Source organism: Streptococcus sanguinis, assembly GCF_026781265.1.
GTDB lineage: Bacteria > Bacillota > Bacilli > Lactobacillales > Streptococcaceae > Streptococcus > Streptococcus sanguinis_T.
This window is the reverse complement of record NZ_JAKUVC010000002.1, coordinates 692057-806169: the sequence shown is the minus strand read 5'-3', so window position 1 is coordinate 806169 and position 114113 is coordinate 692057. Positions and strand designations below refer to the sequence as shown.

The window sequence follows — 114113 nt, the reverse complement described above, 5'->3', positions numbered from 1 at the left end:
ATGGCTGTTTCTCTAGACGAGTTCCAGTATGTTTACCATAACTACATTGAGGCAGATGATGCGCTTTTCTCGAAAAAAGTAGCTGATGCTTATCAGGAAAACAATGTCGTCAAGCTCCAAAGTATTTTGGCTAGTTCAGAAGCTTTGGCTGAGAAGTTCCCTGAGAAGAAGAACTATAGGCTCAATACAATTGTTGTTAGAGCAGTATTGTCTTCCTGCAGTCCAGATTTTCAGATTAGCAAGAAAGATACAGAATTGTTGACTGATTATCTCTTTTCCGTTGAGGAGTGGGGACGTTATGAGCTCTGGCTCTTTACTAATAGTGTGGATCTATTGACCTTGGAAACACTGGAGACCTTTGCTAGTGAGATGATTAATCGCACCCAGTTTTATAATGACCTACCAGAGAACCGCCGGCGTATTATCAAGATGCTGCTTAATGTTATCAGCGTCTGCATAGAGGGAAACCATTTGCAGGTTGCTATGAGATTCCTCAATTATCTTGATCATTCTAAAATCCCTGAGACAGATCTCTATGAACGGATGCTGATTAAGTATCATAGGGCTCTTTATTCCTACAAGGTTGGAAATAGCCATGCTCTAAGCGATATTGAGCAATGCTTATCTTTTTTGGAATTTTTAGATTCCTTCGGTGTTGCCCAGAAGCTCAAAGCTCAGTTTGAAAGAATTTGCCGTTCACAGTTGCAGATGTGTAAATAAAATAGACTCATTTCTAAAAATATACTAGAATAAGAGTATAACTTTATACCAAATTCAGAAGGAGGTTTTATGATGGAGAAAAAAATTCATTATAAGATGCATAAAGTTAAGAAGAACTGGGTAGCCATCGGTGTGACTACCTTAGCACTTATCGTAGCACCAAAAGTACTTGGTCTCGAAGCAGGTCTTGTCCACGCTGATGATGTTAAGCAGGTGGCAGTTCAAGAGCCAGCTGCAGCTCAGGATAGTGGCTCAGGGCAGCCAGTTCAAGTACAAGCTAACTCAGCTTCTCAGCTGGAAGCAGAAAAAGCAACTTCTGCAGACAAGGTGGTTGATGCTACTGTAGCCAGTGAAAAAACTGCTGAAACTGCAGCAAATACGGAAGCAGCGGTTCAAACAGATGCTCAAGAGCCAGCTAAGCCGGCAGTAGCAGAAGCAGCAACTACAGAAAAAGCAGCCGTTGCTGAAGAAGCAAAAGCAGCTAATGCAACATCAGAAACTGCTAAACCGGAAGCAACTGATCAGGATAGACAAGCAAGTCCAGCAACTGCTGACAAACAAGCAAAGAAGACTGTTACAGACAAGATTGTTGCAAATCCAAAGGTTGCAAAGAAAGATCGCTTGCCAGAACCTGCTCAAAGACAGGGAGCGATAGCTGAAAGAATGGTGGCTGCTCAAGCCCAAGCGGCACCTGTTAATACTGAGCATGATGATGATGTCTTATCTCACATCAAGACCATTGATGGTAAGAAATACTATGTTCAGGACGACGGTACAGTTAAAAAGAATTTCGCTGTTGAGCTCAATGGAAAAATTCTTTATTTCGATGCAGAGACTGGAGCACTGATTGATTCAGCTGAGTATCAATTCCAGCAAGGTACTAGCAGTCTTAACAATGAATTTACCAGAATGAATGCCTTCCATGGTACAACTGACAAGGACATCGAAACAGTTGACGGCTACCTGACAGCAGATAGCTGGTATCGTCCAAAAGCTATCCTCAAGGATGGAAAAACATGGACTCAGTCTACAGAGACTGACTTGCGTCCGCTTTTAATGGCTTGGTGGCCTGATAAGCAAACGCAGGTTAGCTATCTCAACTATATGAACCAGCAAGGTTTGGGAGCAGGAGCTTTTGAAAACAAGGTGGAACAAGCTATCCTAACAGGTGCTTCTCAGCAGGTTCAGCGCAAAATTGAAGAAAGAATCGGTAAAGAAGGCGATACTAAATGGCTGAGAACACTGATGGGTACATTTGTCAAAACTCAGCCAAACTGGAACATCAAGACTGAGTCTGAAACAACCGGCACTAATAAGGACCACTTGCAAGGCGGAGCTCTGCTTTATACCAATAGTGATAAGACTTCTCATGCTAATTCTAAGTACCGCATCCTGAACCGCACACCTACCAGCCAAACTGGTACACCTAAGTACTTCATTGATAAGTCAAATGGTGGTTATGAATTCCTGCTAGCTAACGACTTTGACAACTCAAATCCAGCTGTTCAGGCTGAGCAACTCAACTGGCTGCACTTTATGATGAACTTTGGTAGCATCGTAGCTAATGATCCGACTGCTAACTTTGACGGAGTCCGTGTCGATGCGGTAGATAATGTCAATGCGGACTTGCTCCAAATTGCCTCTGACTACTTCAAGTCACGCTACAAGGTTGGAGAAAGTGAAGAGCAGGCTATTAAGCACCTGTCTATCTTGGAAGCTTGGTCTGACAACGACCCTGACTACAACAAGGACACCAAGGGTGCACAATTACCGATTGATAATAAGCTTCGTCTATCCTTGCTTTATTCGTTCATGCGCAAGCTTTCTATCCGTAGTGGTGTAGAGCCAACGATTACGAATAGTCTGAATGACCGTTCTACTGAAAAGAAAAATGGCGAGCGGATGGCCAATTATATCTTTGTTCGGGCTCATGACAGTGAAGTGCAAACCGTTATTGCCGACATCATCCGGGAAAATATCAATCCAAATACTGATGGTTTGACCTTTACCATGGATGAGCTCAAGCAAGCCTTCAAGATTTACAACGAAGATATGCGAAAGGCGGACAAGAAGTATACGCAGTTCAATATCCCAACTGCTCATGCTCTCATGCTCTCCAACAAAGACTCCATCACTCGGGTTTACTATGGTGATCTCTATACAGATGACGGTCAATACATGGAGAAAAAATCTCCTTACCACGACGCTATCGATGCCTTGTTGCGGGCTCGGATTAAGTATGTAGCTGGTGGTCAGGACATGAAAGTCACCTATATGGGTGTCCCTCGTGAGGCTGATAAATGGTCTTACAATGGTATTTTAACCTCTGTTCGTTACGGTACTGGTGCTAACGAAGCAACAGATGAAGGAACAGCAGAAACTCGTACCCAAGGGATGGCAGTTATTGCTTCTAACAACCCGAATCTCAAGCTGAATGAGTGGGATAAACTGCAAGTCAATATGGGAGCAGCCCATAAGAATCAATACTACCGTCCTGTGCTCTTGACGACCAAAGATGGTATTTCCCGCTATTTAACTGACGAAGAAGTGCCGCAATCCCTCTGGAAGAAGACAGATGCCAATGGTATTTTGACCTTTGATATGAACGATATCGCAGGCTACAGCAATGTCCAAGTTTCTGGTTATCTGGCTGTTTGGGTACCAGTTGGTGCTAAAGAGAATCAGGATGCTCGTGTAACAGCCAGCAAGAAGAAAAATGCCAGCAGTCAGGTTTACGAATCTAGCGCGGCTCTTGATTCTCAGCTGATTTACGAAGGCTTCTCTAACTTCCAAGACTTTGCAACTCGTGATGACCAGTATACCAATAAAGTCATTGCCAAAAATGTCAACCTCTTCAAGGAATGGGGAGTAACATCATTTGAACTGCCACCTCAGTATGTATCTAGCCAAGACGGTACTTTCCTAGATTCTATCATCCAGAATGGTTATGCATTTGAAGACCGCTATGATATGGCTATGAGCAAAAACAATAAATATGGTTCTTTAGATGACCTGCTCAATGCTCTCCGTGCTCTTCACAGTGTCAATATCCAAGCCATTGCGGACTGGGTGCCAGACCAAATCTACAACCTGCCAGGTAAAGAAGTGGTAACGGCAACTCGTGTCAACAACTATGGAACCTACCGTGAAGGCGCAGAAATCAAGGAAAAACTTTACGTTGCCAATACTAGAACGAATGGTACAGACTATCAAGGCAAGTATGGCGGAGCCTTCTTGGATGAACTCAAAGCTAAATACCCAGAAATCTTTGAGCGAGTACAGATTTCCAACGGTCAAAAGATGACGACTGATGAGAAGATTACCAAGTGGTCTGCTAAACACTTCAACGGTACCAATATCTTAGGTCGCGGGGCTTACTATGTTCTTAAAGATTGGGCTAGCAACGAATATCTCAATAACAAGAATGGTGAGATGGTACTGCCTAAGCAACTGCTCAATAAGAAAGCTTCCACTGGATTTGTTAGTGATGCTAATGGTACTAAGTACTATTCAACTAGTGGATATGAGGCTAAGAATTCCTTTATCCAAGATGAAAATGGAAATTGGTATTACTTCAACAACCGCGGCTATCTGGTGACAGGCGAGCAAGAAATTGACGGCAAACAGCTCTACTTCCTCAAGAATGGTATTCAGTTACGTGACTCTCTCCGTGAAGATGAAAATGGCAATCAGTATTACTATGATAAGATCGGTGCCAAGATTCTTAACCGTTACTATACTACAGACGGCCAAAACTGGCGTTACTTTGATGCCAAGGGTGTCATGGCTAGAGGTCTGGTAACTATGGGCGGCAATCAGCAATTCTTCGACCAAAACGGCTACCAAGTCAAGGGCAAGATTGCGCGTGCCAAAGATGGTAAACTTCGTTACTTTGATAAGGATTCAGGTAACGCTGCTGCTAACCGCTTTGCCCAAGGTGATAATCCAAGTGACTGGTACTATTTCGGAGCAGATGGTGTTGCTGTAACAGGTCTTCAAAAACTTGGCCAGCAAACCCTTTACTTCGACCAAGATGGCAAGCAAGTCAAAGGTAAAATCGTGACACTTGCAGACAAGAGTATCCGTTACTTTGATGCCAACTCAGGAGAAATGGCAGTCGGCAAGTTTGCAGAAGGATCTAAGAACGAATGGTATTACTTCGATCAAGCTGGTAAAGCAGTGATAGGTCTTCAGAAGATTGGTCAACAAACCCTTTACTTCGATCAAGATGGCAAGCAAGTCAAGGGTAAAATCGTGACACTTGCAGACAAGAGTATCCGTTACTTTGATGCCAACTCTGGAGAAATGGCAGTCGGCAAGTTTGCAGAAGGTGCTAAGAACGAATGGTATTACTTCGATCAGGCTGGTAAAGCAGTGACAGGTCTTCAAAAGATTGGTCAACAAACCCTTTACTTCGACCAAAATGGTAAGCAAGTCAAAGGTAAGATTGTCTATGTCAATGGTGCTAACCGTTACTTTGATGCCAATTCAGGAGAAATGGCGCGCAATAAATGGATTCAGCTGGAAGATGGAAGTTGGATGTACTTTGACCGCAATGGTAGAGGCAGACGCTTCGGCTGGAACTAATAGCAATAGAATATGCTAAATGAAACTTAATCTTTAGCTTTCTAATACACAAAAACGATAACTTCTTGTTTGGAAGTTATCGTTTTTAGCTGTCTTCTAGGAGAACAAATGTAGAAACAAGATTGATCTATCAATTTTCTTTAACATCTTTCTTTTTTTCAATAGATAGGAGCAGAGCAATCGCACCGATAATGCTGAAGATGAGCCAGCTGGCGTTCATATTCCAGAGGGCCAGGCTGCTGAAGAGCATAGTACCAAAGGGAACAGAGAAAGAAAAGAGCAGACTCAGAAAGCTGGAAATCTGAGCGAGAACATCAGAAGACAACTTGCTCAGTAAGAGAGTATTGATTTTGGGATTGATCTTGCCGGAGATATAAGCTAGTAAAAACCCAAAAGCAATGCCGACGAAAACATGCAAATGCAAGAAGTTGCTGACAGCAAGCAGAATCATGGTAAGAGCAGCCCAGAGGGTTAGTTGATTTAGAGAGAGACGGCTAAAGTAATCGTTGGGAGTCAGGCTGGCGATGACCATGGCTAGGACAAGAGCCGTCTGAAGAACCAAGAGAGACTGGCTAAAGGACAGCTGGAAGATAGGGTTGTCCAGCAAGTAGAGATTATAAAGAGCTATAAGAGAACCTGCCATAGCGTTGACGACTAGGATTTGAGCCAGCAGTTTAAGAAAATTGTTAGAACTTTCCTGCTCAAAAATGAGCTTGGACGATGTGTACATTTTCTTCAATTCTTCTTTCAGAGGAGCTTTTTTCTCAGAAATTACGACGGGATCATGGGTCAATCGGCGGCGGACTAGGTAGAGGATGGTGGAGGATAGGAGAAAGGTCAGGGCGTTAACCAAAGCCACTAGGAAAAAGTCTTGCTGGCTGACGGTTAGGAGCCAAACTCCTAAAGCTTGTCCGGCCAGGCTACAAAGAAAGCTGATAAGCTGGGTAAAAGAGAAGGCTTCCATAAGGTCTTTCTCTGGAACATTCTTTTTTAAAATCGGCATTTGGAGACCGCTCCGATAGTCGCTGATAATATCTGAAAGAATATTTATCAAGCAGACGGCTGAAAAGGCTAGATAAGAGCTGGAGCGAGTCATGAAGGCAACAAGGACAAAGAGCAGGGCTTGAAGATAACCAAAATGAATCAGCCAACGAGTCTTAGGAACGGTCTTGTCAGCTTTGATGCCGGCAAAAATAGTAAAGAAAGTCGGAATCAGGACGATAAAATTAGCCACAGCAATGGCAAACTTGGGATTGGGCAGGCTGGAAGCAAATACCACAAAAACAATATTGAAAATAGAAGCTCCCAAGGTGTTGAATATTCGGGAAAGGCTGAGTGAGGCATAGACCCCATTTTTAAAGAATAATTTCATTGTAGACTCCTTTTCTAAACTGCAAGATTGTATAAAAGCTGATTGGATACATCTGTAATCTAGCTTTTGTTTTTTCTCTTTCTGATGACCATTATAGACCGTTTAAAGCCAAAAACAAGGGCTTTTCGGCAACTGGTTATACCGCATAAGTAAGTGGTGAAATTCTGAAAGTGACTTGCGCTAGCTCTTTCTGTTTTTAGTATAAAATAGAAAATCTAAGCCACAGGAAATGTTGCATATATTCAACGTTTTTTGAGTGTAATTGTTAAAATGAGTAATTTGGAGTGTATTTTGCATCAAAAAAAAATCCACTTCCCAACTCAACATCACTGAGTTTAAAAGTGGAGATTTGCATTATTTGCTATATTTTTGAAAAGCAGTATCAAGTGTGTCTTGATAGTAGTGGGCGCTATGTTGGCAGTTCAAGATTCGGAAAATGTCGACAGCTTGCTTCGTTTGAGTGAGTCCCTCTTCTTTTTGCCCTTTCAAACAAGCTAACTCTCCCTGAGCAAAGAGATAGACAATTCGGAAGTAAGTCTCATTTTCTTCGTAAAAGTGTCGCTCAATGACTTGTTGGAAATAGTCTGCCTGGGTGATATTTTCCTGACTGATGGCCAGAAGATAACCATTAAGAAAAGTAGTGTGCAGGGTGTTGCGATTGTTGGCAAACAAGGCTGCGAAATCCTTTCTTGAGAGGATTTCTTTGGTGTATTGGGAGAACAAATCTAGAGATAAAACCGGAGTGCAGACAGAGAAGAGATTGAGCTCGTAGCGCCCCCCAAATATCAACTGAAAAGAGGTAATCATGCAGGAAATCAAGCTCGCCTGGACTGGCCTTTTCAGACTCTTTGAGGGCACAGAGATAGGCCTTTACAATTAGGCGCTCAACCCAATCGCTAGCGCGCTTGCTTTTTTGAGTAATTTTTTCTTTTTCCAGATAAAGTTCTTCTAAGAGCTTAAGCTGATTGGCTTGCAGCAGGTCGTGGATTTGGCTTAAGAGTTCCTTGTGAGAATGATGGCTCTGGATGCCGGCTGCAAGGGTAAATTCTTCCGTTTCCGTGTGGATAGCGCTGAGCGCGCTAAAAAGTTTCTGTGCCGAAAGTTCGCTCTGCCCATTTTCAAAGCGAGAGAGCATAGATTTTGAAAATTCTCCGCCAGTCGCCTCGGATAAAGAGATGTGCCTTGCCTCTCAAAAAAATCTAAAAGTCTGTCCTAGATGTTCCATTGTCTTCCCTCCTTACATTTTATTATAACAAAATAATTTTCAATAACATCGAAGTGCTCAAACATGATATAATAAAAGAAAAAAACAAAGAGGAACTTATGTTGCATATTCAAGAAATTCGAAAGAATCCAGAAGGTTTAGCCTTTGAGAAAAAGCTGGACTTGGCAGAGGAGTTAAAAGAGCGCAATCCTGAGATTTTAGATGTTCAGGATATTGTAGCCAAAGGCAAGGTTCAATATGAAGACGGCCTTTATTTTCTAGATTATGACTTGTCTTATACCATTACCTTGACGTCCAGTCGCAGCATGGAGCCGGTGGAGCTCAAGGAGTCTTATCTAGTCAACGAAATTTTCATGGAAGAAGGACAGGCCGCATCGCAGGATATGATTGATCAGGATTTGGTTCTGCCGATTGAAAATGGCGAGATTAATGTATCCGAGAGTGTAGCTGATAATATCTTGCTGAATATTCCACTGAAAATCCTAACAGCTGAGGAAGAAGCTGGTCAAGGTTTTCTGTCTGGTCAGGACTGGCAGGTTATGACGGAAGAGGAATTCGCCGCTGCTCAAGAAGCTCAAAAAGAGAAGAACAATCCTTTCGCCGGTTTGCAAGGACTTTTTGATGAATAATTCTTGTAAAAATCTTGAAACAGTTAAAAAAGATAAATCGCTTTGAATTGCACCCCAAAAGTTAGACAGAAAATCTAACGATTGGGGTGTTTTTAATCTGAAATTAAGTTATACAAACTAGGTATTTAACCTAAAAAGAATGGCGTTTCTCAGGTTCGAATATACCCGGTTCAAATCTTTAATGTTATTTGCCTGACTTAAAGCAAGAAAGAATTGAGAAGATTCTAGTAGATGGCAAGGTCCATACAATAAGCTCCCAGACATTTAGTTTGGGAGCTTATTGCTTTATATTTTCTGTTTGGCCTTGATAGTGGTAAATGCAGAGTCGGTTTGCTTGGTCTGGGCGACTGACGGTAAAGTGGAAGTAATGGTCCTTCTTGTCCAAACTTTTGGTCTTGGAGAGTTTGAAGTAAGTGACCTGACGGCTGGCCATGTGGAGTAGGATGTCATCTTCCATGACCATCAGAGGCTGGGGAAGATTGGAAAATTGATAAAAATCCTCTTGAAATTGATAGTAATTCTGAGAAAAATAGTCAAATTGAAGTTCTTCATGTAGATTCTGAGTGGTCATCTGTGCCTCCTGAAGCTTGTATCGAAAGAATCTGCTGGATAGCAAGGACTTTGTAATGGTCACCTTCCTGCAGGAGGACCTGCTTGCAGTCCAGATGAAAGACAGTAGCAGTAATGTCGGTCAGCTTTCCCTGATTAAGAAAGGTGATTCGGATTGGAACTTGCTGGCTATAGGCTTGGTTGAGCAAATAGAATTTCTCCTGTCTGTCAAGCTGGGTCAGGCGACTGATATCTAGTTCTTTTTTGGCCAGAGCAGTGCTGTGTTCAGATAGAAAAAAGCCAGCCCACTTAGCCATACCCCGATCCTGAAAGTCACGAGCCGACTGATAAGGGAGATAAGAGCGGTCGGTCATGATAAGCCCTCCAAACCTCCAGCAGAATGGCCACCGGTTAGCTTGCTTCGAGCGATGGCACGAGAGGAGTCCAGTAAGGCCGAGCCCTTAAGCAAAGAGGCAAAGCCGAAACGATCTCTGATGCGGTCAATCGTCAGCTGGAGCTCCTCTTCTTTTTGAATTTGCAAGGGATCATCAAAGAGAGAAATCAGACCATAGCCTTGATCGACAAAGTCACTGTAAAAAACGCCAATCTGTCGGATAGCCCCGCCCTGATATTTGGAACGAAAAAGCTGAACTACGATTTGAGCCAGTCGATCGCTGTTATTGGTAGACTCAATTTTTTTCTGTGTATGAATGGAAGGCAGGCGATCCTGTTTGGAATAGCGGGCATGAATAGAAACACGCTGGCATTTCTTACCAGAACGTCTGAGACGAATGGCGACCTGTTCAGCCATTTCTCGGAAAATCAGCTCAATCTCTGCCTGTCGTCTATAATCTCGGGGGAGAATTTGTGAATTGCCCAGACCATGTGACTTGATCTGATAAGGCTTGTGGATATTGCTTTCATCGATGCCATGAGCGTGAAACCAAAGCTGCAGACCCATGACTCCCATTTCTTTTTTGAGAATATCGGGATTAAAGTGAGCCAAATCATAAATGGAATAAATGCCTAGCTTCTTAAGACGGGTGGCTGTTCGGTAGCCGATACCCCAAAAATCTGTCATTGTCGGAATGGTCCAAACCTTGTTGGGAACATCCTCATAGGACCAGTTGACCCGCATCTTTTTTGTATGTTTAGCTTCAATGTCCAAGGCTAGCTTAGCGAGAAGAGGATTGGCGTTGCTCAGGCCGATAGAAGCATAAATCCCAGTCTTCTTCCAGATAGCCTGTTGAATGCGGGCAGCCAGCAGGTCTAGTTTGGTCCTGCGGTCCAGCGTCTGATCGGGAATGAAGTAGCTGATAGAGCTTGTCAAATCTAAGAAGCCCTCATCAATTGAGTAGGGGAAAATATCATCGGGAGCTGCAAAATCCTGGAAAATCTTTTGGATTTCCATGTTTTTCGGGATATAGTAGTTCATGCGAGGTGGGACCAGTAGGGTCTTTTGGGCAGCGTCTTCGATAAAACGCACATAATCTGCTGTAATTGGCAGTCCCTGCTTGCGGGCAGCAGCAAAGTTGAACTTACGGGTGTGGACATCAAAAGGAAGATTATAGCTTCGGCTGACATTTTGGCTGCCAAAATTCTTTTTAAAGAGAGGGGTAGCAGCTAGTATCAGTCCGACAGAATTTTCAATTCGGCTCATGACACAGAGCGAGGTTTTTAAAGGGTCAAGGCCGAGTGCGATGCATTCACAAGAGGCGTAAAAACTTTTCATATCCACAAAAGCAATGTCTGAATGGGGCTCGCGTGAATAATCAAATAGGACCATGGCTTATACCTCAATCGGCAGAAAATGTCCGACTACTATACCGACAATGCTAGGCTGGTCTTCGTAAGGAGCAAAGAGATCCTCGTAGTCAGGATTGATAGACTCTAGGCGTAGACCTTCAGCTTCGCGGTAGACTTTTTTGATATAGGTCTTGCCATTCCACATGAGAGCATAGACGGCCCCATCGTAGTCAAATCCTGTCTGTTTCATAAGGGCAACAGAGCCATTGGGATACTTGGGTTCCATAGAATCCCCAGAGACCCAGGATGCAAAATCGTGCTGGATATCTTGATCAAAGTAGACAGTTTCGTAGTCTGTTTCATTGTCATAATAACTGTGACCGCGACCTGCAGCCAGCTCAACGGATAGAACTTTATAGGCTGTAAGAGTACTAACCTTGCGCTGTCTCTCTAGGAGCCTACTAGCGAGCTGGTCTACTTCTTTTTTATGTGGTGGAGTTAGTAAAGGATAGGTGTAGAGCACGCTGGTCTCATCCACAAAGTAGTTCTCTTGGACCTTGAGACAGGTGGCCAACCTCCTGAGATTTTTTGCGTGGGGTTCTGCTAGGCCATTTTCCCAAGCAGAGTAAGTCTTTCGAGAGATGCCCAGCTCTTGATAAATGGAAGATTGTGTCAAATTAAGCTCCAAACGGCGTTTTTTTAATTTTTCATGAGAAAACATATTCACCACCTGCGTAACGTTTAAAAAGTTACGTATAGTATAACAAATGAAATCGAGAAAAGCAAGTTTTTTATTGAGTATTGTTATTTCTAGCAAGAGTGTGGTAAACTGTAGGGAGGAATATAACCTGGAGGTAGAGAGATGTTTCCTATGATAGCAAAGACGATTATGACAGAAGAAGCTTACCGCCGTTTCGCTTGGACCAATTTCTGGTATAAAAAGAATGGCATCTTCTCACTGATTCTCCCTGAGATAGTGGTGCTGATATGCGGTGCAATCTGTTTTTTCATCGGGGAACCTTTGCCAGGCGTAGCTTTTCTTGTTACTGTGGCAGTCCTTCCTTTTCTTTACTATCTGTCCATGAATCGACATATTAAAAAGTTTTATAGAGGCAACCCCCTCTGGCATGATTTGGAGCAGGAGTTTAACTTCTATGAGAGGGATTTTCAAGTCCTTAATCGCAATCATACCTCTCGATATGATTATCAGGATATTGTGGCGATTATAGACAAGCCAGAAACTTTTTATATTATGGTTGGCCGGTCAATAGGGCTGATCTTGGATAAGGCAGACTGTCAGCCTGAATTAATTGCTTTTTTACTAAAACTAAAAGAAAACAGAAGTCTCTAATTTTGGGGACTTCTGTTTTTTGTCTGTCCAGTTTTCAAAAAATTTGCCTCTTGTGCGATGTGTGTTATAATGTTTTTTATGAGAGTTGTTGCAGGTAAATACGGGGGTAGGCCCCTCAAGACTTTGGACGGCAAGACGACTAGACCTACGACTGATAAGGTCAAGGGGGCGATTTTTAATATGGTTGGTCCCTATTTTGACGGTGGTCGGGTGCTAGATCTTTATGCTGGGAGCGGGAGTTTGGCCATTGAGGCTATTTCGCGAGGTATGGAGGAAGCTATCTTAGTCGAAAGGGATCGCAGAGCTCAGGCTATTATTTCAGAGAACATTCAGATGACCAAGGAGCCGGAACGTTTTGACTTGCTCAAGATGGAGTCTGGTCGAGCCTTGGAAATATTTACGGGAGCTTTTGACTTGGTTCTCTTAGATCCGCCTTATGCCAAGGAGCAGATTGTGGCAGACCTTGAGAAGCTAGAGGAAGGCCAACTCTTGAGTCAAGATGTCCTAGTAGTCTGTGAGACAGATAAGGATGTTGAATTGCCAGAAGAAATTGCCGGGCTGGGCATTTGGAAGCAGAAGATATATGGAATTTCAAAGGTGACGGTGTATGTCAGATAAGATAGGATTATTCACAGGGTCTTTTGACCCGATGACCAAGGGTCATGTGGACCTGATTGAGCGGGCTAGCAGGCTCTTTGACAAGCTCTATGTAGGGATTTTCTATAACCGGGAAAAGTCAGGTTTTTTTACAATTGAGGCCAGAGAGCGCATGGTCAAAGAAGCTCTGCAACATTTGGATAATGTCGAGGTCATCACTTCGCAGAATGAGCTAGCAGTGACAGTGGCCAGAAGAATGGGAGCCCAGGCCTTTGTACGCGGTCTCCGCAATAGTCAAGACCTAGACTATGAAGCCAATATGAACTTTTTCAATCATGAACTAGCAGGAGAGCTGGAGACGATTTTCTTACTCAGCAAGCCAGTCTATCAGCCTATCAGTTCATCACGTATTCGTGAGCTGATTGCTTTTCAGCAGGATATCGCGGCCTATGTGCCCCAAAGTGTAATCAAAGAATTAGAAAGAATCAACAATGAAAAGAATTAAGAAGTTTATATTGCCAACGGTCATTGGTGTCACTATTGCCTTTTTTATAGCAGCTCTTTACGTTCGTCTGCCTTATTATATAGAAGTTCCTGGTGGTGCCGAAGATGTTCGTCAGGTCTTGATAGTTGATAATAAGGCCGACAAGGAAGCGGGCTCCTACAACTTTGTGACGGTCGGAGTAGAGCAGGCAACCTTTGCGCATCTGGTCTATGCTTGGCTGACCCCTTTTACAGATATTTATTCCGCTAAGGATATGACAGGTGGCTCCACGGACGATGAGTTTAATCGGATCAACCAATTTTACATGGAAACATCGCAAAATATGGCCAAATATCAGGGGTTGACGACAGCTGGTAAAGAGATCAAAATGGACTATTTGGGGGTTTATGTCTTGCAGGTGGCAGATAACTCAACTTTCAAGGGAGTTCTCAATATTGCTGATACGGTAACCGGTGTCAATGACAAGACCTTTGAAAGCTCTGAGGAGCTGGTCAAGTATGTCAACTCGCAGAAGCTTGGGGACAAGGTCAAGGTGACTTTCCAAGAAGATGATCAGGAGAAATCGGTAACCGGAAAGATTATCAAGCTGGAGAACGGTAAGAACGGGATTGGCATTAGTCTGATAGACCGGACAGAAGTCAGCAGTAATATTCCGATTACATTTTCAACTGAGGGTATTGGAGGTCCTAGTGCTGGTCTCATGTTCAGCCTAGCCATTTATACCCAGTTGGCTGATCCGACTCTTCGTGACGGCCGCGATATTGCAGGGACCGGCAGCATCAGCCGTGAAGGTGAAGTTGGCGAAATCGGCGGAATCGATAAGAAAGTCGTTTCAGCAGCCCAAAGCGGAGCGGATATCTTCTTTGCACCCAACAATGAACTTACAGAGGAAGAGAAGAAGCTTTCTCCTAATGGGAAAAACAACTACCAAACGGCTCTGGAGACAGCCAAGAAGATTAAAACGGATATGAAAATTGTTCCAGTTAAAACGCTGCAGGATGCCATTGACTATCTGAAAAAGAACAAGTAAAGAGTCTGGGCAAAAAGTCCAGACTTTTGAGTCTAAATTAGAAAAAATAGATGACGCAGTGGTTGATTGGCATCTTACTTCGCTTTTTAAGCTCCAAAGATGACCTAATCAACTGTGCGGGGGTGGGAAGACGAACTTTTTAACTTGTTTGAAGTTCTTTCCCACTCCCTTTTCTTGTGAAACAGACAAAATCATCTGGTCTTCTCTGCTTTAAATCGTCTGACTTTTTTCAGAAAGATATTTTTGATGAAAAGTCCGCGAAATACTGGTTGATTTATGATAAAATAAAGTGTTGTAGATAAACTATCCAAGATTGTTAAAGGAAGAGTATGCGTAAAGATATTTCACCTGAATTGTATAATTATAATAAATTCCCAGGACCGGAGTTTAAACAGATTGACAGCAAGATTGTTGCAGAAAAATTCGAGTTTGAATTGATTGAGAATTATAAGGAAGGCTTTGACTTGACTGCCTTTCATCAGCGTTTTTCAGAAATTCTCACCAAGTTTGACTATATTGTCGGTGACTGGGGCAATGAGCAGCTGCGCCTGCGTGGTTTTTACAAGGACGAGCGGGCTAATGAAAGCGATGAGAAAATCAGTCGCTTAGAAGACTATTTGCTGGAGTACTGCAGCTACGGCTGTGCTTATTTTGTCTTGGAAAATCCAAATCCCCAGCGCGCTTCCTTTGATAAGAAATCCCATGGCAAGAAAGAGGCAGAAGGTCAGTCAAAACGTTCTCGCAACAGTCGTTCGGGCGGTCGTAATCGCAGAAGCGAGCGAGACCGAGACAGTCGTTCTAAAAGGGATAATAAGCGCTCCCGCAACAATTCCCAGCAAGACAGGCAGAAAAAGCAAAAAGACAGCAATCGCCATTTTGTGATTCGCCAGAATAAAGGAGAAAAATGAAACCATCTATTTATAGCTTAACGCGTCAGGAAATGATTGAATGGGCGGAAGCTCAGGGAGAAAAGAAATTCCGTGCTGCCCAGATTTGGGAGTGGCTCTATCGCAAGCGGGTCCAGTCTTTTGGGGAAATGACCAATCTATCCAAGGACTTAATTGCCAAGCTAAATGATCAGTTTGTCGTTAATCCGCTTAAGCAGCGCATTGTTCAGGAGTCAGCTGACGGTACGGTCAAGTACCTCTTTGAGCTGCCGGACGGTATGCTGATTGAGACGGTGCTCATGCGCCAGCACTATGGACTTTCAGTCTGTGTGACCACCCAAGTTGGCTGCAATATCGGCTGTACCTTCTGTGCTTCTGGCTTGATTAAAAAGCAACGCGACCTTAATAACGGTGAGATTGTAGCTCAGATTATGCTGGTTCAAAAGTATTTTGACGAGCGTGGTCAGGATGAGCGGGTCAGTCACATCGTGGTTATGGGAATCGGTGAGCCTTTTGACAACTATGACAATGTGCTCAAGTTTGTCCGGACGGTCAATGATGATAAAGGTTTGGCTATCGGTGCCCGCCATATCACGGTTTCGACTTCAGGACTGGCGCATAAGATTCGTGACTTTGCCAATGAAGGTGTGCAGGTCAATCTAGCTGTATCCCTCCATGCCCCGAATAATGATCTGCGGACCAGTATCATGCGGATTAACCGGTCCTTCCCTATCGAAAAGCTTTTTGCAGCTATTGAATACTATATTGAGACGACCAACCGCCGGGTGACCTTTGAGTACATCATGCTCAATGAAGTCAATGACGGGGTAGAGCAGGCCAAGGAGCTGGCTGAGCTGCTCAAGAACATTAAGAAACTGTCTTATGTCAATCTCATTCCTTACAACCCCGTTAGCGAGCACGACCAATACAGCCGCAGTCCCAAAGAGCGCGTGATGGCCTTCTACGATACCCTCAAGAAAAACGGAGTCAACTGCGTGGTTCGTCAGGAACATGGAACGGATATTGATGCAGCCTGCGGTCAGCTGCGTTCCAATACTATGAAGCGGGATCGCGAGAAAGCATTGGTAGAAAATGTTCAGCCTTAAGAACTATCTGACTTCAGCCGGTGAGCTGACAGCTAAGGGACGGAAATTGCTGGTAGGGGGAAGCTGGCTCTATTTCTTGATGCTTTGCATTTTGTGCTTTATTCCTCAGGTGCCAGAGCCAGGAATGGAAACGCCGGGAATCCAGTATTTTGGCCGAATAGTGGTTTTGTTAATCCCTTTTAATTCCTTTGTCAATATTGGCGAGATTACTTCTTGGCTCCAGCTGGTCAAGGTCTTTATCCAAAATCTAGCCAATATCTTTCTGCTGTCGCCCTTAATCTTTCAATTGCTTTACCTCTTTCCGAAATTGCGGAAGACCAAGAAGGTTGTATGGCTGAGCTTTGGGATGAGTCTGTCTATCGAAGTGACTCAGATTCTGCTGGATCTTCTTATCAACGCCAATCGAGTTTTTGAGATTGATGATCTCTGGACCAATACTTTGGGTGGCTATCTGGCTTGGCGGGCTTTTCAGCTTGGTCAAAAAATCTGGAAAAATCGCCAAGGCGACGCTTTCAAAAGAGATTAGCGAGAGAAAGGTTCGGGTTTGGGAGAAAAAATTAAATTTTTTCTTGACAAGAAAAAGGGAAAGGCCTATAATAAAATAAATCATCAGAAAAGTAATAATTTTTTCTACTTTCAGGGAGCCTGTGGTTGGTGGAAACAGGCAGTGGAAGGTTATGAAGTGGGCTGATGGAAAAAATGAATTTGAAGCAATAAAAATTCGGTGAGCACACCTTACAGTGCAGCTTGTTGTTAGACAAGACAGAGATATGGAGGCAGTCTATACTTTGCTCCATAATTGAGGTGGCACCGCGATTTTACGCCCTCACACAGAGTTTTTTCTGTGTGTGGGCTTTTGTTTTGTTTGAAAATAAAGAAAAGAGGCAAATAAGATGACAGAAACTAAAGGATATTTTGGACAATTCGGCGGCTCCTTTGTACCAGAGCCTATCCAAACCTTGCTGGATGAATTGGAAGTGACTTTTGAGAAGTATAAGGATGACCCAGAATTTTTAAAGGAATACCGACATTATTTGGCGGATTATTCAGGTCGGGAAACCCCGCTCTACTTTGCAGAAAGTCTGACCCAGCATCTGGGTGGAGCGAAGATTTATCTGAAGCGGGAAGATCTCAATCATCTAGGCTCGCATAAGCTCAATAATGTTTTGGGGCAGATTCTTCTAGCTAAGCGCATGGGCAAGACCCGAGTCATCGCTGAAACTGGAGCTGGTCAGCATGGTGTAGCAACTGCGGCAGCCGCAGCTAAGTTTGGTATGAAGTGCGATGTTTACATGGGTGCAGAGGATGTAGAACGCCAGCGCCTCAATGTTTTCCGCATGGAAATGATGGGTGCGACTGTTCATGCTGTGGAAACAGGCACCAAAACCCTCAAGGATGCTGTGGATGCAGCCTTTGGAGCTTGGATGAGTGATTTGGAAGCCTTCTATGTTTTGGGTTCGGCTGTCGGACCTCACCCCTATCCGACCATTGTCCATGAGTTCCAAAAGGTGATCAGTGAAGAATCACGCCGTCAGATTTTGGACAAGGAAGGTCGCTTGCCAGACTATGTTATTGCCTGCGTAGGCGGTGGCTCCAATGCTATCGGTGCATTCTCTCAGTATGTGGCAGATGAAGAAGTTAAGTTAGTGGGAGTTGAAGCGGCTGGACGGGGTCTTGACACAGACCAGCATGCAGCGACCATGACCAAGGGAAGCGTCGGAGTAGTGGACGGTATGAAGACTTACGCTGTCTTTGCTGAAGATGGTCAGGTAGCACCGGTTTACTCCATTTCAGCAGGCTTGGACTATCCTGGAGTTGGTCCCGAACATGCTTTCTTTAAAGATTCTGGTCGAGTAGAATACGTAGCCGCGACAGATGATGAAGCTGTGGATGCCTTGCTTCTCTTGACACAAAAGGAAGGAATTTTGCCGGCAATCGAAAGCTCCCATGCCATTGCTGAAGCTATCAAGAGAGCTCCGCAACTGTCATCTGACCAAATCATCATTATCAACGTATCTGGTCGTGGAGACAAGGATGTGGCAGCCGTTGCCGACTATCTAGAAAAACGAAAATAAAATACCCAGCAGAAGAGTAGTAACATCCCTCCTTTAAGAGAGTCTGTGGTTGCTGTAAACAGGCAGGAGAAGTTATGAAATGGGCTGTTGGAGTCAACATTTTGTCATTTAGTTGCTCTTTCATTACTTTGTTAGCATGGTTTGCTGTAAACCAGTATACTGACTTGCACTAAAAGGGATCTAAATGACTGTAAATAGGTAAATGAGATGTGGAGCCTGAAAACTCCATAACTGAGGTGGCACCGCGATGACACGCCCTCACAGGATGAACTGTGCGGGCGTTTTTCTGTAGTTCTGGAGCAAGTTATATCAGTGAACAGGTGCTATCTGTTCTTGCGAATGAAGTCATAACTAGCAGATTGCTCCTCCTAAAACGCGTCTGATTTAAATAGAAAGAAAAAATATGCAAAAGATTTTACCAGCTGATATTTTATCACCGATTCTGGCTTATATGCGGATTCAGGGCGACCACAAGGTGATTTTGGAGAGTATTCCGAGAGATAGCGAAACAGCCCGCTTTTCTATCCTAGCCTATAATCCAGTCTTTGAAGTTCGCTATGAAAATGGCCGTTTAACAAAGAATGGGCAAGTAATTGAGGAAGATCCCTTGGACTATCTTCATGAGTTGGCCGTAAAAAAAGGCCATCATTCAGACCTGCCTTTTGGTGGTGGAGCCATCGGTTTTGTCGGCTATGATATGATTTCACTCTATGAGGAGATTGGCCAGATTCCAGCTGATGTGATTGGAACGCCGGATATGCACTTTTTCGTTTATGAGAGTTACATAGTTTTTGATCATAAAAAAGATAAGGTCTATATCCTTGAGGAGGCGCTCTACAGTGATAGAAGCGAAGCTGATTTGGCTACTAGTCTGGAGCGAATCATGACTGAGCTGGCGCAGCCTGCAGCAGATGAATTTTCACCACTGGAACTGTCCAGTTTGAACTTCCAGAGTCACATCGAGCAGACAGCTTTTGAAAAAATGGTGGAGGAAGCGCGCAGCTTGATTCGGCAGGGAGATATGTTCCAATGTGTGCTCAGTCAGCGTTTTTCAGCAGAGTATTCTGGTAGGCCACTGGATTACTATCGCAATCTGCGTGTGACCAATCCTTCCAACTATCTCTACTTTTATGATTTCGGAGATTATCAGATTATCGGAGCCAGCCCAGAGAGTCTAGTGTCTGTCAAGCAGGGTCAGGTTACGACCAATCCTATCGCTGGGACCAGACCGCGTGGGAAGGATGAGAGAGAGGATAAAGCCTTGGCAGAGGAGCTGCTGGCTGACGAGAAGGAAGTGGCGGAACACCGTATGTTAGTTGATTTGGGGCGTAATGATATCGGTAAAATTGCCCAGAATAACAGCGTGGAAGTCACTAAGTACATGGAAGTGGAGTATTTCCGCTATGTCATGCACCTGACCAGTGTAGTTCGTGGTCAGCTTTTGTCTCAACTGACGGCCATGGATGCACTCAAGTCAACCCTGCCGGCCGGCACCGTCTCGGGCGCGCCTAAGATTCGGGCCATGAAGCGAATCTATGAGCTGGAACAGGAAAAACGTGGCGTGTATGCGGGGGCTATCGGCTATCTGTCTGCGACAGGGGATATGGATTTTGCCATTGCTATCCGAACCATGATTTTGAAAAATGGCAGAGCTTACGTTCAAGCTGGAGCGGGTATTGTTTATGACTCGATCCCTGTCAACGAATACCAAGAAACCATCAACAAAGCCAAATCAATGACCAAGATAGGAGAGATGCAATGATTTTATTGATTGATAATTATGATTCTTTTACTTACAATCTAGCCCAGTATATCGGCAATTTCGCAGAAGTCAAGGTCTTGCGAAATGATGATGCAGGTCTTTATCAAGCGGCAGAAGAAGCGGATGCCTTGGTTCTGTCTCCGGGTCCAGGCTGGCCAGCAGATGCAGGACGGATGGAAGAGCTTATCCGCGATTTTGCTGGTAAAAAGCCGATATTGGGGATTTGCTTGGGGCACCAAGCCATTGCAGAAGTATTTGGCGGAAAGCTAGGTTTGGCTCCCAAGGTCATGCACGGCAAGCAAAGTGTTCTGCGCTTTGAGGGTAAATCTCCTATCTATGAGGGGCTAGAGGATGGGCAGCCAGTCATGCGCTATCATTCGATTTTGATTGAGGAGATGCCAGAGGACTTTGAAGTGACAGCTCGAGCGGTTGATGACAACTCAATCATGGCTATCCAGCATAAGAGCTTGCCCATTTATGGTTTTCAGTATCATCCAGAAAGCATTGGCACGCCGGACGGCTTGTCGTCTATCAAGAATTTTATCGACTTAGTAAAGTAAAGGAGGATATATGAAAGAGATTATTGCAAAACTAGCTGATTTTAAGGATTTAAGCAGAGCTGAGATGACAGATGTGATTGAGCGTATTGTCACCGGACGGGTGACAGAGTCTCAAATTGTAGCCTTTTTACTGGGACTCAAGATGAAGGGGGAGACGATTGAGGAACGAACGGCTTTGGCTCAGGTAATGCGAGGCCATGCTAAGCAGATTCCGACCACTATTCGCACTGCTATGGACAATTGCGGTACCGGCGGAGACAAGTCTTTCAGCTTCAATGTTTCGACTACAGCAGCTTTTGTACTGGCAGGTGGCGGGATTAAGATGGCCAAGCACGGCAATCGCTCCATTTCTTCTAAGTCAGGTTCAGCTGATGTGTTAGAAGCTCTGGGTATCAATCTAGACTTGGACGCTGCTAGCTTGGGCAAGGTTTTTGAGCAGACAGGTATCGTCTTTCTCTTTGCAAAGAATATGCATCCGGCTATGAAATACATCATGCCAGCCCGGCTTAGCCTCGGCATTCCCACCATTATGAACCTAACTGGTCCGCTTATCCATCCCATGAGTCTAGAAACTCAGCTTTTAGGAACCAGTCGGCCGGATATACTAGAGAGTACAGCAGAAGTTTTGAAAAATATGGGCCGCAAGCGTGCGGTGGTCGTGTCAGGTCCAGATGGTCTAGACGAGGCCGGTCTTCATGGCCGTACCCAGTATGCTCTGCTGGAAAATGGGCAAATCAGTCTGCACAGCTTTCTGCCGTCAGATATTGGCATGGAAGAGATAGCTCTTGAAGCGATTCGTGGGGGCAATGCCAAGGAAAATGCAGAAATTCTGCTATCAGTCCTGCAAAATCAAGCCAGTCCTTATTTAGAAACGACAGTTCTGAATGCTGGATTGGGATTTTATGCTAATGGAAAATCAGACAGTATAGAAGAAGGAATAGCTTTGGCCCGCCAAGTGATTGCCAGCGGTGCAGCCTATGAAAAACTCAAGCAACTACAGGAGTATCAGAAATGAGTAAAGAATTTCTCCCAACCATTCTAAAGCAAAAAGAGCAGGAAGTGGCGGCTATGTCCTATGAAGAGCTGCAGCCCCTGCGCTCGACCTATTCTCTCTATAACTATCTCAAAAACCACCCTCAAGAGCTGCAGCTGATTGCTGAGGTCAAAAAAGCCAGTCCAAGTCTGGGAGATATTAATCTCGGTGTGAATATTGTGGAGCAGGCTCGCACCTATGAACGATGCGGTGCAGCCATGATTTCGGTCCTGACAGATGAGATTTTCTTCAAAGGACATCTGGATTACCTGAGAGAGATTTCCAGTCAAGTGACTATTCCAACCCTCGATAAAGACTTTATCATTGATGAAAAACAGATTGTTCGCGCCCGCAATGCCGGAGCGACAGTTATTCTCTTGATCGTGGCTGCCTTGTCTGAAAAACGGCTGCAAGAGCTCTATGATTTTGCGACGGGTTTAGGCTTGGAAGTTCTGGTCGAAACCCATAATCTGGCGGAGCTGGAAATTGCCCATAGAATAGGAGCTAGGATTATCGGTGTCAATAACCGCAATTTAGTCACTTTTGAGACAGATATCAATACAAGTCTCCAGCTGTCTGCCCATTTCAAAGATGACAGGGCTTACGTATCAGAGTCGGCTATTTTCAGCAAGGAAGATGCTGAGCTGGTAGCTCCTTATTTCCATGCGGTTTTAGTCGGAACTGCTTTGATGCAGGCAGAGGATGTGGCAGAAAAAATCAAGGAGCTGAAAATTGACAAAGGTTAAGATTTGCGGCTTATCAACGGCCAGCGCTGTGGAGACGGCATGCAAGGCTGGTGCAGACTACATTGGTTTTGTTTTTGCTGAGAGCCGTCGGAGGGTTAGTTTGGAGCAAACTCAGAAGCTAGCTGCCTTGGTGCCGCCTGCTGTCCGAAAGGTGGGAGTTTTCGTCTCTCCTAGCTTGTCGGAGCTGCAGGAAGCTATTTCAGTGGCAAATCTGGATTTGGTGCAGATTCATGGCGATTTTGATGAAGAACTTCTGACACAGATTGGCCGACCGGTTATTCGAGCTTATCAGGTCAAGGGAGTGTTAAAAGATGTCTGCCAACAGTCGGACTACCTGCTCTTTGATGCACCACTTGCTGGTAGTGGTCAGACCTTTGACTGGCAATCTTTTGACAAGAATCAAATCCACCAGCCCTTCTTTATCGCTGGTGGTTTGAATGCAGGAAATGTCCGAGAAGCTATTCAGCACTTCGCACCTTACGCAGTTGATGTCTCAAGCGGGGTCGAGACGGATAGCCAGAAGGATTTAAAAAAGATAAAAGAATTTATAGAAAGAGTGAAACATGGCATATAATCAACCCAATCAAGAAGGATTTTATGGTGAGTTTGGCGGGCGCTTTGTTCCCGAAACGCTGATGACAGCAGTTTTGGAATTGGATAAAGCCTACCGTGAGAGTAAAAAAGTCCCAGCCTTTCAGGCTGAGCTGGACGAGTTGCTGAAGCAGTATGTAGGGCGAGAAAATCCTCTCTATTTTGCTAAGAATCTAACAGCCTATGCTGGCGGTGCTAAGATTTATCTGAAGCGGGAAGACCTCAACCATACCGGGGCTCATAAAATCAATAATGCCTTAGGACAAGTCCTATTAGCCAAGCGGATGGGCAAGAAGAAAATCATTGCGGAGACTGGTGCAGGTCAGCACGGAGTAGCCACGGCCACAGCTGCAGCCCTTTTTAACATGGATTGTACTATCTACATGGGCGAAGAAGACGTCAAGCGCCAAGCTCTTAATGTCTTTCGGATGGAACTTCTTGGAGCCAAGGTGGAGTCTGTGACCGATGGCTCTCGAGTCCTCAAGGATGCAGTCAACGCTGCCTTGCGAGCTTGGGTGGCTCAGGTGGATGATACTCACTATATTATGGGCTCAGCTTTAGGACCTCATCCTTTCCCAGAGATTGTCCGCGACTATCAGAGCGTGATTGGGCGTGAGGCCAAGCGCCAGTTTGCTGAGCAAAATGCAGGTGCCCTGCCAGATGCTTTAGTAGCCTGCGTTGGCGGTGGTTCCAATGCTATTGGACTCTTTTATCCCTTTGTAGACGATAGTACAGTGGCTATGTATGGAACAGAAGCAGCTGGGCGGGGCGTGGATACAGATGAACACGCTGCGACCTTAACCAAGGGCCGGCCGGGTGTTTTGCACGGTGCCTTGATGGATGTCTTGCAGGATGAGCAAGGGCAGATTCTGGAAGCTTTCTCTATCTCTGCTGGGCTGGACTATCCGGGCATCGGTCCTGAACATTCTCATTTTAATGCTATCAAGCGCGCCACTTATGTCCCAATCACAGATGAAGAAGCCTTGGAAGCCTTCCAGCTCCTGTCTCGTATCGAAGGGATTATCCCTGCTCTAGAGTCTAGTCACGCTATTGCTTACGCAGTTAAGCTGGCTAAGGAGTTGGGACCAGATAAATCAATGATTGTCTGCCTATCCGGCCGTGGTGACAAGGATGTCGTTCAGGTAAAGGAACGCTTGGAAAGAGAAACGGCTCAAAAAGGAGGTGCCCATGACTAAAACACTCACTCAGCATTTAGAGGCCGTCAAAAAAGCAGGTAAGGGAATTTTCCTTCCATATATCATGGCCGGTGATCACGAGAAAGGTTTGGCAGGATTAGCAGAAACTATCTCATTTTTGGAAAACTTGGGTGTGTCAGCCATTGAAATCGGTCTGCCATTTTCAGATCCTGTTGCAGATGGACCAGTGATTGAAGAAGCCGGTCTAAGAAGTCTGGGCCACCATACTTCGGCCAAGTCTTTAGTCGCAAGCTTGCAGAATTTGGACACTCAGCTGCCTCTCATTATCATGACCTACTTCAATCCTATTTTCCAGTACGGCCTTAAAGATTTTGTCAAGGATTTGGCTAGGACACCGGTTAAAGGATTGATTATTCCGGATCTGCCCTATGAGCACAGGGACTTTATTCTGCCTCTGCTGGAAGATTCAGATATCGCTCTAGTTCCTTTAGTGAGCCTTACGACTGGACTAGAACGTCAGCAGGAGCTAATTAAGGAGGCTGACGGTTTTATCTATGCTGTAGCCATCAACGGTGTGACAGGTAAGAGCGGAAGCTACCGCAATGATTTGGACCAGCATTTGAGCAAGCTCCATGATATTGCAGATATTCCAGTATTGACAGGTTTTGGCGTTTCAACTTTAGAGGATGTTTATCGCTTCAATCAAGTCTCAGACGGAGTCATTGTCGGATCTAAGATTGTCAAAGCTCTTCATGAAAAGGACGCCAGTATAGCAGCCTTTATCCAAGAAGCAGCAGCTTATAAGAAATAAAGAAGAAAATGAGGTTCGATAGAAAGAACCTCATTTTCTTTATTTGATATCAATAATTGTACCGTCTCCTATGTTAATTCCTTTAGGAGTAAAGGTTTTTAAAGCATTTTTCGCAATGATTTGAGTTGATGCGGTATCCACAACTCCGCCTATAAGAGCACCAGCAATAGGAACCATTTTTCCTAAATTCACAGCTCCTTTAGTCCCAAATTTGGTTACCAATCTAAAACCAACCGCCTGATTAATTTTTGTTAGTACTTTCCCAGGGATTTTTTTAATTACTCCAGTTGCCATTTTATTTGCAATAATAATTCCAGCTTTCTTTGCAATATCAGCAACAGATGTTCCAGTTAATGAAGCATAAACAAACGTTTGAACTTGATCACTCTTTAAATCGTATCCTCTCATATAAGCTATAGTAGCAATCATTCTCATTTGAACTAAAATAACAGAAGTTATATTGGCTGGAATAGTTACCGGCATTGTTAATATTCCCCCAAATCCAGTAACGAAACCAGATATTCCGGCTTTTGAAGTTTGATAAGTAATCATCTTTGAAATTGCAGTCTCTATATCATCATGCTTCAAATAATCAGCAGCTAGTTCTTCTATAGTCTTTTGACCAGGGATACCATTAATTGTAGTTTCATAAGTCCAGTCAAGAACTTTTAACATCGATTTTTCATCAATGTTAGGCATTTTTAATTTTGATTTTGGTAATTCTAATTTCATAATAAAATCCTCTTAATAAATAATCTGCTTTCATTATATAGTACTTTTACGAATTACACAATACATTTAAAAATTAAAACAGCAAATACACCAAACAAAAGACAAGGCACAAATGCTAGCCTGTCTTTTTTCTTTTTAAAGCAAAAACAGGCGAGACCGGAGAAGCTAGCGATTTGGATAAGAATGAGAATTTCTGTTAGGCTAAAAATGGCTGAGCAGGACGCCAGAAAGAGAAAGTCTCCAGCGCCGATGTAAAGATTATAAAAGAAGGCTAGAAGTCCTAGGGCTAAAAAGAAGAGTACGAGAAGATTGACGCTCGCTGTCATCATCAGCAAAAGCTGGAAAACCAGCCAGACCATCAAAGGGTATTGTTGCTCTCTTTGATCGTAGATGGCTAGGGTCAAGCCCATGGTGAGTAGCAGGAGTTGACTGATGGAAATAGTGCCAAGCGAAGTTGCTAGAAAAAGACCGCCCAAGATACATTCAAAAAATAAATAGCGTAAGGGAATCTTGTCTCCACAGAAGCGGCAACGAAGAAGATTTAAGATTTGAGAAAAAATAGGAATCAAATCACGCGGGGCTAGTCTTTTCCCGCAGGCATTGCAATGGCTAGCTGGAGCGATGATAGACTGCTCTGGGAAGCGGTCGATGACCAAGCCTAGGAATGAGGCAAAGACAGTACCAACGATAAAAAAGTATAGGTGAATCATACTTATTTATTCGTAATTTTAAACAGAAAAATTCTGAAATTTTGCAACTTTTCTAATAAAGTCTTTTTTTGAAACTTTTGTCTTGACTTTCTTATTTAGAAACATTATAATTAAACCATAATCTAAAAAGATTAGAATCATTATAAATAAAAACGAGGTAAATACAATGACACAAGTAAAAAATGGTGCAGCAACTGACGTAGCAACTTTCAGCAATCAAAAGGCTTTGCCAAAGACTAAGGCTATTCTTAATCAAGTAGTGGCAGACCTTTATACAGCTCATATCGCTCTTCACCAAGTTCACTGGTATATGCGTGGCGCAGGCTTCATGGTTTGGCATCCAAAAATGGATGAATACATGGAAACTTTGGATACAACTTTGGATGAAGTCAGCGAGCGCTTGATTACACTGGGAGGCAAGCCTTATTCTACGTTAACCGAGTTTATCCAATACAGCAAGATCGAAGAAAAAGCTGGTGAATTCAGCAAGGATGTAGAAGAAAGCCTGGCGCGTGTGATTGAGATTTTCCGTTATCTGACAGGGCTTTACCAAGAAGCTTTGGATGTAACAGACGAAGAAGGGGACGATGTAACCAATGATATCTTTGTCGGTGCCAAGGCAGACCTTGAAAAGACTATCTGGATGCTGACAGCTGAAATTGGTCAAGCACCAGGTTTATAAAAAGTTATCCATGTCAAACAGAAAGGAAACAGGCTTTTCTTTCTGTTTTTTCATCTTGAAAAGCGCTGGAAAATCTGATAAAATATAGCTCATGAAAACCCTGTATGATGTTCAGCAATTTCTTAAAAGTTTCGGAATCATTATCTATATGGGCAAGCGCCTTTACGATATTGAGATGATGAAAATCGAGCTGAAGAGAATTTATGATGCTGGTCTAATGGATAAGCTAGCTTATTTTGAGGCAGAGGCTGTCTTACGCCGAGAACATCGCTTAGAGTTAGAATATTTAGAAAAGAAAAAGGAGACTTGAGATGACAATTTGGATTTTGTGGGCGGTACTTTTAGGAATAATTGGCTGGATGGGCTTTAATTATCTGCGCCTTCGTCAGGCAGCAAAAATCGTGGATAACGGGGAATTTGAAGACTTGATTCGCCAAGGGCAGTTGGTTGATCTGCGGGATCCATCTGATTTTCACCGGAAGCATATCTTAGGCGCTCGCAATATTCCATCTCAGCAGCTGAAGGATAGTGTCGGTGCACTTCGCAAGGACAAGGCTGTTCTCCTCTATGAAAATAGTCGTGGGCAGCGCGTAACCAATGCGGCTCTGTATCTGAAAAAACAAGGATTTAAAGAAATCTATATTCTTTCTTATGGGTTGGATTCTTGGAACGGCAAGGTGAAAGCTAGCTGATAAAACATTCATGAACGGATATAGGAATTAAGAAAAAAGCTTTATTTTTAAAGCTTTTTTTGTTTTACCAACTTTTCTTCAAATATTTTTTAATAATCCCTAATTCTTCTTGGTTTAAAGAACGGTAATCACCTGTTGCTAGGTCTGGGTCTAATGTAAAATCCCCAAACTGAATTCTCTTGAGATAAGTAACCTTAACACCAACTGCCAGAAACATCTTTTTGATCTGGTGGAATTTCCCCTCGGAAATCTTGACGGTAGCTCGGCTCAGACTAGAGCTGGTAGAGAGGATAGTGAGCTGGGCGGGCTGACGGATGGTGCCGTCTAAAAAGCGAATGCCTTCTTGAAAGGAAATTTTTTCCTGAGGGGTTAAAGGGCCATTGACTTCTACATAGTAAGTTTTTTCAACATGGTATTGAGGGTGCAGCAGTTGAAATCCCAAGGGACCATTATCGGTAATCAGAAGAAGCCCCTCAGTATCTCTATCTAGCCGTCCGATAGAGTAAAGATTTTCTTTCTCTACCTCCTTGTCCAGCAAATCCAGAACAGTCAATTTTTCAGCGTCGCGATTGGCAGAGACTGCACCTGTGGGTTTATTCAGCATGTAGTAACGGTGGACAGGACCGCTGACCTGTTTTCCTTGAAAAGTAATCTGCTGCAGGCCGGTGTCAACGTTTTGGCTGAGTTTGCAGGCGGGCTTACCATCCACAAAAATCTGTTTTTGTAAAAGGCTTTGTTTCATCTTTTTTCGGCTGATATGATTGGCAGCTAGCAGTTGGTCGAGGCGCATCTGTTTTCCTTGTTTTTTCTAAATCATATCATAAATTTTCAGGATAGGAAATGCAAATACTCATGCAGCTCCCATATTTTTTAATGAAAACATTTACACTTATCAAAGCCGTGTTTTTTGCCTGCGTCTGTGGTATAATTGTTCAGTTAGAAATAAAATTTAAAAATTCAGAGGAAATCATGACAAAATTAAGAGAAGATATCCGTAACATTGCGATTATCGCCCACGTTGACCACGGAAAAACAACCCTTGTTGACGAATTATTGAAGCAGTCTGAAACTCTTGATGCTCGTACAGAGTTGGCAGAGCGTGCTATGGACTCAAACGATATCGAAAAAGAGCGCGGTATTACGATCCTTGCTAAAAATACAGCCGTTGCTTACAATGGAACTCGTATCAACATCATGGACACACCAGGACACGCGGACTTTGGTGGAGAAGTTGAGCGTATCATGAAAATGGTTGACGGTGTTGTCTTGGTCGTAGATGCCTACGAAGGAACCATGCCACAAACTCGTTTCGTATTGAAAAAAGCCTTGGAACAAGACCTTGTCCCAATCGTGGTTGTTAACAAAATCGACAAACCATCAGCTCGTCCAGCAGAAGTAGTGGACGAAGTCTTGGAACTTTTCATCGAGCTTGGGGCAGACGATGACCAGCTTGATTTCCCAGTTGTTTATGCTTCAGCTATCAACGGAACATCTTCCTTGTCAGATGATCCAGCTGATCAAGAAAAAACAATGGTGCCAATCTTTGACACCATCATCGATCATATCCCAGCCCCAGTAGACAACTCAGATGAGCCTTTGCAGTTCCAAGTGTCACTTTTGGACTACAACGACTTCGTAGGTCGTATCGGTATCGGTCGTGTCTTCCGTGGTAGTGTGAAAGTTGGGGACCAAGTTACCCTCTCTAAACTTGATGGTACAACCAAGAACTTCCGTGTAACAAAACTCTTCGGTTTCTTTGGTTTGGAACGTCGTGAAATCCAAGAAGCCAAAGCAGGTGACTTGATTGCCGTTTCTGGTATGGAAGATATCTTTGTTGGTGAAACCATTACTCCAACAGATGCCATTGAACCACTTCCAATCCTTCATATCGATGAGCCAACGCTTCAAATGACCTTCTTGGTAAACAACTCACCATTTGCAGGTCGTGAAGGGAAATGGGTAACTTCTCGTAAGGTGGAAGAACGCTTGCAGGCAGAATTGCAAACAGACGTTTCCCTTCGTGTTGACCCGACTGATTCACCAGATAAATGGACTGTTTCAGGACGTGGAGAATTGCACTTGTCTATCTTGATCGAAACCATGCGTCGTGAGGGTTATGAACTTCAAGTATCTCGTCCAGAAGTTATCGTAAAAGAAATCGACGGTGTCAAATGTGAGCCATTTGAGCGCGTGCAAATCGATACCCCAGAAGAATACCAAGGATCTGTTATCCAAAGCCTTTCTGAACGTAAGGGTGAAATGTTGGATATGATTTCAACTGGTAATGGTCAAACTCGTTTGGTCTTCCTTGTTCCAGCGCGTGGTTTGATTGGGTACTCTACTGAGTTCTTGTCAATGACTCGTGGTTACGGTATCATGAACCATACCTTTGACCAATACTTGCCGCTCATCCCAGGTGAAATTGGTGGACGTCACCGTGGTGCGCTTGTTTCCATCGATGCTGGTAAGGCAACGACCTATTCTATCATGTCTATCGAAGAGCGCGGAACTATATTTGTTAACCCAGGTACTGAGGTTTACGAAGGAATGATCATCGGTGAAAACTCTCGTGAAAATGACTTGACTGTTAATATCACCAAGGCTAAACAAATGACCAACGTACGTTCTGCTACCAAGGATCAGACGGCAGTTATCAAGACGCCGCGCATCTTGACCTTGGAAGAATCGTTAGAATTCTTGAATGACGATGAGTACATGGAAGTAACGCCAGAATCTATTCGTCTGCGCAAGCAAATTTTGAACAAACAAGAACGCGAAAAAGCCAATAAAAAGAAAAAATCAGCTGCAGCTGAATAAGCAAAAAGGAAAGGAGCAGCAAGATGGTTTACCTTATCATTGGAATTTTAATCCTCTTTTTCTACATTTTTGCTGTTCCATCCAGTATTAAAGGCACTGTTAATGCTGTGACCATGGTTTTACTGATTGTGGCCTTGATTATCTTATTTGGCTTAGGCATTTTTCAGATTTTCCAATTGCCAGCTGAATATTTTGTAGGATTTGGCCTATCCGTAGTGACCGTCTTGGCTTTGCGGGATATTAATCGTCTCAAGCCGCCTAAGAAATCAAAAAAGAATTTTGATGAAGAATAAAAAAGAGCAAGAGCTTAGAAAGTCGGGCAGACATTTTGAGTTCTTGCTTTTTTTAATCTATATTTTTACAAAAACAATAGGCTTATGTTACAAAATATTTCAAATAGATGAAAACATATCATTTTTTTCAAAACTTGCTTACAGTCGAAAATAAAAGACTCCTATGACTTTTTTATTTCTACAAAAAAAGGTAAAATAGAATGAAGTATGAATGGAAGAGGTTGCTTATGAAAAATATAGCAAATTTTGCCAATAAAAAGGTCTTGGTTCTGGGATTGGCCAAGTCGGGTGAGTCAGCAGCTCGCCTTTTAGATAAATTAGGAGCCATCGTGACAGTGAACGACGGGAAACCTTTCGAGGAAAATCCTGCTGCTCAATCCTTGCTAGAAGAAGGAATAAAAGTGGTGACAGGAGGCCATCCCTTGGAGTTGCTGGACGAAGACTTTGAACTGATGGTGAAAAATCCAGGTATTCCTTATGACAATGCCATGGTCGTCCGAGCTCTGGAGAAGAAGATTCCAGTTATTACTGAAGTCGAGTTGGCTTTTCTGATTTCTGAAGCGCCGATTATTGGTATTACGGGTTCAAACGGCAAAACGACGACCACAACCATGATTGCGCAAGTCTTGACGGCTGGCGGTCAAAATGGTCTCTTGTCTGGTAATATCGGTTTTCCTGCTAGTCAAGTAGCCCAAACAGCCAGCAGCAAAGATACGTTGGTCATGGAATTGTCTTCCTTCCAATTGATGGGGATTGAGGCTTTTCATCCGCAAATAGCTGTTATTACCAACCTCATGCCGACTCATTTGGATTATCACGGCTCTCTTGAGGAATATGCAGCTGCCAAGTGGAATATCCAGAAAAACATGACAGCTGATGATTATCTGGTTTTGAATTTTAATCAAGACTGGGTCAAGGAAATGGCTAGCCAGACTCAGGCTACTGTTGTGCCTTTTTCAACGACTGAAAAGGTGGATGGTGCCTATCTAGAGGGTGATGTCTTGACCTTCCGCGGAGAGGCGATTATGCAGGCGGCTGAAATTGGCGTTCCTGGAAGTCACAATATTGAAAACGCTCTGGCTACGATTGCAGTAGCCAAGCTGCGTGGTATTGACAATCGGACGATCAAAGAAGTCTTGTCAGCTTTTGGGGGTGTTAAGCACCGCCTCCAGTATGTGGGGCAGGTGAATGAGGTTGCCTTTTACAATGACAGTAAGTCTACTAATATTCTGGCAACACAGAAAGCCTTATCTGGTTTTGACAATAGCAAGGTGATTCTAATTGCAGGTGGCTTGGACCGTGGCAATGAATTTGACGAGTTGGTGCCTGACATTAAAGGACTCAAGAAAATGGTGATCTTAGGGCAATCAGCTACGCGTGTAAAGAGAGCGGCTGATCAGGCTGGTGTTTCTTATCTGGATGCGATTGATGTCCGAGATGCAGCTCATAAGGCCTTTGATCAAGCGGAGTCAGGAGACATTGTCTTGCTCAGTCCTGCCAATGCCAGCTGGGATATGTATAGTAATTTTGAAGTCCGTGGCGATGAGTTTCTCGCTGCATTTGAAGAATTAAAAGGTTAAAATGAAAAAGATTGTATTTACAGGCGGAGGAACGGTCGGGCATGTAACCCTTAACCTTCTCCTGTTTCCAAAATTTATCAAAGAAGGCTGGCAGGTCCACTATATTGGTGATAAGCGTGGTATTGAGTATCAGGAAATCCAAAAGTCAGGACTGGACGTGACCTTCCATTCGGTAGCTACGGGCAAGCTTCGCCGCTACTTTTCTTGGCAGAATCTGCTGGATGGCTTTAAGGTCGTCTGGGGCATTTTCCAGTCGCTGGGTATTATGCTCAAGGTACGGCCGCAGGCTCTCTTTTCTAAGGGAGGCTTTGTATCCGTTCCGCCCGTGATTGCAGCCCGGCTGTCCGGAGTGCCCGTCTATGTTCATGAGTCGGATCTATCCATTGGCTTGGCCAATAAAATCGCTTATAAGTGTGCCACCAAGATGTATGCGACCTTTGAGCAAAGTTCCAGTCTGACCAAGATTGAGCATATAGGAGCTGTGACCAAGGTCGGCAACCAAGAGTCAGTCCTAGTGCAGGAGTTAGAAGAAATCCGTCAGCATTTTGATAAAGAGCTGCCCACACTGCTTTTTGTCGGTGGTTCTGCTGGTGCTAAGGTCTTTAATGACTTTGTCAGCCAGAATCAAGCTGCGCTGACCGAACGCTACAACGTTATCAATCTGACAGGCGATGCAAGTTTAGATGTTTTGTCTGAACGTCTCTTTCGCAGAGCCTATGTGACCGACCTCTACCAGCCTTTGATGGATTTGGCAGATGTGGTGGTGACTCGCGGCGGTTCCAATACAATCTTTGAGCTTTTAGCCATGGCTAAGCTGCATATTATCGTTCCTCTGGGACGCGAAGCCAGTCGCGGCGATCAGATTGAAAATGCGGATTATTTCGTGAAAAAGGGATATGCCAAGCAATTGGCAGAGGAACAGCTGGATATGAGCAATTTACAGATAGCACTTGATGACCTTTTGGCGAACCAGGCTTCTTATCATCAAGCTATGCAAAATTCTCAGGAAATCAAGTCTGTAGATGAATTTTATGCTTTATTGAAGGCGGATATTGACAAAGGAAAGAAATGAGCAAGAAAAACCACGATGTACCAAAGGAAGAGGTAAGTGAGCACCTCTCTGAATGGCAGAAACGAAACAAAGAATATCTTGAAAAGAAGGCTCAGGAAGAGGCCAGCAAACAAAAGGAGCTGGAAGCAAAAGAAGCTGAAGACTCAATCGAAGGCGGAGAAATAGCTGAAGAGACGGAAGAAGATGACTCATCTTATGAAGAGGAAGAAACAGAATATTTGGAAGATGACTCATCTGAACCTGAGCTTGAGACTGAATTGAGCGAGAAAGAGCGCAAAAAACTGGAGAAACTTCAGAAAAAGGCAGAAAAAGAAGCTGCTAAGGTGCATATCTCGAGGATTCATATTTATCGAGCGCTGCCGGTTTTGCTTGGCAGTGGCTTGATTTTTCTCCTGTCAGTCTATTTTTTGACGCCACTGGCGACCATGAAGACTATCAAATTTTCAGGGAACCAAATGGTCAGTCAGGAAGACCTGCTCAAAAGCAGTAAGATTGATGAGAAAGACTATACTTTAACAACCTTTATCAACGGCGGTAATCATATCCGCAATATGAAAGCGTCTAGTCCTTGGATTAACAACCTAGAGATGGCTTATCAGTTTCCAATTACTTTTCAGGTAAAGGTCAATGAGTACGGAGTTCTGGCCTATCTGCATGAGGGTGGCCAGTATTATCCTATTCTGACAAATGGGGAGATTATTTCGGACCCGACTGCTGCAGATTCTTTGCCAGAAACCCATATTTCGATAGAGTTTTCAGATAAAAAATTGATTAAAGAATTTGCCCTTCAAATTGAAAAGGTACCGGCTTCGGTCAAGAAAAATATTAAGACAGTTCAGCTGACTCCAAGCAAGGTGACACCGGACTTGGTTACGCTGACTATGCATGATGGCAATAAAATTTTGGTACCAATTTCGCATATTGCCAAAAAACTGCCATATTACAAGGGAATCCAATCACAGTTGGAAGAGGGTGTACCTAGTGTTGTAGATATGGAGGCTGGGATTTTTAGTTATGTTGAAGGAGCTCAAAACGAGTCGTCTTCTTCTGACGAAGAAAAGCAGAAAACAGAAGAGAAACCGACGGGACAGCAAACAGAGCAAGCGGCTGAGCAGGTGACAGAAAGTCAGGAAGAAGAACCTGCAGAGCCGCAAAATTCGACAGAAAACCCGGTAAATACCGAAAATCGCTAAATTATATGTAGAAAAACTGCACATTTTCATTTTCTTTATGTTATAATAAAGCTTGGATAACTCTAATTTTTAGCGTTATTAGTATAGACCGGAAACATGGAAGATAGAGAGGACTGGTGTAATGGCTAGAGACGGCTTTTTTACTGGATTAGATATAGGAACTAGCTCAATTAAAGTGTTGGTGGCAGAGCACATCAACGATGAAATGAATGTTATTGGAGTCAGCAACGCAAAAAGTGCTGGCGTTAAAGATGGAATTATTGTTGATATTGAGGCTGCTGCTGCTGCCATTAAGACAGCTATTTCTCAAGCAGAAGAAAAGGCAGGCATTTCAATTGGTTTAGTTAATGTCGGACTTCCGGCTAATCTCTTACAGATTGAGCCTACTCAAGGGATGATTCCTGTGACTAGCGACTCCAAGGAAATTACTGATACGGATGTGGAAAATGTAGTCAGATCCGCTCTGACTAAGAGTATGACTCCTGACCGCGAAGTGATTACTTTCATCCCAGAAGAGTTTGTAGTGGATGGTTTCCAAGGGATTCGTGACCCACGCGGTATGATGGGGATTCGCTTAGAAATGCGTGGTCTTCTCTACACTGGACCACGGACTATCCTCCACAACCTCCGCAAGACAGTGGAGCGCGCGGGAGTTCAGCTTGAGAACGTTATTATTTCCCCGTTGGCAATGACTAAGTCAATCTTGAACGAAGGGGAACGTGAGTTTGGTGCAACTGTCATTGATATGGGCGGCGGCCAAACTACAGTGGCTTCTGTTAGAGGTCAAGAACTTCAATATACGAATATATACCAAGAAGGCGGCGACTACGTAACCAAGGATATCTCCAAGGTTTTGAAGACTTCGCAAAAGTTGGCTGAAAGTCTCAAGTTTAACTATGGATCTGCTTATGTTCCTGAAGCTGGAACAGAGTCCTTCCAAGTAGAAGTGATTGGCGAGATTGAGCCAGTTGAAGTAACTGAAAAGTATCTGGCTGAGATTATTTCTGCTCGTATCCAGCATATTTTTGAGCAAATCAAGCGTGATTTGGATAGAAGGCATCTTCTCGAGTTGCCAGGCGGCATCGTGATTATCGGTGGAGCAGCAATTCTTCCAGGAGTGGTTGAGTTGGCTCAGGAAGTCTTTGGCGTGAATGTCAAGCTTTATGTGCCAAATCAAATCGGCATTCGCAATCCAGCCTTTGCACATGTTATCAGCCTGTCAGAGTATGCTGGAAACTTAACAGATGTGGATATGCTGGCTCAGGTTGCTGTTCATGGTGATGAGCAACTGCGCCATCGACCTGTATCCTTTGACCGTCCTGTTCAGTCAGTACCACGCTTTGAACCTCAACCAGCTGATGAGATTCCTGAGGAGCCGGTCCAAGAAATTCCAGTTGCCAGTGCTGATGTGCCAAACCAAGAACCAAAAACCGGTATTACAGATCGGATGCGCAACCTAATTGGCAAAATGTTTGATTAAGGAGAATACAGAGAATATGACATTTTCATTTGACGCTGCTGCTGCACAAGGCGCAGTAATTAAAGTTATTGGTGTCGGTGGAGGTGGCGGTAATGCCATCAACCGAATGATTGATGAAGGTGTTGCTGGTGTTGAATTCATCGCAGCAAATACAGATGTTCAAGCTCTTAGCAGTGCCAAAGCTGAAACAGTTATTCAGCTCGGTCCTAAGCTGACTCGCGGACTCGGTGCCGGAGGTCAGCCTGAAGTTGGTCGCAAGGCTGCTGAAGAAAGCGAAGAAGTCCTGACTGAAGCTCTGCAAGGAGCAGATATGGTCTTCATCACTGCTGGTATGGGTGGTGGATCTGGGACAGGTGCTGCTCCAGTAATCGCTCGTATCGCAAAGAATGTTGGTGCTCTGACTGTTGCTGTAGTTACACGTCCTTTCGGTTTTGAAGGAAGCAAGCGTGGAACCTTTGCAGTAGAAGGAATCAACGAACTTCGCGAGCATGTAGACACACTCTTGATTATCTCAAATAACAACTTGCTTGAAATTGTAGACAAGAAGACTCCGCTCCTTGAAGCACTCAGTGAAGCAGATAATGTTCTTCGCCAAGGTGTCCAAGGGATTACCGACTTAATTACCAGCCCAGGGCTGATTAACCTTGACTTTGCTGATGTGAAAACAGTTATGGCAGACAAGGGTAATGCTTTGATGGGAATTGGTGTTGGTAGCGGTGAAGAACGCGTTATCGAAGCTGCTCGCAAAGCTATTTACTCGCCTCTTTTGGAAACAACCATTGATGGTGCAGAGGACGTGATTGTCAACGTTACTGGTGGTCTAGATATGACCTTGATTGAAGCTGAAGAAGCTTCAGAAATTGTCAACCAAGCAGCAGGTCATGGTGTGAACATCTGGCTCGGTACTGCGATTGATGAGTCTATGAAGGATGAAATCCGCGTGACTGTTGTGGCTACTGGTGTCCGTCAGGATAAGGTTGAAAAGGTTAGCGGTATTCGTCAGACCCAGCAGCCTACTAGTCCAAGCCGTCCGCAGCAAGTTGAGCCAAATCGCGAAGTTCGCTCAGGACAGTTTGAACGAAACTTTGATATGACCGAAACAATTGATACTCCTGCTCCAACTCGTCAAAGAACGGATGCGCCTAAAGGTTCAGCCTTTGGTGATTGGGATCTTCGCCGCGAAGCGATTGTTCGTCAGGCTGAACCAAGTTCCTCAGCCCGCGTGGAGCGCTATGCAGAAACTAATGAAGATGATGATGAGCTGGAAACACCTCCATTCTTCAGAAATCGTTAATCTAGATCATGAATTTGCAGAATAATAAAGAGTTGGTCTTTCAATCCGTCGCTCAGGCGGCGGAGCAAGCCCAGCGTTTGAAAGATTCAGTGAATATCATTGCAGTTACCAAATATGTTGACTGCGAAACAACTCAGGAGCTTGTTCGTACAGGTATTCAGCATGTCGGAGAAAATCGGGTAGATAAATTTCTAGATAAATACCATGCTCTGAAAGATGAGAATCTGACCTGGCACCTGATCGGCAGTTTGCAGAGGAGAAAAGTCAAGGATGTGATTAACTATGTTGATTACTTTCACGCTTTAGATTCTGTGAAATTGGCCAAGGAGATTGACAAACGAGCCCAACATGTGATTAAATGTTTCCTGCAGCTGAATATTTCTAAAGAAGAGAGCAAGCATGGTTTTTTGGTTGAAGATCTAGAACTTGTCCTGCCTGAACTTGAAAAATTAGAAAATGTTCAAATTGTGGGATTGATGACTATGGCTCCGTTTGAAGCTAGTCATGAGGAGCTGAACCAAATGTTTGAAAAGGCTCATCAACTACAAAAAGAATTAAAAAAGAAACAGTTAAATAATATGCCCTTTTCTGAATTAAGCATGGGAATGAGCCGTGATTATCCAGAAGCAATTGCCCATGGCTCGACCTATGTCAGAATTGGTACAGCATTTTTTAAATAGGAAAGAAATATGTCATTAAAAGATAGATTTGATAAATTTATAGATTATTTTACAGAAGATGGAGATGAGACTGAGGTTCAGGAGCAGACCGTCAGCAGACCTGCGGCGCCTGTTAAGCAGAAGCCTGAATTGGCTCAGCCTAAGCCAGTCAGAGAGAGCAAGCCAGCTCCTCGTCCGGTTGCTGCGGCGAAGCCACAGCCTAAACCACAGCCACAACAGAAATCTTCTACAGAGAATATTACCAGACTGCATGCACGTCAGCAGGAATTGGCTCAGCACCGTGCAAATGCGGATGAGAAGATTACGATTGATGTTCGTTATCCGAGGAGATATGAGGAGGCGACTGAAATTGTTGACCTGCTTTTGGCCAATGAAAGCATCCTGATTGACTTCCAGTATATGACTGAGGTACAGGCTCGACGTTGTTTAGACTACTTAGATGGTGCTCGTTATGTCTTGGCTGGAAATTTGAAAAAAGTTGCAAGCACTATGTATTTGCTGACTCCGATTAATGTAGTGGTAAATGTGGAAGATATCCGTCTGCCAAACGATGTTGAAATCAGCGAATTCGACTTTGATATGAAGCGCAGTAGATAAGAGATATGTTATATTTTGTAATTCGTGCCATCTCTAATCTTTTCGATCTTTATAGCATTGCCTTGATTGTCTATGCACTTCTGTCTTGGTTTCCAGGAGCGTATCAAACCAAATTCGGAGAGTTTCTAACACGAATTGTAGAACCGTATTTAAAACTTTTCCGCCGTCTTCCCTTGCAGTTTGCAGGGCTGGACTTTACTGTTTGGGTTGCAATTCTGGCTTTAAACCTTTTAAATCGTGTGGTCTTTTATTTAATAGGCGTCTTACTAATGTTATTATGATGAAAGATTTATATCAACACTTTTCGCATGAGGATCGAGAGTTTATTGATAGGAGTCTGGAGTTGCTTCAGCGGGTTCAAGATACCTATGCCTTTGAAACAACATCTTTTCTGAATCCCCATCAGGTCTCAATCCTGAAGAATATTGGCAAGCAATATGATGTGCAAGTCTTTGCTAGTTCGGATTATTTTCCAAGTGAACTGGCAAGAGTTCTTGTGGTGCCTTCTTATTACCAACTGAATATGGATGATTTTGAATTGAGCTTGCTGGAAATTTCCTATGCAAGCAAATTTTATAAAATCAGTCATTCGCAGATTATGGGCACTCTTCTCAATCAATTAGGGATTGAAAGACGAACCTTTGGCGATATTCTTGTAGTTGGAGACCGTGCTCAGCTCTTTGTAGATAAAAGACTGGCTCAGTATTTTATAGATCATGTCACTAAAGTAGCAAAGATGCCTGTCAAATTAAAGGAAGTTTCCTTTGCGGAGCAGTTAAAAGAGCAGAAGCAGGCTGTTGCCAGAGAAATTTTAGTATCTAGTCTTCGCATGGATAAGTTGGTAGCCAGCACCTTTAAGTTGTCAAGAAGCCAGGCTGCTCAGCTGATTTCTGGCAAGCATGTGAAAATGAACTATGCTGTTAATGACAACCCCAGCCAGCAGGTCGGGCTTGAAGACTTGATTAGTGTTAGACGATTTGGAAGATTTAAGGTTTTAAGAGAAAATGGCCTTTCCAAGAATGGAAAACATAAGTTAACCGTTGAATTATTAGCTAGTAAATGAGGAGGAAGTATGACACTTACAGCATTAGAAATTAAAGATAAATCCTTTGGAACCAAGTTTAGAGGCTATGATGTTGAAGAGGTAGATGAATTCCTTGATATCGTTGTCCGCGATTATGAGGACTTGGTTCGTGAAAACCACGAAAAAGAAGCAAAAATTCGCAATCTGGAAGAACGTCTGACATATTTTGATGAGATGAAAGACTCTCTCAGCCAGTCTGTCTTGATTGCTCAGGATACGGCTGAGCGTGTTAAAGTTGCTGCAAACGAGCGGTCTACAAATATTGTCCGTCAGGCAGAGCAGGATGCACAGCATTTGTTGGATGGAGCTAAGTATAAGGCTGATGAAATTTTGCGTCAGGCAGCTGACAATGCTAAGAAAGTAGCCATTGAAACAGAAGAACTGAAAAACAAAACACGTGTCTTCCATCAACGTTTGAAATCAACCATTGAGAGCCAACTCAGCATTGTGGATTCGTCTGAATGGGAAGAAATCCTTCGTCCGACAGCTACTTATCTGCAAACCAGCGATGAAGCTTTCAAGGAAGTTGTATCTGAGGTTCTGGGAGAAGAAGCAGTTGTTCGTGAGGAAGAAGTGGATGTGACTCGTCAATTTTCTCCAGAAGAAATGGCTGAATTGCAAGAGCGCATTGAAGCTGCTAACCGTGAATTAGCTGCGACCCAAGCTTTTTCTCCGCTTAGCGATGAAGATATAGAAGCTCATGCAGCTGAGGAAAACTCAGAAGCTGACCATCACGATGATGATACAAATGGGGAACAAAAAGTTCCAGTAAATATTTTATAATTTTTAAAGAAGATAAGATTGTAAAAACACAGACCAAGCAAAATACTTTCAGCGAGCAGATGATGGTGAGAGATCTGCAGTCCATCTTGCTTGGGCTATCATTTTACAGAACTTTCGTCTGAAATCAGTAGGATGAGACGGCAGTCCACGTTACGGACAAAGAGGGGCAAGAGGAGTTATGCTATTGTCTTGCCTAAACAAAGGTGGTACCGCGAATTTTCGTCCTTTTTGGAGAAGTTTGCGGTTTTTAATTTGTAATTTTAAAAATAAAGAGGAATACAATGAAACTGAAAGAAACACTCAATCTTGGGAAAACTGCTTTCCCTATGCGGGCCGGTCTTCCAAATAAGGAGCCAATCTGGCAAAAGGAATGGGATGAAGCTAAGCTTTATCAACGTCGTCAGGAATTGAATGAAGGCAGGCCACATTTTGTCCTACATGATGGCCCTCCTTATGCTAACGGGAATATTCACGTTGGCCACGCCATGAATAAAATTTCCAAAGATATCATTGTTCGCTCAAAGTCTATGGCTGGCTACTATGCACCTTACATTCCAGGATGGGATACGCATGGTCTGCCGATTGAGCAGGTCTTGGCAAAGCAAGGTGTTAAGCGCAAAGAGCTAGACTTGGTAGAGTACCTCAATATGTGTCGGGACTATGCTCTCAGCCAAGTCGAAAAGCAAAAAGAAGATTTCAAGCGTTTGGGTGTTTCTGGTGATTGGGAAAATCCTTATGTAACCTTGAAACCAGATTATGAAGCCGCTCAGATTCGCGTCTTTGGTGAAATGGCTAAGAAAGGATACATATACCGTGGCGCTAAGCCAGTTTACTGGTCTTGGTCTTCTGAGTCAGCTCTAGCTGAAGCAGAGATTGAATACCATGACTTGGTCTCTACCTCTCTTTACTATGCCAATAAGGTTAAAGATGGCAAAGGGGTATTGGACTCAGATACTTACATCGTCGTATGGACAACAACTCCATTTACCATTACAGCTTCTCGTGGATTGACAGTTGGAGCAGATATTGATTACGTAGTCGTACAACCAGCTGGTGAATCTCGTAAGTTTGTGGTTGCTTCTGAATTGTTGAATAGTTTGTCTGAGAAATTTAGCTGGGCCGATGTTCAAGTTTTAGCTACCTACCGTGGTCAAGAATTAAACCACATCGTGACAGTTCACCCATGGGATACTGCTGTAGATGAGTTGGTCATTTTGGGTGACCACGTTACGACAGACTCTGGTACGGGTATCGTTCATACAGCGCCTGGTTTTGGTGAGGACGACTACCATGTCGGTGTAGCCAATGGACTGGAAGTTGCTGTGACAGTCAATGAGCGCGGTATCATGATGGAAAATGCTGGTCCTGACTTTGAAGGCCAGTTCTATGATAAGGTTGTGCCGACGGTTATTGAAAAGCTTGGTGATTTGCTCCTTGCTCAGGAAGAAATTTCTCACTCTTATCCATTTGACTGGCGTACTAAGAAGCCAATCATCTGGCGGGCAGTACCACAGTGGTTTGCATCTGTTTCTAAATTCCGTCAAGAAATTTTAGATGAAATTGACAAGGTTAAATTCCATTCTGAATGGGGTAAAGTACGTCTCTACAATATGATTCGTGACCGTGGTGACTGGGTTATCTCTCGTCAGCGGGCTTGGGGTGTGCCGTTGCCAATCTTCTATGCCGAAGACGGAACACCAATCATGACGGCCGAAACCATCGAGCACGTAGCTCAGCTCTTTGAGGAGCACGGCTCTATCGTCTGGTGGAAGCGTGAAGCCAAAGACCTCTTACCAGAAGGATTTACTCATCCAGGTTCTCCAAATGGCGAGTTTACTAAGGAAACGGATATCATGGACGTTTGGTTTGACTCAGGTTCATCATGGAATGGGGTTTTGGTTAACCGTCCAGAATTGACTTATCCGGCTGATCTTTACCTAGAAGGCTCTGACCAATACCGTGGTTGGTTCAACTCATCTCTTATCACATCAGTTGCCAACCATGGCGTAGCCCCATATAAACAAATCTTGTCACAAGGATTTGCCTTAGATGGTAAGGGCGAAAAGATGTCTAAATCCCTTGGAAATACAATTGCTCCAAGTGACGTGGAAAAACAATTTGGTGCGGAAATCTTGCGTCTCTGGGTAACCAGTGTAGACTCCAGCAATGACGTTCGTATCTCCATGGATATCTTGAGCCAAGTTTCTGAAACCTACCGTAAGATTCGGAATACGCTTCGTTTCTTGATTGCTAATACCTCTGACTTTAATCCAGCTGAGGATGCCGTAGCTTACGAAGAACTTCGTTCTGTTGATAAATACATGACTATCCGCTTCAATCAATTAGTAGAGACTATTCGCAAGGCTTATGCAGACTTTGAGTTTCTGACTATTTATAAAGCGATTGTCAATTTTGTGACCGTTGACTTGTCCGCTTTCTATCTGGACTTTGCCAAAGATGTCGTCTATATCGAAGCAGCTAAATCATTGGAACGTCGTCAGATGCAGACTGTCTTCTATGATATTTTGGTCAAGATTACCAAGCTGCTGACACCAATCCTGCCGCACACGGCAGAAGAGATTTGGTCTTACCTAGAGCACGAAGAGGAAGAATTTGTTCAGTTATCTGAATTGCCAGAAGCTCAGACTTTCCCAAATCAAGAAGAAATCTTGGACACTTGGTCTGCCTTTATGGACTTCCGCAGTCAGGCTCAGAAATCCTTGGAAGAAGCCCGCAATGAGAAGGTTATCGGGAAATCATTGGAAGCACACCTGACTGTCTATCCAGATGAAGTCATCAAGACTTTGCTTAAGGCAGTCAACAGTGATGTGGCTCAGCTTCTTATCGTTTCACAATTAACGATTGCTGAAGGACCTGCTCCAGAAGGCGCTCAAGTCTTTGAAGATGTGGCTTTTGTCGTAGAGCATGCGCAGGGGCAAGTCTGTAATCGCTGCCGTCGCATTGACACAACAGTTAAAGAGCGCAGTTATCAAGCCCTTGTCTGTGACCACTGTGCAGAAATTTTAGAAGAAAACTTTGCTCAAGCTGTCTCAGAAGGCTTTGAGGTTAAGTAAGTTTCCAAAATAAAAAATGGCTTTGCCCTTTAATGGCGAGCCATTTTTTAGATAGATTGATTTGAAAATTTGTTAAATTAAAATTAAATTAGAAAAAACAAACAGGTGCAAACGCAACTGTTTTCTGTTATACTAATTATACATTAGGAGTGTCTATTTTAGCTAGAATGTTTTGGAGCTGAAAGAGCTCAGAGGAAGTCAGTTTCTGCAGAGCCTGACTGGTATAAGTATTTTCAAAGCCAATTAGCTGGTCGTAGAGTTTGAGAGCCTGATTGCTAGGATAGAGCTCTTTGAACTTCTTATTTTGAGCTTTGGTCTTTTTGATAATCAAGCCCCTATCTTCCAGCTTTCCTAGGGATCGGCTGAGGGTAGTCTTGTCAATCTGCACCATCTCTGCCAGTTGTGATTGGCTGAGACCTTCATTTTCGACGATGCGAATGAGAAGTAGAAACAAATTATTGTCTAGGCCGTAGTTACCGGCTTTCTGATTCATTTTCATCATAGCCTGTCTAGAAATAAAGCCCATTTGTCGGAAAAGTTGACGGTGATCCATAGGAACTCCTTTATAGTTGCATTTGCATTTATTATACATTAAAAAGTTAGAGGAAACAAGTATGTGGTCTAGGAAAAAATTAACTGAGTTGAACCCGATAGAATTTTATCAAATCTTAAAATTGCGCATTGACACCTTTGTGGTGGAGCAGGAGCGCATTTATCATGAACTGGATGAGAAGGACTTAGAAGCATTGCACGTTTACCATGCTAATGAAAAAGGGGAAATTGATGTTTATGCTCGGGTCTTTGAAGAGGGAGAGCATTTAGTCTTTGGTCGAGTAGTCACAGCTCAGTCTGTACGAGGACAGGGATTAGGAGGACAGCTTATCAGAGAAATCTTGCAATTATGTGCTGAAAAATGGCCAGGAAAGGAAATTGAAATAGAGGCTCAGGAGCAAGTGGCTGCTCTCTATGAAAAATATGGTTTCAAGGCGGTTGGTCAACCCTTTATTTTTGAATCGACGCCTCATATTACCATGATCTATAAACAATAAAAAAACTAAGGCCTGGCCTTAGTTTTTACTGTTTAACAGGAATGGAAATTTCGATTAGATTATTAGCGTAAATCGTTCGGATAGCAGCTTTATCAATAGCGTTTGCATCAATTTTTCTCTTCAAGAAAAATTCTCTAATTTTTTCGATTTCCTGTTCGCGTACAGCACGGTGCATGTTTGAAATCAAAATTTCATAGTGAAGAGGAGCTTGTGTAAAAACAACATCGCTGTTTCCAGCAGAATAAACTTCGACTAATATCGCATCGGTGCTTTCCAATTGGCTTTTGACAAGGTCAGCATGACTGTTTGTTGTATTAATAAGCTTCATACGATTTCCTCCTGCTTTATACCTGCTATTATTATAACATGTTTGCTATAAATTGTGAATGATTTCTTTAAGCTTTAGGCGCATTTTTCCAAGCTTGGATACCCCATTTATGGCTGCCACGTTTGAGTGTTTCAATAGCTTCTTCGACTGGGAACCAGGCAAGCTGATTGAAATCTTCCAACGGTTTTTGGACTTCTTGGAAAGAGGTGACCTCATACAGGTAGGCTGGGTTGTAAAAATAGGTGTCGCGATGGCGAGAGTAAAAATATTCGTCAGCCTGTCCAAGATAGCGGCCAAGCTGGGCTGTGAATCCAAGTTCTTCCATCAGCTCGCGTTCAAGGGCAGTCTGATGGTTTTCCCCCTCTTCAATCTCTCCACCGGGAAGAAACCAAGCCCCGTTAGGCGCCTGGACCAAAATAATCTTTTCTTTCTTTTCGTCTGGGATAACGGCATAGACTCCGTAGCGAGTCACATATTCTACATTTGCTTCCTTTTCACCAAAGGTTGGATTTGTCATTCTAATATCCTCAATCTCTAGTCAGTTTACTATCTATCATAATGGACTAAGGACCAGCTGTCAAGAATTTACTCGGTTTATTGAACAGAAAAAGAATGATAGTCGTTTAAAGAGATGTTCTTCAAATTATAAATTCTTTCCTCCAACAGTTTAAAAACTCTCTTCTTTATAGGAATGGTAAAAAATTTATAGAAGAAATTGTTATAATAGTAGCGAGGTGGTTTTATGACAGAAAGCAGACTTTTTAAAATCTTATATCTTCTTTTAGAGCAAGGCCGCACAACAGCTCCCGAATTGGCCTCACTATTTGAAGTATCTATTCGAACCATCTATCGAGATGTGGACAAGCTGAGTTTGGCAGGAATCCCCATATACTGCAGCCCAGGCAAGGGCTGGGGCATTTTTCTGATGAAGGATTTTGTCTTAGACAAAGCCTTGTTTTCAGAGTCTGAGAGGGATGAGCTATTAGCTGCTCTTCAAGGCTTCCAGATTTTAACAGGTGGCGAGCAAGTAGAAACCTTGGCTAAGCTGCAGTCCTTGTTTCAAGTTCAGGCGACTTATTGGCTAGAGGTGGATTTCACTGACTGGCGCAAGAAAGCAGATCAGAAAGAACTGTTTGATACCATTAAGCAGGCGATCTTGCAAAGAAGAGTCTTGTCATTTTCTTACTTGAATGGGCGTGGAGAAAGAGAGCAGCGCAAGATCGAGGCGCTGAAGTTAGTATTTAAAAGCCAAGATTGGTATCTTGCTGGCTTTTGTTGTTTAAGACAAGTCCCGCGCTTTTTTAAACTCAATAGAATGAGAGACTGTCAGATGTTAGAGGAACGATATAAGCAGAGAGTCTTGGATGAGACATTTAGTCCTGAGGAGCGGCTAGGAGGCACTGTAAAAGTCCTCTTGAAATTTGACCGGAAGCATGCCTTTCGAGTGTACGAGGAGTTTTCAGAAGCAGAGATAGAGGAGACTGATGGGAGCCTTTATGTCCAAACGCATTTGCCGAGTCACGATAGTCTTTATACCTACTTGCTATCCTTTTTGGAGGGAGTTGAAATCATGGAGCCGTCTCGGTTACGGGAAGAATTCAAAGAAAAGTTAAAAGCTATTGCCGATATTTATAAAAGCTGACAGAGGTTGTCAGCTTTTCTTTGCTATACTGTTTGTAGTAAAGAAAGGAGGACTCTCTCATGAAATATGAATGGAGAAAAGCCAATCGAGAATTCTATCAAATCAAGTCTGCACCCTGTCTCATAGATGTTCCTGCCCAGTCTTTTATCATGATGACGGCAAGGGCAATCCTAATGCTGCTGACTTTTCGGAACGAGTTGGTGCTCTGTACAGTTTAGCCTATGCTATCAAGATGAACTACAAAAAGACAGCAGCCGAGCAAGAATTTACTGATTTTACAGTTTATCCCTTGGAAGGACTTTGGCAGCAAGAGCAAGCAGGAGAACTGATTAAAGAAGAATTGATTTATACCATTATGATTGGCCAGCCGGACTTTATCATTGAAGAGATGGTGAAAAAGGCTCTGGAACAAGTCCGTGTCAAAAAGCCTAATCCTCTCTATGACGAGATTCGCTTTGAAGAAATGACGGAAGGAGCGTGTGTCACCGTGTTGCACCTAGGACCTTTTGACGAAGAACCTCAATCCTTCGCTAAAATGGATGCCTTTTGCCAGAATCACCAGCTGACACGGATTTCAAACACTCATAGGGAAATTTATCTCAATAATCTGAATCGGACAGACCCTAGCAAGCTGAAAACAATTCTGCGCTACAAGGTTCAGAAGGATCAATAAAGAAATAGAGCAGAAAACAGTTAGTTTTCTGCTCTATTTTGTCGACATTTATTTTTCTTCTTGTGATGAATGAACGGACTCTGTGCTTTCAGTTTTCTTGGCTGACTTGATGAGAATCTTGCCATTGCTGGTCATGATAGCTTTGAGCTCTTTTTCGCTTGGATTTTCCAGATAGAAGTCGGTAATAGCATCTTCGATATGGTCCTGAATGGTGCGGCGCAGTGGGCGAGCGCCCATTTTTGGATCGTAGCCCATATCAACCAATTTTTCCTTGACCTTCTCCGTAACATCCAGATGAATATCGTTGGTTGCCAAACGTTGATTGACATCGTCCAACATAAGGTTGACGATTTGAAGCAGGTTGTCCTTGCTGAGCGCCTGAAATTCGATGATGCCGTCAAAGCGGTTCATAAACTCAGGACTGAAGAAGTTACCCAATTCACCTAAGACGGAGTTGGTGCGGCCTTCACGCGCTGCCCCAAAGCCAACGCTAGCTTCAGCTTTGCCAGTTCCGGCATTGGATGTCATGATGATAATGGTGTCCTTGAAGCTGACAGTCCGTCCTTGGCCATCAGTCAGGCGGCCATCATCTAGAACCTGCAGGAACATGTGCATTACATCGGGATGGGCCTTTTCCACCTCATCCAGCAGAATGAGTGAGTAAGGATTGCGGCGGACGCGCTCAGTCAATTGACCAGCTTCATCATAGCCGACATAGCCCGGAGGGGCACCGACCAGTTTTGCCACGCTGTGTTTTTCCATATATTCACTCATATCAAAGCGAATCATGCTGTCAGCCGAGCCAAAGAGCTCAATGGCTAGTTGCTTAGACAGCTCAGTCTTACCGACACCAGTTGGTCCGACAAAGAGGAAGCTGCCGATTGGGCGATTAGGACTTCCTAGTCCGACCCTGTTGCGGCGGATGGCCTTGGCAATCTTATCCACAGCATCGTCTTGACCGATGACATGGGCCTTTAGGTCGCTGGAGAGATTGACTAGTTGAGACTGTTCTTTTTCTTTGAGGTCTCCGACTGGGATATTGGTCTTTTGCTCTACGATGTGCTCAATCGTTTTCTCGCTGATAATCGGAGTGTCCTTGTCTAGCACGCTTGTCTGCTGCAGTTCCTTGTACTTGGCAATCTGGTCGCGGAAGTAAGCTGCTTTCTCGAAATCTTCGTCACGGGTTGCCTGAGCCTTGAGGTTTTCGGCCTCAATCAGACGTTGGTCAATGACCTTGGGATCAACGAAGTTGAGGGTCAGATTCATCTTGGAACCAGCCTCATCCAAGAGGTCAATAGCCTTGTCTGGCAGGAAGCGATCTTGGATGTAGCGGTTGGAGAGAAGCGCAGCAGCTTCAATGGCCGCATCTGTGTACTTGACATGATGGTAGTCTTCGTATTTTTTCTGAATCCCTTTGAGGATGGTAATCGTTTCCTCTACCGTTGGTTCATCAACCTTAACGGGCTGCATGCGGCGCTCCAGTGCAGCATCCTTCTCAATGATGCGATATTCATTGAGGGTGGTTGCTCCAACCATCTGGAGCTCACCGCGAGCCAGAGCTGGTTTGAGGATGTTCCCAGCGTCCATATTGCCATCGCCAGCAGAGCCTGCTCCGACAATTTCATGGATTTCATCAATAAAGAGAATGACATCCTGACGAGAACGAATCTCATCAATGAGCTTCTGCATTCTCTCCTCAAATTGGCCACGGATACCAGTTCCCTGTACTAAGCTGACAACGTCTAGGCGGATAACTTCTTTGCCTTGGAGTTTATGAGGCACATCACCATCAACAATTTTTTGGGCTAAGCCTTCCACCACGGCAGTTTTTCCGACTCCTGGCTCTCCTATGAGAACAGGATTGTTTTTGGTGCGGCGGTTGAGGATTTCAATGACACGGACGATTTCTTCATCACGGCCAATAACAGGATCAATCTCGCCTCGGCGAGCCAACTCAGTCACGTTGATACCAAACTCTTCCAGTAGGCCTTTTGGTTTTTGCGGAGCTGGCTGAGGCTGCCCTCCCTTACTGGGATTGGAACCGTAGCCGCCACCCCCACCGTAGGCTCTGCCAGATTGGGTCGGAGGAGTAGGAGGTTCCTGCGGATGTTGAAAATTGCTGAGGCTGTTGAAGAAGTCATCGATAGGATCTGTTCCGTGATTGTTTGCATTAGCAATTCCACCGAACAAGGAATGTTCAGGGTCTGTTTTCATGATTTGGTAGCAGTTTTGGCACAAATCCACCTGCTGTTTATGGCCATTTACGTTGGTATAAAGGTGAATCGTAGATTCATTGATTTTACAATTTTGGCAAAGCATGCAGATACCTCTTTTCTTTTAGTGTGCAAGATATTTATAGAAATAATTAAAGGTCAAAAATAGTCAAAGTTTTATAGTTTCATTATATCAGTATTCTCGAACTTTGCAAGAATTTACTACAAAATCCTCCCTTAGACCGAGCAGAATGAAAACAAATTCTTGAAAAATTACAAAAAATTGGCTTTTAGTGGTATTTCAGTCGCTATTTATGGTAAAATAAGAGGGAACTAAGTAAATAGGAGAAACAAAATGGAATCACATTTAGTTAGAATTATTAACCGCTTAGAAGCTATGGCTAAGGATGGCGGAAATTTGAAACGTAATTTTGAGCGTGAAGGAGTGGTTGTAGCAGAAGTAGCTTACAGTTACGACGAAGAAAACGGCTCTGTCTTCACCTTGCGTGACGTTGCAGCGCGTGAGACCTATACTTTCGACAGCATCGATTTGATTGCAATGGAAATTTATGAATTACTCTACTAAAAAGCACTTAGCTGCTTTTTATTTTTACCCTTTTTATCTTATTTTGAAAAAGATTTAGTAGGTCTGAAAATTTTACCACTAGGTGCCAATGAAACCTCGCTTTATAACCTTGTATAAGAAAAAGTTATAGGCTGGGCACAGATTTTTTTGGTATAATGAAAAAGATAATGAAAAAGAAATGAGAATGACATGGCGCAGATTATTGATGGTAGAGGTCTGGCAGAGAAGCTTCAGAAAAAATTAGCCGAAAAAACGGCTCGCCTCAAAGAAAAGACAGGTCAGGTACCGGGCTTGGTAGTGATTGTGGTGGGAAATAATCCAGCCAGTCAAATCTACGTGCGTAATAAAGAGCGCTCAGCCTTGGCTGCTGGCTTTCGGAGTAAGGTAGAACGTCTGCCAGAAAAGACTAGCCAGGAAGAGCTCTTGAGCTTGATTGAAACTTATAATCAAAATCCTGATTGGCATGGGATTTTGGTCCAGCTGCCCTTGCCTGATCATATCGATGATGAAGCGGTACTGCTGGCCATTTATCCAGACAAGGATGTTGATGGCTTTCATCCGCTTAATATGGGCAAGCTATGGAGCGGCCATCCGGTTATGATTCCAGCTACTCCTGCAGGCATTATGGCAATGTTCCATGAATATGGCGTTGAACTGGAAGGTAAGCGAGCGGTTGTCATCGGGCGGAGTAATATTGTAGGTAAGCCTATGGCTCAGCTCCTTTTAGCTAAGAATGCGACAGTAACCCTAACACATTCGCGGACTCACAATCTAGCCAAGACTGCTAAGCGGGCAGATATTTTGGTGGTGGCCATCGGTCGTGGACATTTTGTGACCAAGGACTTTGTCAAGGAAGGGGCTGTTGTCATTGATGTTGGTATGAATCGGGATGAAAATGGCAAGCTGATTGGCGATGTTAAGTTTGATGAAGTGTCTGAACTTGCCAGTCTGATTACCCCTGTACCTGGAGGTGTTGGGCCCATGACCATTACCATGCTGATGGAGCAGACCTACCAAGCTTTTAAACGGAGTCTTGAATCATGAAATTTGTTTTTGATTTGGATGGGACCTTGTCCTTTGATTATATGACGATTGATGAGGAGATTAAGCAGGTTCTGCTAACGGCTCCTCAGTTTGGGCATGAAGTTCTGTTTGCTTCGGCGCGTTCCTATCGAGATTGTCTGGGACTATTAGGTCCGGAATTGAGTCAGCAGATAGTGATTGGCCTGAATGGCGGAGTAGCTTATCAGAAGGGACAGCTGATGTTTGAGCGTCAGCTGCCTCAGTCAAGTTATCAAGCCATTCTAGATACTTGTTTGACCTATAATTTGCCTTTTTTCGTTGACAATACTTTTGACTACAGTGGCCAGATTTTAGAAAAAATCCCTTTTATTGCCAGTGTAGATCCTCTCAAGCGGGCAAGACAGCTGGAACTGACTGAACTCCAGCATCCTATTAAGCTTGTTATTTACATGGGGAATCATGAGCAGCTCTTAGACGATTTACAGGCTCGTTTTGCAAGCTTGCCTAATCTAAGTCTAGACTATCATGAACATGAGAAATGTTTTTATATCAATCCGGCTGAAACCAATAAAGCTTCAACTGTAAAGGAATTATGCGGTTCGGATTATGTGGCTTTTGGTAATGATCAAAATGATATCCAGCTCTTTAAGAATTCTCTCTATGCTGTGCAAGTTGGGGATTTTTCGGGCTTGAGCGATTATGCGGATGAGCAGGTTGCTTTTCAGGAAAATTTATCCAAGGCAGTCGCAGCAAGAATCTTACAAAAATTTGCAGATTTCCGAGAAAAATAACTTTCCTGCGATACGAGGCACCTGTTTAGGTGCCTTTTGGTGTATAATGAAGATAGGTTTGGTCATCTTGAGACAAGTGCAGGATGAAGTTGGTCTAGGAGAATATCATGGTAAAAAATGCTGAAAATATTTTAAAAAGAGTCATTCGGGAACGTCCCTTGGATAGTCACAAGGGCGATTACGGTCGTCTTTTACTGATTGGAGGGACCTATCCTTATGGGGGTGCCATCATCATGGCAGCTTTAGCAGCAGTCAATAGCGGAGCTGGTCTGGTGACTGTTGCTACAGATAGAGACAATATCGCCCCTCTACACAGTCATTTACCGGAGACCATGGCCTTTGACTTAGGGGACCAAGACCGATTGACAGAGCAACTGGCCAAACCAGATCTAGTCTTGATTGGTCCGGGTCTGGCGGAGAATCAACTAGGTCTAGATATCCTACAAAAGGTAGTTCAGACTGTGGCAGAACAGCAGATACTTATCATGGATGGCGGCGCCATTTCACTTTTTAGCAAAGCAGCTTTGCCATTTCCAAAAGCCCAAACAGTTTTTACCCCTCACCAGAAGGAGTGGGAAGGCTTATCGGGTTTGAGCTTGTCAAGTCAGACAGCGGCAGCCAATCAGGCAGCGGTCAATCAGCTGCCTCTGGGCAGTATTGTCGTACAGAAAAAGCATGGAACGACCATCTATCAAAGTAGGCAAGAGCAGGTCTTTGAGCTGACAGTAGGCGGACCTTATCAGGCAACTGGCGGCATGGGGGATACGCTGGCTGGTATGATTGCCGCATTTGCTGGACAGTTCAAGTCAAGCAGTCTCTTTGAGCGAGTGGCGGCTGCAACCCTTCTTCACTCGCTTATCGCAGATGAACTGAGTCATGAAGCTTATGTCGTCCTGCCAACGGCAATCAGTAGAGCCATTCCAAAGTGGATGAAAGAGATGAGTCAGTAGACTGTTTCTTGGGTTTTAAGTCAGCTGGGGTTCTTTTGTGGAAGCCCAGTTTTTTTCTTGCTTTTCAGGGGATTTTTAGACTTTGTAATCGGTTTTTTATGCAGTTTTTTGTTATAATAAAGGTTATGGAAAAACTAGAAAAGAAAGGAAAAGGACATGCCAGAGTATTTGTCGGTTTCGACCTTGACCAAGTATCTGAAGATGAAGTTTGAGCGGGATCCTTATTTGGAGCGGGTCTATCTGACTGGCCAGGTGTCCAATTTCCGTCGGCGCCCCAATCATCAGTATTTTTCATTAAAGGATGAGAAGGCCGTCATTCAGGTTACAATTTGGTCTGGTGTCTACCAGAAGCTGGGCTTTGAGCTGGAAGAAGGCATGAAAATCAATGTGATTGGCCGGGTAAAGCTCTATGAGCCGAGCGGTTCCTATTCTATCATCATTGAAAAGGCAGAGCCAGATGGTATCGGTGCCTTGGCTATCCAGTTTGAACAGCTCAAGAAAAAACTGGGAGAAGAAGGGCTTTTTCAAGAGAAATTCAAGCAAGCCTTGCCCCAGTTTCCTAAGAAAATTGGTGTTGTAACCAGTCCCAGCGGAGCGGTCATCCGAGATATTATCACGACGGTCAGCCGTCGCTTTCCGGGAGTGGAGATTGTCCTTTATCCGACAAAAGTGCAGGGAGATGGGGCTGCAGCTCAGATTGCTGACCACATCAGACTGGCCAATGAGCGGTCGGATTTGGATGTACTGATTATTGGCCGAGGTGGCGGTTCTATCGAAGATCTCTGGGCTTTCAACGAAGAGAAAACGGTTCGGGCTATTTTTGAGTCCCGGATTCCTGTTATTTCTAGTGTTGGCCATGAGACAGATACGACTTTAGCCGACTTTGTGGCAGATCGCAGGGCAGCGACTCCGACGGCTGCGGCTGAGTTAGCAACACCGGTCATCAAGCTGGATCTGCTGGGGCATTTGCAGCAGCAGGAAAACCGTATGTCACGTGCGATTTCCAATCGCCTGAGCTATTATCGGGAGCGGCTGAATAAGCTAACCCAGTCGGTTATCTTCCGACAGCCAGAGCGGCTTTACGATGGCCATCTGCAGAAGTTAGACCAGCTCAACCTGCGACTCAAGCAAAAAATTCGCGAATATTATAGTGAAGAGCAACAGCGGGTCAAAATCTTGCAGCACCGTTTGGAAGCATTGAATCCGCTCAGTCGCGTTCAGAGTCTTCAGGAGCAGACTGCCCAGCTGGAGCGTTTGCTGCGCAGCAACATGGCGGTCATTTATGATAACAAGGTAGCTCAAGTCAGGAGATTGTCCGAGGCCTTGCTTATGCTGGATACCAGTCGAATCGTGGCGCGTGGCTATGCTATTGTCCAAAAGAATCAAAAGGTTGTCGAGTCAAGTGCTGGCATTGAAGAAAAAGATGAGTTGACCCTGCTTATGCGGGATGGGCAGCTGGAAGTAGAGGTAAAACATGTCCAAAGAAAAGAAATTTGAAGAAAACTTAGCAGACTTGGAAGTTATCGTCCAAAAGCTGGAAAATGGTGATGTAGCGCTAGAAGAGGCGATTGCGGAATTCCAAAAGGGGATGAAGCTTTCAAAGGAACTCCAGGCTAGTCTGGACAAGGCTGAAAAGACCTTAGTTAAGGTCATGCAGGCAGAGGGTACAGAAACGGAAATGGAATGACAAGAAACGAGAAACTGGAAAAAATCGGTCTGACGATTGAAGATTTTTATAAATCTCAGCAAGTGTCGCTGGATTTATCAGAAGTTATCTTGTACTCAGTGCGGGCTGGCGGCAAGCGAATTCGTCCCTTACTGCTATTGGAGTTGATTCAAGCCTTTGGCATAAAGCTGACTGAGGCCCACTATCAGGTCGCGGCGGCTCTTGAGATGATTCACACTGGCAGCCTTATCCATGATGATTTGCCAGCTATGGATGATGACGACTATCGTCGCGGACGCCTGACTAGCCATAAGAAGTTTGGAGAGGATATGGCTATTTTGGCAGGTGATTCTCTCTTTTTGGACCCCTATGGACTATTGGCAAGAGCCGAGCTGCCTAGTCAGGTCAAGGTGGACTTGATTTCTGAGTTGTCTCTGGCAGCAGGGAGTTTTGGTATGGTCGCAGGACAAGTTCTGGACATGCAAGGCGAAGGCCAAGCAATTAGTTTAGAAGATTTAAAAACTATCCATGCCAATAAGACTGGTAAGCTACTGACCTATCCTTTTGTCGCAGCTGGGTTGATTATTCAGGCTGAGCAGTCTGTTCAAGACAAGCTTCGTAGGATTGGAGAGCTCTTGGGCTTGGCCTTTCAAGTGCGGGATGATATTTTGGATGTGACAGCCAGCTTTGAAGAGCTGGGTAAAACCCCACAGAAAGATTTAGCTGCAGCCAAGTCGACTTATCCAGCCTTTCTGGGACTGGATGGAGCTAAGAACTTTTTCAATCAAACCCTTGATGAAGCTGTGGACATTCTGAAAGACTTGGAAGAAAAGACAGAGTTTTCAGGCGGAGAAATTCAAAAGATAATAGAAAGTTTGAGATTGAATGGCTAAGGAAAGAGTAGATGTGCTGGCCTACAGACAAGGGCTCTTTGAGACCAGAGAGCAGGCTAAGCGCGGCGTAATGGCTGGACTGGTTATTGCTGCGGCCAATGGCCAGCGCTTTGACAAGCCAGGTGAAAAGATTGACACAGCAACAGAGCTGCGCTTAAAAGGTGAGAAACTCAGATATGTCAGCCGAGGCGGCCTCAAGCTAGAAAAGGCTTTGCAAGTCTTTGATATTTCGGTCGCTGACCGAGTGACCTTGGATATCGGAGCTTCAACCGGCGGTTTTACAGATGTCATGCTGCAACACGGAGCTAAGCTGGTCTATGCGGTAGATGTCGGCACCAATCAGCTGGCTTGGAAGCTAAGACAGGATGAGCGGGTTGTTAGCATGGAGCAGTATAATTTTCGCTATGCCCAAAGGACTGACTTTGAGCAGGAGCCGAGCTTTGCCAGTATTGACGTCAGCTTTATATCGCTGAGTTTGATTTTGTCAGCTCTGCATGAGATTTTGGCTCGGGATGGCCAAGTGGTCGCCTTGATCAAGCCTCAGTTCGAAGCAGGCCGCGAGCAGATTGGAAAAAAAGGGATTGTCAAGGATAAAAAGGTCCATTTGGCAGTTCTGGAAAAGGTCACGGAATTTATGATAGAGGCTGGCTTTTCTGTTAGGGGACTGGATTTTTCGCCTATTCAGGGTGGTCAGGGCAATGTGGAATTTCTGGCCTATTTAGAAAAGAGCATAGAGCCGCAGCCTCTTGATTCAGCAATGATGACAGCTGTCGTAGAGGCAGCACACAAGGAATTTAAGGATGAATAAGAAGGATAGATTAGAAAAGATTAGACGCTTTGTCAGTGACTATGACGTTGGCACACAGGAGGAAATTGTAGAACATCTCAGAGAGTCTGGGATTACAGCGACGCAGGCTACGGTCTCTAGGGATATCAAAGAGTTGGGGATTGTCAAGATACCGCTCAAGGACAACACTTATATCTACGAGCTGCCTAAGACTATGACCAGCAGTCTGGGTTTGGCAGAAAATAATATCCTGTCCTGTCAGGTTTTGGAAAATATGATCAATCTCAGTCTGGTACCGGGGAGCACAGCACTGGTCAAGCGTCATCTTAGGAATGAATTTGCTGAGGATATTTTCAGTATCTTGGCAGACAACGACAGTATTTTGATGGTTATGATGACAGAGGAAGCAGCCGCAAGGATTGCAAGCATCATTCACCATTGGTAGGAAAGCCTATGTTATTAGAAATTTCGATTAAAAATTTTGCCATTATTGAGGAGATTTCCCTTAATTTTGAGCAAGGTATGACGGTTTTAACTGGGGAAACCGGAGCCGGCAAGTCTATTATTATTGACGCGATGAACATGATGCTGGGCAGCCGTGCTACGACGGATGTTATTCGTCATGGAGCGCCCAAAGCTGAGATAGAGGGACTTTTTTCTCTGGAAAATAGCAGAGCTTTGCGAGAGATTTTTGAGGAGCAGGGCTGGGAACTGACCGATGAGCTGATTATCCGTCGGGAAATTCTGCAAAACGGCCGTAGTGTCAGCCGTATCAACGGTCAGATGGTTAATTTGTCTGTTCTAAAGGCTGTCGGTCAGCACTTGGTGGATATACATGGGCAGCATGATCAGGAAGAGCTGATGAGACCCCAGCTTCATATCGCCATGCTAGATGAGTTTGGCTCAGCAGACTTTTTGCATCTCAAAGGCCGTTATCAGGAAACCTTTGACCGCTATCGAAGCCTGCGCAAGCAAGTCCTGACTTTGCAGAAAAATCAGCAGGAGCATAAGGCCAGAATTGAGATGCTGGAGTTTCAGATGGCGGAGATTGAAAGTGCCGCTCTTAAAAGTGGTGAAGATACTGCCCTGCATCAGGAGCGGGATCGCTTGCTCAACCACAAGCTCATTGCCGATACGCTGACGAACGCCTATACCATGCTGGATAATGAAGATTTTTCAAGTCTGACCAATGTCCGCTCAGCCATGAATGACCTTGAATCTATCGAGGATTACGATCCAGCCTACAAGGAGCTTTCAGGCAGCTTGTCAGAGACTTATTATGTCTTGGAAGATGTCAGCAAGCGCCTAGAGGACATTTTAGATGCACTAGACTTTGACGGAGATCGGCTGTTGCAGGTGGAGAGTCGTCTGGATTTGATTAACAGCATCACGCGTAAATACGGCGGCCAAGTAGATGATGTGCTGGATTACTTTGCTCAGATTTCCAAAGAATACAGCCTTTTAACTGGAAGTAACTTGTCCTCAGAGGATATGGACCGAGAGCTGAAGGCCTTGGAGAGAGAGCTGGTAGAGCTGGCCCAGGAGTTGAGTCAGGCTCGTCACGGCCTAGCAGCCCAGCTGGAAGCGGAAATCAAGCAAGAGCTGCAGGACCTCTACATGGAAAAGGCGCGCTTTAAAGTGCAGTTCAGTAAGGGCAAGTTTAACCGTGAAGGCAATGAACAAGTAGAATTCTACATCTCAGCCAATCCGGGTGAGGATTTCAAACCTCTGGTGAAGGTTGCGTCTGGCGGGGAGCTCTCCCGTCTCATGCTAGCTATCAAGTCTGCCTTTTCTCGTAAGGAAGGTAAGACCAGCATTGTCTTTGACGAAGTGGATACGGGTGTTTCTGGCCGAGTGGCCCAGGCTATTGCTCAGAAGATTCACAAGATTGGCTCCAACGGCCAAGTCTTGGCTATTTCCCATCTGCCGCAGGTCATTGCGATTGCCGATTATCAGTTCTTTATTGAGAAGATTTCGGATGAGAATTCAACCGTCTCAACGGTTCGCCTGTTGACGGCTGACGAGCGTGTTCAGGAAGTTGCTAAGATGCTGGCTGGCGAAGATGTAACGGATGCTGCCTTGACTCAAGCCAGAGAATTATTAAAGAAATAAACAAGCGAGTCTGAGACACTAGTGTTTCGGTCTCCTTTAGAAGGTGGCGACTATGACAGAATATTTTGCGATCGGTGATGTCCATGGCAAGGCCAGCATGCTAGATGAGCTGCTCCAGCACTGGGACGGTCGCAGCCAACTAGTCTTTCTAGGGGACTTGATTGATCGTGGCGAGGACAGCCGAGCAGTTTTGGAGCGGGTTAAGGGCCTAGTGGACCAAGAAGGAGCTGTTTGTCTGTCTGGCAATCATGAGTATATGTTTCTGACTTGGCTGGACAATCCTGAAAAGTCTTATGACCACTACCGACGCAATGGCGGAGATACGACGATTAATTCGCTTTTAGGCCGACCTCTTAATGCTCCTGTAGATGGACTAGCAGACGCGGAACGTGTCAAGACGGAGGCGGCCGATTTAGTAGATTTTATTCGCCAGATGCCTTTCCTATTGGAGACGGAACAGTACATTTTTGTTCATGCCGGCCTAGATTTGGATCTGAAAGACTGGCGAGAAACCAGTGATTATCAAAAAGTTTGGATTCGCGCTCCTTTTCACGAAGGCAGCAATCAGACTGGCAAATCGATTGTCTTTGGCCATACACCGACATTTTACCTCTTGCATAAGGCACCGGGAACTGATCAGCTATGGATGACTGAGGATGACAAGATTGGTATGGATGGCGGAGCTGTCTATGGAGGAGTCCTCCACGGAGTTGTCTTTGGTCATAATTGCATCGTAGAGCGGTATGCTATAAAAAATGATGGTTTGGTAGCTGAAGACTGAAAAAAGATTGGGAAAATCCAATCTTTTTTTGCTGAGATTCTCTTTGAAAACCAGCTTTTTCCTAAAATTTTCCCCAATAAAGCTAAAAAAGCTGCATGTAAACACTTTTTCATCTAATTTTAAAGAAGCGAAAAAAGATTAAAAAACAAAAACAAGCAGATTAAATTTAGGAAACGCTTGGACTGGGCTATGATTTTAGCGAATATTCCCCCACAAAACCATAAAAATTTGGTATAATGTAGTGTAATAATAAGTTAAAATTTAGATACAGAGTAGGAAATCTATGACAAAAATAAAAATCGTAACAGACTCATCTGTAACCATTGAACCAGAGGTTGCTAAGGAATTAGACATTACAATTGTGCCTCTCTCTGTTATGGTGGACGGGGTGGTCTATTCGGATGCAGACCTAGAGGAAGGTGAGTTTCTTCGTCTCATGCAGTCTAGTCGCAATCTTCCTAAAACCAGTCAGCCGCCTGTCGGAGTCTTTGCTGATGTTTTTGAGCGCTTGGCAGAGAATGGAGCGCAGATTATCTCCATTCACATGTCTCACGCCTTATCAGGAACTGTCGAAGCCGCCCGTCAGGGAGCGACTTTGGCTAATGCTGATGTGACGGTTGTTGACAGCTCTTTTACTGATCAGGCTATGAAGTTCCAAGTCACAGAAGCAGCTAAGCTGGCCAAGGAAGGAGTTAGCCTAGAGGAGATTCTGACTAAAATCGAGGAAGTGAAGGAAAAGACAGAGCTCTACATCGGTCTCTCTACCTTAGAAAATCTGGTTAAAGGAGGCCGTATAGGCCGAGTTTCTGGCCTGATTAGCTCCTTGCTCAATATCCGGGTCATCATGCAAATGAAGGACCATCAGCTGGAGCCTATTGTCAAGGGTAGGGGCGCTAAGACCTTTAAAAAATGGTTGGATGATTTGACAGCAAGTCTGCAAAACAAGCAAGTGGCTGAGATTGGAATTTCCTATGCTGGCGGTCCAGAATTGGCACTAGAAATGAAGGAAAGTTTACAGCCGTATGTCAAGAATCCTATTTCAGTGCTGGAAACAGGGTCCATTATTCAGACGCATACAGGGGAAAATGCTTGGGCTGTGCTGATTCGTTACGAATAAAACCATAATAATTTAGAAAATAGCGGTTTAGTACTTGACCTGAATGCTTTTTTTAGATATGATAATATTTGTTAGGGTTATCAACCCAGAAAAAATTTGGAGGATTTGTTAAATGGCTAACAAACAAGATTTGATCGCAAAAGTAGCAGAAGCTACAGAATTGACTAAAAAAGATTCAGCAGCAGCAGTTGACGCTGTATTCGCAGCTGTAACTGAGTACCTTTCAAAAGGTGAAAAAGTTCAACTTATCGGTTTTGGTAACTTTGAAGTTCGTGAGCGTGCAGCACGTAAAGGTCGCAACCCACAAACTGGTAAAGAAATCAAAATCGCAGCTTCTAAAGTACCAGCTTTCAAAGCAGGTAAAGCTCTTAAAGACGCTGTAAAATAATTTTGGTTAATAAAGCCTGATACACTTGCCTCTGGCGAGTATGTCAGGTTTTTATTTTTGCTCTCATTTCTTGAGCTTAATAAGAGATTTAGGTGCTTCGAGAAAGTTGATTGATGAACTTTCTTGGAGTTTTTATTTTGCAGTAAAGTGAAGTAATTTGTCTCTAAACAAAAGAGAATGATAAAGGACAAACATATTAAAAGACGTGAAATAAAAAGTTTAGAAGGTGAGAAATGAAATGGAAACCACTTCAGAGCTCATTGCGTCCTGTTAATCCTTTTGGAAGCAAATTTCGCCTGCTGATGGGATTGTTTGTCGTGCTTTTTTCAATCTTTCTACTCCCCATGCAGACATTGTCTGCTTTGGAGGAGCAGTTGGCTTGACCAAACGTCAGCGTGACTAATATTAAGCCTCAGTAAAAAAGCTTTGAAAATCTAGAATATATGAAAAGTCTGTTGTCTCAACTTTTGTTGGGAATAGCAGGCTTTTTATTTTTCAAGGAAGATAAGCATTATAAGCAGTCAAATGCTTGAATTTTTCATAAAATTAAAAGTAAGCTTGTATTTTTCTAGTAAGTATGGTAAACTATTTTAGTAAAAAATTATACAAAGGAGACAGTTGATGAAGACAAAAACATTAGCACTCGTAAATGGGCTTGTTGGACTTATTGGTGGTATTATTCTACTTTTGTGGCCTTTCTTCATTTGGGTTATTTATTTTATGCTAGGTGTATTTGACATCCTGAAAATTGCAATCCTAGCTTTGGGGATTGCTGGTATTGTCTACTATAAGGATGACAATCGTGTGGGACCAGCAGGCTCTATCTTGATGATTGTAGGTGGAATTTTTACCTTTAATGACTTCTTGGGCTGGATTGGTGCTATTCTTTCTATCATAGGCGGTTCCCTTTATTTAGCAAGCTTGAAGAGATTCCAAGCATAGAGCGAGGATTGAAAAAATACTAGTTTAAAGCTTGCATTGCCTTAAATGGATAAGCAATCATGCAGAAGCAGGATGATGAACTTTGGTTAGTTCTGTCCTGCTTTTTTCTTTTTAGCTTATTTACAATCATTCTTAATAGCCAAGTAAGCCTAGTCATGGTATAATGGTAATGACTTAGATGAGAGGCTATAACGGAGTAAATAATGAAACAAGAACATCAGCATGACTTTGACCAAGTAATTGGCCATTTGCGCACCAAGGGTGTGCGCATTACAGAAACGCGGAAGGCGGTAATTGACTATATTATCCAAAGTCATGACCATCCTAGCGCTGAAATGATATATCAGGACTTGAAGCCCAATTTTCCTAATATGAGTCTGGCAACAGTCTATAATAATCTCAAGGTTCTGATTGATGAGGGCTTTGTCGCTGAGCTCAAGGTTCGCAATGATACGACGACCTACTTTGACTTTATGGGTCATCAGCATCTCAATGTCATCTGTGAAAAATGCGGCCGTATCGCTGATATGGAGCTGGAACTTCCGGATGTGAAGCATGAGGCTGAAGTGCAGACTGGCTACCACATCACCCAAAGCCAGACGACTGTCTATGGCCTATGCCCCCAATGCCAGCAAGAAGCGGTGTGACTGCGAGGATGATTAGGAGCTTTTTGGAGCCTAAAGACGAACAAAGTTGTGACTCGCTTTGCAAATTCAATCTGCAACTTCAAAGCAGTACTTTGAGCCATCGGCTATTGCGTTAAGATTCTATTTCTAATAAAAAGCAAGGCTAGAACTTATGTCTCTTAGCCTTTTTCTATGTGTTTTAGCAAGGCATGTTCGCAGGGCAAGGATATCATCTGAGCTTAGAGACGTTGATACCTAGTCAAGTATAGCACTTAGCAAGATCAGATATTTTAAGGATAACCCCTTATATACTTATGCTATTATTTTACAGGCTAATTCTCTTTTGATATAATGAAAGCAGAATAAAGCCTTGTACAAAGAGATTCAAAGAGTTCTGAAGGATTTACAATATAGGTAAATTCGTCATAAGTTTGTAGTATCGAAATCTTTAAGGGTTATTACTTTGTGGGTAGGTTAGATTTTTAGGAGGTCTTATGTTCTGGAGAAGAGATTGGGAGGAAGAGATATCAGGAAGCAGAGAATCGCCTTTTTTGGAATGCCGTCATCTTCTTTTTGCAGAGGAAACTGACTATCCCATTTGTCCTTCTTGCGGCAAGCTAATAAAGAAAAATCTTCCTCAAAACAGTGTGGATCGCTCACGTCTTTTTCTGATTTATCAAAAAGTGAAGCGACTCTGGATTATGAAATGGAAACTTATTATAATCACTCTAATTGCATTTATATCTTATAGCTTTCCAATAGATTTTAGTAATTGGCTTTTGAGGAATGGAGACTATGGTTTTAGAGACTTTTTTCCTATTACACCTCATACACCGCTAGTATCTGACTTTACCTACATTGCTTATCTTCCTCTTTTTATCTTCTTTTTTATTGGAGAGCGTTCTAGGCGTTTCACTAGCTTTTCTTTGGGCTTCGTTCGTTTTCATAAAATCATCTATTCCTTACCTGTGCAGCTAGCTTTTTTCTTGGCAGTATTTGCTGGGATTAATCAAGTAATGCCAAGTGTCTACAAGGTGATTGGAGATAATTACATATCAAAGTATGATTACCTAACTTCGGATCAGCACGTCAGGGGGGTAGAGCTTTTCATTTTTGTCAATATGCTCTCTATCTGGATTGTATCTGGCTTGCTGCTTATTTATCAGTTGATAGACAGGCGGAGGACTTGGTGGCTCAAGGAAGCCAACGAGGTTTATCTATCTGGCGGGTGCTAAGGTAAAGGTTTCTGCCGGAAATACAAAAGCGCTTTCTTGCTGAAAAACGTCTGATTTGACGAAATAGGCTAGCTTTTTAGGCGAAAATTTTGTAAAATAGAATAGATAAACGGGGACTGCCTCGGAAAATAAAAGGAGAATCCATCTAATGGTAAAATTAGTTTTTGCTCGCCACGGTGAGTCTGAATGGAACAAAGCGAACCTTTTCACTGGTTGGGCTGATGTTGACTTGTCTGAAAAAGGTACACAGCAAGCAATCGACGCTGGTAAACTGATTAAAGAAGCTGGTATCGAGTTTGACCAAGCTTACACTTCAGTATTGAAGCGTGCGATTAAGACAACTAACCTTGCTTTGGAAGCGGCTGATCAGCTTTGGGTACCAGTTGAAAAATCATGGCGCTTGAACGAGCGTCACTATGGCGGACTGACTGGTAAAAACAAGGCAGAAGCAGCTGAGCAATTTGGTGATGAGCAAGTGCATATCTGGCGTCGTTCATACGATGTATTACCTCCAAACATGGATCGCGATGATGAGCACTCAGCACACACTGACCGTCGTTATGCTTCACTTGACGACTCAGTTATTCCAGATGCTGAAAACTTGAAAGTTACGCTTGAGCGCGCCCTTCCATTCTGGGAAGACAAGATTGCTCCAGCTTTGAAAGATGGCAAAAATGTCTTTGTAGGTGCACACGGTAACTCTATCCGTGCCCTTGTGAAGCACATCAAACAATTGTCTGACGATGAAATCATGGACGTGGAAATTCCAAACTTCCCACCATTGGTATTCGAATTTGACGAAAAATTGAACGTAGTAAAAGAATACTACCTTGGAAAATAATTATAAAAGATAAAAGGCGGGATTTATTCCGCCTTTTTTTGAGAAGTGACTCTCGGTTCGTCTCACTTTGTAAGGTGAGATGAACCGAGGAGATAATTAGTTTAGAATTTCGATATACTCCAGTCCCCAACTTTCAATGGCATCTAGGACACCTTGAAATTTTCTACCCATTTCAGTTAGACTGTATTCGACCCGTGGGGGAACTTCAGCATAGACTTTACGCTCCACGATTTTATCATTCTCGAGCTGTCTGAGGTGTCGTGTTAGAATGGTTTGGGTAATGCCAGGAATTAGACGTTGTAGTTCATTAAAACGCTTAGTCCCCGTACTGAGTTGATAGATGATGACTAGAGCCCATTTGCCTGTTAGTACACGCTGCGTCGTGGCAAAAGGACAAATTCCGTATTCACTGACTTTGGTTACCATAATTCCTCCAAATTTTTTAAAATTATTCTCTTATTTGACAATAATAGTATCGTATTTGATACTAGATAACAATAAAGTTCCTACTTATCTTTTTGTTAAGTAAGTGATAAAATTATATCATAAATAAAAGAAACGAGGAGTAACTCATGTCAGTAAATTTAGAAATTTTTAATGCATATAACAATGGTCTTATAACAGGTGATTTTCCAGCTGTTTTTGAGACTATGGCAGATGATATCATCTGGCACCAGCCAGGTCAGCATAGTAATTCCGGTACAGTTGTTGGAAAAGAAGCACTTGGAGCACACTTGGCTCAATTTTCAGAAAAAACAAACGGTACCTTCAAAGTATTGACTAACTGGGTGTCTGAAAATATTGACCTTGTAGCAGCCAATGTGACCTTTGTCGGAACTCGCCCAGACGGCGAGGAACTCAACATGAATGGTATTGATCTTTTTCGCATGGATGATGGAAAGATCAAGGAAGTTTGGCTCTTTTCATCAGATCAAGCAGTAGAAGATGCTTTCTGGGGTTAGACAGTAAATTAATCTAGAATCTGAAATGAAATTTGATTTATGGATCGTGATGATGAGCACTCAGCTCACACTGACCGTCGTTACGCTTCACTTGACGACTCAGTTATCCCAGATGCTGAAAACTTGAAAGTGACTTTGGAACGTGCCCGTCCATTCTGGGAAGATAAAATCGCTCCAGCACTTAAAGATGGTAAAAATGTATTCGTAGGAGCTCACGGTAACTCTATCCGTGCCCTTGTAAAACACATCAAACAATTGTCAGATGACGAAATCATGGACGTGGAAATCCCTAACTTCCCACTATTGGTATTTGAATTTGACGAAAAATTGAAGGTCGTAAAAGAATACTACCTTGGAAAATAAGCTTAAAGGAATCTGAGATTATTCTCAGGTTCTTTGCTTTTCCAGAGAGGAAAAACAAGGCTTTCTAGAAGCCTAGCCAGCAAGTCTTTTAGGTTCAGTTGTTTGACAGACTTCCTCTTAACTCGTCCACATTTTCAGATTTTCTATTAGTTTTGAAACATTCATCGAGCTGGATTTATGGTAAAATAAAGGTCAGAACTTTTACTAGAATGAGAGAGAAGATGGCAAGGAAGAAGAGAAAATTTGACAGTCATTCCATCACCAGAAGGCTTTATCTGCTGTTTGGAATCGTGATGCTTTTGTTTTTAGCCTTGATTGCCCGTCTGGGCTATATGCAGGTGGTCAATCAGGACTTTTATACGGATAAGTTGGCCAAGGCCAGCAAGACTAAGATTACCACTAGCTCAGTGCGTGGGCAGATTTATGATGCTACCGGTAAGCCCTTGGTGGAAAATACGACCAAGCAGGTGGTGACCTATACACGGGATAATCGGCTGACGGCTGGAGAGATTCGAGCGACAGCTCAAAAGCTCCTGACCTATGTCAGTGTCAGCGATACAGAGGTGACAGACCGCCAAGAGGTGGACTATTATTTGGCGGACAGCGCAGTCTATCAGGAAGTAGTAGAAAAGCTGCCCAAGGACAAGAAATTTGATACAGACGGCAACCGCTTGCCTGAGTCCAAAATCTATAAGGCGTCAGCTGAAAGCATTGACCCTAAACAGCTGGGCTATACGGATGAGGAAAAGAAGGCCATCGTTCTCTTTAGTCAGATGAATGCAATTTCCAACTTTGCGACGGGAACCATCCAGACAGATGCGCTGACAACAGAGCAGGTGGCTGTACTGGCTTCTAGCAGCAAAGAGTTGCCGGGTATCAGTGTCTCAACGGGCTGGGACCGCAAGGTCTTAGATACCTCGCTGGCTTCTATCGTGGGTAATATCTCGACAGAAAAGACTGGACTTCCGGCTGAGGAAGTCGATGATTACCTGAAAAAAGGTTACTCCCTCAATGACCGGGTGGGGACCTCCTATTTGGAAAAGCAGTATGAGTCAGTCCTGCAAGGCAAGCGAGCTGAGAAGGAGATTCATCTGGACAAAAATGGTAATATGGAGAGCGTGGAAAATATCTCTGACGGCAGCAAGGGAGACAATCTCAAGCTGACGGTGGATTTAAGCTTTCAGCAGGGAGTGGAGGACATTCTCAAAAATGCCTTTAATGCAGAGTTGGCTAGTGGCAATGCGACTTACTCTGAGGGCGTCTATGCCGTAGCTATGGATCCCAATACCGGCGCTGTCTTGGCTATGGCAGGCATACGTCACAATCTGGAAACGGGAGAAAACTCTGTCGATGCTCTGGGAACCATGACTAATGTCTTTGATCCGGGATCTGTGGTCAAGGCTGCAACATTGACCTCGGGCTGGGAAAATAATGCCATTAGCGGCAACCAAGTCCTGACAGACCAGCCGATTAGTTTTGGCGGTACGGACAGCATCACGTCTTGGTTTACCCAGTATGGTTCGCGTGCTATCACAGCTCAAGAGGCTTTAGAATACTCTTCCAATACCTATATGGTGCAGGTAGCGCTGAAGATGATGGGAACGCCTTACTCAGCGGATATGAAGCTGGATTTTGATGAGCTGGATCCGTCCATGAAAAAGCTGCGGTCGACTTTTGCAGAATATGGTCTAGGCACTTCAACAGGGATTGACCTGCCAAATGAGTCCACAGGCTATCTTCCAGACAAGTTTACTTTTGCCAATTATCTGACCAACTCGTTCGGCCAGTTTGACAACTATACGACACTTCAGCTGGCCCAGTATGCCTCAACAGTAGCTAATAATGGGAAGCGTGTGGCTCCGCATATCGTTGAAGGCATTTACAGTAACAGCGACCAAGGAGGACTGGGTGATTTGGTGCAGAAAATTGACACCAAGGAGCTGAACCAGGTCAATATCTCTGACGAGGATATGAGCATTATTAAGCAAGGTTTTTATCAAGTGGTTCATGGCAGCAGTGGTTTTACGACTGGTCGGACCATTTCTCAGGGAGAGAGCGTGCCAATCAGTGCCAAGACTGGTACGGCTGAGACCTTCGTGGACAAGGGCAAGAAAGAAGCCATCAATACCAATGTCGTGTCTTATGCACCGAGTGAGAAGCCACAGATTGCGGTGGCGGTGGTGTTCCCTCACAATACGGACCTATCTTCTACTGTCAGCCACAGTATCACTCGCGATATTATCAATCTTTACAATCAACAACACCCTATGAATTAGTGCTCAATGAAAATCATCAGCAAACGGAAAGCTAAAGCTGTCAGTGCTCAAGTGCAGCAATCTGGTTTGAGGAGATTTTTTGAGAATAGAGAAAGGATTTTATGCTTTACCCAACCCCTATTGCCAAGCTGATTGACAGTTTCTCTAAGCTGCCCGGCATTGGTATCAAAACAGCCACTCGACTGGCTTTTTACACTATTGGCATGAGCGATGACGATGTCAATGAATTTGCCAAGAATCTGCTGGCTGCTAAGCGTGAGCTGAGCTACTGCTCTGTCTGCGGCAACCTGACGGATGAAGACCCTTGTGCTATCTGCCAAGACCAGTCGCGCGATCACTCGACTATTTTGATTGTTGAGGACAGCCGGGATGTATCAGCCATGGAAAATATCCAGGAATACCACGGACTTTATCATGTCTTGCATGGCTTGATTTCGCCTATGAACGGCGTTGGACCAGATGATATCAATCTCAGAAGTTTAATCACTCGTCTGATGGATAGTGAAGTGACGGAGGTTATCGTCGCGACCAATGCGACAGCAGATGGCGAAGCGACTTCCATGTATATTTCACGGGTCTTGAAACCTGCTGGGATTAAGGTGACTCGCCTAGCGCGTGGTTTGGCGGTTGGCTCCGACATTGAGTATGCAGACGAGGTTACGCTGATTCGCGCTATCGAAAATCGGACGGAATTATAAACATCAAGGATTTTTCTTGCTCTAGCTGGCTGGAAGAGTCCTTTTTTCTGTTCAAAAATGCTGTGAATTGTGATATACTAAAACGGACTGATACAGAAGCTCTTGCTTAGAAGAATCGCCTAGCTAGGTAGATGCAAAACCAAGCTTTTTAGGTTGTTTTATTTTGAGCTAGCAGCTTTTGTAAATCGTACTATTTTTAGAAAATGATAGGAAAAATCATGGCAAAACAAAGATTGATTTTATTGTATGGCGGACGCAGTGCAGAGCGGGAAGTTTCTGTTTTATCAGCTGAGAGCGTCATGCGGGCTGTCAATTATGATAGGTTCTCGGTGAAAACTTACTTCATTACCAAGGACGGAGATTTTATCCAAACTCAGGAATTTGAAGCAAAGCCAGCGGCTGATGAGAAGCTGATGACCAATGCCACAGTGGATATGTCTCGGAAGATCAAGCCCAGCGATATTTACGAAGCTGGAGCAGTGGTCTTTCCGGTCCTGCATGGTCCCATGGGCGAAGATGGCTCTATCCAAGGCTTCCTAGAAGTACTCAAAATGCCTTATGTCGGCTGTAATATTTTATCTTCTGGTCTAGCCATGGATAAAATCACGACCAAGCGAGTGCTGGAATCAGCAGGCATCGCCCAAGTGCCTTATGTGGCGCTGGTCGATGGCGAGGATCTAGAGCAAAAAATCCAAGAAATCGAGGACAACTTAACTTATCCCGCCTTTACTAAGCCTTCCAATATGGGCTCCAGTGTCGGCATTTCTAAATCGGAGAACCAAGCAGAACTGCGTGCTTCTCTAGATCTGGCTTTCAAATACGACAGCCGGGTACTGGTCGAGCAAGGAGTGACGGCTCGCGAGATTGAGGTTGGGCTTCTGGGCAATGTGGATGTCAAGAGTACCCTGCCTGGAGAAGTCGTCAAGGACGTGGCTTTCTATGACTACGAAGCCAAATACATCGATAACAAGATTACCATGGATATTCCGGCTAAGATTCCAGAAGAGGTGGTGAGCCTGATGCGTCAAAATGCAGAGGCGGCTTTTCGAGCTCTGGGCGGTCTGGGACTGTCCCGCTGTGATTTCTTCTATGCAGAAGATGGTCAGATCTTCCTTAATGAACTCAATACCATGCCAGGATTTACCCAGTGGTCCATGTATCCACTGCTCTGGGAAAATATGGGGCTGGCCTATCCTGACTTGATTGAGAAGTTAGTTGGTTTGGCTGAAGAGGCATTTGCTAAGAGAGAGGCGCATCTTCTCTAAAATATGATATAATAGAGGGGCTGAAAATTTTCGGTCCTTTCTTTTTGCGAGCAAACCGAAAAACGAGGAAGAAGTATGAAATTAGATTTATATGAAATTGCAGAAGTCCTGTCTGCGAAAAATGATGTGACTCAGTTTGAAAATGTCGCGCTTAGAAATGCTGAGTTTGACAGTCGCTTGATTGAGCCAGGTGACCTTTTTGTGCCACTTAAGGGAGCGCGTGACGGTCACGAGTTTATCGCAACAGCCTTTGCTCAGGGAGCTGCTGCCACCCTATCTGAGCGTCCAGTGGCAGAGGGGGCTTATATCTTGGTCGATGATGTCCTGACGGCCTTCCAGCGCTTGGCCCAGTACTATCTGGAAAAGATGCAGGTGGATGTGCTGGCAGTGACAGGTTCCAACGGCAAAACAACGACCAAGGATATGTTAGCTCAGCTACTGGCAACGACCTACAAAACCTATAAGACACAGGGCAATTACAATAACGAAATCGGTCTTCCTTACACCGTTCTCCACATGCCTGACGATACTGAGAAACTGGTCTTAGAAATGGGGCAGGACCACTTGGGCGATATCCATCTCTTGTCTGAGCTTGCAAAGCCTAAGACGGGTATTGTGACTTTGGTGGGAGAAGCCCATCTGGAATTTTTCGGCAGCCGAGCTGAGATTGCTCAAGGCAAGATGCAGATTGCAGACGGTTTGAGAAAAGATGGTTTCTTGATTGTTCCGGCGGATAAGATTGTCAACGAATTTCTGCCAGCAGACTGCAAACTGGTTCGCTTTGGTCCTGATGCGGATATCTTCCTGACGTGTCTGGAAGAGCGCAAAGACAGCTTGAGCTTTGACTGCAACTTTTTAGAGCAAAGGATTGACCTGCCTGTGACCGGCAAGTACAATGCAACCAACGCCATGATTGCAGCCTATGCGGCTCTGCAGGAGGGTGTATCTGAGACGGCTATTGCTCAAGCCTTTTCTGAGCTGGAGCTGACCCGCAATCGAACGGAGTGGAAGAAAGCTAGTAATGGCGCAGATATTTTATCGGATGTCTACAATGCCAACCCAACAGCCATGCGCTTGATTCTTGAGACTTTCTCGACCATTCCGGCCAATCTAGGCGGACGAAAATTAGCGGTGCTGGCGGATATGAAAGAGCTGGGAGCGGACTCTAAGTCCATGCACGGTTCTATGATTACCAGCCTCAATCCAGAAATTGTGACAGACCTTTTCCTCTATGGACAGGATATGGAAGCCCTCTATGACTATGCCAAGGAAATCTATCCTCCAGGCAAGGTGCATTACTTTATCAAAAATGACGAGAAAGATCAGTTTGAACAGCTGACTAAAGCTGTCAGAGAGAGTCTGACCCCTACCGACCAAATCCTTCTCAAAGGCAGTAATTCCATGAATCTGGCGAAGCTAGTAGAGGACTTGGAGGGGGAATTCTGAGCAACAAAGGGCAACCCCAGCCTTGGATAAACTTTATCTACTAGAATGGAGATGTAGGAGATGATGGGATTAAAAGAACTATTTACGACTCATAAAACCGAACCGCCTCAACTGGGACTTTGGTATTTTGTTCTTTTGGGGCTGGTCTTTGCGATTAGCTGGCTTTCCTATCGCTACTACAATCGGAAGCCTTACCAGCGGTTATTTGTTGGGATGCAAGCTTGTCAGCTGATAGGCCTCTACTCTTGGTATATGCTGACTGCTGCCCCTTTGTCTGAGAGTCTGCCTTTTTATCATTGCAGAATGGCTATGTTTGCCTTGATGTTTCTGCCTAATCGCTCAGTGTATAAATTTTATTTTGCACTTTTGGGGACTTTTGGCTCGATTGTAGCCTTTATTTATCCGATTTTCGATCCTTACCCTTTTCCCCATATTACTATTTTGTCCTTTATCATCGGCCATCTAGCGCTCTTGGGAAATTGTTTGATTTATCTTTTCAGATATTATCATACTTTCTCTATGAGCTGGCAGCGAGTGGTGTGGACGACCTTTCTGATGAATGCTTTTTTGCTTGTTATAAATATTTTGACAAAGGGTTCTTATGGATTTCTCACAGATCCGCCGCTTGTTGGCAATCACGGACTCTTGCTCAATTATCTGCTTGTCTCAATCGTCTTAAGTGCAGCAGTCTGCTTGGTTTCTGAAATTTTTAAGCGTGTGGAGCAGACCAAGACAGTCACCCTAACCTAATCATCTAACGGAGGATTTATGAAAGACTTTTTAACAACGACAAAAACGGTGGCACCGCCTATCTCGATTTTATGGTATGCTGTGATGATTGCTCTGGTTTTGCTGTCTATTTGGAGCTCGCTCAAATACCATGATAATCCGCGTTTTGTCAAGGCATTTAAGTGGATTCAGATTGCCCAGCTGCTGATGCTTTATAGCTGGTATTTTGGTTTTCGAATTCCCTTTACCAATAGCCTGCCCTTTTATCATTGCCGTCTGGCGATGTTCGCGGTGGTTTTTTTGCCGGACAAATGGCGCAGCAAGCAGTATTTTGCTCTTTTAGGAGCCAGCGGAGCGGTCTTTGCCTTGGGCTACCCAGTCTTTGACCCCTATGATTTCCCGCACATTACCAGCATTTCTTTCTTAATTGGCCACTATGCCCTTTTGGTTAATTCCTTGATTTATCTGATGAATCACTACGACAAGACCCTGCTCAAGAAATACATGATTGTAGCTTACACCTTTGGGCTCAATCTTTTCCTAGTCGGCGTTAATCAAGTGACCGGAGGAAATTACGGTCTGCTAAAAAGTCCGCCTTTTACCCCTGATGCCCCCCTATGGATAAAGTACCTCCTTGTGTCAGTTATCCTTTCTCTGGCTCTGGTTCTCTTTGATATCTTGTTTAAGAAACGCTGGCAAAAGCAGTTAAGTCTAGTCCGAAATTGATTTATTATAAGTTTATAGCTCCTGTCAAGTTAATGTGGCAGGAGTTTTTTAAACTTAGGAAGCCTTATCATGACTTGCTTTGCTTCTAGTGACAAATGGACTGTTTGTCTATCAACTCTTTAAGCTGGTCGAGCTAGACACTTTTGTTCGCGGAATGAAACGCCCCAAATTTTGGTCTTTCTTAACAGCTGGAGTACAACGGGGAAAAGGCTTAATTCTCTATCTTCTGAAACGGAACAAGGCCATTTTTTCCATGATAGCTGAAGAGAAAGAAGAGCTGGAAATCAGAAAAAACGCCTGCTCTATTTACTGATTTTAATCTTCATCTTTACAATTTTCCTCTTTAACAGTGTCGTTGTTAGATTTTAAGGGAAATTTCATTGACATAGGAGAATAAAATCGCTCGAAAGGGCGATTTTTATCTTCTTTAGATAATTGAAAAAAAGCGCTAAATCCGCTATAATAGGTAGGTTGAAAGGATTGAAATACTCCGATGTAAAATAAAAAAATAAATACTAAGATTCACACTATCCTAAATGAAAGAAAGAGAAGAAGATGACTTTACAAGAAGAAATTAAGAAACGCCGAACTTTTGCCATTATCTCCCACCCGGATGCGGGGAAAACGACCATCACGGAGCAGTTGCTCTACTTCGGGGGCGAGATTCGTGAAGCTGGGACGGTCAAGGGGAAAAAGACGGGTAATTTTGCCAAGTCGGACTGGATGGATATTGAGAAACAACGGGGGATTTCAGTGACTTCCTCTGTCATGCAGTTTGATTACGATGGCAAGCGGGTCAATATTCTAGATACGCCAGGGCACGAGGACTTCTCAGAAGATACTTATCGGACCTTGATGGCGGTGGATGCTGCGGTCATGGTTATTGACTCGGCTAAGGGTATTGAAGCTCAGACCAAGAAGCTCTTTGAGGTTGTCAAGCATCGGAATATTCCAGTCTTCACTTTTATGAACAAGCTGGACCGTGACGGTCGCGAGCCCTTGGACTTGTTGGAAGAATTGGAAGAGATTTTGGGTATTGCCAGCTACCCGATTAATTGGCCGATTGGCATGGGGAAGAGCTTTGAAGGTCTTTATGACCTCTACAATGAGCGGCTGGAGCTTTATAAGGGCGAAGAGCGCTTTGCGACTCTGGCAGAAGGCGACCAACTGTTTGCTTCCAATCCTTTCTATGAGCAAGTTAAGGAAGATATTGAGCTCTTGGGCGAAGCTGGGAATGAATTCTCAGAAGAAGCGATTTTGGCTGGCAAACTGACACCTGTTTTCTTCGGCTCAGCCCTTACCAACTTTGGCGTCCAGACTTTCCTGGAAACCTTCCTTAAGTTTGCTCCTGAACCGCATGGCCAAAAGAAGACAGATGGCGAGGTAGTCGAGCCCCTCAGCCCAGACTTTTCAGGCTTTGTCTTTAAAATTCAAGCCAATATGGATCCGCGACACCGCGACCGTATCGCCTTTGTCCGTATTGTTTCTGGCGAGTTTGAGCGCGGTATGAGTGTCAATCTGCCACGCACTGGTAAGTCTGCCAAGCTATCCAATGTTACCCAGTTTATGGCTGAGAGTCGGGAAAATGTGACCAATGCTGTAGCTGGTGATATTATCGGGGTTTATGATACGGGGACTTATCAGGTCGGTGATACCTTGACTGTAGGCAAGAATAAGTTTGAATTTGAACCTCTGCCAACATTTACTCCAGAGATCTTTATGAAAGTTTCGGCTAAGAATGTCATGAAGCAAAAATCCTTCCATAAGGGGATTGAGCAGCTGGTGCAAGAGGGAGCCATCCAGCTTTATACTAACTACCAGACAGGCGAGTACATGCTGGGCGCTGTCGGTCAGCTCCAGTTTGAGGTCTTCAAACACCGCATGGAAAATGAATACAATGCTGAAGTGGTCATGAATCCTATGGGCAAGAAGACTGTCCGTTGGATTTCACCGGATGACCTGGACGAGCGTATGTCTTCTAGTCGTAATATCCTAGCCAAAGACCGCTTTGATCAGCCAGTCTTCCTCTTTGAAAACGACTTTGCCTTGCGCTGGTTCGCGGACAAATATCCAGATGTTAAACTGGAAGAGAAGATGTAACGTACTAAGATTGCTTGGCTACATAGTAGTCTAAGCAATCTACGCCATGTCCTATGGGACCATGGCTAAGTACCTTACTAACTGCGTTTGGCAAATAGAATCGATTTGCCAAACTCCGTGTCGTAGTGAATGGGATTGTTATGATTGTATAACAAACTAAAGTTACTAAGGTCGAGTTCTGTTGGGCCCTTGCTAGCCACTTTACTAATTTCATCAGGCGAAGTAGTTAATTTGATTGGTTTTGTGCTTCGACATTGCATATTTACTTGCAGGAAGAGTTTATGAAGTTTGGTGCTAGTTTATTAGAGAATCATTCTACCTCATAGAAAGGAGCTCCATGTTTCTGGAAAGAAAACTAAAAGATCAGTCTGTCTGGATTAACATTGACTCAGATAGTTTCAAAAAGAATGCCCGGATTTATCAGGATTATGAAATTGATAAAGAGACCATCGAGTATGCACTCGATAAGAACGAGCGGGCTCACATGGACTACAATCGTGAGAATGGAACAGTTGTCTTTATCTACAATGTCCTTAATTTAGCGACAGATAAGGAATATTATGAGACGATTCCCATGACCTTTGTGGTGCAGCAGGGGCGGCTCATTACCATCAGCAACCAAGACAATGCTTATGTTGTGGATATGATGAAAGCCTATACTGAGCATCATGAGCCAGTATCGGTCTATAAGTTTCTCTTCGCTAGTCTGGAGTTGGTCTCCAATTCTTACTATCCAGTCGTTGAGCGGATGGACAAGCGCAAGGATGAGATTAATGCTCTTCTGCGTCAGACAACTACCAAAAAGCATCTTTTTGATCTATCCGACTTGGAAACATCTATGGTCTATCTCGTTGCGGCTGCCAAGCAGAATCACATGCTCCTGGAACATATCAAAAGCCATGGCATTTACCGCCGTTTTGATGAATTAGAAACCGAGCAGTTTGAGGATGCCATGATTGAAGCTCGTCAGCTCGTTTCGATGACTGATCTAATTGCTCAAGTTCTCAGCCAGCTTTCTGGCTCCTACAATAACATTCTGAACAACAATCTGAATGACAATTTGACGGTCTTGACCATTATTTCTGTTCTTCTAGCAGTACTTACAGTTATCACTGGTTTCTTTGGTATGAATGTTCCTCTGCCCTTGTCAAATGATAAAAATGCCTGGATTTATATTGTTGTCATTAGTCTGATTATCTGGGGACTTCTGACTAAGTTTCTTAAATGGTTAGCCAATAAGAAGTGAACATTTGAGATTATTTTTCCTATAACAAGCACCGAGAATGGTGCTTGTTTTTTTGTACTTGGAAAAGAAAATGATTAGTACAGTTTGTCTGTATTTAAAAAACTGTTATTTTGTGTTATAAAATATAACATAAAAATTATAATTTTTATTGCATAAAATTTCATAATAAAGTATAATATAAAACAATTTAAAATAAGTGAGGGGTAGAAATATGGCAGATTACCTAAGCGATTTAAATTACAAAGGCAATGTATACCAATATACTGACCTTGGAAAAGCCTCAGCTCTACTAGGAGGGGATATAGAAGGGCTTCCTTATTCTATACGCATATTATTAGAAAGTGTTCTCCGTAAGGAAGATGGTGTTGACGTAACAAAAGATAACATTGCTTCTTTGATGCATTATCAAGCTAAATCACCAAGCGGAGAAGTTCCTTTTAAGCCTAGTCGAGTTATTCTCCAGGATTTTACGGGTGTTCCTGTTGTAGTAGATTTGGCTAGTATGCGCGATGCGATTGTTGGACAGGGAGGTCAGGCCAATCAGATCAATCCAGAGATTCCGGTTGATTTAGTTATTGACCACAGTGTTCAGGTGGACTTTTATGGCTGTGATACTGCTCTAGAGGCCAATATGACCCAGGAATTTGTCCGCAACAATGAGCGCTACGAATTTCTCAAATGGGCAGAAAAATCTTTTGATAATTATCGGGCAGTTCCTCCTGCTACAGGAATTATCCATCAGGTCAATATCGAATTTCTCAGTGATGTCATCATTGAAAAGGATGGTCAACTCTATCCGGACAGCATGTTTGGAACGGACAGTCATACGACCATGATTAATGGTATCGGTGTTCTGGGCTGGGGAGTCGGTGGGATTGAGGCTGAGGCTGCCATGCTAGGTGAGGCTTCATATTTCCCTGTTCCTGAGGTGATTGGTGTTCGTCTCTTGGGCAAGCTGCCTAAGATTGCAACAGCGACAGATTTGGCTCTAAAGGTCACGCAAATCTTGCGGCAGGAAAATGTTGTTGGCAAATTTGTCGAGTTCTTTGGGCCTGGTTTGTCTAATCTAAGTCTGGCTGACCGGGCAACAGTGGCCAATATGGCTCCGGAATACGGAGCTACCTGTGGTTATTTTCCGATAGATGAGGAAACGCTCAATTACATGCGTCTGACCAATCGCTCAGAAGATCATATCGAGCTGACCCGTCTCTATGCTCAAAAAAATTACCTCTTCTATAATGAAAGGGTTGAGCCGATTTATACCAAGGTAGTCGAAATTGATTTGTCCAGCATTGTGCCGAGTATCTCAGGCCCCAAGCGTCCCCAAGATTTGATTGAATTAACAGCTGCTAAAGAGGAGTTTCAAGCTAGTATAGTCAGGGAAGCAGGGGTTCGAGGCTTTGGATTAGATGAGAGCGAGTTGGAAAAGTCAGCAGTGGTTCAGTTTTCTGATCATGAGGAGACGATTAAGACCGGCCATGTGGCTATCGCTGCTATTACTAGCTGTACCAATACATCTAATCCCTATGTCCTGATGGCGGCAGGACTTTTAGCCAAGAAAGCAGTAGAAAAAGGCTTACGGGTTTCAAAGACTGTCAAGACTTCTTTAGCTCCGGGCAGCAAGGTGGTCACAGGATATCTCAAGAAGAGTGGTCTTCAGACCTATCTGGATCAGCTTGGTTTCAATCTTGTCGGCTATGGCTGCACCACTTGTATCGGAAATTCAGGCGATCTCCGACCAGAAGTGGCTCAGGTGATTACAGATACTGACTTGCTGGCTAGTGCTGTTCTTTCAGGCAATCGGAATTTTGAAGGGCGGATCAATCCACTGGTCAAGGCCAATTTCCTAGCTAGTCCGCCCTTGGTAGTTGCCTATGCTCTGGCTGGAAATACCAATATTGATCTGACCAGCGAGCCACTAGGTTATGATCAAAAGGGGCAGCCTGTTTATTTGATGGATTTGATGCCAGAGCACGACTTGGTCGCAGATTATGTTCAAAAATATGTGACACGCCAGCTTTTTGAAAAAGAATATGCCCATGTGTTTGATGACAATGAAAAATGGAATCAGATTCCGACAGCCTCTTCTCAAAATTATCAGTGGAATCAGGCTTCGACCTATATTCAAAATCCACCTTACTTTGATGGCTTAGCTGATGATTTAGCCATTCAGCCACTGAAAAATCTTGCTGTGTTGGCAAAATTTGGGGATACGGTGACGACAGACCATATCTCCCCAGCAGGAAATATTGCCAGAAACAGCCCAGCGGCTTCCTATTTAATGGAGCACGGAGTGGATTACCAAGAGTTTAATTCTTATGGCAGTCGTCGGGGCAATCATGAGGTCATGATGCGGGGGACTTTTGCCAATATTCGGATTAAAAATGAATTGGCGAATGGGAAAATTGGTGGTTACACAGATTATAAAGGAGAGTTGCTATCCATTTATGAGGCGGCCATGCGTTACAAAGAGGAGCAAATTGGCACCATTGTCTTAGCTGGTAAAGACTACGGTATGGGGTCTAGCCGTGATTGGGCAGCTAAGGGGGCTAATCTTTTGGGTGTCAAGGTGTTGCTGGCAGAGAGTTTTGAGCGCATCCACCGGTCAAATCTGGTCATGATGGGTATTCTTCCTCTGCAGTATCTAGAGGGCGAAAATGCAGATAGTCTGGGCTTAACAGGCAAGGAGATTTTCGACATTAATCTGTCACAGAACCCGCAAGTTGGTCAGCTAGTTGACGTGGTAGCTCGGAAGGGCGCTGAAGAAATAGCTTTTCAGGCTCGGCTGCGTTTTGATGCAGAGGCGGATATCCGTTATTATGAAAATGGGGGAATTTTGCCCATGGTCGTTAGAAAGAAATTAGAGGAGGTATGAGTATGAGTCAGACAGATGGTTTGAAAGATACCATTGCCTGTGATACCAGAATTAGCCAGATTGTGGATGATTCTTTGTCTTATGCAGGATACAATATTTCTGAATTAGTAGAGCACCATGCAAGTTTTGAAGAGGTGATTTATCTGCTGTGGCATTTGCATTTGCCGACTCAGATTGAGCTCAAGCATTTTGAAGAAGATCTGCGAGCTAATTATGCCATTAGCGATGCAGTGGAGCAGTGTATTCTCATCCAGTCCCGCAAGCACCTTCATCCCATGAGCGTCTTGCGCTCAACGGTCAGTCTTTTGGGGGTTTATAATGTCCATGCTGAGGAAACTTCTCTAGAAGCGACCTATGAGCAGAGCATTCAGCTTATGGCAAAGATGCCGACTATTATTGCGGCTTTTGCCAGACTGAGGTCAGGTCAGACTCCGGTAAAGCCGCGGGAGGATTTGGGCTTTGCGGCTAATTTCCTCTATATGCTCAAAGGACAAGAGGCTAGTGAGCTTGAAGTCAAAGCCTTTAACTGTGCCTTGGTGCTCCATGCCGATCATGAACTCAATGCTTCAACCTTTGCGGCTCGTGTCTGCGCCTCAACTTTGACCGATATTTATTCCTGCGTGACAGCAGCTGTTGGAGCGCTCAAGGGTTCCCTTCATGGAGGTGCTAATGAATGTGTCTTTGATATGCTGAAAGAGATTAGAGCAGAAGGAAATTGCCAAGCCTACCTAGACCGCAAGCTGGCCTCTCACGAGAAAATTATGGGCTTTGGTCACCGGGTTTACAAGACCCAAGATCCGCGTGAAAAATACCTGCGTCAAATGGCCAAGGACTTGACACAGGGGACCAAGGATGAGGTTTGGTATCAGCTTTCAGTGGAAATTGAAGCCTATATGAAGCATACCAAGCACCTGATACCAAATGTCGATTTTTATTCGGCTACAGTTTACCATGTGTTGGGCATTGACAGCAGTATTTACACCCTGATTTTTGCCATGAGTCGGGTGGCTGGCTGGATTGCCCATATTCAGGAACAGCGCAAGAACAATAAGCTGATTCGGCCGCGTTCTAACTATATTGGTGCTCAAGGTTTGGAGTATCTTCCCATCGGAAGGAGATAAAATGGCAGATAAGATTTTATTTGAGAAAGGGCGATTGCTGGTACCGGATGCTCCTATTATTCCTTACATCCAAGGTGACGGGATTGGGGTTGATATCTGGAGAAACGCCCAGTTGGTCTTTGATAAGGCAGTGGAAAAGGCTTATGGAAGTCAGAGAAAGGTCGTTTGGAAGGAGGTTTTGGCTGGGAAAAAAGCAGCAGACCAGACAGGTGACTGGTTACCGGATGAAACGCTGATAACGATCAAGATCCATCTAGTGGCTATTAAGGGCCCTCTGGAAACCCCAGTCGGAGAAGGGATTCGTTCCTTGAATGTTGCCCTGAGACAGGAATTAGACCTCTATGCCTGCCTGCGGCCGGTTCGTTATTTCAAGGGAGTTCCCAGTCCGCTCAAGCACCCCGAGAAGACTGATACCACGATTTTTAGGGAAAATACAGAAGACATCTATGCAGGGATTGAGTGGGAGAGCGGAACGGCTGCAGTCCAAAAAGTCATCGATTTCCTGCAGAAGGATATGCAAGTTGACAAGATTCGCTTCCCAGAAAGCTCTGCTATTGGAATCAAGCCTATCTCTAAGCAGGGCAGCGAGCGGCTGATACGGGCGGCTATTGACTACGCGCTAGCCAAAGGACTGAGTCGGGTAACTCTAGTCCACAAGGGCAATATCCAGAAATTTACAGAGGGTGGTTTTCGGAAATGGGGCTATGAGCTAGCTCAAAGAGAGTATGCGGACGAAATGGCTTCTGGAAAACTAGTTATTCAGGATGTTATTGCGGATAATTTTCTGCAACAAATTTTGCTCTATCCCGAGAAATTTGATGTTGTCGCCTTGACCAATCTAAATGGTGATTATGCCAGCGATGCCTTGGCTGCTCAGGTGGGAGGAATTGGCATTGCGCCAGGAGCCAATATCAATTACGAGACTGGTCATGCTATTTTTGAAGCTACTCATGGGACGGCGCCAGATATAGCAGGTCAAAATAAGGCTAATCCTTGTTCTCTTCTCTTATCGGGGGCCATGCTCTTTGATTACATTGGTTGGTCGGAGGTCTCTCATCTCCTGACTAAGGCCATTGAGAAGGCTCTCTTTGAGCAAAAAGTGACAGGGGATTTTGCCAGTCAGCTGGAAGGAGTGCCAGCCTTGACCACTAGTCAATTTGCTGAGGAGCTACTGGCTAATATAGAAAAGTGTCCATAATGAAGAAAAAAGTGGTGAAGAATCTGCCTATTTAGACAATCTCTTCATCACTTTTTTGTCTTTTTCGATATTCCAGTCCCCAGCCGATGATCCAGCAGAAGACTAGCAGATAATTTTCAATCCAGCCCAGTAGGTTGGCTTGATTGGCCTTTTCCAGATATCCTAGCAGATGGTTGGCGCCAAAGCCCACCCCACCTAGAATCAGTGCTAGCAAGGTCATACGCAGATAGAACCAATCATACTTTATGTTGGCGGCAATGACTAAAGGCAGAATAGCCAGATTCCAGAAACCAATTTCCCGCTGCCAGTAGGGAGCTAGACCATAGATGGACTCATTGCCCAAGAGCTGGGGATGGAAAATTTGGATCATAGCCGCGCCCAGCATAGCTAAGATTAGTAAAATGAAAATCACTCGTAAAAATTTATTCATACCTGTCTCCTTTCTTCTTTGTAGATTATAATGCTTTTGAAAATGATTTTCAAGTTTTCATGTTTTACAAAAGAAATCTCTAATAAAATATTTTACAGGCAAGTCCTATCTTTTTAGGTGCTTTTGTGGTATACTAGATTAGTTGCAGAAATACAGTTTTTCTATTCAGTGGGAGCTAGCGACCGAGTCGGCGCTTTTTTAGTGCCTAGACTTGAGAGCCCATATTTATGAAGAGAAGAGCGAATACTCTTAGAAAATCGAGATTTAGCAAGAGAAAAGCACTTGGGATGTTTCGATAGTTGAGTATCAAAAGCCTTATAAGGTGGCTTCGCACCGCCTTTAGAAAGAAGAAGAACATTGAAATTTAATGAATTACATTTATCTGCTGAATTACTAGCAGAGATTGAAAAAGCTGGCTTTGTAGAAGCAAGCCCTATTCAAGAGCAGACGATTCCACTTGCTATGGCAGGTAAGGATGTTATTGGTCAGGCCCAGACAGGGACAGGAAAGACAGCAGCCTTTGGCTTCCCGACTCTGGAGAAGATTGATACAGATAATCCTGCTGTGCAGGCTTTGATTATTGCCCCAACCCGTGAATTGGCCGTGCAGAGTCAGGAAGAACTTTTTCGTTTTGGCCGCAGCAAGGGTGTCAAGGTGCGTTCTGTCTACGGTGGCTCCAGCATCGAAAAGCAAATCAAGGCCCTCAAATCAGGTGCTCATATCGTCGTAGGAACACCTGGCCGTCTCTTGGATTTGATCAAACGCAAGGCGCTTAAGCTGAATCAGATTGAAACCTTAATCTTGGACGAAGCGGATGAAATGCTTAACATGGGATTTTTGGAAGATATTGAGTCTATCATTTCCCGTGTGCCAGAAGAGCGTCAGACCTTGCTCTTTTCAGCGACCATGCCGGATGCTATCAAGCGCATCGGTGTCAAGTTCATGAAGGAGCCTGAGCATGTCAAGATTGCTGCTAAAGAGCTGACGACGGAGCTGGTGGATCAGTATTATATCCGTGTCAAGGAAAATGAAAAATTTGATACCATGACCCGCCTCATGGACGTGGACCAGCCAGAGCTGTCAATCGTCTTTGGCCGGACCAAGCGCCGGGTGGATGAGCTGACTCGCGGTCTGAAAATCCGCGGTTTCCGAGCAGAGGGTATCCATGGTGATTTGGACCAAGGCAAGCGCCTCCGCGTTCTGCGCGACTTTAAAAACGGGAATCTGGATGTCTTGGTGGCGACAGATGTGGCCGCGCGTGGATTGGACATTTCTGGTGTGACCCATGTCTACAACTACGACATTCCGCAGGATCCAGAAAGCTATGTTCACCGGATTGGTCGGACCGGTCGTGCTGGTAAGTCGGGTCAGTCTATCACTTTCGTATCGCCAAATGAAATGGGCTATCTGCAGATTATCGAAAATCTGACCAAGAAACGCATGAAAGGCCTCAAGCCAGCTACGGCAGAAGAAGCTTTCCAAGCTAAGAAAAAAGTGGCTCTTAAGAAGATTGAGCGCGATTTTGCGGATGAAAGCGTCCGTTCTAACTTTGAGAAATTTGGCAAAGATGCCCGCAAGCTGGCAGCAGAATTCAGCCCAGAAGAGCTGGCTATGTATATCCTCAGTTTGACGGTGCAGGATCCAGATGCCCTTCCTGAAGTAGAAATTGCTCGTGAAAAACCATTGCCATTTAAACCGTCTGGCGGAGGTTTTGGAGGAAAAGGCAAGGGCGGTCGTGGCGGAAATAGCAACCGTCGCAGAAATGAAAATCGCCGTGACCGAGGTGGCCGTCGCGATCAATTTAAGAAAGGTCGTAAAGAAGAGCGGTTTGATAAAGAAAATCGCTACCGCAAGGACCACAAGAAGCCACGTAATACTTCTAGCGAAAAGAAAACCGGCTTTGTTATCCGTAATAAGGGTGATAAATAAAAAGTTAGAACTCTGATACATCAAATATGTATCGGAGTTTTTTCTTTTGATGAGATGTTAATGATATTATACTCGTCTTTTATAAAAAATTTGATTGGAACATTTAAGTATTTTATGATAAAAGGCGCCACAATCTTGTGGCTTTTTTTGTGAGAAATCTTATAAGCAAAAAGTACATAAAGTGTAATTTAGCTACTTGGTTATCAAATCAAACAAAATAGTACACGATTTATTAATTATTGTAAACAAACAATTTATAAAAAAGATATAATAAGCTGTTGACTATATTATATCATAATGATATAATGAATTTACAAACAAAAAGAAACAAGGTGAGGTAATAATGGAGCTTTCTCAATTGTTTGATAAAGAGTTAGTTTTTTGTCTAACTGCAAAAAGTCAAGAAGAGTTATTTTATCAGGTAGCTGACTTACTGGAAGAGAGAAAAATTGTCAAGCCTTCTTATAAAGAGGCTCTGATAAAAAGAGAGCAATCTTTTCCAACTGGATTGGATATGGAGTTTTTAGGCAAAGACTTGCCAAATGTAGCTATTCCCCATACAGACATTGAGCACAACTTAACAGAGAATGTGGTTGTGGTTAAGTTGGAACAGCCTGTGACTTTCCACAATATGATTGCACCTGCACAGACAGTTTCAGTCTCTCTTTTATTCTTTATTATTAACCATTCTAGCTCAAGTCAAACTAACATTTTGGCACAGCTTATGGACTTCTTCACTAGCCAAGGCAATTTAGCTGAGTTAGCTAAGTGCAACACTGATGAAGATTTGTTTCGTTATATTTCAACAGTCATCAAATAAATTAAATGGAGGTTTTTACCATGATTAAAATTTTAGCAGCCTGTGGAGCTGGTGTGAATTCCAGCCACCAAATCAAAAGTGCCCTTGAGGAAGAGTTGTCAAACCGTGGTTATGATGTTCATTGTGATGCGGTAATGGTTAAGGATGTCAATGAAGATTTAATTCAAGGATACGACATCTTTACACCAATTGCAGCAACAGATTTGGGCTTCACACCAGAAATTCCTGTTATTGAAGCAGGACCGATTCTTTTCCGTATTCCAGCTATGAGTGCTCCGGTGTATGACAACATTGAAGCGGCCATTAAAGAGCATGGTCTAAGTTAGGTTATAAAAGGTTAAACCAGGAGGTTTTGTTATGAATGCTATTATTGATATAGCGAATAAGTTCTTTGATCCCATTATAAAAATGGGCGGCCCGATAGTCATGCTGATTATCTTGACTGTCTTGGCTCTGTTATTTGGTGTGAAATTTTCCAAAGCTTTGGAGGGTGGTATTAAGCTAGCCATCGCTTTGACGGGTATCGGGGCCATCATCGGTATGCTGAATGGAGCTTTCTCAGCTTCACTTGCAAAATTCGTTGAAAATACAGGCATTCAGCTTAACATCACAGATGTTGGCTGGGCTCCTTTAGCAACGATTACTTGGGGTTCTCCATGGACCTTGTACTTCTTGCTTATCATGCTGATTGTCAATGTCGTTATGCTGGTTATGAAAAAGACCGATACACTGGATGTCGACATCTTTGATATTTGGCACTTGTCCATCACTGGACTACTAATTAAGTGGTATGCGGATAACAATCATGTGAGTCCAGCTGTATCGCTACTGATTGCGACTACGGCAGTTGTCCTAGTCGGTGTTTTGAAAATCATCAACTCAGACTTGATGAAGCCAACATTTGATGATCTTTTGAATGCACCAAGTTCATCTCCGATGACGTCTACTCACATGAACTATATGATGAATCCTGTCATCATGGTTTTGGATAAGATTTTTGATAAATTTTTCCCTTGGTTAGATAAGTATGACTTTGATGCTGCAGCTCTGAATAAAAAGATCGGTTTCTGGGGCTCTAAGTTCTTTATCGGTTTCCTTCTCGGGGTGGTCATTGGTTTTATGGGAACTCCACAACCTGTAGCAGGTGCAGAAGATGCAAACACTTGGCAATTAGTCATTAAAGGTTGGTTGACTCTAGGTTTGACTGCCGGTGTCTGCTTGGAATTGTTCTCATTGATTGGTTCATGGTTCATTGCAGCTGTAGAACCACTTTCACAAGGTATTACAAACGTTGCTACAAAACGTCTACAAGGTCGTAAATTTAATATTGGTTTGGACTGGCCTTTTATTGCAGGTCGTGCTGAAATCTGGGCTTGTGCCAACGTACTTGCACCAATTATGCTGATTGAAGCAGTTCTTCTTTCTAAAGTAGGGAACGGTATCCTACCACTGGCTGGGATCATTGCAATGGGGGTAACTCCAGCTCTCTTGGTAGTTACTCGTGGCAAACTCTTGCGTATGATTGTATTTGGAAGTCTTTTGCTTCCGCTCTTCTTGTTGTCAGGAACTCTTATTGCACCATTTGCGACGGAACTTGCTAAAGGTGTTGGTGCCTTCCCTGAAGGAGTCAGTAAGTCACAATTTATTACTCATTCTACGCTAGAGGGACCAATTGAGAAACTGCTGGGCTGGACTATCGGTAATACTACAACTGGTGATATCAAAGCAATCATCGGTGCAGTTATCTTCTTGGGAGCTTATGTAGGAATCTTTGCTTGGTACAGAAAACAAATGATCAAACGTAACGAAGTCTACTCTGCAAAGGGAAAATAAAAGCTTGTGGCCAGAATGATATATAAAGTAAGCCATAAAAACAAATAGTGAAACGAAGAAAACTAGGCTGATATAGATAAAGTCTAGTTTTCTTGTTGTAGAACAGATTAAATAGTACTAATTAACTAAATTATAGATTTAAATTCAACATATCGGCCATTTAAAATAAAAAAATTCACAAATCTTTGTTTATATGCTGGAACTGATGTATAATAAGGTGAAGGTGAGTCTGTAAGAAATTCAGGAGCAAAAGGAGAATGTAAAATGAAAGAAAGTAGACATAGAATCATTCTGCAAGAACTGGATCAAACAGGTGTGGTTGCTGTTAAAAACCTCAAGGAAATGCTGGGTGTCACGGATATGACCATCCGTCGGGATTTGATTGATTTGGAGAAGCAGGGCATGCTGACCCGCGTTCATGGCGGAGCCCATAAGAAGGTCAAGAATGCTCTCAACGAGATTTCCCACTCAGAAAAGCAGATGCTGAATGTTGAGGAGAAGAAGCAGATTGCCCGTAAATGTGCGGATTTGATTGCTGACGGGGATACGGTTTTTATTGGGTCAGGCACCACAACGGATTTTATCGGAGACTATTTGGATGGAAAGAATATCAGCATTGTCACTAATTCGCTGCCAATTTTTGAAAAGTTAAAAGAAAGAGCCAATTTAGATTTAATTCTGATTGGCGGACGTTATCGGGCTAAGACTCAAACCTTTGTAGGTCAGTTTGCCAATAATCTTTTGAGAGAAATCAAGGTTTCTAAAGCCTTTATTGGGGCGAATGGCATTGACGGTCATAATGTTACGACCAGCAATGAAGAGGAAGGCAACGGAGATGCGATTATCCTTAACAATGCCATCAGCAAATACATTGTAGCCGATAACAGCAAGTTTGACAGCTATTCCTTCTATTCTTTTTACCGGCTGGACAACCTCAGTGCAGTTGTGACGGACGACAATATCGCTCCGAAAGTCAAGGAAAAATACAGCACTTATGTTGAAATTCTGTGATGTCTGACCAGTGAGAGAAACCTGCTTCAAATAAATATTTTATAGAGGCTGTGACTAGGATTTTGTCTAGAAATTCTAGTCGCAGTTTTTTTATATCTTGGTCGATTTTGTAAACAACAGTCTTGACTTTGCTGCGGAATTCCTTATATAATAAAATGTATTATTAAATTTTAGGAGGTCTTATGACAATCAATATAGTGATTTTTGTGGCAGTGTCGCTTTTTCGTTTGGTGTTTTTGAGGAAATCCTCTCAGAATGAGCAGGATATTCTGGCTAAGGGTGGTATGGAGTACGGGGTGAAAAACTCAACTATCATGAAGTACCTGCACATGCTTTTTTATGCAGTTTGCTTTCTGGAATTGCTGCTGAAAAAGCCAGCTTTTGACTTTGTGAGCCTATTGGGGGCTGTGTTGTTGCTCTTTTCTATGTTTATGCTCTACCTTGTTGCCAAGCTTTTAGGACCAGTTTGGACCATCAAGCTCATGCTGGTTAAGGATCATAAGTTTGTTGACCACTGGCTATTTCGCAATGTCAAACATCCTAATTATTTCCTGAATGTTGTACCAGAATTGGTGGGCTTGGCCCTGCTCAGTCATGCTTACTTTGCTCTGTTTATCCTCTTCCCGCTCTACTGTATCACACTCTATGTCCGTATCAAGGAAGAAGAGCAGTTACTCAAGGAAGTTATTATTCCAAATGGGATTGCTGGTGAATAAAGTTAATATAATGCACACAAGTTGCAAAAGAAAGGCTAGGACGTTTATGTCCTAGCCTTTTCTTGCATGAATTTTCGTATTTCATCAGCCATTTGCTGGGGTTGGCTCGCTTCAAAAAGTAAACTATTTGCTTCAGGCTGGTGGGCAGTTTGGCTGAAAGCCAAAACTGGCTTCCCCTTGCTGATAGCCCTTTGGACAATTTGGTCGACTTCTCCCCAGTGATTGATATCCAAGTAAATATCCGCCCTATCAAGCAAATCCTCAATAAAGTCATCCTGATGGATATTGGTGTAGAGGTTGATATTGGGATAGTCTTTAAAGCTGGCCAAGTAAGGAGAAATATTGGTCTTAGCAGCAATGTGAAATTCCAAGTCTGGCAGATTTTCTGCTAAATAGGCCAATTGTTCCAAGGTATCAGAAGCTGTCAGCGTGAAGGCATGGAAATTGCCCTGTGGACGCTCCTTGATGATAAGCTCTTCCTTGCTCATAGCGATAGAGTTGCTGGGAATATCCTGGAAAATCAAGCTGTTGGCTCCAATGATGACATTATCACCAATGGTCACACCTTTGAGAATCACAGTATTGGCCCCAATCCAGCAGTTAGCTCCAATCTTGACTGGCGCAACAGTAAAATCAATCTTCTCAATATGGTAATTAGAATACTGATGATTATGGTCAAAAATGCGGACCCCATCGCCAAACATGGTGTCCTTGCCGATTTCGATAGAGTGCTGACATCGGACAGTGCAGTGGTCATTGAAGAAAACTCGGTTTCCTAGTTTGAGTTGTGCGCCACTGGCTACACTGAGGCTGGTAAAGGATTGGAAGACGACATCTTGACCGATATCAAGCTGGCTATCTGGGGAAATTTCGATATGATGAAAGTCGCCTTTAAACTGGATTTCAGGCATTTTGAGTCCTTTCTTTGATGTAAGCCAGTTTGGCTTGTCTAGTTTTCTTTTTAAAGAGTGCTTCAGCCGACATGGCAGCCGGCTTGCTAGGGTGTTCTTCTTGGTAAAGTAAGGTGACAGGCAGCCGAGCGCGGGTGTACTTGGCTCCTTTGCCAGCTTGATGTTTTTTGAGTCGGGCTTGGACATCCGTTGTGTAGCCGGTGTAGAGGGAGCCGTCCCCGCATTCAAGCACGTACATATAGGCTTTATTTTCCATAGTAAATCTCGTGAATCTCCGGAGTGTAGCTGCCATCCTGATTGTGAATAAAGAGAGGGGGCAGGATTTTTAGACCGTCGCGGGAACCATCTTTAATCGCTTCGATAAGCAGCATATTGGCCTCTTTACCCAGCTTTGGATAGACAAACTGGATGCGCTTGGGAGCCAGGTTGTGGGCTTGCATGGTATCTAAAATATCTAAAAAGCGTTCTGGTCGATGAACCATAGCAAGACGACCGTTGGATTTGAGGATTCGCTGGGCAATCTTGCAAATCTCTTCCAGATTGGTTGAGATTTCATGTCGGGCTAGGAGGTAGTGCTGGCTTTCATTGAGATTGGATTGCTTGTTAACCTTGAAATATGGGGGATTGCAGAGAATCATGTCAACCTTGCTGCCAGTAATATATTGGCCTAGGTTTTTCAGATCGTCCTGAATGACCTGCATTTGTTGGGTCAAGTCATTGAGCTCAATGGAGCGCTCAGCCATGTCTGCCAGACGTTCCTGGATCTCGACTTCCAAAATCTGAGCCTTGGTCCGAGTGCTGGCAAAAAGTCCGACAGCGCCATTTCCAGCACAGAGATCGACAATCAACCCCCGCTGAGGCAGCTTAGGAAAGCGGGAAAGCAACACGCTGTCTACCGAATAGCTGAAGACCTCATTATTTTGAATAATCTTGACATCCGTTGAAAAGAGCTGGTTGACTCGTTCTCCGTCTTTTAGTTTTGCTTCGTTCATAAGTCAATTATAGCATGATTTAGCAAGGATTCCAAAGGGATATGAGAAGTTTTTGCACAATCAAAAAACATGCGAGGATTCTCGCATGTTTCCATGAGCTTAAATGATAATTCTTTTTTAGCTAGCCCTTAATCAAATCTGTATTTCTGCTTGATGGTGCAGGCAACAAAGACAAGCCCGAAAACGACCATGAGGATCAGATAGACTGGCAAAGTTGCGGCTGTCAGCGTTGCAATTTCCAAAAGGTGCTGCAGGACAAAGGCTGATAGATAGAAGCCAAAGACAGAGAAGATAACGAGCAGGCTACGCCAGAGGTTGAGTGGCAGACAGGCCCTAATGACGGACAGGAAGCTGATGCTGCCTAGTAAGTAGTAGGTCAGGGTTGCCATTTCTATATCGCTCCAGCCATGGCTGCTGCCCCAGATGCGGACAAATAGCACGCTGAAGACAATCATGAGGGAGCTTGGCAGAGCTAGCTGCAGGGAGCGTTTGAGGAAGTGTTTTTCAACCGGCTTAATATTGCGCTCAAAGGTGAGGACAAAGGGCGGGAAACCTTCGACAAACTGGTCAATCAGGGTGATTTGAATCGGGATGAATGGGAAAATCAAGAGGTATTCAGATTTTCCGAGCAGGATACTGGCGATACAGATGATAGCCAGGATGAAAGAATAAATGGTCTTGATGAAGAAAATCGGAGCAATCCGGCCGATATTGTTAACGACTCGGCGGCCTTCAAAAAGAATCTCAGGGACATCGTTAAAGTCGGAATTAAGAAGGACCAAGTTGGCAATCTGCCGAGTTGCGGGGTCGCCCTCTGCCATGACGATGGAACAGTCTGCTTCACGTAAGGCCAAGATATCATTAACCCCATCTCCCGTCATGGCTGTTGTCCGACCAGCGGCTTTAAGAGTCTGGATTAGCAGCTTCTTCTGATGAGGAGAAACACGGCCAAAGATGGCTGTTTCTTCTGCTTGCTCAACCAGTTCTTGATCGCTGATTTTAGAGCAGTCGATGTAGCTGTCGTAATTGGTAAATCCAGCCTGGCTCGCAATATGGGAAACGGTCACTGGATTGTCACCAGAGATGATTTTTAAATCAACATCTTGAGAGCGCAGGTAGTCCAGTGTCTCGGCCGCTCCCTCCCGAATAGGGTCAGTGATTTCCAGAACAGCTAAAGCGGTCACATCTTCAGGCAGTTGGATGCTGTGTTTGTCTAGCACTTGGTCGCTGTGAGCCAGCACCAAAACCCGCGATCCGCGTTTTTGAGCCTCTCCAACCGCTGCAGGATTTCTGTCCAGCAGCATTTCGGGCGCTCCCAGAAAGATGGTTCCAACACTTGATAAATGCATTGCGCCCCATTTTCGGTCACTAGAAAATGGGATGACATTGTCGCTAGTATAGGTGTGCTCCAGATGGCTGTAGCCCTTGCGGATAGCCTGAGCTGTTGGGTTATTATCCTCACTGGTTTGGATGTAGGCTGCTAAGATTTGACCGACTGTCTCATCAGAAAACTTATCTGACAGGCTATGCAAGGCTTCAACGGTCATCTTACCTTGGGTAATTGTCCCGGTCTTGTCCAGACAGAGAGTATCTACCCGAGCTAAGGTCTCAACAGAATACATTTCCTGAACAAGCACCTTGCGCATGCCGAGCTTGATGACAGCTGTCAGAAGTGACGTGACTGTCAGAAGGGCAATTCCCTTAGGCAGCATACCCAAAAGAGCTGTCGAGCTAGTAATGACAGAGTCTTTGACAGGCAATCCCTTTATCATAAGGGCTTCAAAGAAGAGAGCCATTCCGAAAGGAATGATAATTTTTCCGGTAAAGCGGGAAATTTTCCCAAGATTGTAAAGAATGCGCGAGTTGATAGGTTTGAGGGTTTTAGCCTCAGTCATGAGCTTGTTGGCATAGTTGTCTGCGCCGACATGGTGCACCTCAGCATAAATCTGCCCACTGGCCAGAAAGCTACCGGACAGCAGCTCGGCGCCTTCTTCCTTGAGAACCAAGTCACTCTCCCCTGTCAGCATGGCTTCATTGGCCTCGGCAACACCTTCTACCACCCGGGCATCACTGGGAATTTGCTCGCCGGCTGACAGCTTAATCAAGTCACCCAGCACAATTTCTTCTGGCTGAATCTTGACTTTCTGGCCGTCGCGGATGACTGTGACCAGCTCTCGGCTGACCAGATTGAGCTTGTCAATCATGTGCTTGGCTCGCAGCTCTGTAATAATACCAGTGACGGCGTTAAAGCTGATTACTGCGAAGAAGACCAGATTGCTCCAGGCTTGGACAGAGACCAATGCTAGAGCAATAACAAAGTTAAGGGCATTAAAAAGGGTGAAAACATTCCGCTTAACGATTTGCCAGTTACTAGTACTGGTGTCACTTGTAAAATCGTTGGTCAGGCCATGCGAAATCTTTTCATCTACTTGGGTTTGGTTTAAACCAATTAATTCTTTCTTGTTCATGAGATTAATGATACCATTTTTTTATGTAAATAGCTATCCGAATCAGCTGTTACAGCCAAAGTTTGGAAAAATATTGCAGACTATAAGGGTATAGGGTATAATGGGAAAGGATGTAATAAATTTCAAGTATAATTTTGGTTTGAAATAAGGAGAGTTTATGTTTTATACCTATTTGCGAGGTTTAGTGATTTTTATCCTGTGGACCTTGAACGGCAATGCGCATTACCACAATAAAGAAAAGATTCCTTCAAAAGATGAAAATTATATCTTGGTGGCTCCTCACCGGACATGGTGGGATCCAGTTTACATGGCTTTTGCGACCAAACCCAAGCAGTTCATTTTCATGGCTAAGAAACAGCTCTTTGAAAATCGGGTGTTCGGCTGGTGGATTCGCATGTGTGGTGCCTTTCCTATTGACCGGGGAAATCCTGGCCCGTCAGCTATCAAGTACCCTGTCAATATGCTGAAAAAGAGCAATCGCTCTCTGATTATGTTCCCAAGCGGCAGCCGCCATTCTACGGATGTCAAGGGAGGAGTGGCAGTGATTGCTAAGATGGCTAAGGTCCGTATCATGCCAGTAGTCTATGCTGGTCCCATGAGCCTCAAAGGTTTGGCAGCTGGAGAGCGCGTGGACATGAATTTTGGTAATCCCATTGATATTTCAGACATTAAGAAGATGAATGATGAGGGAGTTGAGGAAGTGGCCCGCCGTGTTCATGCGGAATTTGACCGTCTGGATGCTGAAGTAGCACCTTACCAGACACAAAAGAAAGGCAATATTTTCTTGCGGATTTTACGTGCCTTTGTCTTTATTCCTGCTATTTTGATTGGAATTTTGACCATCATTTTCAGCTTTTTTGCTAGCTTTGTCTGGGATCCAGACAAGCATAGAAAATAAGATACTAATCAGCTTACTGAGTAATCTCGCTTGGGAGCTGATTTTTGTATGCAAGTGAGTTATAATGTTGGTATGTTTTATAAGGAGGATGCTATGTCTCTTACTTTTTTATCTTTTGTAACCTTATCACTATTTATGCTGCACGAGTTTGATGAGATTATCCTGATTCGGCCTTGGATTTCTCAGAATCAAGACCATCAAGACTATCAAAAGGAGATGTTCATTGCCAGAAGAGGAAGTTATCTTTCTGCTGAAAGCATTGCTCTGATGATTGCGGAGGAATTTCTATTGGCTTTTATCCTTTTGTTGCTTGCCATTCTATTTCGCATTCCCGAGCTAGTTTTAGCTATTGGCTTCTGTCATACTCTCCATCTGCTGGGCCATATCATGCAAGTGTTTCGCTTTCGTCGTTGGGTACCGGGCGGCTTCACAGCTTTGTTGACTTTTCCTATACTCATCTTGGTCTTTGTCCATTATCTAAGTCAGCAGGCAGTTTCTTGGCCGCTGCTTCTGATTCTAAGCGCGCTTGTGATGGCTTTTCTTCTAGTAAACCTTGCTTTTTTACATAGCAAAGCTCATAAGTTAGAAGCTTGGATATACAGGATAAGCAAAGTAAATTGATATTACAGCTCCTATTTTCATCAATGCCACTTCTATCCTATACGACTTCTTGCAAAATAAAGATTTTAGGGAACTATATATCTGTTTACACAACCACAATATGTGGTATTTCGACAATATTAAAAAAGGCGACTTCCAAATTGAGGAAATCGTCTTTTTATTAAATTAAATTTGCGTAGGGTAAACTTTTTATATATTCTTCTATATAAAGCCAATCTATCTCTCCGAGATTATTTTTGGGGAGATATAACTCTGTGTTTTTGAAACGTTCTCCGCTCCAGCTTCTACCGAAAGAATATTTGTAACGTTCTTTGTCTAAAATAGTTATCAAAAACATTGCAGTATACTTGTTCAAATGCTCGCTATATCCAACAGAAGTTTTACCATTCATTCCTATGAATGGTTCTGGTTGATATGTTGAATATCCTCCGCTTCCATCACCCAAGTTCACAAAAACTACTCCGTTTCCATTAGAAATATACTCTTCATTTCCTTCTTTTGAGACAAATCTATCAAACCCATTGTCTTTTTTCTTAGCTGCAATATATGGAATATCCATGCCTTGAATGAGGTCAAAAGTAGTAGCTCCTTTTGTTCCTTCAATATTATCAAAAACTTTGTTTATATTGAAGTAATCCCAATTTATTTCATCAATATTTTTATCGGGTGCAGGAAATATAGTCGTTGAATTACTCAATTTTTCACCTACAAAATTTGAAAGTAAATTTATTTCTTGAAATTCTGATAGTCCCGTTTCTTCAAGTAACGACAATTCTTGTTTTGAACGATAAAGAAGGTAATCAGATATAGTCTTAACAAAATCCCTATTGGATAACTCATCATAGTTTGTTCGAGAATGAGCATATACTGTCCATTCATCACCTTTTTTGATTTTAGTTCGAATAATGTTGTACCCATCCGATGTATTTCCGTGAATAAGTTCATTGAGTAGTTTTTCTTCAATATCATTCCAATGGTCGTATATATCTGTTCTACCCTTGTTTTTGGATAATATAAAACCATCATTTTTCAAATCATAAAAAACAACATCATTATTATAATCGTGAGGAAGATGTGTTTCAAAAACAGCTATTGCTGTACTGGTTGAAGCGTTAGGTTGAAATAGGTCTTTTGGCATATTGATGACATATTTCAAAGTATGCTTAGATAGAATCTTATTTCTAAGCGATTTATCCTTGAAGTACATTGATAATGGAGCAATTACCACCCCATACCTTGAACAATTGTCTAACAGTTTTTTCAAGAATGTTATTTCTTTTGGAGTAGGGTCATCCTTGTTTTCTTTACCTGAATATGGCGGATTGATAAATCCAATCGTCGGTTTTAATTCTTCTAAAATTTTGTCAGCTTCTTTATCATTAACAGAATCCAGATTGTATATTCTAGATTTTCCATCTCCTCTGAACAGCATATTTGAGATAGCACAAATATACATTGTAGAATTAATTTCAAATCCGAGTAACTGATTTTCTTTTATGTTTTTTTCATCTGCACCCTGTATAGATAGTAGTTTATTCATTCCAGCAATCAAAAATGCACCAGTACCACAACAAAGGTCTAAAATTACATCGTTTGCTTTTAAGGGTATGAGTTTTGTAAATAAGCCAGTTATATGCCTTGGGGTTAGCACAATCCCTTTCTTTACGTTAGATACTCCTGCAAATTTTAGAAATTCTTCATAAAACTTACCCATAATATCATAGTTTGAATTGGTTGAGAAATGATTATTAAACAGTGGGATGACTTTTTGATTCAACTCATCTAGAATTTGTTTAAGAATTGCAGTGTTTTGCAAATTTACATCTGTTTTTATTGAACCCAACTCTCCTTCTAAAGCTCTCAGTTTATTTTCAGGAATACCTTCTTTTTCTAAAATTCCCTTTACCGTAGGATATAGGTTATCAAGTATTTGAATTGGAGTATAGCTAGGGTATAAATCGGGAAAATTATTGTAAAAATTCTCAGATTTATTGTAGAGACAAATCATTAGTACAGCAAGTAGTGTAGGTCGTTTTTGCGAATCAATTGACCGTAACAGATTATTTACCTTCTTACTTACTTTTGTTATATCTTCAATCGCTTTTTCTTCGTCAAGGTTGTTGAATAGTGCCAAAAATTCCGTCTCAGTAAGAAAATTAGACACCTTGTCAATATATTTGATATTTTGTTTTGTGTCTATATAATAGCAGCTAAACTTATGCTTGTACTCATCATACACATCCCCGCTAACAGCAATTCCAACAACTTTCCACGTGGAGAACTCTTTAATCGCAAATTTACTTAGATACCATTTGAGTCCTTCTACACATCCTTTTTTGATACTATCTAATTCGTGTTCCTGTATTGTTGGTTTTTCTTCAACAAGAATTAATAATCTTTTTTCCTTATTACAGTAAATTCTATCAGGAATACCATTTTTCCCGTTCATTTCCTTAGAAGAGTGCGATAGAACTTCAATTATTTCACTTGTTAATTTTGATTCTGTCTGGCTATCATCCCAATCAGAAACATTATAACCTAATTCTTGAAGTTTTTGAGTGACGCTTGGTGTAACTATCTTATCTTTTCTAACCATTTACGTTACGCCACCTCATTTCTGATAACAGAAAAGACCTTCTCACACAAACGTGAAAAAGTCTTCAAAAGGGGTTGACAAAAAGGCTGAGTAGCTACATAATCAGCTTGATTTGATTTGATTTGATTTGATTTGATTTGATTTGATTTGATTTGATTTGATTTGATTTGATTTCTGTCATATTTTTCTCCTTGCTTATATAACAATACTATTATATCACAAAATACTAGTTTTGAAAAGAATTATACCCAATTTTACACCATTTTGTTGACTTTTATGTTTTAAATGATATAATGGATTTACAATATAAAAGGAGCAGAGAGATGTTAGGTGAGTTTAGGTCATTGTACGATTTGATGAATGCTTTCCCAAGTGATTATCATTGTGAACAACATTTAGAAAAAATTCGTTGGAATGGCTATGTAGTCAGTCCTTTTGATGAAACATCTAAGGTTTATAAATGCAAGAATGGTAAATATAGGTGCAAGAATACTGGTAAATATTTTAGCGTTAAAACTGGTACGATGTTTGATAATACTAAGGTCTCTCTTCAAAAATGGTTTATCGCTATTTGGATGGTGACTTCTCACAAAAAAGGTATTTCCTCACTTCAACTGTCAAAAGACATTCACGTTACTCAGAAAACTGCTTGGTTTATGTTAGAGCGTATTCGTAGATGCTTTGGCTCAGAAAATAACAATGAGTTGGACGGAACTGTCGAAGTAGACGAAACCTATATTGGTGGTAAAAATAAGAATCGTCATAATTCTAAAAAGGTCAAAAATGCACAAGGTCGTTCTCTAAAAGATAAAACTCCAGTTGTCGGTATGGTTGCACGAGAAGGAAAATTAAATGCTTATAAAGTAAGTGATACAGGTATAAAAACTCTGACAGAACAAGTCGTTAAATTTGTTAAAGATACCGCTCAACTTTACACTGATGAATGGTTAGGTTATAATAAAGTTGCGAAGATGTATGACCACGCTTTTGTAAACCATGGTGCTCATGAGTATGTCATTGATGATATTTATACAAACACGATTGAAGGTTTCTGGGCAGGACTTAAACGAGGGGTATTAGGAATTTACCATTCATGGTCTAAGAAACATTTGCAGGACTACGTGTATGAATTTGTATTCCGCTATAATACTCGTAGTATGGCGGATAATGACCGCTTCAATCTTCTACTAGCATCTTCAGGAGTTCGTACAAAATACAAGGAGCTAATCCATGGATAAACTACATGCAGAAATGGAGCGAACAGTTTCCAAAACGATTGACAATAAGTTAGTAGATTACCAAATTTCTCTATCTGATAATTTTTACAAAAAATATCTCAGTTATTATAATTGCCCTTATACTCAGGCAGTTGTTAAATCGCATCGGAAATTTTTCCAAGATTTATCGTATTATGCAATTTACCAAAAGCTCGACGATATTACAAAAATCAGCATACAGAATCGACTTTCCGAACTAGATACTCTAGTAGATATTTCAGATAACAAAGAGGAGTTCAACACTTTCTTTTATAAAAAATTTCGTTTTAAACTTCCCGATATTCCTTTTGAGGAGGAAAAACTAGAACTTTCTGATTTTGATTTGAAACTACAACAGGCTTTGAATTATAATCCTAAAGAAGATAAACAGTTAAGAAAGAGAAAAAGTTAGACTTTTAAATATAAACGACAATAACATGAACTAAATCTTACAGGAGGAAGATGATGGATTGGTATGATTATATGATAAATGCATCCAAGCAATCACGTTTCAATGCAAGTCATTGGTTTCGTTATTTGCGAAAAGTCATTTTTGAAGACCATTCTTATTTAACAAATGAGGATGTTGAGAAATTACTAGTCTCCAAAGAATTAACTGATTTTCAAAAGGTTAGCTTAAAGTATGCCATTCAAGAGCACACACCAACTCATGAATATGTGATTTCATTAAATAAGCCAGCTAAATTAGCCAATGTTCAAAAAATGATGGAGAAATACAAACATGGATAAAATGAAACCTGTCTTTGAAGCCTTGAATAAGGAATTGGTTCAGGCAAATCTTACTTTGACCATTATCTGTGTTGGTGGCTATGTCTTGGAATATCATGGTTTGCGTGCAACGCAAGATGTGGATGCTTTTTATGAAGAAAGCCAAAAAATCAATGAAATTATCGCTCGTGTCGGACAAGAGTTTAATCTTAACACTCACGAAGAGCTATGGCTCAACAATAATGTGGCAAATATGAATAAACAGCCACCGTTAAGTTTATGTGAAACCTTGTACTCGTTTAAGAATCTAACGGTTTTAGCAGCCTCGATTGAGTATGTGTTGGGAATGAAGATGGTGAGTACTAGAGAACAGGATTTAAAAGATATTGGAGCGATTATTAAATACAAGCATTTTCGTTCACCATTCAACACCTTTGATGGTTTGAAAAAAATGGGCTTTGATAGTATTGACTTTTCAGTTCTCCTAGAAGGTTTTAGCTATGCTTATGGCATGGATTGGTTAGAGAACTTTTTCAAAGAAAATCAAGATAAACTTAGAAAATATTATTGACATCACATTAAAAGACGATTTCCATTTCGGAAGTCTCCTTTTTTGTATATTTCGGAAGCACTCCATATTGTGGTTAGTGTAAACAGGTATATAGTTCCCAGATTTTAAAATATGACAAGCTGAAAATATTCTCGGCTTGTTTTATTTTTTTGCAATCTTTTACGAATAAAAAGACAAAGGAGAAAAATATGCTTGAAGAAATCATTGAAAAGCTGAAGAAATACAAGCTCTTTGTCGGTCTGGCAGCAGTTGGCGCTGTGCTAGGTGGATTTTTCCTCATCAAAGGAAATCACCAGCCGCAAAATCAGGTAGCCGCCTTGAGCCAAGAAATAACTTCCTCATCCAGCTCAGCTGATGAAGAAAGCGAAAAGATTGACTATAAGTCTAAGCCGGACGAAGAGGAAAGTGAGCAGGTCACTGTGGATGTTAAGGGAGCAGTCAAGAATCCTGGCGTCTATGAGCTTAGATCAGGAGCGAGAGTCCATGAAGCCATCCAAAAAGCTGGCGGATTGACAGCAGACGCCGAGGCTAAGTCCATCAATCAGGCACAAAAATTAACGGATGAAGCAGTCATCTATGTGGCAAAGATTGGTGAAGAAGGAGCCGATGTCACACAGACTGGCCAGCATCAAGCAGGAGCTTCTGATTCTGCTGGTGCCAGTGGTGGAAAGTCGGATAAGGTCAATCTAAATACGGCGACAGAGGTTGAATTGCAGACCATTTCAGGCATCGGACAGAAGCGGGCTTCAGACATTATCGCCTACCGCGAAAGTGCTGGCCGTTTCAAGTCAGTAGATGATCTGAAAAAGGTGTCAGGTATTGGAGATAAGACCTTAGAAAAGCTGAAAGAATATGTCACAGTGGATTAAAAAGTTACCCCTCACCCCTATCTATCTAGCTTTCATCCTTGTATGGGCCTATTTTGCAGTCTATTCTGGCAGTTCCTTGGCTTATTTTGGGCTAGGTGTCCTTCTGCTTCGTCTCTTTTTCAGCTATCCTCTCAAAAAAAGTCTAGCTGCCTTGGCATTTCTGTCCCTTTTTGTCCTCTTTTTCTTGCTTCGCCGGGAAATAGCAGAGCAGGCATTTAGGCAGGAACCTCCTTCAGCTAGCTCGGTTCAGGTCTTGCCGGATACGATCAAGGTCAATGGAGACTCCCTATCCTTTCGAGGGCGAACGGACGGTCGACTTTATCAGGTCTTCTACAAGATTAAATCAGCCAGTGAAAAGGAAGCTTTTCAGCAACTGACAGATTTGGTCGTCCTTGATATGGAAGCAGAGTTTGAACAGGCCCAGCAGCAACGAAATTTTTCGGGCTTTGACTATCAGGCTTATTTAAAGACTCAGGGGATTTACCGTACCTTAAAAATCAATAAGATTCAGTCACTAAGACCAATTTCCAGCCTTAATCCACTCGATTGGCTGTCTGTCTGGCGCAGAAAAGCGCTGGTCTATATTCGGAATAATTTTCCTAGTCCAATGACCCATTACATGACTGGACTCTTATTTGGTGACTTGGATACGGAGTTTGCGGAAATGAGTGACCTCTATTCTAGCTTGGGTATCATCCATTTGTTTGCCTTGTCTGGTATGCAGGTCGGTTTCTTTTTGGATGGTTTTCGCAGAATTCTTCTACGTTTGGGGATGAAGAGGGAGACAGTAAACGCCTTGCAGCTGCCTTTTTCATTTATCTATGCTGGACTGACAGGCTTTTCTGTTTCTGTCGTCAGAAGCTTAGTTCAGAAGTTGTTGGCCCAGCAAGGACTGACCAGATTAGACAATTTTGCTCTGACACTGATGATTCTCTCCATCATCATGCCCAATTTTCTTCTGACAGCAGGCGGTGTCTTGTCCTGCGCCTATGCCTTTTTGATTTCTATGATGGATTTTGAAAAGTTGCCGCCGTTTCGGAAGCTTTTAGCGGAAAGTCTGACTATTTCATTGGGGATTTTGCCTATACTAATCTACTACTTTGCAGAATTTCAGCCCTGGTCCGTACTTCTGACTTTTCTATTTTCACTACTCTTTGACCTGCTGATGCTGCCAGGCTTAACCCTCATTTTTATTTTGTCACCACTTATAAAAATCTCTCAAGTAAATTTTTTCTTTCAGATACTTGAAGGTGTGATTCGTTGGGTAGCTGACTTTGCTCCGCGCCCTTTGATTTTTGGAAAGCCCAACATCTGGTTACTGTTCGCTCTGCTTTTGGTTTTGGCTTTAATCTATGACTTTCGGAGAAAGAAAAGCTGGCTTTTATCTTTTAGTTTGCTCGCTCTTCTTTTATTTTTCCTAACAAAGCATCCGCTGCAAAACGAGATCACAGTAGTGGATATTGGTCAGGGAGATAGCATTTTTCTCAGGGACTGGCAGGGCAGGACGATTTTGATTGACGTTGGAGGACGAGTCGAGATAGGAAAGAAGGAGGCTTGGCAGGAGCGACAGACTTCATCCAATTCAGAAAAGACCTTAATTCCCTATCTCAAAAGTCGTGGCGTTGCTAGTCTGGATGTATTGGTCCTGACTCATACCGATACCGATCACATGGGCGATATGCTGGAGGTAGCTAAGCATTTTTCTATCAAGGAAATCTACGTTTCTAAAGGAAGTCTGACTCAGCTTGATTTTGTTCAAAAACTGGAGCAGATAGAAACTTCTGTCCATGTCGTAGAAGTGGGAGATGAGATTCCGGTATTTGACTCAGCTTTGCAGGTTCTCTATCCTAGTGGGACAGGCGACGGTGGAAATGATGATTCGATTGTACTCTACGGGGAGTTCTTTCAGACAAAATTTTTGTTTACAGGTGATTTGGAAAGACAAGGAGAGATTGAACTGCTGCAGCGATTCCCTCAGCTGAAAGCAGATGTCTTAAAAGCAGGACACCATGGCTCCAAAGGCTCTTCCAGTCCAGAGTTTTTAGAGCAAATTCAGCCGAATCTGGCCTTGATATCAGCCGGTCAGAATAATCGTTATCGACATCCGCATCAGGAAACCTTGCAAAGATTTGAGAAGTTTAATACAGCCATCTATCGAACTGACCAGCAGGGGGCCATTCGGTTTACTGGTTGGAATTCCTGGAGGATTGAAACAGTGCGTTAAAATTTAGTTTTGATGGATAGAGTGTCACACAAAGTCTAGTAGATCCCACTTAAGTTCAATAATAGAAACAATATTGATTTACTTATGTATTTGTGATAGAATAATTTTTATCATAAATAATTTATAGAGGAGAATTTTATGTTTACTGCATATAAAAAATATTGGAAACAATATGCTGATTTTTCAGGACGTTCCAGCCGTTCAGATTATTGGTGGGTAGTTTTGTGTAATATTTTGATTACCTTACCTCTTAATTTAATAGTGGTTATTCCTTTGATGGCTGCTGTATTTAATTATATGGCTGAACTTGAATATGACTATACTCCAAATCCTGGTGATATTTTTGCCTTATCTGGACTAGGTATTTTCTTTCTCTTTGTTCTAGGAATTTTTTATTTAGCTACTCTCATTCCTAGTCTTGCTATTACAGTTCGTCGACTTCGGGATGCTAATTTTCATTGGGCTTTTATATTTTTAGGAGTAGGTCCAAGCATTCTTTCTCTCATCCCTATTTTAGATGTTATTGGGATTTTAATTGCAGTACCATGTTGGATTGCTTTGCTTGTTCTGCTTTGCCAAGGTTCTAAACCGGGTGTGACCTCAAATAATTACGGCCAGCAGTTCGGTCAACAAAGTTTCCAAGGACACCAGTTTGGTCAACAGCCACAGCAAGTCGGTTTCCAAGGCCAACAGTTTGGTCAATCACAACAACCAGTTCAAAATCAACCATTTGGTCAACGACCACAGCAAGTCGGTTTCCAAGGACACCAGTTTGGTCAATCACAACAACCAGTTCAAAATCAACCTTTTAGTCAACAGCCTCAGCAAGGTGATTTCCAAGGCAAGCAGTTTGGTCAGTCACAACAACCAGTTCAAAATCAACCATTTGGCCAACAGTCGCAACAAGGTAGTTTCCAAGGCCAGCAGTTTGGTCAACAACCACAGCAACCTGTCCAAAACCAACCATTTGGCCAACAGCCGCAACAAGGTGGCTTCCAAGGCCAGCAGTTTGGTCAACAGCCACAACAACCAGTTCAAAGCGCACCATTTGTTCAGCCAGTTGTTTCAGAAGAACCTGTTTCTGATCAAAGCCAGGCAGCGGAGCAAGTGGAACCAGTTCAAAATCCATTTACTGCTGAAACACCTGAGCAGTCAACACCTCAAGATTTTGGAACTCAAGTACCTGTTCAAGATAATCCTTTTGTTTCACCAATCCAAGAGGAGCAACCTACTGCACCAGTTGAAAACAGTGTAGATGATGCAACTGAAAACCAAGAATAAACAAAGAAAGAGTTGGAAGTTTTCCAGCTCTTTTTGCTCTGTCGCTCTCAGAAAATCTTGAACAGAACTGGACATTGATAGTTTTTTAGAACAAAGAAAAATGAAGCTAGTAACAGTTTATATTTATATAGCAGATATACTCAAAAATTAGATTTTGTTTGCAAAGAAAATAGCAGACTTTCCGACTCTTTTTTGTTACAATCAATACATGAAAAAAATTGACAAGAAATATAGAGCAGGGGAGACTTTCGGTGTTAGCTATTGAGGAAATTAAAAAAATCACGTCAAGCAATCTTCCTGCTTTGACCATTTTGACTGGGGATGAGTTGGGGCAGTTTGAGTTTTTGAAGGAGCAGTTTCTCCACCAGATTCAGTTTCAACCGGGCGATTTGAACACTGCTATTTTCGATATGAAAGAAGCAAACTATCAGGATGTGGAGTTGGACTTGGTCAGTCTGCCTTTTTTTACGGATGAAAAAATCGTGATTTTGGATCATTTTGCTGATTTGACAACAGCCAAGAAGCGCTATCTGACTGATGAAGAACTCAAATCTTTCGAAAGTTATCTGGAAAATCCAGCGGATACGACTCGTCTGGTTATCTTTGCAGAAGGCAAATTGGATAGCAAGCGCCGTCTGGTCAAACTGCTGAAACGGGATGGGAGAATTTTTGAGGCTGAAGAACTCAAGGAAGCAGATCTACGGGCTTATTTCAGCAAAGAGGCACAGGCAGAAGGATTACAATTTGCTCCGACAGCTTTCGATCAGTTGCTGCTGAAATCAGGTTTTCAGTTCAGTGAAGTCAGTAAAAATTTAGCCTTTCTGAAAGGATATAAAGAGTCCGGTCAGATTGGTTTAGAAGACATTGTCGAGGCCATTCCCAAGACCCTTCAGGACAATATTTTTGACCTGACCCAGCTAATTTTGCAGCAGAAGATTGATGAGGCCAGAAGCTTGGTACGAGATTTGACTCTTCAAGGTGAGGATGAAATCAAGCTTATTGCCATTATGCTGGGGCAGTTTCGTATCTTTACGCAGGTTAAGGTTTTAGCGGAAAATGGCAGAGCTGAGAGTCAGATTGTGTCTGATTTGTCCGACTATCTAGGCCGCAAGGTCAATCCTTATCAAGTCAAGTTTGCCTTAAAGGATGCTCGCTCACTGAGTTTAGCCTTTCTTAAAAAGACTATGGCCTGTTTGATTGAAACGGATTTTCAGATTAAGTCGGGGCTGTATGATAAAGATTACCTGTTTGATTTGGCTCTGCTCAAGATTGCAACGGGTGAGTTACAAGCAAAATAGTTGAAAAATTCTAATGATTGCGTTATCATTTTTATAATCATATAGAAAAAGAGGTCTATCAAATGGCAATTATCTTACCTGATCTTCCTTACGCTTACGATGCTTTGGAGCCTTACATTGATGAAGAAACAATGCACTTGCATCATGACAAGCACCACAATACCTATGTAACGAATGTTAATACTGCGCTTGAAAAACATCCTGAAATCGGTGAAGACTTGGAAAAATTATTGGCTGATGTGGAGTCTATTCCAGCTGATATCCGTCAGGCAGTCATCAACAACGGTGGTGGACATCTTAACCACGCTCTTTTCTGGGAATTGATGACACCAGCAGAAACATCACCATCTGCAGAATTGGCAGCAGATATTGAAGCTACTTTTGGATCATTTGAAGACTTTAAAGCAGCTTTCACTGCAGCGGCTACAACTCGTTTTGGTTCTGGCTGGGCTTGGTTGGTTGTCAACAAAGAAGGCAAGTTGGAAGTAACCTCAACAGCAAATCAGGATACTCCTATTTCAGAAGGTAAAACTCCAATCTTGGGACTGGATGTTTGGGAACATGCTTACTATGTGAAATACCGCAATCTTCGTCCGAACTACATCCAAGCTTTCTTCTCAGTTATTAACTGGAAAAAGGTTGACGAACTTTACGCTGCTGCTAAATAAACAGGTAGCTTCAATATATAAAAAGGCAAATCAATCAATGATTTGCCTTTTTTGATGCTTAAAATGCCTTTTTCTAGATTTGACTTGTTATTTTCCTCATAATTTTTTATAATACAAATGCTAGGAGAAATGTTTTGAGTAAAAAAATTGTAACGATTATCGTAGCTGTGGTTTCTTGTCTTTGTCTGCTGGGCTTCATCTTCCTTTTTATAACCCAACGAAATAAGGCCATTGAAAAGAAAGCACAAGAGACTGCCCAACTTGCAAAATCTGGCGAGCAAGAACAGGGAACAGAGAAAGCCAAGCCTGATTCCAAACCAGTTGAAGAAAAGCCAAAGCCTGTTGAAAAAAGTCCAGAGGAAAAGCAGAAGGTCATGGAAGCGGACGGCTCGACTATGGATGCTTTAGGGCTTCGATTTGACTATGCAAATTTGGATTTGACTCAGGTCATTCAGGCTTATATGACCGAAATGGGAATTGAACCCTCCCAGATTGCATTTTCATATAAGGATTTGACGACCGGCAAGACCTTTGCAATGAATGACACCCAGCCTATGACTGCGGGATCGACCTACAAGCTCCCTCTCAATATGCTGGTAGTAGATGAGGTGGCTGCCGGTAAGCTTTCTATGGACGAGCGGTTTGATATTACCAATACAAACTATGAATATAGGGGCGAACATGATAACTATGTCGGTGCTTTCAACGGTGCTATGAGCATATCAGACATGCAGGAATATTCCTTGGTGTATTCTGAAAATACGCCAGCCTACGCTTTAGCAGAGCGTCTGGGCGGGATGGAAAAAGCCTATGATATGTTTAGCCGTTATGGCCAGTCCAAAGCTGACATTAAGACTATCAACCGAGAGAATAATAAGACCACGACGGATTACTATATTCAGGTCCTTGAGTATTTGTCTAAAAATCAGGATAAGTACAAGGATATCCTTTATTATATTGGTGAATCCTTCCCAGGTGAGTATTATAAGCGCTATCTGCGTGACATTACCATTTATCAAAAGCCTGGATATGTTCGTGAGGCGCTCAATGTGGATGCTCTAGTCATGGAAGAGAAGCCTTATATTATAGCTCTCTATACGGCTTATCTGGGTGGTAGCACCGAGGCCAGTGATGAGATCAGCGGTGTCGGAATTGAGCAAGTTGGTCAGCTAGCCTACGTCATCAATGAATGGCACCGGGTTAATATGAACTAATCTAATAGAAATCACAAATCAATACGCTTTAGATGAAAATCTGGGCGTATTTTTGGTTTTTAATGGCAGTAGAGCTTGATGATTTTTAGATTGAAGTTATTTAGAAAAAATTCGAAATAGATTTGACAGAAAGAAGGGAAAGGTGTATAATCTATTTAGAAAAAAACCAAAACAGTTCAGGAGAAAAAACGATGATTTCTATTCATATATTGATTGCCATGCTGCTGATTTTAGGGGCAGTCCTTGTTCCTTTGGTTTATTTTAAAAAGACCAAGCACATTTCTCTATTAGTCTTTCTTTTAGGGGGGGTTGGTTTTTATTTATCGAGTCAAGTTCTGGAAAATATTTTGCACCGTATCGTTTTACAGCCTCAGGCTGATGGGACTATCGCTTTGCAGACGGAAAATCCTTTGCTATACGTTCTTTATGTTGTTGCTGCGGCAGCTATTTTTGAAGAAACAGCCCGCTGGGTCATCTTTTACTGGCTGCAAAAGAAGCGTCCACTGACCTTTAGGGATGGTGTGGCCTATGGCTTGGGGCATGGTGGTATTGAGGCTTTGTTTGTTGGTATTGTCAGTCTCTTAAACTTTTGGGTTATAGCTCAGGTAGTGACTCAGGGGAATGCCCAGACGCTGGCTCAAATTCCCCAGGCAACGATTGATTATGTCCGTTCCATGAGCGCTGGTAGCATCTATCTTTTGGCTCTTGAGCGGATCTTGGCTATTCTTATCCAAATCTTGCTGACCTTCTGGGTTTGGAAGGCGGTCAAGGAGAAGGCTTCAGTGTATTTTTTAGCTGCGCTGGGACTTCACGCCCTGATTGACTTAGCGCCTGCTCTAGCTCAGGTAGGCGTTCTTCCGCCACTTGCAGTTGAAGCTCTGCTCTTGGTAGAAGTAGTGGCACTAGTCTTTCTGACCAAGAAAATTTTGAAAGTTTACCTGAAAGAAAGGTTCAATCATGGGGATCAGTCAAACGCTTAAAGCTCTAGCTGACCCAGTTCGAAGGGGGATTCTGGAAATGCTCAAGCATGGTCCGAAGTCTGCAGGGGAAATTGCCCAAGCTTTTGAGCTGACGCCTGCGACGGTATCCTACCACCTCTCTCAGCTAAAGAAAGCCGGTCTGCTCATAGAAGAAAAGCAGAAGAACTTTATATATTATAGCTTAGATGTCACTGTTTTTGAAGAAATTCTTGTCTGGTTTCAATCTCTTGGAGGAGGAAACGAAAATGAAAAAAAATAGTTTACAAGAATTAGGCTGGGCGCTTGGCGTCATGCTCTTGCCAGTTTTATATGCCATCTGGGTCTATCAAACATTACCGGAAAACCTGGCTATTCATTTTGACTTATCTGGAAAAGGAAATGCTTTTTTACCTAAGTTTTTAGTAGTTTCGGCTTTTCCAATTGTCATGATGCTGCTAGAAGTTATGATCTATTGGACAACCATTGCCAAAGATATATTGAATAGAACCTTTAAGCACCTTATTCGCTGGATATTTCCTTTTACCTTTGTTTCGCTGTATCTAGCTACCATTTATCGGGGTTTAAATGAGAGTTTTGATGTGCGTAAAATAGCAACTATGCTAGTTGCTTTGGTTTTCATAATTGTAGGCAATTACTTGCCCAAAAAAGTACAAGCTGACAGAAATTCCATGAATAGAAAATGGGCACACCTCTTTGTTTTGTTAGGATTTCTTACTTTTATAGTCAGCATTTTCTATTTGTAAGCGGATTTATGCTATAATGGTATCAAGTATCAAATAAAAGGGTTATCATGATTACCAAAGAGCATTATCAATATATCCGGCATCACCCTGCCTTTGTCAATCTGCCAGTGGAGCTTTTTGATAAATTAGCAGTAGAGATTCAGTATCGCAAGATTCCAAAAGGGCAAATTATCTTTTTTGCAGGAGACCGGCGTGAGCGCCTTTTTCTCTTGTCTCAAGGCTATGTTCGGATTGAGCAGTATGATTCGACAGACACATTTTCTTATATGGATCATGTCAAGAAAGACAGTGTTTTCCCCTATGGAGGTATGTTTTTTGATGAGCGCTATCATTACACAGCCAGCGCTGTCACCAATGTCGAATATTTGTCCATTCCTATCGATTTGTTTGAAGATTATTCAAAGAAGAGTGTGGACCAGCTGTTGTTCATTACCAAGCGCTTATCGCAAATCTTGGAATTTCAGGAATTGAGATTGCGCAATGTCGTAGCGGCCAGTGCCAGTGAGCGTGTTATCCAGTCTCTGTCGCTGCTCTGCATGGATTTGTGCAAGGAGGGGGATAGCCTGCCCTTTCCTATCAGTATGAAAGAGTTGGCAAAACTAGGAGCCACAACTCGGGAAACGGTCAATCAAGTTCTGAAAAAGCTCTTGGATGAAGGTCGGATTGAATACCAACATAAAAAATTAACTTTTAAAGAGAAAGAGTATTTTATGAAATACCTTGCTAGAAGCTAATCGGTTCTGATTAGCTTCTTTTTTGTTAAATAAATTCAAAATATTCTAATATTAACCGTGTATTGATTTTGTTTTAAAAAATAAATATTCACAAAAATAATATAATCAGTAAAATATTCAAAGAAAACGCTTTAAAAAAGAATATTATAAAAATAAAAATCAAAAAAAGCAAAGGATTTGGCATTTGCAATGTTGGCTTTTTCTTGAAAGCGGTAGCATTAAATGCTAGAATAGTACATGTAAACGGGCTTAGGAAAACCTAAACCGCAAAGAAAAAGGAGGACAGTAGATGTCTACACATCCAATTCGTGTTTTCTCAGAAATTGGAAAACTGAAAAAAGTTATGTTGCACCGTCCTGGCAAGGAGTTAGAAAACTTGCAGCCGGACTACTTAGAACGTCTTCTTTTTGACGATATTCCTTTCTTGGAAGATGCACAAAAAGAACATGACAACTTTGCTCAAGCGCTTCGCAATGAAGGAGTTGAGGTGCTCTATCTTGAGCAGCTGGCTGCTGAGTCACTGACTTCTCCAGAAATCCGTGAGCAATTCATCGAAGAATATCTGGAAGAAGCCAATATTCGCGGCCGTGAAACTAAAAAGGCTATTCGCGAACTGCTCAATGGTATCAAAAACAACCAAGAGTTGGTTGAAAAAACAATGGCAGGAGTTCAAAAAGTTGAATTACCAGAAATTCCTGAAGAAGCAAAAGGCTTGACGGACTTGGTGGAATCTGATTATCCATTCGCTATTGATCCAATGCCAAACCTTTACTTCACACGTGACCCATTTGCTACAATTGGTAATGCTGTATCGCTCAACCACATGTATGCAGATACTCGTAATCGTGAAACTCTCTACGGTAAATACATCTTCAAACATCACCCAGTATACGGTGGAAATGTTGAACTTGTTTACAACCGTGAAGAAGATACACGTATCGAAGGTGGGGACGAACTGGTTCTTTCAAAAGACGTGCTGGCAGTTGGTATTTCACAACGTACAGACGCAGCTTCTATCGAAAAACTCTTGGTCAATATCTTCAAGAAAAATGTTGGCTTCAAGAAAGTTTTGGCTTTTGAATTTGCCAACAACCGTAAGTTCATGCACTTGGATACTGTCTTTACGATGGTTGACTATGACAAGTTCACGATCCACCCAGAAATCGAAGGCGATCTTCGCGTTTACTCTGTAACTTATGTTGATGATAAACTTAAGATTGTTGAAGAAAAAGGTGATTTGGCAGAAATCTTGGCAGAAAACCTTGGTGTGGAAAAAGTTCACCTGATTCGCTGTGGTGGTGGCAATATCGTAGCTGCTGCGCGTGAGCAGTGGAATGACGGTTCTAACACCTTGACTATCGCACCTGGTGTGGTAGTGGTTTATGACCGTAACACCGTTACTAACAAGATTTTGGAAGAATACGGCTTGCGTTTGATTAAGATCCGCGGAAGTGAATTGGTTCGCGGTCGTGGTGGACCACGCTGTATGTCTATGCCATTTGAACGTGAAGAAATTTAGGAATCCAGTATTTTACTGATACTCAAAGAATAGAAAGAGGAAATAATAGAATGACACATTCAGTATTCCAAGGACGTAGCTTCTTAGCAGAAAAAGACTTTAGCCGTGCTGAGTTAGAATACCTTATCGGTCTTTCAGCTCACTTGAAAGATTTGAAAAAACGCAACATTCAACACCACTATCTTGCTGGTAAGAATATCGCTCTCTTGTTTGAAAAAACATCTACTCGTACTCGTGCAGCTTTTACAACAGCAGCTATTGATCTTGGAGCACATCCAGAATACCTTGGTGCTAACGATATCCAGCTTGGCAAGAAAGAATCTACAGAAGATACTGCTAAAGTTTTGGGCCGTATGTTTGACGGGATTGAATTCCGTGGCTTCAGCCAACGCATGGTAGAAGAATTGGCAGAATTCTCAGGTGTTCCAGTATGGAATGGTCTGACTGACGAATGGCACCCAACTCAAATGTTGGCTGACTACTTGACTGTTCAAGAAAACTTTGGCCGTCTGGAAGGCTTGACATTGGTATACTGTGGTGATGGACGTAACAACGTTGCCAACAGTTTGCTGGTTACAGGAGCTATCCTTGGCGTCAACGTTCACATCTTCTCACCAAAAGAACTCTTCCCAGAAAAAGAAATCGTTGAATTGGCAGAAGGCTTTGCTAAAGAAAGCGGCGCTCGTGTGCTGATTACAGAAGATGCTGACGAAGCAGTTAAAGGCGCTGATGTTCTTTACACAGACGTTTGGGTATCAATGGGTGAAGAAGACAAGTTTGCAGAACGCGTTGCCCTCCTTAAACCTTATCAAGTAAACATGGATTTGGTGAAGAAGGCTGATAACGAAAACTTGATTTTCTTGCACTGCTTACCAGCATTCCACGATACAAATACTGTTTACGGTAAAGATGTCGCTGAAAAATTCGGCGTAGAGGAAATGGAAGTAACAGACGAAGTCTTCCGCAGCAAATATGCTCGTCATTTCGACCAAGCAGAAAACCGTATGCACACAATTAAAGCGGTTATGGCTGCAACTCTTGGAAACCTCTACATTCCAAAAGTGTAATTTTACATAAGAAACCGTCTACCAACAGCTATGAGGGCTGCGACTAATAGCTTTAGTCCGGCCCTCTTTTATATGATAAGGAATGCTTATTTCCTTATTGAAAATTTGAAAATCTACTAAAATAAATTGGAAGCGCATTCTTTGGAGCGCGATTAAGGAGAATTTAATGGCAAATCGTAAAATCGTTGTAGCTTTGGGAGGGAATGCCATCCTTTCATCTGACCCATCAGCGAAAGCACAGCAGGAAGCCTTGGTGGAAACTGCTAAACACTTGGTGAAATTGATTAAAAACGGGGATGACCTTATCATTACCCATGGAAATGGTCCACAGGTAGGGAACTTGCTGCTGCAACACTTGGCAGCAGACTCTGAAAAGAATCCTGCCTTCCCACTAGACTCTCTTGTGGCTATGACAGAAGGCAGTATCGGCTTTTGGCTGCAAAATGCTTTGCAAAATGCTCTCTTGGATGAAGGTATCGAAAAAAATGTCGCTTCTGTTGTGACGCAAGTAGTAGTTGATAAGAACGATCCAGCTTTTGTCAACCTCAGCAAGCCAATCGGTCCTTTCTACTCAGAAGAAGAAGCAAAAGCGGAAGCTGAAAAGAGCGGAGCGACTTTCAAAGAGGATGCTGGCCGCGGTTGGCGCAAGGTCGTTGCTTCACCAAAACCAGTGGATATCAAGGAAATTGAAACGATCCGTACGCTTTTGAATCAAGGTCAAGTAGTAGTAGCTGCAGGTGGCGGCGGTATTCCTGTCGTCCAGGAAGACAATGGCCATCTTACTGGTGTTGAAGCCGTTATTGACAAGGACTTTGCTTCTCAGCGCTTGGCAGAGTTGGTTGATGCAGACCTCTTCATCGTCTTAACGGGTGTGGACTATGTCTTTGTTAACTACAACAAACCAGATCAAGCAAAACTGGAACATGTGAATGTTGCTCAATTGGAAGAATACATCAAGCAAGAACAATTTGCACCAGGCAGCATGCTTCCAAAAGTAGAAGCAGCTATCGCCTTTGTCAATGGTCGTCCAGAAGGGAAAGCAGTTATCACATCTCTGGAAAATCTGGGTGCTCTGATTGAGTCTGAGAGCGGTACGATTATTGAAAAAGGCTAGGAATAGAACTAGCTGAAAAGCGATAGCAAGTAATCTCTATTGCTGCTGCAAGTCTTTTCCTGAAAATCTTTGATTATTTTCAAAAATACTGGCTTTTTCAATGTTAATATGGTAAAATGTAAACAAAGTAAGCGTTTTCTTGTTTACTCATGCAGGAAAATGCAGGTTCGTAACCTCGTAAAAAACGTTTAGGAGGAAAAACAAATGAGTGAAAAAACAAAAAAAGGGTTTAAGATGCCTTCATCTTACACCGTATTGTTGATAATCATTGCCGTTATGGCAGTGCTGACTTGGATTATCCCAGCCGGGGCTTTTATAGATGGTGTGTATCAAAAACAAGCGCAAAATCCACAAGGGATTTGGGATGTCCTGATGGCACCGATTCGTGCTATGTTGGGTACGCATCCTGAGAAAGGATCCTTAATCAAGGAAACTACTGCAGCGATTGATGTTGCCTTCTTCATCCTCATGGTCGGTGGTTTCCTTGGAGTTGTTAATGAAACTGGCGCTTTGGATGTGGGAATTGCCTCTATCGTTAAGAAGTACAAGGGTCGCGAAAAGATGCTGATTGTGGTCTTGATGCCTCTATTTGCCCTCGGTGGTACTACCTATGGTATGGGTGAGGAAACCATGGCCTTCTATCCGCTTTTGGTACCAGTGATGATGGCGGTTGGTTTTGACAGTCTAACTGGGGTAGCTATCATCTTGCTTGGTTCGCAAATCGGATGTTTGGCTTCTACGCTAAATCCATTTGCAACTGTTATCGCTTCAGAGACTGCTGGTGTTGGAACTGGTGAAGGAATTGTCCTTCGTCTCATCTTCTTGGTTATTCTGACTGCTCTCAGCACTTGGTTTGTTTACCGCTATGCAGATAAGATTCAAAAAGATCCGACCAAGTCATTGGTTTACAGCACTCGCGAAGAAGATTTGAAACACTTTAACGTTGAAACTTCTTCATCTGTTGAGTCAACTCTGAGTAAAAAACAAAGAACAGTTCTATTTCTGTTCATCATGACATTTGTCATTATGGTATTGAGTTTCATTCCTTGGACAGATCTCGGTATTACTATATTTAAGGACATCAATACCTGGCTGACAGGTCTTCCAGTACTCGGTAAGATTATTGGTTCATCTACTTCTGCACTGGGTACTTGGTACTTCCCAGAAGGAG

At 43.0% G+C, this 114113-nt stretch carries 112 protein-coding genes, 3 pseudogenes and 1 other annotated feature (2 of these 116 running past the window's edge); of the genes and pseudogenes, 95 read left to right on the top strand and 20 right to left on the bottom strand.

Annotation, left to right across the window (positions count from 1 at the left end):
* Window positions 1-720, top strand: the 3' portion of a protein-coding gene (locus tag MK370_RS04525; protein WP_002896237.1) for a helix-turn-helix domain-containing protein. Its footprint begins 162 nt before the window's first position; only the last 720 of its 882 coding nucleotides appear in the window; the start codon falls outside the window, past its left edge; the stop codon is at window positions 718-720.
* A 69-nt stretch (window positions 721-789) separates the two neighbouring features.
* Window positions 790-5307, top strand: a complete 4518-nt coding sequence (locus tag MK370_RS04520; protein ID WP_268684331.1) for a glycoside hydrolase family 70 protein — start codon at window positions 790-792, stop codon at window positions 5305-5307.
* Window positions 5308-5437: 130 nt separating this feature from the next.
* Here MK370_RS04520 and MK370_RS04515 read toward each other — a convergent pair whose 3' ends face one another.
* Together MK370_RS04515 and MK370_RS04510 are read right to left on the bottom strand one after the other, a co-directional pair.
* Entirely contained in the window at window positions 5438-6679 is a 1242-nt protein-coding gene (locus MK370_RS04515; protein WP_268684330.1) for an MFS transporter, read from the bottom strand.
* Window positions 6680-7033: 354 nt separating this feature from the next.
* Window positions 7034-7856 (bottom strand): annotated as a pseudogene (locus MK370_RS04510) (XRE family transcriptional regulator).
* A 146-nt stretch (window positions 7857-8002) separates the two neighbouring features.
* On the opposite strand from MK370_RS04510, the gene MK370_RS04505 reads away from it, so the two are divergent.
* Entirely contained in the window at window positions 8003-8533 is a 531-nt protein-coding gene (locus tag MK370_RS04505; RefSeq protein ID WP_268684329.1) for a YceD family protein, read from the top strand.
* A gap of 277 nt (window positions 8534-8810) precedes the next feature.
* On the opposite strand, the gene MK370_RS04500 is transcribed toward MK370_RS04505, so the two are convergent.
* Genes MK370_RS04500 through MK370_RS04485 form a run of 4 tightly spaced genes read right to left on the bottom strand, consistent with a single transcriptional unit; the run spans window position 8811 to window position 11549 of the window.
* Entirely contained in the window at window positions 8811-9104 is a 294-nt protein-coding gene (locus MK370_RS04500; RefSeq protein WP_268684328.1) for a DUF5960 family protein, read from the bottom strand.
* Window positions 9082-9456 (bottom strand): hypothetical protein, encoded by a 375-nt coding sequence (locus MK370_RS04495; RefSeq protein ID WP_268684327.1) that lies wholly within the window; start codon window positions 9454-9456, stop codon window positions 9082-9084. Before MK370_RS04495 ends, MK370_RS04500 begins: the two co-directional genes overlap by 23 nt.
* Window positions 9453-10868, bottom strand: coding sequence for a Y-family DNA polymerase (locus tag MK370_RS04490; RefSeq protein WP_268684326.1), 1416 nt, complete (start codon window positions 10866-10868; stop codon window positions 9453-9455). Before MK370_RS04490 ends, MK370_RS04495 begins: the two co-directional genes overlap by 4 nt.
* 3 nt (window positions 10869-10871) lie before the next feature.
* The gene (locus tag MK370_RS04485) at window positions 10872-11549 is read right to left on the bottom strand and encodes a helix-turn-helix domain-containing protein (protein WP_268684325.1); all 678 of its coding nucleotides are present in this window, start codon (window positions 11547-11549) and stop codon (window positions 10872-10874) included.
* A 141-nt stretch (window positions 11550-11690) separates the two neighbouring features.
* Here MK370_RS04485 and MK370_RS04480 point away from each other — a divergent pair, with 141 nt between their 5' ends.
* From MK370_RS04480 to trpA, 15 genes are all read left to right on the top strand, one after another.
* The gene (locus MK370_RS04480) at window positions 11691-12179 is read left to right on the top strand and encodes a YcxB family protein (protein ID WP_268684324.1); all 489 of its coding nucleotides are present in this window, start codon (window positions 11691-11693) and stop codon (window positions 12177-12179) included.
* A 69-nt stretch (window positions 12180-12248) separates the two neighbouring features.
* Complete coding sequence (rsmD, locus tag MK370_RS04475) at window positions 12249-12797, top strand: 16S rRNA (guanine(966)-N(2))-methyltransferase RsmD (RefSeq protein ID WP_268684323.1); 549 nt, start codon at window positions 12249-12251, stop codon at window positions 12795-12797.
* Window positions 12787-13281 (top strand): pantetheine-phosphate adenylyltransferase, encoded by a 495-nt coding sequence (gene coaD, locus MK370_RS04470; protein WP_268684322.1) that lies wholly within the window; start codon window positions 12787-12789, stop codon window positions 13279-13281. Before rsmD ends, coaD begins: the two co-directional genes overlap by 11 nt.
* Window positions 13268-14311 carry a SepM family pheromone-processing serine protease gene (locus tag MK370_RS04465; RefSeq protein WP_268684321.1) on the top strand — a complete coding sequence of 348 codons (1044 nt, stop codon included), beginning with the start codon at window positions 13268-13270 and terminating at the stop codon, window positions 14309-14311. The genes coaD and MK370_RS04465 overlap by 14 nt, the downstream gene beginning before the upstream one ends.
* A gap of 329 nt (window positions 14312-14640) precedes the next feature.
* Window positions 14641-15219: a YutD family protein gene (locus MK370_RS04460; RefSeq protein ID WP_268684320.1), complete on the top strand. Its 579-nt coding sequence runs from the start codon at window positions 14641-14643 to the stop codon at window positions 15217-15219.
* Window positions 15216-16304 carry a 23S rRNA (adenine(2503)-C(2))-methyltransferase RlmN gene (gene rlmN, locus MK370_RS04455; protein ID WP_268684319.1) on the top strand — a complete coding sequence of 363 codons (1089 nt, stop codon included), beginning with the start codon at window positions 15216-15218 and terminating at the stop codon, window positions 16302-16304. The genes MK370_RS04460 and rlmN overlap by 4 nt, the downstream gene beginning before the upstream one ends.
* Complete coding sequence (locus MK370_RS04450) at window positions 16291-16830, top strand: VanZ family protein (RefSeq protein WP_268684318.1); 540 nt, start codon at window positions 16291-16293, stop codon at window positions 16828-16830. The genes rlmN and MK370_RS04450 overlap by 14 nt, the downstream gene beginning before the upstream one ends.
* A gap of 69 nt (window positions 16831-16899) precedes the next feature.
* Window positions 16900-17135, top strand: a binding site (T-box leader).
* Between the two features lie 62 nt (window positions 17136-17197).
* On the top strand, window positions 17198-18379 hold the full coding sequence (trpB, locus tag MK370_RS04445; RefSeq protein ID WP_268684317.1) for a tryptophan synthase subunit beta: 1182 nt from the start codon (window positions 17198-17200) through the stop codon (window positions 18377-18379).
* A 403-nt stretch (window positions 18380-18782) separates the two neighbouring features.
* Window positions 18783-20141: an anthranilate synthase component I gene (gene trpE, locus MK370_RS04440; RefSeq protein ID WP_268684316.1), complete on the top strand. Its 1359-nt coding sequence runs from the start codon at window positions 18783-18785 to the stop codon at window positions 20139-20141.
* Window positions 20138-20701 (top strand): aminodeoxychorismate/anthranilate synthase component II, encoded by a 564-nt coding sequence (locus MK370_RS04435; protein ID WP_268684315.1) that lies wholly within the window; start codon window positions 20138-20140, stop codon window positions 20699-20701. Before trpE ends, MK370_RS04435 begins: the two co-directional genes overlap by 4 nt.
* 10 nt (window positions 20702-20711) lie before the next feature.
* Window positions 20712-21716 (top strand): anthranilate phosphoribosyltransferase, encoded by a 1005-nt coding sequence (trpD, locus tag MK370_RS04430; RefSeq protein WP_268684314.1) that lies wholly within the window; start codon window positions 20712-20714, stop codon window positions 21714-21716.
* Window positions 21713-22480, top strand: a complete 768-nt coding sequence (trpC, locus tag MK370_RS04425; RefSeq protein ID WP_268684313.1) for an indole-3-glycerol phosphate synthase TrpC — start codon at window positions 21713-21715, stop codon at window positions 22478-22480. The genes trpD and trpC overlap by 4 nt, the downstream gene beginning before the upstream one ends.
* Window positions 22467-23054, top strand: coding sequence for a phosphoribosylanthranilate isomerase (locus MK370_RS04420; protein WP_268684312.1), 588 nt, complete (start codon window positions 22467-22469; stop codon window positions 23052-23054). Before trpC ends, MK370_RS04420 begins: the two co-directional genes overlap by 14 nt.
* Window positions 23044-24267 carry a tryptophan synthase subunit beta gene (gene trpB, locus MK370_RS04415; protein ID WP_268684311.1) on the top strand — a complete coding sequence of 408 codons (1224 nt, stop codon included), beginning with the start codon at window positions 23044-23046 and terminating at the stop codon, window positions 24265-24267. The genes MK370_RS04420 and trpB (MK370_RS04415) overlap by 11 nt, the downstream gene beginning before the upstream one ends.
* A complete protein-coding gene (gene trpA / locus MK370_RS04410) occupies window positions 24260-25039 on the top strand; it encodes a tryptophan synthase subunit alpha (RefSeq protein WP_268684310.1) in 780 nt (259 codons plus the stop codon). The genes trpB (MK370_RS04415) and trpA overlap by 8 nt, the downstream gene beginning before the upstream one ends.
* A gap of 39 nt (window positions 25040-25078) precedes the next feature.
* Here trpA and MK370_RS04405 read toward each other — a convergent pair whose 3' ends face one another.
* Together MK370_RS04405 and MK370_RS04400 are read right to left on the bottom strand one after the other, a co-directional pair.
* The gene (locus tag MK370_RS04405) at window positions 25079-25771 is read right to left on the bottom strand and encodes an EcsC family protein (RefSeq protein ID WP_268684309.1); all 693 of its coding nucleotides are present in this window, start codon (window positions 25769-25771) and stop codon (window positions 25079-25081) included.
* Between the two features lie 53 nt (window positions 25772-25824).
* Window positions 25825-26481 carry a prepilin peptidase gene (locus MK370_RS04400; RefSeq protein WP_268684308.1) on the bottom strand — a complete coding sequence of 219 codons (657 nt, stop codon included), beginning with the start codon at window positions 26479-26481 and terminating at the stop codon, window positions 25825-25827.
* Window positions 26482-26647: 166 nt separating this feature from the next.
* Between MK370_RS04400 and MK370_RS04395 the strand changes: the two genes are divergently transcribed.
* The 3 genes from MK370_RS04395 to MK370_RS04385 all read left to right on the top strand — a co-directional run bounded on the left by MK370_RS04395 (window position 26648) and on the right by MK370_RS04385 (window position 27855).
* Complete coding sequence (locus MK370_RS04395) at window positions 26648-27163, top strand: Dps family protein (RefSeq protein ID WP_268684307.1); 516 nt, start codon at window positions 26648-26650, stop codon at window positions 27161-27163.
* A gap of 91 nt (window positions 27164-27254) precedes the next feature.
* Complete coding sequence (locus MK370_RS04390) at window positions 27255-27473, top strand: YqgQ family protein (RefSeq protein WP_002898045.1); 219 nt, start codon at window positions 27255-27257, stop codon at window positions 27471-27473.
* Between the two features lies 1 nt (window position 27474).
* Window positions 27475-27855: a rhodanese-like domain-containing protein gene (locus MK370_RS04385; protein ID WP_002900929.1), complete on the top strand. Its 381-nt coding sequence runs from the start codon at window positions 27475-27477 to the stop codon at window positions 27853-27855.
* Window positions 27856-27919: 64 nt separating this feature from the next.
* On the opposite strand, the gene MK370_RS04380 is transcribed toward MK370_RS04385, so the two are convergent.
* Entirely contained in the window at window positions 27920-28645 is a 726-nt protein-coding gene (locus tag MK370_RS04380) for a pseudouridine synthase (RefSeq protein ID WP_268684306.1), read from the bottom strand.
* Window positions 28646-28824: 179 nt separating this feature from the next.
* Between MK370_RS04380 and typA the strand changes: the two genes are divergently transcribed.
* The 13 genes from typA (at window position 28825) to ileS (ending at window position 43802) form a co-directional block, all read left to right on the top strand.
* Complete coding sequence (gene typA, locus MK370_RS04375; protein WP_268684305.1) at window positions 28825-30672, top strand: translational GTPase TypA; 1848 nt, start codon at window positions 28825-28827, stop codon at window positions 30670-30672.
* Between the two features lie 23 nt (window positions 30673-30695).
* On the top strand, window positions 30696-30965 hold the full coding sequence (locus tag MK370_RS04370) for a DUF3165 family protein (RefSeq protein WP_002929675.1): 270 nt from the start codon (window positions 30696-30698) through the stop codon (window positions 30963-30965).
* Between the two features lie 227 nt (window positions 30966-31192).
* Window positions 31193-32545, top strand: a complete 1353-nt coding sequence (gene murD, locus MK370_RS04365) for a UDP-N-acetylmuramoyl-L-alanine--D-glutamate ligase (RefSeq protein WP_268684304.1) — start codon at window positions 31193-31195, stop codon at window positions 32543-32545.
* A gap of 1 nt (window position 32546) precedes the next feature.
* Window positions 32547-33617, top strand: coding sequence for a UDP-N-acetylglucosamine--N-acetylmuramyl-(pentapeptide) pyrophosphoryl-undecaprenol N-acetylglucosamine transferase (locus MK370_RS04360; protein WP_268684303.1), 1071 nt, complete (start codon window positions 32547-32549; stop codon window positions 33615-33617).
* Entirely contained in the window at window positions 33614-34810 is a 1197-nt protein-coding gene (locus MK370_RS04355) for a cell division protein FtsQ/DivIB (protein ID WP_268684302.1), read from the top strand. The genes MK370_RS04360 and MK370_RS04355 overlap by 4 nt, the downstream gene beginning before the upstream one ends.
* A 121-nt stretch (window positions 34811-34931) precedes the next feature.
* The gene (gene ftsA, locus MK370_RS04350; RefSeq protein WP_268684301.1) at window positions 34932-36290 is read left to right on the top strand and encodes a cell division protein FtsA; all 1359 of its coding nucleotides are present in this window, start codon (window positions 34932-34934) and stop codon (window positions 36288-36290) included.
* Window positions 36291-36306: 16 nt separating this feature from the next.
* Window positions 36307-37584: a cell division protein FtsZ gene (ftsZ, locus tag MK370_RS04345; RefSeq protein ID WP_268684300.1), complete on the top strand. Its 1278-nt coding sequence runs from the start codon at window positions 36307-36309 to the stop codon at window positions 37582-37584.
* Between the two features lie 8 nt (window positions 37585-37592).
* A complete protein-coding gene (locus MK370_RS04340; RefSeq protein WP_268684299.1) occupies window positions 37593-38264 on the top strand; it encodes a YggS family pyridoxal phosphate-dependent enzyme in 672 nt (223 codons plus the stop codon).
* Between the two features lie 9 nt (window positions 38265-38273).
* Window positions 38274-38861, top strand: a complete 588-nt coding sequence (locus MK370_RS04335; protein WP_268684298.1) for a cell division protein SepF — start codon at window positions 38274-38276, stop codon at window positions 38859-38861.
* 5 nt (window positions 38862-38866) lie between these two features.
* Complete coding sequence (locus tag MK370_RS04330) at window positions 38867-39142, top strand: YggT family protein (protein WP_268684297.1); 276 nt, start codon at window positions 38867-38869, stop codon at window positions 39140-39142.
* Window positions 39139-39924: an RNA-binding protein gene (locus tag MK370_RS04325; protein ID WP_268684296.1), complete on the top strand. Its 786-nt coding sequence runs from the start codon at window positions 39139-39141 to the stop codon at window positions 39922-39924. Before MK370_RS04330 ends, MK370_RS04325 begins: the two co-directional genes overlap by 4 nt.
* 9 nt (window positions 39925-39933) lie before the next feature.
* Entirely contained in the window at window positions 39934-40728 is a 795-nt protein-coding gene (locus MK370_RS04320; RefSeq protein WP_002907042.1) for a DivIVA domain-containing protein, read from the top strand.
* Between the two features lie 281 nt (window positions 40729-41009).
* Window positions 41010-43802 (top strand): isoleucine--tRNA ligase, encoded by a 2793-nt coding sequence (gene ileS, locus MK370_RS04315; protein ID WP_268684295.1) that lies wholly within the window; start codon window positions 41010-41012, stop codon window positions 43800-43802.
* A gap of 136 nt (window positions 43803-43938) precedes the next feature.
* Here the strand turns inward: ileS and MK370_RS04310 are convergent, their stop codons facing one another.
* Window positions 43939-44394 (bottom strand): MarR family winged helix-turn-helix transcriptional regulator, encoded by a 456-nt coding sequence (locus MK370_RS04310; protein WP_268684294.1) that lies wholly within the window; start codon window positions 44392-44394, stop codon window positions 43939-43941.
* Window positions 44395-44416: 22 nt separating this feature from the next.
* Here MK370_RS04310 and MK370_RS04305 point away from each other — a divergent pair, with 22 nt between their 5' ends.
* On the top strand, window positions 44417-44851 hold the full coding sequence (locus tag MK370_RS04305; RefSeq protein WP_268684293.1) for a GNAT family N-acetyltransferase: 435 nt from the start codon (window positions 44417-44419) through the stop codon (window positions 44849-44851).
* 25 nt (window positions 44852-44876) lie between these two features.
* Here MK370_RS04305 and MK370_RS04300 read toward each other — a convergent pair whose 3' ends face one another.
* Both MK370_RS04300 and MK370_RS04295 read right to left on the bottom strand, forming a co-directional pair.
* Window positions 44877-45179, bottom strand: a complete 303-nt coding sequence (locus MK370_RS04300; protein WP_002919443.1) for a DUF1827 family protein — start codon at window positions 45177-45179, stop codon at window positions 44877-44879.
* Window positions 45180-45246: 67 nt separating this feature from the next.
* A complete protein-coding gene (locus MK370_RS04295) occupies window positions 45247-45696 on the bottom strand; it encodes an NUDIX hydrolase (RefSeq protein WP_268684292.1) in 450 nt (149 codons plus the stop codon).
* Between the two features lie 225 nt (window positions 45697-45921).
* Between MK370_RS04295 and MK370_RS04290 the strand changes: the two genes are divergently transcribed.
* Both MK370_RS04290 and MK370_RS04285 read left to right on the top strand, forming a co-directional pair.
* A complete protein-coding gene (locus MK370_RS04290; protein ID WP_268684291.1) occupies window positions 45922-46821 on the top strand; it encodes a helix-turn-helix transcriptional regulator in 900 nt (299 codons plus the stop codon).
* A 59-nt stretch (window positions 46822-46880) separates the two neighbouring features.
* A pseudogene (locus MK370_RS04285) lies at window positions 46881-47494 on the top strand (GyrI-like domain-containing protein).
* 48 nt (window positions 47495-47542) lie between these two features.
* On the opposite strand, the gene MK370_RS04280 reads toward MK370_RS04285, so the two are convergent.
* Window positions 47543-49813, bottom strand: coding sequence for an ATP-dependent Clp protease ATP-binding subunit (locus MK370_RS04280; RefSeq protein ID WP_268684290.1), 2271 nt, complete (start codon window positions 49811-49813; stop codon window positions 47543-47545).
* Between the two features lie 249 nt (window positions 49814-50062).
* On the opposite strand from MK370_RS04280, the gene MK370_RS04275 reads away from it, so the two are divergent.
* The 19 genes from MK370_RS04275 (at window position 50063) to MK370_RS04190 (ending at window position 64445) form a co-directional block, all read left to right on the top strand.
* On the top strand, window positions 50063-50293 hold the full coding sequence (locus MK370_RS04275; protein WP_002896146.1) for a DUF1797 family protein: 231 nt from the start codon (window positions 50063-50065) through the stop codon (window positions 50291-50293).
* A 189-nt stretch (window positions 50294-50482) separates the two neighbouring features.
* On the top strand, window positions 50483-51337 hold the full coding sequence (locus MK370_RS04270; protein WP_268684289.1) for a bifunctional methylenetetrahydrofolate dehydrogenase/methenyltetrahydrofolate cyclohydrolase: 855 nt from the start codon (window positions 50483-50485) through the stop codon (window positions 51335-51337).
* Window positions 51334-52107, top strand: a complete 774-nt coding sequence (locus MK370_RS04265) for an HAD hydrolase family protein (protein WP_268684288.1) — start codon at window positions 51334-51336, stop codon at window positions 52105-52107. Before MK370_RS04270 ends, MK370_RS04265 begins: the two co-directional genes overlap by 4 nt.
* Before the next feature lie 107 nt (window positions 52108-52214).
* On the top strand, window positions 52215-53057 hold the full coding sequence (locus tag MK370_RS04260; protein WP_268684287.1) for an NAD(P)H-hydrate dehydratase: 843 nt from the start codon (window positions 52215-52217) through the stop codon (window positions 53055-53057).
* Window positions 53033-53269 carry an initiator RepB protein gene (locus tag MK370_RS11320; RefSeq protein WP_326845073.1) on the top strand — a complete coding sequence of 79 codons (237 nt, stop codon included), beginning with the start codon at window positions 53033-53035 and terminating at the stop codon, window positions 53267-53269. The genes MK370_RS04260 and MK370_RS11320 overlap by 25 nt, the downstream gene beginning before the upstream one ends.
* The gene (gene xseA / locus MK370_RS04255; RefSeq protein ID WP_268684286.1) at window positions 53214-54554 is read left to right on the top strand and encodes an exodeoxyribonuclease VII large subunit; all 1341 of its coding nucleotides are present in this window, start codon (window positions 53214-53216) and stop codon (window positions 54552-54554) included. The genes MK370_RS11320 and xseA overlap by 56 nt, the downstream gene beginning before the upstream one ends.
* The gene (locus MK370_RS04250) at window positions 54532-54744 is read left to right on the top strand and encodes an exodeoxyribonuclease VII small subunit (RefSeq protein WP_268684285.1); all 213 of its coding nucleotides are present in this window, start codon (window positions 54532-54534) and stop codon (window positions 54742-54744) included. Before xseA ends, MK370_RS04250 begins: the two co-directional genes overlap by 23 nt.
* Window positions 54741-55616 carry a polyprenyl synthetase family protein gene (locus tag MK370_RS04245; RefSeq protein WP_268684284.1) on the top strand — a complete coding sequence of 292 codons (876 nt, stop codon included), beginning with the start codon at window positions 54741-54743 and terminating at the stop codon, window positions 55614-55616. Before MK370_RS04250 ends, MK370_RS04245 begins: the two co-directional genes overlap by 4 nt.
* Window positions 55609-56424, top strand: a complete 816-nt coding sequence (locus tag MK370_RS04240) for a TlyA family RNA methyltransferase (protein WP_268684283.1) — start codon at window positions 55609-55611, stop codon at window positions 56422-56424. Before MK370_RS04245 ends, MK370_RS04240 begins: the two co-directional genes overlap by 8 nt.
* Window positions 56417-56848 (top strand): arginine repressor, encoded by a 432-nt coding sequence (locus tag MK370_RS04235; RefSeq protein ID WP_268684282.1) that lies wholly within the window; start codon window positions 56417-56419, stop codon window positions 56846-56848. The genes MK370_RS04240 and MK370_RS04235 overlap by 8 nt, the downstream gene beginning before the upstream one ends.
* A gap of 8 nt (window positions 56849-56856) precedes the next feature.
* Window positions 56857-58515, top strand: coding sequence for a DNA repair protein RecN (gene recN, locus MK370_RS04230; RefSeq protein ID WP_268684281.1), 1659 nt, complete (start codon window positions 56857-56859; stop codon window positions 58513-58515).
* A 52-nt stretch (window positions 58516-58567) separates the two neighbouring features.
* Window positions 58568-59296, top strand: coding sequence for a metallophosphoesterase (locus tag MK370_RS04225; protein ID WP_268684280.1), 729 nt, complete (start codon window positions 58568-58570; stop codon window positions 59294-59296).
* A 283-nt stretch (window positions 59297-59579) separates the two neighbouring features.
* A complete protein-coding gene (locus tag MK370_RS04220) occupies window positions 59580-60413 on the top strand; it encodes a DegV family protein (protein ID WP_268684279.1) in 834 nt (277 codons plus the stop codon).
* Window positions 60414-60525: 112 nt separating this feature from the next.
* Window positions 60526-60801 carry an HU family DNA-binding protein gene (locus MK370_RS04215; RefSeq protein WP_002896125.1) on the top strand — a complete coding sequence of 92 codons (276 nt, stop codon included), beginning with the start codon at window positions 60526-60528 and terminating at the stop codon, window positions 60799-60801.
* A 233-nt stretch (window positions 60802-61034) separates the two neighbouring features.
* Window positions 61035-61184, top strand: a complete 150-nt coding sequence (locus MK370_RS04210; RefSeq protein ID WP_268684469.1) for a hypothetical protein — start codon at window positions 61035-61037, stop codon at window positions 61182-61184.
* A gap of 238 nt (window positions 61185-61422) precedes the next feature.
* Window positions 61423-61743 (top strand): hypothetical protein, encoded by a 321-nt coding sequence (locus MK370_RS04205; protein ID WP_002896121.1) that lies wholly within the window; start codon window positions 61423-61425, stop codon window positions 61741-61743.
* A 203-nt stretch (window positions 61744-61946) separates the two neighbouring features.
* The gene (locus tag MK370_RS04200) at window positions 61947-62390 is read left to right on the top strand and encodes a Fur family transcriptional regulator (protein ID WP_268684278.1); all 444 of its coding nucleotides are present in this window, start codon (window positions 61947-61949) and stop codon (window positions 62388-62390) included.
* Window positions 62391-62863: 473 nt separating this feature from the next.
* Window positions 62864-63604, top strand: a complete 741-nt coding sequence (locus MK370_RS04195; protein ID WP_268684277.1) for a hypothetical protein — start codon at window positions 62864-62866, stop codon at window positions 63602-63604.
* A 148-nt stretch (window positions 63605-63752) separates the two neighbouring features.
* Window positions 63753-64445, top strand: a complete 693-nt coding sequence (locus MK370_RS04190) for a phosphoglycerate mutase (protein WP_002898001.1) — start codon at window positions 63753-63755, stop codon at window positions 64443-64445.
* A gap of 96 nt (window positions 64446-64541) precedes the next feature.
* Here MK370_RS04190 and MK370_RS04185 read toward each other — a convergent pair whose 3' ends face one another.
* Window positions 64542-64871 carry a winged helix-turn-helix transcriptional regulator gene (locus tag MK370_RS04185; protein ID WP_037606644.1) on the bottom strand — a complete coding sequence of 110 codons (330 nt, stop codon included), beginning with the start codon at window positions 64869-64871 and terminating at the stop codon, window positions 64542-64544.
* A gap of 146 nt (window positions 64872-65017) precedes the next feature.
* Here MK370_RS04185 and MK370_RS04180 point away from each other — a divergent pair, with 146 nt between their 5' ends.
* The 13 genes and pseudogenes from MK370_RS04180 to icd all read left to right on the top strand — a co-directional run bounded on the left by MK370_RS04180 (window position 65018) and on the right by icd (window position 81450).
* Window positions 65018-65407 (top strand): nuclear transport factor 2 family protein, encoded by a 390-nt coding sequence (locus MK370_RS04180; RefSeq protein ID WP_002890784.1) that lies wholly within the window; start codon window positions 65018-65020, stop codon window positions 65405-65407.
* Between the two features lie 39 nt (window positions 65408-65446).
* A pseudogene (locus tag MK370_RS04175) lies at window positions 65447-65770 on the top strand (2,3-bisphosphoglycerate-dependent phosphoglycerate mutase); the annotation flags it as partial.
* A gap of 209 nt (window positions 65771-65979) precedes the next feature.
* Window positions 65980-68046: a penicillin-binding protein PBP2B gene (pbp2b, locus tag MK370_RS04170; RefSeq protein ID WP_268684276.1), complete on the top strand. Its 2067-nt coding sequence runs from the start codon at window positions 65980-65982 to the stop codon at window positions 68044-68046.
* 101 nt (window positions 68047-68147) lie between these two features.
* Window positions 68148-68744, top strand: a complete 597-nt coding sequence (recR, locus tag MK370_RS04165; protein WP_268684275.1) for a recombination mediator RecR — start codon at window positions 68148-68150, stop codon at window positions 68742-68744.
* A gap of 218 nt (window positions 68745-68962) precedes the next feature.
* Window positions 68963-70009 carry a D-alanine--D-alanine ligase gene (locus tag MK370_RS04160; RefSeq protein WP_268684274.1) on the top strand — a complete coding sequence of 349 codons (1047 nt, stop codon included), beginning with the start codon at window positions 68963-68965 and terminating at the stop codon, window positions 70007-70009.
* Window positions 70010-70084: 75 nt separating this feature from the next.
* Window positions 70085-71455 carry a UDP-N-acetylmuramoyl-tripeptide--D-alanyl-D-alanine ligase gene (locus MK370_RS04155; protein ID WP_268684273.1) on the top strand — a complete coding sequence of 457 codons (1371 nt, stop codon included), beginning with the start codon at window positions 70085-70087 and terminating at the stop codon, window positions 71453-71455.
* Between the two features lie 63 nt (window positions 71456-71518).
* The gene (locus MK370_RS04150) at window positions 71519-72205 is read left to right on the top strand and encodes a TIGR02206 family membrane protein (RefSeq protein WP_268684467.1); all 687 of its coding nucleotides are present in this window, start codon (window positions 71519-71521) and stop codon (window positions 72203-72205) included.
* A gap of 18 nt (window positions 72206-72223) precedes the next feature.
* Window positions 72224-72910 carry a TIGR02206 family membrane protein gene (locus tag MK370_RS04145; RefSeq protein ID WP_268684272.1) on the top strand — a complete coding sequence of 229 codons (687 nt, stop codon included), beginning with the start codon at window positions 72224-72226 and terminating at the stop codon, window positions 72908-72910.
* 555 nt (window positions 72911-73465) lie between these two features.
* Entirely contained in the window at window positions 73466-75010 is a 1545-nt protein-coding gene (locus MK370_RS04140; RefSeq protein ID WP_268684271.1) for a peptide chain release factor 3, read from the top strand.
* A 337-nt stretch (window positions 75011-75347) separates the two neighbouring features.
* Window positions 75348-76256: a magnesium transporter CorA family protein gene (locus tag MK370_RS04135; RefSeq protein ID WP_268684270.1), complete on the top strand. Its 909-nt coding sequence runs from the start codon at window positions 75348-75350 to the stop codon at window positions 76254-76256.
* Between the two features lie 211 nt (window positions 76257-76467).
* Window positions 76468-79131: an aconitate hydratase AcnA gene (gene acnA / locus MK370_RS04130; RefSeq protein WP_268684269.1), complete on the top strand. Its 2664-nt coding sequence runs from the start codon at window positions 76468-76470 to the stop codon at window positions 79129-79131.
* Between the two features lie 2 nt (window positions 79132-79133).
* Window positions 79134-80252, top strand: a complete 1119-nt coding sequence (locus MK370_RS04125) for a citrate synthase (protein WP_268684268.1) — start codon at window positions 79134-79136, stop codon at window positions 80250-80252.
* A gap of 1 nt (window position 80253) precedes the next feature.
* Complete coding sequence (icd, locus tag MK370_RS04120; protein WP_268684267.1) at window positions 80254-81450, top strand: NADP-dependent isocitrate dehydrogenase; 1197 nt, start codon at window positions 80254-80256, stop codon at window positions 81448-81450.
* A gap of 31 nt (window positions 81451-81481) precedes the next feature.
* Here the strand turns inward: icd and MK370_RS04115 are convergent, their stop codons facing one another.
* Complete coding sequence (locus MK370_RS04115) at window positions 81482-81880, bottom strand: hypothetical protein (RefSeq protein WP_268684266.1); 399 nt, start codon at window positions 81878-81880, stop codon at window positions 81482-81484.
* 357 nt (window positions 81881-82237) lie between these two features.
* Here MK370_RS04115 and MK370_RS04110 point away from each other — a divergent pair, with 357 nt between their 5' ends.
* The 6 genes from MK370_RS04110 (at window position 82238) to MK370_RS04085 (ending at window position 88189) form a co-directional block, all read left to right on the top strand.
* Complete coding sequence (locus MK370_RS04110) at window positions 82238-83809, top strand: DEAD/DEAH box helicase (protein WP_268684265.1); 1572 nt, start codon at window positions 82238-82240, stop codon at window positions 83807-83809.
* Window positions 83810-84152: 343 nt separating this feature from the next.
* Complete coding sequence (locus MK370_RS04105) at window positions 84153-84629, top strand: PTS sugar transporter subunit IIA (RefSeq protein ID WP_268684264.1); 477 nt, start codon at window positions 84153-84155, stop codon at window positions 84627-84629.
* 20 nt (window positions 84630-84649) lie between these two features.
* Window positions 84650-84955 carry a PTS sugar transporter subunit IIB gene (locus MK370_RS04100; RefSeq protein ID WP_009659841.1) on the top strand — a complete coding sequence of 102 codons (306 nt, stop codon included), beginning with the start codon at window positions 84650-84652 and terminating at the stop codon, window positions 84953-84955.
* A 31-nt stretch (window positions 84956-84986) separates the two neighbouring features.
* Window positions 84987-86462 (top strand): PTS transporter subunit IIC, encoded by a 1476-nt coding sequence (locus MK370_RS04095; protein WP_268684263.1) that lies wholly within the window; start codon window positions 84987-84989, stop codon window positions 86460-86462.
* 264 nt (window positions 86463-86726) lie between these two features.
* Window positions 86727-87473 (top strand): DeoR/GlpR family DNA-binding transcription regulator, encoded by a 747-nt coding sequence (locus MK370_RS04090; protein ID WP_125336543.1) that lies wholly within the window; start codon window positions 86727-86729, stop codon window positions 87471-87473.
* A 182-nt stretch (window positions 87474-87655) separates the two neighbouring features.
* The gene (locus MK370_RS04085; RefSeq protein WP_023915926.1) at window positions 87656-88189 is read left to right on the top strand and encodes an isoprenylcysteine carboxyl methyltransferase family protein; all 534 of its coding nucleotides are present in this window, start codon (window positions 87656-87658) and stop codon (window positions 88187-88189) included.
* A 44-nt stretch (window positions 88190-88233) separates the two neighbouring features.
* Here MK370_RS04085 and MK370_RS04080 read toward each other — a convergent pair whose 3' ends face one another.
* The 4 genes from MK370_RS04080 to MK370_RS04065 all read right to left on the bottom strand — a co-directional run bounded on the left by MK370_RS04080 (window position 88234) and on the right by MK370_RS04065 (window position 92560).
* Window positions 88234-89100 carry a DapH/DapD/GlmU-related protein gene (locus tag MK370_RS04080; protein ID WP_268684262.1) on the bottom strand — a complete coding sequence of 289 codons (867 nt, stop codon included), beginning with the start codon at window positions 89098-89100 and terminating at the stop codon, window positions 88234-88236.
* Window positions 89093-89356, bottom strand: a complete 264-nt coding sequence (locus MK370_RS04075; RefSeq protein WP_002896092.1) for a GIY-YIG nuclease family protein — start codon at window positions 89354-89356, stop codon at window positions 89093-89095. The genes MK370_RS04080 and MK370_RS04075 overlap by 8 nt, the downstream gene beginning before the upstream one ends.
* Entirely contained in the window at window positions 89346-90092 is a 747-nt protein-coding gene (locus MK370_RS04070) for a tRNA1(Val) (adenine(37)-N6)-methyltransferase (RefSeq protein ID WP_268684261.1), read from the bottom strand. The genes MK370_RS04075 and MK370_RS04070 overlap by 11 nt, the downstream gene beginning before the upstream one ends.
* Window positions 90093-90220: 128 nt before the next feature.
* Window positions 90221-92560: a cation-translocating P-type ATPase gene (locus MK370_RS04065; RefSeq protein WP_268684260.1), complete on the bottom strand. Its 2340-nt coding sequence runs from the start codon at window positions 92558-92560 to the stop codon at window positions 90221-90223.
* A 157-nt stretch (window positions 92561-92717) separates the two neighbouring features.
* On the opposite strand from MK370_RS04065, the gene MK370_RS04060 reads away from it, so the two are divergent.
* Both MK370_RS04060 and MK370_RS04055 read left to right on the top strand, forming a co-directional pair.
* Window positions 92718-93458 carry a lysophospholipid acyltransferase family protein gene (locus MK370_RS04060; RefSeq protein ID WP_268684259.1) on the top strand — a complete coding sequence of 247 codons (741 nt, stop codon included), beginning with the start codon at window positions 92718-92720 and terminating at the stop codon, window positions 93456-93458.
* Between the two features lie 72 nt (window positions 93459-93530).
* A complete protein-coding gene (locus tag MK370_RS04055) occupies window positions 93531-94079 on the top strand; it encodes an HXXEE domain-containing protein (RefSeq protein WP_268684466.1) in 549 nt (182 codons plus the stop codon).
* 160 nt (window positions 94080-94239) lie between these two features.
* On the opposite strand, the gene MK370_RS04050 is transcribed toward MK370_RS04055, so the two are convergent.
* Entirely contained in the window at window positions 94240-96675 is a 2436-nt protein-coding gene (locus MK370_RS04050; RefSeq protein ID WP_268684258.1) for an HsdM family class I SAM-dependent methyltransferase, read from the bottom strand.
* Window positions 96676-96998: 323 nt separating this feature from the next.
* Here MK370_RS04050 and MK370_RS04045 point away from each other — a divergent pair, with 323 nt between their 5' ends.
* The 18 genes from MK370_RS04045 to MK370_RS03960 form a co-directional block, all read left to right on the top strand.
* The gene (locus MK370_RS04045) at window positions 96999-97913 is read left to right on the top strand and encodes an IS1595 family transposase (RefSeq protein WP_268684257.1); all 915 of its coding nucleotides are present in this window, start codon (window positions 96999-97001) and stop codon (window positions 97911-97913) included.
* Entirely contained in the window at window positions 97906-98343 is a 438-nt protein-coding gene (locus MK370_RS04040; protein ID WP_117281700.1) for a hypothetical protein, read from the top strand. Before MK370_RS04045 ends, MK370_RS04040 begins: the two co-directional genes overlap by 8 nt.
* 53 nt (window positions 98344-98396) lie before the next feature.
* The gene (locus MK370_RS04035; protein ID WP_014713812.1) at window positions 98397-98681 is read left to right on the top strand and encodes a hypothetical protein; all 285 of its coding nucleotides are present in this window, start codon (window positions 98397-98399) and stop codon (window positions 98679-98681) included.
* A complete protein-coding gene (locus MK370_RS04030; RefSeq protein WP_268684256.1) occupies window positions 98674-99231 on the top strand; it encodes a DUF6036 family nucleotidyltransferase in 558 nt (185 codons plus the stop codon). Before MK370_RS04035 ends, MK370_RS04030 begins: the two co-directional genes overlap by 8 nt.
* A gap of 188 nt (window positions 99232-99419) precedes the next feature.
* The gene (locus MK370_RS04025; protein WP_268684255.1) at window positions 99420-100100 is read left to right on the top strand and encodes a helix-hairpin-helix domain-containing protein; all 681 of its coding nucleotides are present in this window, start codon (window positions 99420-99422) and stop codon (window positions 100098-100100) included.
* Complete coding sequence (locus tag MK370_RS04020) at window positions 100084-102324, top strand: DNA internalization-related competence protein ComEC/Rec2 (RefSeq protein ID WP_268684254.1); 2241 nt, start codon at window positions 100084-100086, stop codon at window positions 102322-102324. Before MK370_RS04025 ends, MK370_RS04020 begins: the two co-directional genes overlap by 17 nt.
* A 138-nt stretch (window positions 102325-102462) precedes the next feature.
* Window positions 102463-103605 carry a DUF805 domain-containing protein gene (locus MK370_RS04015; protein ID WP_268684253.1) on the top strand — a complete coding sequence of 381 codons (1143 nt, stop codon included), beginning with the start codon at window positions 102463-102465 and terminating at the stop codon, window positions 103603-103605.
* 251 nt (window positions 103606-103856) lie between these two features.
* Window positions 103857-104903 (top strand): DNA polymerase III subunit delta, encoded by a 1047-nt coding sequence (gene holA, locus MK370_RS04010; protein WP_268684252.1) that lies wholly within the window; start codon window positions 103857-103859, stop codon window positions 104901-104903.
* Window positions 104904-104965: 62 nt separating this feature from the next.
* The gene (gene sodA / locus MK370_RS04005; RefSeq protein WP_268684251.1) at window positions 104966-105571 is read left to right on the top strand and encodes a superoxide dismutase SodA; all 606 of its coding nucleotides are present in this window, start codon (window positions 104966-104968) and stop codon (window positions 105569-105571) included.
* 134 nt (window positions 105572-105705) lie between these two features.
* Window positions 105706-106785 (top strand): serine hydrolase, encoded by a 1080-nt coding sequence (locus MK370_RS04000; RefSeq protein ID WP_268684250.1) that lies wholly within the window; start codon window positions 105706-105708, stop codon window positions 106783-106785.
* Between the two features lie 191 nt (window positions 106786-106976).
* A complete protein-coding gene (locus MK370_RS03995; RefSeq protein WP_268684249.1) occupies window positions 106977-107765 on the top strand; it encodes a YhfC family intramembrane metalloprotease in 789 nt (262 codons plus the stop codon).
* A complete protein-coding gene (locus MK370_RS03990; protein ID WP_002896078.1) occupies window positions 107743-108024 on the top strand; it encodes an autorepressor SdpR family transcription factor in 282 nt (93 codons plus the stop codon). The genes MK370_RS03995 and MK370_RS03990 overlap by 23 nt, the downstream gene beginning before the upstream one ends.
* Window positions 108011-108508, top strand: coding sequence for a DUF1648 domain-containing protein (locus tag MK370_RS03985; RefSeq protein ID WP_002932849.1), 498 nt, complete (start codon window positions 108011-108013; stop codon window positions 108506-108508). The genes MK370_RS03990 and MK370_RS03985 overlap by 14 nt, the downstream gene beginning before the upstream one ends.
* A 47-nt stretch (window positions 108509-108555) precedes the next feature.
* Window positions 108556-109242, top strand: coding sequence for a Crp/Fnr family transcriptional regulator (locus tag MK370_RS03980; RefSeq protein WP_268684248.1), 687 nt, complete (start codon window positions 108556-108558; stop codon window positions 109240-109242).
* Window positions 109243-109531: 289 nt separating this feature from the next.
* On the top strand, window positions 109532-110761 hold the full coding sequence (arcA, locus tag MK370_RS03975; protein ID WP_268684247.1) for an arginine deiminase: 1230 nt from the start codon (window positions 109532-109534) through the stop codon (window positions 110759-110761).
* A gap of 50 nt (window positions 110762-110811) precedes the next feature.
* The gene (gene argF / locus MK370_RS03970; RefSeq protein WP_002896073.1) at window positions 110812-111828 is read left to right on the top strand and encodes an ornithine carbamoyltransferase; all 1017 of its coding nucleotides are present in this window, start codon (window positions 110812-110814) and stop codon (window positions 111826-111828) included.
* 166 nt (window positions 111829-111994) lie between these two features.
* Window positions 111995-112942, top strand: coding sequence for a carbamate kinase (gene arcC / locus MK370_RS03965; RefSeq protein WP_268684246.1), 948 nt, complete (start codon window positions 111995-111997; stop codon window positions 112940-112942).
* A 204-nt stretch (window positions 112943-113146) separates the two neighbouring features.
* A protein-coding gene (locus MK370_RS03960) for a YfcC family protein (RefSeq protein ID WP_268684245.1) crosses the window boundary here: on the top strand, window positions 113147-114113 show its 5' portion. The gene runs 545 nt beyond the window's last position; 967 of the gene's 1512 nt are visible here — the first part of the coding sequence; the start codon lies at window positions 113147-113149; the stop codon falls past the right edge of the window.

Excerpts from the sequence above, each read along its gene's own strand:
- arcA (WP_268684247.1), top strand. The coding sequence starts at position 109,532 with ATGTCTACACATCCAATTCGTGTTTTCTCAGAAATTGGAAAACTGAAA.
- MK370_RS04035 (WP_014713812.1), top strand. The coding sequence starts at position 98,397 with ATGGATTGGTATGATTATATGATAAATGCATCCAAGCAATCACGTTTC.
- ileS (WP_268684295.1), top strand. The coding sequence starts at position 41,010 with ATGAAACTGAAAGAAACACTCAATCTTGGGAAAACTGCTTTCCCTATG.
- MK370_RS04030 (WP_268684256.1), top strand. The coding sequence starts at position 98,674 with ATGGATAAAATGAAACCTGTCTTTGAAGCCTTGAATAAGGAATTGGTT.
- MK370_RS04295 (WP_268684292.1), bottom strand. The coding sequence starts at position 45,696 with ATGACAAATCCAACCTTTGGTGAAAAGGAAGCAAATGTAGAATATGTG.
- MK370_RS04260 (WP_268684287.1), top strand. The coding sequence starts at position 52,215 with ATGGTAAAAAATGCTGAAAATATTTTAAAAAGAGTCATTCGGGAACGT.
- recR (WP_268684275.1), top strand. The coding sequence starts at position 68,148 with ATGCTTTACCCAACCCCTATTGCCAAGCTGATTGACAGTTTCTCTAAG.
- MK370_RS04015 (WP_268684253.1), top strand. The coding sequence starts at position 102,463 with ATGTTTACTGCATATAAAAAATATTGGAAACAATATGCTGATTTTTCA.
- MK370_RS04210 (WP_268684469.1), top strand. The coding sequence starts at position 61,035 with ATGAAATGGAAACCACTTCAGAGCTCATTGCGTCCTGTTAATCCTTTT.
- MK370_RS04245 (WP_268684284.1), top strand. The coding sequence starts at position 54,741 with ATGACAAGAAACGAGAAACTGGAAAAAATCGGTCTGACGATTGAAGAT.
- MK370_RS04370 (WP_002929675.1), top strand. The coding sequence starts at position 30,696 with ATGGTTTACCTTATCATTGGAATTTTAATCCTCTTTTTCTACATTTTT.
- MK370_RS04340 (WP_268684299.1), top strand. The coding sequence starts at position 37,593 with ATGAATTTGCAGAATAATAAAGAGTTGGTCTTTCAATCCGTCGCTCAG.
- MK370_RS04300 (WP_002919443.1), bottom strand. The coding sequence starts at position 45,179 with ATGAAGCTTATTAATACAACAAACAGTCATGCTGACCTTGTCAAAAGC.
- MK370_RS04095 (WP_268684263.1), top strand. The coding sequence starts at position 84,987 with ATGAATGCTATTATTGATATAGCGAATAAGTTCTTTGATCCCATTATA.
- MK370_RS04155 (WP_268684273.1), top strand. The coding sequence starts at position 70,085 with ATGAAATTAGATTTATATGAAATTGCAGAAGTCCTGTCTGCGAAAAAT.
- MK370_RS04490 (WP_268684326.1), bottom strand. The coding sequence starts at position 10,868 with ATGGTCCTATTTGATTATTCACGCGAGCCCCATTCAGACATTGCTTTT.
- MK370_RS04225 (WP_268684280.1), top strand. The coding sequence starts at position 58,568 with ATGACAGAATATTTTGCGATCGGTGATGTCCATGGCAAGGCCAGCATG.
- trpD (WP_268684314.1), top strand. The coding sequence starts at position 20,712 with ATGAAAGAGATTATTGCAAAACTAGCTGATTTTAAGGATTTAAGCAGA.
- MK370_RS04310 (WP_268684294.1), bottom strand. The coding sequence starts at position 44,394 with ATGTATAATAAATGCAAATGCAACTATAAAGGAGTTCCTATGGATCAC.
- MK370_RS03995 (WP_268684249.1), top strand. The coding sequence starts at position 106,977 with ATGATTTCTATTCATATATTGATTGCCATGCTGCTGATTTTAGGGGCA.
- MK370_RS04085 (WP_023915926.1), top strand. The coding sequence starts at position 87,656 with ATGACAATCAATATAGTGATTTTTGTGGCAGTGTCGCTTTTTCGTTTG.
- MK370_RS04080 (WP_268684262.1), bottom strand. The coding sequence starts at position 89,100 with ATGCCTGAAATCCAGTTTAAAGGCGACTTTCATCATATCGAAATTTCC.
- MK370_RS04065 (WP_268684260.1), bottom strand. The coding sequence starts at position 92,560 with ATGAACAAGAAAGAATTAATTGGTTTAAACCAAACCCAAGTAGATGAA.
- MK370_RS04390 (WP_002898045.1), top strand. The coding sequence starts at position 27,255 with ATGAAAACCCTGTATGATGTTCAGCAATTTCTTAAAAGTTTCGGAATC.
- rsmD (WP_268684323.1), top strand. The coding sequence starts at position 12,249 with ATGTTTTTTATGAGAGTTGTTGCAGGTAAATACGGGGGTAGGCCCCTC.
- MK370_RS04205 (WP_002896121.1), top strand. The coding sequence starts at position 61,423 with ATGAAGACAAAAACATTAGCACTCGTAAATGGGCTTGTTGGACTTATT.
- MK370_RS03990 (WP_002896078.1), top strand. The coding sequence starts at position 107,743 with ATGGGGATCAGTCAAACGCTTAAAGCTCTAGCTGACCCAGTTCGAAGG.
- MK370_RS04050 (WP_268684258.1), bottom strand. The coding sequence starts at position 96,675 with ATGGTTAGAAAAGATAAGATAGTTACACCAAGCGTCACTCAAAAACTT.
- MK370_RS04150 (WP_268684467.1), top strand. The coding sequence starts at position 71,519 with ATGGGATTAAAAGAACTATTTACGACTCATAAAACCGAACCGCCTCAA.
- sodA (WP_268684251.1), top strand. The coding sequence starts at position 104,966 with ATGGCAATTATCTTACCTGATCTTCCTTACGCTTACGATGCTTTGGAG.
- trpC (WP_268684313.1), top strand. The coding sequence starts at position 21,713 with ATGAGTAAAGAATTTCTCCCAACCATTCTAAAGCAAAAAGAGCAGGAA.
- MK370_RS04265 (WP_268684288.1), top strand. The coding sequence starts at position 51,334 with ATGAAATTTGTTTTTGATTTGGATGGGACCTTGTCCTTTGATTATATG.
- MK370_RS04450 (WP_268684318.1), top strand. The coding sequence starts at position 16,291 with ATGTTCAGCCTTAAGAACTATCTGACTTCAGCCGGTGAGCTGACAGCT.
- MK370_RS03985 (WP_002932849.1), top strand. The coding sequence starts at position 108,011 with ATGAAAAAAAATAGTTTACAAGAATTAGGCTGGGCGCTTGGCGTCATG.
- MK370_RS04135 (WP_268684270.1), top strand. The coding sequence starts at position 75,348 with ATGTTTCTGGAAAGAAAACTAAAAGATCAGTCTGTCTGGATTAACATT.
- MK370_RS04145 (WP_268684272.1), top strand. The coding sequence starts at position 72,224 with ATGAAAGACTTTTTAACAACGACAAAAACGGTGGCACCGCCTATCTCG.
- typA (WP_268684305.1), top strand. The coding sequence starts at position 28,825 with ATGACAAAATTAAGAGAAGATATCCGTAACATTGCGATTATCGCCCAC.
- MK370_RS04240 (WP_268684283.1), top strand. The coding sequence starts at position 55,609 with ATGGCTAAGGAAAGAGTAGATGTGCTGGCCTACAGACAAGGGCTCTTT.
- MK370_RS04460 (WP_268684320.1), top strand. The coding sequence starts at position 14,641 with ATGCGTAAAGATATTTCACCTGAATTGTATAATTATAATAAATTCCCA.
- MK370_RS04160 (WP_268684274.1), top strand. The coding sequence starts at position 68,963 with ATGGCAAAACAAAGATTGATTTTATTGTATGGCGGACGCAGTGCAGAG.
- pbp2b (WP_268684276.1), top strand. The coding sequence starts at position 65,980 with ATGAGAGAGAAGATGGCAAGGAAGAAGAGAAAATTTGACAGTCATTCC.
- murD (WP_268684304.1), top strand. The coding sequence starts at position 31,193 with ATGAAAAATATAGCAAATTTTGCCAATAAAAAGGTCTTGGTTCTGGGA.
- trpB (WP_268684311.1), top strand. The coding sequence starts at position 23,044 with ATGGCATATAATCAACCCAATCAAGAAGGATTTTATGGTGAGTTTGGC.
- MK370_RS04100 (WP_009659841.1), top strand. The coding sequence starts at position 84,650 with ATGATTAAAATTTTAGCAGCCTGTGGAGCTGGTGTGAATTCCAGCCAC.
- MK370_RS04290 (WP_268684291.1), top strand. The coding sequence starts at position 45,922 with ATGACAGAAAGCAGACTTTTTAAAATCTTATATCTTCTTTTAGAGCAA.
- recN (WP_268684281.1), top strand. The coding sequence starts at position 56,857 with ATGTTATTAGAAATTTCGATTAAAAATTTTGCCATTATTGAGGAGATT.
- ftsZ (WP_268684300.1), top strand. The coding sequence starts at position 36,307 with ATGACATTTTCATTTGACGCTGCTGCTGCACAAGGCGCAGTAATTAAA.
- MK370_RS04125 (WP_268684268.1), top strand. The coding sequence starts at position 79,134 with ATGAGTCAGACAGATGGTTTGAAAGATACCATTGCCTGTGATACCAGA.
- MK370_RS04020 (WP_268684254.1), top strand. The coding sequence starts at position 100,084 with ATGTCACAGTGGATTAAAAAGTTACCCCTCACCCCTATCTATCTAGCT.
- MK370_RS04105 (WP_268684264.1), top strand. The coding sequence starts at position 84,153 with ATGGAGCTTTCTCAATTGTTTGATAAAGAGTTAGTTTTTTGTCTAACT.
- MK370_RS04335 (WP_268684298.1), top strand. The coding sequence starts at position 38,274 with ATGTCATTAAAAGATAGATTTGATAAATTTATAGATTATTTTACAGAA.
- MK370_RS04090 (WP_125336543.1), top strand. The coding sequence starts at position 86,727 with ATGAAAGAAAGTAGACATAGAATCATTCTGCAAGAACTGGATCAAACA.
- icd (WP_268684267.1), top strand. The coding sequence starts at position 80,254 with ATGGCAGATAAGATTTTATTTGAGAAAGGGCGATTGCTGGTACCGGAT.
- argF (WP_002896073.1), top strand. The coding sequence starts at position 110,812 with ATGACACATTCAGTATTCCAAGGACGTAGCTTCTTAGCAGAAAAAGAC.
- MK370_RS04495 (WP_268684327.1), bottom strand. The coding sequence starts at position 9,456 with ATGACCGACCGCTCTTATCTCCCTTATCAGTCGGCTCGTGACTTTCAG.
- MK370_RS04515 (WP_268684330.1), bottom strand. The coding sequence starts at position 6,679 with ATGAAATTATTCTTTAAAAATGGGGTCTATGCCTCACTCAGCCTTTCC.
- MK370_RS04180 (WP_002890784.1), top strand. The coding sequence starts at position 65,018 with ATGTCAGTAAATTTAGAAATTTTTAATGCATATAACAATGGTCTTATA.
- ftsA (WP_268684301.1), top strand. The coding sequence starts at position 34,932 with ATGGCTAGAGACGGCTTTTTTACTGGATTAGATATAGGAACTAGCTCA.
- MK370_RS04280 (WP_268684290.1), bottom strand. The coding sequence starts at position 49,813 with ATGCTTTGCCAAAATTGTAAAATCAATGAATCTACGATTCACCTTTAT.
- rlmN (WP_268684319.1), top strand. The coding sequence starts at position 15,216 with ATGAAACCATCTATTTATAGCTTAACGCGTCAGGAAATGATTGAATGG.
- MK370_RS04480 (WP_268684324.1), top strand. The coding sequence starts at position 11,691 with ATGTTTCCTATGATAGCAAAGACGATTATGACAGAAGAAGCTTACCGC.
- MK370_RS04380 (WP_268684306.1), bottom strand. The coding sequence starts at position 28,645 with ATGCGCCTCGACCAACTGCTAGCTGCCAATCATATCAGCCGAAAAAAG.
- MK370_RS04075 (WP_002896092.1), bottom strand. The coding sequence starts at position 89,356 with ATGGAAAATAAAGCCTATATGTACGTGCTTGAATGCGGGGACGGCTCC.
- MK370_RS04200 (WP_268684278.1), top strand. The coding sequence starts at position 61,947 with ATGAAACAAGAACATCAGCATGACTTTGACCAAGTAATTGGCCATTTG.
- MK370_RS04400 (WP_268684308.1), bottom strand. The coding sequence starts at position 26,481 with ATGATTCACCTATACTTTTTTATCGTTGGTACTGTCTTTGCCTCATTC.
- MK370_RS04305 (WP_268684293.1), top strand. The coding sequence starts at position 44,417 with ATGTGGTCTAGGAAAAAATTAACTGAGTTGAACCCGATAGAATTTTAT.
- MK370_RS04355 (WP_268684302.1), top strand. The coding sequence starts at position 33,614 with ATGAGCAAGAAAAACCACGATGTACCAAAGGAAGAGGTAAGTGAGCAC.
- MK370_RS04270 (WP_268684289.1), top strand. The coding sequence starts at position 50,483 with ATGGCGCAGATTATTGATGGTAGAGGTCTGGCAGAGAAGCTTCAGAAA.
- MK370_RS04070 (WP_268684261.1), bottom strand. The coding sequence starts at position 90,092 with ATGAACGAAGCAAAACTAAAAGACGGAGAACGAGTCAACCAGCTCTTT.
- MK370_RS04330 (WP_268684297.1), top strand. The coding sequence starts at position 38,867 with ATGTTATATTTTGTAATTCGTGCCATCTCTAATCTTTTCGATCTTTAT.
- MK370_RS03980 (WP_268684248.1), top strand. The coding sequence starts at position 108,556 with ATGATTACCAAAGAGCATTATCAATATATCCGGCATCACCCTGCCTTT.
- MK370_RS04220 (WP_268684279.1), top strand. The coding sequence starts at position 59,580 with ATGACAAAAATAAAAATCGTAACAGACTCATCTGTAACCATTGAACCA.
- trpB (WP_268684317.1), top strand. The coding sequence starts at position 17,198 with ATGACAGAAACTAAAGGATATTTTGGACAATTCGGCGGCTCCTTTGTA.
- MK370_RS04055 (WP_268684466.1), top strand. The coding sequence starts at position 93,531 with ATGTTTTATAAGGAGGATGCTATGTCTCTTACTTTTTTATCTTTTGTA.
- MK370_RS04025 (WP_268684255.1), top strand. The coding sequence starts at position 99,420 with ATGCTTGAAGAAATCATTGAAAAGCTGAAGAAATACAAGCTCTTTGTC.
- MK370_RS04185 (WP_037606644.1), bottom strand. The coding sequence starts at position 64,871 with ATGGTAACCAAAGTCAGTGAATACGGAATTTGTCCTTTTGCCACGACG.
- MK370_RS04465 (WP_268684321.1), top strand. The coding sequence starts at position 13,268 with ATGAAAAGAATTAAGAAGTTTATATTGCCAACGGTCATTGGTGTCACT.
- MK370_RS04190 (WP_002898001.1), top strand. The coding sequence starts at position 63,753 with ATGGTAAAATTAGTTTTTGCTCGCCACGGTGAGTCTGAATGGAACAAA.
- MK370_RS04195 (WP_268684277.1), top strand. The coding sequence starts at position 62,864 with ATGTTCTGGAGAAGAGATTGGGAGGAAGAGATATCAGGAAGCAGAGAA.
- MK370_RS04500 (WP_268684328.1), bottom strand. The coding sequence starts at position 9,104 with ATGACCACTCAGAATCTACATGAAGAACTTCAATTTGACTATTTTTCT.
- MK370_RS04395 (WP_268684307.1), top strand. The coding sequence starts at position 26,648 with ATGACACAAGTAAAAAATGGTGCAGCAACTGACGTAGCAACTTTCAGC.
- MK370_RS04250 (WP_268684285.1), top strand. The coding sequence starts at position 54,532 with ATGTCCAAAGAAAAGAAATTTGAAGAAAACTTAGCAGACTTGGAAGTT.
- MK370_RS04115 (WP_268684266.1), bottom strand. The coding sequence starts at position 81,880 with ATGAATAAATTTTTACGAGTGATTTTCATTTTACTAATCTTAGCTATG.
- MK370_RS04045 (WP_268684257.1), top strand. The coding sequence starts at position 96,999 with ATGTTAGGTGAGTTTAGGTCATTGTACGATTTGATGAATGCTTTCCCA.
- MK370_RS04360 (WP_268684303.1), top strand. The coding sequence starts at position 32,547 with ATGAAAAAGATTGTATTTACAGGCGGAGGAACGGTCGGGCATGTAACC.
- MK370_RS04140 (WP_268684271.1), top strand. The coding sequence starts at position 73,466 with ATGACTTTACAAGAAGAAATTAAGAAACGCCGAACTTTTGCCATTATC.
- trpE (WP_268684316.1), top strand. The coding sequence starts at position 18,783 with ATGCAAAAGATTTTACCAGCTGATATTTTATCACCGATTCTGGCTTAT.
- MK370_RS04320 (WP_002907042.1), top strand. The coding sequence starts at position 39,934 with ATGACACTTACAGCATTAGAAATTAAAGATAAATCCTTTGGAACCAAG.
- MK370_RS04215 (WP_002896125.1), top strand. The coding sequence starts at position 60,526 with ATGGCTAACAAACAAGATTTGATCGCAAAAGTAGCAGAAGCTACAGAA.
- MK370_RS04325 (WP_268684296.1), top strand. The coding sequence starts at position 39,139 with ATGATGAAAGATTTATATCAACACTTTTCGCATGAGGATCGAGAGTTT.
- MK370_RS04385 (WP_002900929.1), top strand. The coding sequence starts at position 27,475 with ATGACAATTTGGATTTTGTGGGCGGTACTTTTAGGAATAATTGGCTGG.
- arcC (WP_268684246.1), top strand. The coding sequence starts at position 111,995 with ATGGCAAATCGTAAAATCGTTGTAGCTTTGGGAGGGAATGCCATCCTT.
- MK370_RS04435 (WP_268684315.1), top strand. The coding sequence starts at position 20,138 with ATGATTTTATTGATTGATAATTATGATTCTTTTACTTACAATCTAGCC.
- MK370_RS04235 (WP_268684282.1), top strand. The coding sequence starts at position 56,417 with ATGAATAAGAAGGATAGATTAGAAAAGATTAGACGCTTTGTCAGTGAC.
- coaD (WP_268684322.1), top strand. The coding sequence starts at position 12,787 with ATGTCAGATAAGATAGGATTATTCACAGGGTCTTTTGACCCGATGACC.
- MK370_RS04405 (WP_268684309.1), bottom strand. The coding sequence starts at position 25,771 with ATGAAATTAGAATTACCAAAATCAAAATTAAAAATGCCTAACATTGAT.
- MK370_RS04060 (WP_268684259.1), top strand. The coding sequence starts at position 92,718 with ATGTTTTATACCTATTTGCGAGGTTTAGTGATTTTTATCCTGTGGACC.
- xseA (WP_268684286.1), top strand. The coding sequence starts at position 53,214 with ATGCCAGAGTATTTGTCGGTTTCGACCTTGACCAAGTATCTGAAGATG.
- MK370_RS04505 (WP_268684329.1), top strand. The coding sequence starts at position 8,003 with ATGTTGCATATTCAAGAAATTCGAAAGAATCCAGAAGGTTTAGCCTTT.
- MK370_RS04485 (WP_268684325.1), bottom strand. The coding sequence starts at position 11,549 with ATGTTTTCTCATGAAAAATTAAAAAAACGCCGTTTGGAGCTTAATTTG.
- MK370_RS04040 (WP_117281700.1), top strand. The coding sequence starts at position 97,906 with ATGGATAAACTACATGCAGAAATGGAGCGAACAGTTTCCAAAACGATT.
- acnA (WP_268684269.1), top strand. The coding sequence starts at position 76,468 with ATGGCAGATTACCTAAGCGATTTAAATTACAAAGGCAATGTATACCAA.
- trpA (WP_268684310.1), top strand. The coding sequence starts at position 24,260 with ATGACTAAAACACTCACTCAGCATTTAGAGGCCGTCAAAAAAGCAGGT.
- MK370_RS04520 (WP_268684331.1), top strand. The coding sequence starts at position 790 with ATGATGGAGAAAAAAATTCATTATAAGATGCATAAAGTTAAGAAGAAC.
- MK370_RS04275 (WP_002896146.1), top strand. The coding sequence starts at position 50,063 with ATGGAATCACATTTAGTTAGAATTATTAACCGCTTAGAAGCTATGGCT.